Origin of the sequence: Streptomyces sp. NPDC088553 (assembly GCF_044752965.1) — a bacterium.
In the GTDB taxonomy this organism is placed as follows: Bacteria; Actinomycetota; Actinomycetes; order Streptomycetales; family Streptomycetaceae; genus Streptomyces.
This window is the reverse complement of sequence record NZ_JBIVMG010000005.1, coordinates 386342-496173: the sequence shown is the minus strand read 5'-3', so window position 1 is coordinate 496173 and position 109832 is coordinate 386342. Positions and strand designations below refer to the sequence as shown.

Annotated in this window: 123 protein-coding genes, 4 tRNA genes and 1 pseudogene (1 of these 128 cut by a window edge); 45 read left to right on the top strand and 83 right to left on the bottom strand. The window is 69.9% G+C overall.

What is annotated here, in order from left to right:
• A partial coding sequence (locus ACIP8Z_RS19135; RefSeq protein WP_402084762.1) for an ABC-F family ATP-binding cassette domain-containing protein occupies positions 1-1589 on the bottom strand: 1589 nt, incomplete at its 3' end.
• Positions 1590-1636: 47 nt separating this feature from the next.
• On the opposite strand from ACIP8Z_RS19135, the gene ACIP8Z_RS19130 reads away from it, so the two are divergent.
• Positions 1637-2620, top strand: coding sequence for a hypothetical protein (locus ACIP8Z_RS19130; RefSeq protein WP_402084760.1), 984 nt, complete (start codon positions 1637-1639; stop codon positions 2618-2620).
• Here the strand turns inward: ACIP8Z_RS19130 and truA are convergent.
• The 33 genes from truA to ACIP8Z_RS18965 form a co-directional block, all read right to left on the bottom strand.
• A complete protein-coding gene (gene truA, locus ACIP8Z_RS19125) occupies positions 2591-3448 on the bottom strand; it encodes a tRNA pseudouridine(38-40) synthase TruA (protein ID WP_231072447.1) in 858 nt (285 codons plus the stop codon). The two genes, ACIP8Z_RS19130 and truA, sit on opposite strands and share 30 nt — an antisense overlap.
• Before the next feature lie 92 nt (positions 3449-3540).
• A complete protein-coding gene (rplQ, locus tag ACIP8Z_RS19120) occupies positions 3541-4005 on the bottom strand; it encodes a 50S ribosomal protein L17 (RefSeq protein WP_015035596.1) in 465 nt (154 codons plus the stop codon).
• Between the two features lie 164 nt (positions 4006-4169).
• The gene (locus ACIP8Z_RS19115; protein ID WP_003966937.1) at positions 4170-5192 is read right to left on the bottom strand and encodes a DNA-directed RNA polymerase subunit alpha; all 1023 of its coding nucleotides are present in this window, start codon (positions 5190-5192) and stop codon (positions 4170-4172) included.
• A gap of 126 nt (positions 5193-5318) precedes the next feature.
• A complete protein-coding gene (gene rpsK, locus ACIP8Z_RS19110) occupies positions 5319-5723 on the bottom strand; it encodes a 30S ribosomal protein S11 (protein ID WP_006376016.1) in 405 nt (134 codons plus the stop codon).
• A gap of 66 nt (positions 5724-5789) precedes the next feature.
• Positions 5790-6170 (bottom strand): 30S ribosomal protein S13, encoded by a 381-nt coding sequence (rpsM, locus tag ACIP8Z_RS19105; protein ID WP_015035595.1) that lies wholly within the window; start codon positions 6168-6170, stop codon positions 5790-5792.
• A gap of 191 nt (positions 6171-6361) precedes the next feature.
• Complete coding sequence (gene rpmJ, locus ACIP8Z_RS19100) at positions 6362-6475, bottom strand: 50S ribosomal protein L36 (protein WP_003956441.1); 114 nt, start codon at positions 6473-6475, stop codon at positions 6362-6364.
• A gap of 62 nt (positions 6476-6537) precedes the next feature.
• The gene (infA, locus tag ACIP8Z_RS19095) at positions 6538-6759 is read right to left on the bottom strand and encodes a translation initiation factor IF-1 (RefSeq protein ID WP_003956442.1); all 222 of its coding nucleotides are present in this window, start codon (positions 6757-6759) and stop codon (positions 6538-6540) included.
• Between the two features lie 229 nt (positions 6760-6988).
• Positions 6989-7840 carry a type I methionyl aminopeptidase gene (gene map, locus ACIP8Z_RS19090; protein WP_030318640.1) on the bottom strand — a complete coding sequence of 284 codons (852 nt, stop codon included), beginning with the start codon at positions 7838-7840 and terminating at the stop codon, positions 6989-6991.
• 96 nt (positions 7841-7936) lie between these two features.
• Positions 7937-8584 (bottom strand): adenylate kinase, encoded by a 648-nt coding sequence (locus ACIP8Z_RS19085; protein ID WP_055598862.1) that lies wholly within the window; start codon positions 8582-8584, stop codon positions 7937-7939.
• Positions 8584-9903, bottom strand: coding sequence for a preprotein translocase subunit SecY (secY, locus tag ACIP8Z_RS19080; RefSeq protein WP_030318644.1), 1320 nt, complete (start codon positions 9901-9903; stop codon positions 8584-8586). The genes ACIP8Z_RS19085 and secY overlap by 1 nt, the downstream gene beginning before the upstream one ends.
• A gap of 213 nt (positions 9904-10116) precedes the next feature.
• Entirely contained in the window at positions 10117-10572 is a 456-nt protein-coding gene (gene rplO / locus ACIP8Z_RS19075) for a 50S ribosomal protein L15 (protein WP_030318646.1), read from the bottom strand.
• A 1-nt stretch (position 10573) separates the two neighbouring features.
• Positions 10574-10756 carry a 50S ribosomal protein L30 gene (rpmD, locus tag ACIP8Z_RS19070; RefSeq protein WP_015035589.1) on the bottom strand — a complete coding sequence of 61 codons (183 nt, stop codon included), beginning with the start codon at positions 10754-10756 and terminating at the stop codon, positions 10574-10576.
• Positions 10756-11358, bottom strand: a complete 603-nt coding sequence (gene rpsE, locus ACIP8Z_RS19065; RefSeq protein ID WP_017239585.1) for a 30S ribosomal protein S5 — start codon at positions 11356-11358, stop codon at positions 10756-10758. Before rpsE ends, rpmD begins: the two co-directional genes overlap by 1 nt.
• Before the next feature lie 46 nt (positions 11359-11404).
• Positions 11405-11788 (bottom strand): 50S ribosomal protein L18, encoded by a 384-nt coding sequence (gene rplR / locus ACIP8Z_RS19060; RefSeq protein ID WP_015035587.1) that lies wholly within the window; start codon positions 11786-11788, stop codon positions 11405-11407.
• A 3-nt stretch (positions 11789-11791) separates the two neighbouring features.
• The gene (gene rplF / locus ACIP8Z_RS19055) at positions 11792-12331 is read right to left on the bottom strand and encodes a 50S ribosomal protein L6 (protein WP_024755414.1); all 540 of its coding nucleotides are present in this window, start codon (positions 12329-12331) and stop codon (positions 11792-11794) included.
• A 21-nt stretch (positions 12332-12352) separates the two neighbouring features.
• Positions 12353-12751 (bottom strand): 30S ribosomal protein S8, encoded by a 399-nt coding sequence (rpsH, locus tag ACIP8Z_RS19050; protein ID WP_015035585.1) that lies wholly within the window; start codon positions 12749-12751, stop codon positions 12353-12355.
• A gap of 206 nt (positions 12752-12957) precedes the next feature.
• The gene (locus ACIP8Z_RS19045) at positions 12958-13143 is read right to left on the bottom strand and encodes a type Z 30S ribosomal protein S14 (RefSeq protein WP_003948630.1); all 186 of its coding nucleotides are present in this window, start codon (positions 13141-13143) and stop codon (positions 12958-12960) included.
• Positions 13144-13148: 5 nt separating this feature from the next.
• Complete coding sequence (gene rplE / locus ACIP8Z_RS19040; RefSeq protein WP_086024646.1) at positions 13149-13706, bottom strand: 50S ribosomal protein L5; 558 nt, start codon at positions 13704-13706, stop codon at positions 13149-13151.
• Positions 13703-14014, bottom strand: a complete 312-nt coding sequence (rplX, locus tag ACIP8Z_RS19035; protein WP_015035583.1) for a 50S ribosomal protein L24 — start codon at positions 14012-14014, stop codon at positions 13703-13705. The genes rplE and rplX overlap by 4 nt, the downstream gene beginning before the upstream one ends.
• Positions 14015-14016: 2 nt before the next feature.
• A complete protein-coding gene (gene rplN / locus ACIP8Z_RS19030; protein WP_003956455.1) occupies positions 14017-14385 on the bottom strand; it encodes a 50S ribosomal protein L14 in 369 nt (122 codons plus the stop codon).
• A gap of 128 nt (positions 14386-14513) precedes the next feature.
• A complete protein-coding gene (rpsQ, locus tag ACIP8Z_RS19025; protein WP_015035582.1) occupies positions 14514-14795 on the bottom strand; it encodes a 30S ribosomal protein S17 in 282 nt (93 codons plus the stop codon).
• Entirely contained in the window at positions 14795-15019 is a 225-nt protein-coding gene (rpmC, locus tag ACIP8Z_RS19020) for a 50S ribosomal protein L29 (protein WP_017239580.1), read from the bottom strand. The genes rpsQ and rpmC overlap by 1 nt, the downstream gene beginning before the upstream one ends.
• On the bottom strand, positions 15019-15438 hold the full coding sequence (gene rplP, locus ACIP8Z_RS19015) for a 50S ribosomal protein L16 (protein WP_015035580.1): 420 nt from the start codon (positions 15436-15438) through the stop codon (positions 15019-15021). The genes rpmC and rplP overlap by 1 nt, the downstream gene beginning before the upstream one ends.
• A 5-nt stretch (positions 15439-15443) precedes the next feature.
• Entirely contained in the window at positions 15444-16292 is an 849-nt protein-coding gene (gene rpsC, locus ACIP8Z_RS19010; protein ID WP_017239578.1) for a 30S ribosomal protein S3, read from the bottom strand.
• The gene (gene rplV, locus ACIP8Z_RS19005; RefSeq protein WP_004571827.1) at positions 16292-16639 is read right to left on the bottom strand and encodes a 50S ribosomal protein L22; all 348 of its coding nucleotides are present in this window, start codon (positions 16637-16639) and stop codon (positions 16292-16294) included. Before rplV ends, rpsC begins: the two co-directional genes overlap by 1 nt.
• A 42-nt stretch (positions 16640-16681) precedes the next feature.
• Complete coding sequence (gene rpsS, locus ACIP8Z_RS19000) at positions 16682-16963, bottom strand: 30S ribosomal protein S19 (RefSeq protein ID WP_015035577.1); 282 nt, start codon at positions 16961-16963, stop codon at positions 16682-16684.
• Positions 16964-16975: 12 nt separating this feature from the next.
• Positions 16976-17812: a 50S ribosomal protein L2 gene (gene rplB, locus ACIP8Z_RS18995; protein WP_055598863.1), complete on the bottom strand. Its 837-nt coding sequence runs from the start codon at positions 17810-17812 to the stop codon at positions 16976-16978.
• Positions 17813-17852: 40 nt separating this feature from the next.
• Entirely contained in the window at positions 17853-18176 is a 324-nt protein-coding gene (gene rplW, locus ACIP8Z_RS18990) for a 50S ribosomal protein L23 (RefSeq protein ID WP_024755407.1), read from the bottom strand.
• Positions 18176-18826: a 50S ribosomal protein L4 gene (rplD, locus tag ACIP8Z_RS18985; protein ID WP_030318655.1), complete on the bottom strand. Its 651-nt coding sequence runs from the start codon at positions 18824-18826 to the stop codon at positions 18176-18178. The genes rplW and rplD overlap by 1 nt, the downstream gene beginning before the upstream one ends.
• Positions 18827-18833: 7 nt before the next feature.
• Positions 18834-19478 (bottom strand): 50S ribosomal protein L3, encoded by a 645-nt coding sequence (rplC, locus tag ACIP8Z_RS18980; RefSeq protein ID WP_041664123.1) that lies wholly within the window; start codon positions 19476-19478, stop codon positions 18834-18836.
• An 11-nt stretch (positions 19479-19489) separates the two neighbouring features.
• A complete protein-coding gene (gene rpsJ / locus ACIP8Z_RS18975) occupies positions 19490-19798 on the bottom strand; it encodes a 30S ribosomal protein S10 (RefSeq protein ID WP_003948644.1) in 309 nt (102 codons plus the stop codon).
• A 446-nt stretch (positions 19799-20244) separates the two neighbouring features.
• Positions 20245-21486, bottom strand: a complete 1242-nt coding sequence (locus tag ACIP8Z_RS18970) for an RNA polymerase sigma factor (protein WP_402084755.1) — start codon at positions 21484-21486, stop codon at positions 20245-20247.
• Positions 21483-21845 (bottom strand): YciI family protein, encoded by a 363-nt coding sequence (locus ACIP8Z_RS18965; protein ID WP_319310658.1) that lies wholly within the window; start codon positions 21843-21845, stop codon positions 21483-21485. The genes ACIP8Z_RS18970 and ACIP8Z_RS18965 overlap by 4 nt, the downstream gene beginning before the upstream one ends.
• A gap of 212 nt (positions 21846-22057) precedes the next feature.
• Here ACIP8Z_RS18965 and ACIP8Z_RS18960 point away from each other — a divergent pair, with 212 nt between their 5' ends.
• Positions 22058-24037, top strand: coding sequence for a PIG-L family deacetylase (locus ACIP8Z_RS18960; protein WP_402084753.1), 1980 nt, complete (start codon positions 22058-22060; stop codon positions 24035-24037).
• Between the two features lie 96 nt (positions 24038-24133).
• Here ACIP8Z_RS18960 and tuf read toward each other — a convergent pair whose 3' ends face one another.
• From tuf to ACIP8Z_RS18935, 5 genes are all read right to left on the bottom strand, one after another.
• The gene (tuf, locus tag ACIP8Z_RS18955; RefSeq protein WP_055598867.1) at positions 24134-25327 is read right to left on the bottom strand and encodes an elongation factor Tu; all 1194 of its coding nucleotides are present in this window, start codon (positions 25325-25327) and stop codon (positions 24134-24136) included.
• Between the two features lie 150 nt (positions 25328-25477).
• Entirely contained in the window at positions 25478-27607 is a 2130-nt protein-coding gene (gene fusA / locus ACIP8Z_RS18950; RefSeq protein ID WP_055598868.1) for an elongation factor G, read from the bottom strand.
• Between the two features lie 39 nt (positions 27608-27646).
• Positions 27647-28117 carry a 30S ribosomal protein S7 gene (gene rpsG, locus ACIP8Z_RS18945; RefSeq protein ID WP_015035567.1) on the bottom strand — a complete coding sequence of 157 codons (471 nt, stop codon included), beginning with the start codon at positions 28115-28117 and terminating at the stop codon, positions 27647-27649.
• Between the two features lie 2 nt (positions 28118-28119).
• A complete protein-coding gene (gene rpsL / locus ACIP8Z_RS18940) occupies positions 28120-28491 on the bottom strand; it encodes a 30S ribosomal protein S12 (protein WP_003948652.1) in 372 nt (123 codons plus the stop codon).
• A gap of 317 nt (positions 28492-28808) precedes the next feature.
• Complete coding sequence (locus ACIP8Z_RS18935; RefSeq protein ID WP_266968353.1) at positions 28809-29258, bottom strand: helix-turn-helix transcriptional regulator; 450 nt, start codon at positions 29256-29258, stop codon at positions 28809-28811.
• A 232-nt stretch (positions 29259-29490) separates the two neighbouring features.
• Between ACIP8Z_RS18935 and ACIP8Z_RS18930 the strand changes: the two genes are divergently transcribed.
• The 3 genes from ACIP8Z_RS18930 to ACIP8Z_RS18920 are packed head-to-tail and all read left to right on the top strand — an operon-like array spanning position 29491 to position 30744.
• Positions 29491-29790, top strand: coding sequence for a WhiB family transcriptional regulator (locus ACIP8Z_RS18930; RefSeq protein ID WP_073911871.1), 300 nt, complete (start codon positions 29491-29493; stop codon positions 29788-29790).
• Positions 29783-30547, top strand: coding sequence for a hypothetical protein (locus tag ACIP8Z_RS18925; protein ID WP_402084748.1), 765 nt, complete (start codon positions 29783-29785; stop codon positions 30545-30547). Before ACIP8Z_RS18930 ends, ACIP8Z_RS18925 begins: the two co-directional genes overlap by 8 nt.
• Complete coding sequence (locus ACIP8Z_RS18920; RefSeq protein ID WP_030318670.1) at positions 30541-30744, top strand: hypothetical protein; 204 nt, start codon at positions 30541-30543, stop codon at positions 30742-30744. Before ACIP8Z_RS18925 ends, ACIP8Z_RS18920 begins: the two co-directional genes overlap by 7 nt.
• Positions 30745-30810: 66 nt before the next feature.
• Here the strand turns inward: ACIP8Z_RS18920 and ACIP8Z_RS18915 are convergent, their stop codons facing one another.
• On the bottom strand, positions 30811-31638 hold the full coding sequence (locus ACIP8Z_RS18915; protein WP_402084745.1) for a hypothetical protein: 828 nt from the start codon (positions 31636-31638) through the stop codon (positions 30811-30813).
• Positions 31639-31875: 237 nt separating this feature from the next.
• Between ACIP8Z_RS18915 and ACIP8Z_RS18910 the strand changes: the two genes are divergently transcribed.
• The 4 genes from ACIP8Z_RS18910 to ACIP8Z_RS18895 all read left to right on the top strand — a co-directional run bounded on the left by ACIP8Z_RS18910 (position 31876) and on the right by ACIP8Z_RS18895 (position 33863).
• The gene (locus ACIP8Z_RS18910; protein WP_189831632.1) at positions 31876-32286 is read left to right on the top strand and encodes a hypothetical protein; all 411 of its coding nucleotides are present in this window, start codon (positions 31876-31878) and stop codon (positions 32284-32286) included.
• A 145-nt stretch (positions 32287-32431) separates the two neighbouring features.
• Positions 32432-33037: a phage tail protein gene (locus ACIP8Z_RS18905; protein ID WP_402084743.1), complete on the top strand. Its 606-nt coding sequence runs from the start codon at positions 32432-32434 to the stop codon at positions 33035-33037.
• Between the two features lie 89 nt (positions 33038-33126).
• On the top strand, positions 33127-33417 hold the full coding sequence (locus ACIP8Z_RS18900; protein WP_319310673.1) for a hypothetical protein: 291 nt from the start codon (positions 33127-33129) through the stop codon (positions 33415-33417).
• A 215-nt stretch (positions 33418-33632) separates the two neighbouring features.
• Positions 33633-33863: a hypothetical protein gene (locus ACIP8Z_RS18895; RefSeq protein ID WP_402084741.1), complete on the top strand. Its 231-nt coding sequence runs from the start codon at positions 33633-33635 to the stop codon at positions 33861-33863.
• Positions 33864-33890: 27 nt separating this feature from the next.
• Here the strand turns inward: ACIP8Z_RS18895 and ACIP8Z_RS18890 are convergent, their stop codons facing one another.
• The gene (locus tag ACIP8Z_RS18890) at positions 33891-34655 is read right to left on the bottom strand and encodes a hypothetical protein (RefSeq protein ID WP_402084739.1); all 765 of its coding nucleotides are present in this window, start codon (positions 34653-34655) and stop codon (positions 33891-33893) included.
• 302 nt (positions 34656-34957) lie between these two features.
• Between ACIP8Z_RS18890 and ACIP8Z_RS18885 the strand changes: the two genes are divergently transcribed.
• The 14 genes from ACIP8Z_RS18885 to ACIP8Z_RS18820 all read left to right on the top strand — a co-directional run bounded on the left by ACIP8Z_RS18885 (position 34958) and on the right by ACIP8Z_RS18820 (position 47262).
• On the top strand, positions 34958-35170 hold the full coding sequence (locus tag ACIP8Z_RS18885) for a hypothetical protein (RefSeq protein WP_402084737.1): 213 nt from the start codon (positions 34958-34960) through the stop codon (positions 35168-35170).
• A 95-nt stretch (positions 35171-35265) separates the two neighbouring features.
• Entirely contained in the window at positions 35266-36297 is a 1032-nt protein-coding gene (locus ACIP8Z_RS18880; protein WP_402084734.1) for a hypothetical protein, read from the top strand.
• A 27-nt stretch (positions 36298-36324) separates the two neighbouring features.
• Positions 36325-37545 carry a phage tail protein gene (locus ACIP8Z_RS18875; RefSeq protein WP_402084732.1) on the top strand — a complete coding sequence of 407 codons (1221 nt, stop codon included), beginning with the start codon at positions 36325-36327 and terminating at the stop codon, positions 37543-37545.
• On the top strand, positions 37542-38798 hold the full coding sequence (locus tag ACIP8Z_RS18870) for a tape-measure protein (protein WP_402084729.1): 1257 nt from the start codon (positions 37542-37544) through the stop codon (positions 38796-38798). The genes ACIP8Z_RS18875 and ACIP8Z_RS18870 overlap by 4 nt, the downstream gene beginning before the upstream one ends.
• Positions 38799-38911: 113 nt before the next feature.
• Complete coding sequence (locus ACIP8Z_RS18865; RefSeq protein ID WP_319310684.1) at positions 38912-39835, top strand: phage distal tail protein; 924 nt, start codon at positions 38912-38914, stop codon at positions 39833-39835.
• A gap of 103 nt (positions 39836-39938) precedes the next feature.
• Positions 39939-41129: a hypothetical protein gene (locus ACIP8Z_RS18860; protein WP_402084726.1), complete on the top strand. Its 1191-nt coding sequence runs from the start codon at positions 39939-39941 to the stop codon at positions 41127-41129.
• A 34-nt stretch (positions 41130-41163) separates the two neighbouring features.
• Positions 41164-42351 carry a hypothetical protein gene (locus ACIP8Z_RS18855; RefSeq protein ID WP_402084723.1) on the top strand — a complete coding sequence of 396 codons (1188 nt, stop codon included), beginning with the start codon at positions 41164-41166 and terminating at the stop codon, positions 42349-42351.
• 31 nt (positions 42352-42382) lie between these two features.
• Entirely contained in the window at positions 42383-43522 is a 1140-nt protein-coding gene (locus tag ACIP8Z_RS18850) for a hypothetical protein (protein ID WP_402084720.1), read from the top strand.
• Between the two features lie 10 nt (positions 43523-43532).
• Complete coding sequence (locus tag ACIP8Z_RS18845) at positions 43533-44627, top strand: hypothetical protein (protein WP_402084718.1); 1095 nt, start codon at positions 43533-43535, stop codon at positions 44625-44627.
• Positions 44627-45268: a hypothetical protein gene (locus ACIP8Z_RS18840; RefSeq protein ID WP_402084715.1), complete on the top strand. Its 642-nt coding sequence runs from the start codon at positions 44627-44629 to the stop codon at positions 45266-45268. Before ACIP8Z_RS18845 ends, ACIP8Z_RS18840 begins: the two co-directional genes overlap by 1 nt.
• Positions 45269-45320: 52 nt before the next feature.
• A complete protein-coding gene (locus ACIP8Z_RS18835) occupies positions 45321-45725 on the top strand; it encodes an ATP-binding protein (RefSeq protein ID WP_402084713.1) in 405 nt (134 codons plus the stop codon).
• Positions 45726-45810: 85 nt separating this feature from the next.
• Positions 45811-46722: a peptidoglycan-binding protein gene (locus tag ACIP8Z_RS18830; protein WP_402084711.1), complete on the top strand. Its 912-nt coding sequence runs from the start codon at positions 45811-45813 to the stop codon at positions 46720-46722.
• A gap of 23 nt (positions 46723-46745) precedes the next feature.
• The gene (locus ACIP8Z_RS18825) at positions 46746-47012 is read left to right on the top strand and encodes a hypothetical protein (protein ID WP_402084708.1); all 267 of its coding nucleotides are present in this window, start codon (positions 46746-46748) and stop codon (positions 47010-47012) included.
• Positions 46999-47262 carry a hypothetical protein gene (locus ACIP8Z_RS18820; protein ID WP_030318708.1) on the top strand — a complete coding sequence of 88 codons (264 nt, stop codon included), beginning with the start codon at positions 46999-47001 and terminating at the stop codon, positions 47260-47262. The genes ACIP8Z_RS18825 and ACIP8Z_RS18820 overlap by 14 nt, the downstream gene beginning before the upstream one ends.
• A gap of 97 nt (positions 47263-47359) precedes the next feature.
• On the opposite strand, the gene ACIP8Z_RS18815 is transcribed toward ACIP8Z_RS18820, so the two are convergent.
• From ACIP8Z_RS18815 to ACIP8Z_RS18770, 10 genes are all read right to left on the bottom strand, one after another.
• Entirely contained in the window at positions 47360-51259 is a 3900-nt protein-coding gene (locus ACIP8Z_RS18815) for a DNA-directed RNA polymerase subunit beta' (protein WP_015035542.1), read from the bottom strand.
• Positions 51260-51366: 107 nt separating this feature from the next.
• Positions 51367-54849: a DNA-directed RNA polymerase subunit beta gene (gene rpoB / locus ACIP8Z_RS18810; RefSeq protein WP_030318711.1), complete on the bottom strand. Its 3483-nt coding sequence runs from the start codon at positions 54847-54849 to the stop codon at positions 51367-51369.
• 548 nt (positions 54850-55397) lie between these two features.
• Entirely contained in the window at positions 55398-55781 is a 384-nt protein-coding gene (rplL, locus tag ACIP8Z_RS18805; protein WP_033202007.1) for a 50S ribosomal protein L7/L12, read from the bottom strand.
• Between the two features lie 109 nt (positions 55782-55890).
• Entirely contained in the window at positions 55891-56421 is a 531-nt protein-coding gene (rplJ, locus tag ACIP8Z_RS18800) for a 50S ribosomal protein L10 (protein WP_319310705.1), read from the bottom strand.
• A 250-nt stretch (positions 56422-56671) separates the two neighbouring features.
• Complete coding sequence (locus tag ACIP8Z_RS18795; RefSeq protein ID WP_402084704.1) at positions 56672-57496, bottom strand: hypothetical protein; 825 nt, start codon at positions 57494-57496, stop codon at positions 56672-56674.
• A gap of 113 nt (positions 57497-57609) precedes the next feature.
• Positions 57610-58338 (bottom strand): 50S ribosomal protein L1, encoded by a 729-nt coding sequence (gene rplA / locus ACIP8Z_RS18790; protein ID WP_319310707.1) that lies wholly within the window; start codon positions 58336-58338, stop codon positions 57610-57612.
• A gap of 78 nt (positions 58339-58416) precedes the next feature.
• Positions 58417-58851 carry a 50S ribosomal protein L11 gene (gene rplK, locus ACIP8Z_RS18785; RefSeq protein ID WP_030318720.1) on the bottom strand — a complete coding sequence of 145 codons (435 nt, stop codon included), beginning with the start codon at positions 58849-58851 and terminating at the stop codon, positions 58417-58419.
• 158 nt (positions 58852-59009) lie between these two features.
• On the bottom strand, positions 59010-59894 hold the full coding sequence (nusG, locus tag ACIP8Z_RS18780) for a transcription termination/antitermination protein NusG (RefSeq protein ID WP_402084701.1): 885 nt from the start codon (positions 59892-59894) through the stop codon (positions 59010-59012).
• 44 nt (positions 59895-59938) lie between these two features.
• Positions 59939-60226, bottom strand: a complete 288-nt coding sequence (gene secE / locus ACIP8Z_RS18775) for a preprotein translocase subunit SecE (protein ID WP_015035534.1) — start codon at positions 60224-60226, stop codon at positions 59939-59941.
• 103 nt (positions 60227-60329) lie between these two features.
• A tRNA-Trp gene (locus ACIP8Z_RS18770) sits at positions 60330-60402 on the bottom strand.
• Between the two features lie 207 nt (positions 60403-60609).
• Here ACIP8Z_RS18770 and ACIP8Z_RS18765 point away from each other — a divergent pair.
• The 3 genes from ACIP8Z_RS18765 to ACIP8Z_RS18755 all read left to right on the top strand — a co-directional run bounded on the left by ACIP8Z_RS18765 (position 60610) and on the right by ACIP8Z_RS18755 (position 63647).
• Entirely contained in the window at positions 60610-61836 is a 1227-nt protein-coding gene (locus ACIP8Z_RS18765) for a pyridoxal phosphate-dependent aminotransferase (protein ID WP_402084698.1), read from the top strand.
• Positions 61837-61975: 139 nt separating this feature from the next.
• Positions 61976-62998: an adenosine deaminase gene (locus ACIP8Z_RS18760; RefSeq protein ID WP_402084695.1), complete on the top strand. Its 1023-nt coding sequence runs from the start codon at positions 61976-61978 to the stop codon at positions 62996-62998.
• 16 nt (positions 62999-63014) lie between these two features.
• Entirely contained in the window at positions 63015-63647 is a 633-nt protein-coding gene (locus ACIP8Z_RS18755) for an NAD(P)-dependent oxidoreductase (protein ID WP_402084692.1), read from the top strand.
• A gap of 29 nt (positions 63648-63676) precedes the next feature.
• Here the strand turns inward: ACIP8Z_RS18755 and ACIP8Z_RS18750 are convergent, their stop codons facing one another.
• The 8 genes from ACIP8Z_RS18750 to ACIP8Z_RS18715 form a co-directional block, all read right to left on the bottom strand.
• Positions 63677-64786: a UDP-N-acetylmuramate dehydrogenase gene (locus ACIP8Z_RS18750; RefSeq protein WP_402085309.1), complete on the bottom strand. Its 1110-nt coding sequence runs from the start codon at positions 64784-64786 to the stop codon at positions 63677-63679.
• 20 nt (positions 64787-64806) lie between these two features.
• Positions 64807-66252, bottom strand: coding sequence for an MFS transporter (locus ACIP8Z_RS18745; RefSeq protein ID WP_402084690.1), 1446 nt, complete (start codon positions 66250-66252; stop codon positions 64807-64809).
• 83 nt (positions 66253-66335) lie between these two features.
• Positions 66336-66905 carry a TetR/AcrR family transcriptional regulator gene (locus ACIP8Z_RS18740; RefSeq protein WP_402084688.1) on the bottom strand — a complete coding sequence of 190 codons (570 nt, stop codon included), beginning with the start codon at positions 66903-66905 and terminating at the stop codon, positions 66336-66338.
• 78 nt (positions 66906-66983) lie between these two features.
• On the bottom strand, positions 66984-67412 hold the full coding sequence (locus ACIP8Z_RS18735; protein WP_402084686.1) for a MaoC family dehydratase: 429 nt from the start codon (positions 67410-67412) through the stop codon (positions 66984-66986).
• Positions 67413-67414: 2 nt separating this feature from the next.
• Entirely contained in the window at positions 67415-67867 is a 453-nt protein-coding gene (locus tag ACIP8Z_RS18730; protein WP_402084683.1) for a MaoC family dehydratase N-terminal domain-containing protein, read from the bottom strand.
• An 82-nt stretch (positions 67868-67949) separates the two neighbouring features.
• Positions 67950-68114, bottom strand: a complete 165-nt coding sequence (gene rpmG, locus ACIP8Z_RS18725) for a 50S ribosomal protein L33 (RefSeq protein WP_003956487.1) — start codon at positions 68112-68114, stop codon at positions 67950-67952.
• An 86-nt stretch (positions 68115-68200) separates the two neighbouring features.
• Positions 68201-68273: transfer RNA gene (locus ACIP8Z_RS18720), tRNA-Met, on the bottom strand.
• 43 nt (positions 68274-68316) lie between these two features.
• Positions 68317-68389 (bottom strand) — tRNA-Thr (locus ACIP8Z_RS18715).
• Positions 68390-68596: 207 nt separating this feature from the next.
• On the opposite strand from ACIP8Z_RS18715, the gene ACIP8Z_RS18710 reads away from it, so the two are divergent.
• The 4 genes from ACIP8Z_RS18710 (at position 68597) to ACIP8Z_RS18695 (ending at position 72959) form a co-directional block, all read left to right on the top strand.
• Complete coding sequence (locus ACIP8Z_RS18710; RefSeq protein WP_402084680.1) at positions 68597-69877, top strand: amidohydrolase family protein; 1281 nt, start codon at positions 68597-68599, stop codon at positions 69875-69877.
• 2 nt (positions 69878-69879) lie between these two features.
• A complete protein-coding gene (locus ACIP8Z_RS18705; protein ID WP_402084678.1) occupies positions 69880-70536 on the top strand; it encodes an SDR family oxidoreductase in 657 nt (218 codons plus the stop codon).
• 373 nt (positions 70537-70909) lie between these two features.
• Complete coding sequence (locus ACIP8Z_RS18700) at positions 70910-71236, top strand: hypothetical protein (RefSeq protein ID WP_402084675.1); 327 nt, start codon at positions 70910-70912, stop codon at positions 71234-71236.
• A gap of 37 nt (positions 71237-71273) precedes the next feature.
• Positions 71274-72959: a protein kinase gene (locus ACIP8Z_RS18695; RefSeq protein ID WP_402084672.1), complete on the top strand. Its 1686-nt coding sequence runs from the start codon at positions 71274-71276 to the stop codon at positions 72957-72959.
• Positions 72960-73054: 95 nt separating this feature from the next.
• Here the strand turns inward: ACIP8Z_RS18695 and ACIP8Z_RS18690 are convergent, their stop codons facing one another.
• The 3 genes and pseudogenes from ACIP8Z_RS18690 to ACIP8Z_RS18680 all read right to left on the bottom strand — a co-directional run bounded on the left by ACIP8Z_RS18690 (position 73055) and on the right by ACIP8Z_RS18680 (position 74620).
• Positions 73055-73444 carry a hypothetical protein gene (locus ACIP8Z_RS18690; protein ID WP_402084669.1) on the bottom strand — a complete coding sequence of 130 codons (390 nt, stop codon included), beginning with the start codon at positions 73442-73444 and terminating at the stop codon, positions 73055-73057.
• 14 nt (positions 73445-73458) lie between these two features.
• The gene (locus tag ACIP8Z_RS18685; protein WP_402084667.1) at positions 73459-73839 is read right to left on the bottom strand and encodes a hypothetical protein; all 381 of its coding nucleotides are present in this window, start codon (positions 73837-73839) and stop codon (positions 73459-73461) included.
• 131 nt (positions 73840-73970) lie between these two features.
• Positions 73971-74620: pseudogene (locus tag ACIP8Z_RS18680) on the bottom strand (YdcF family protein).
• 311 nt (positions 74621-74931) lie between these two features.
• Between ACIP8Z_RS18680 and ACIP8Z_RS18675 the strand changes: the two are divergent.
• Positions 74932-75120 carry a hypothetical protein gene (locus tag ACIP8Z_RS18675; RefSeq protein ID WP_402084665.1) on the top strand — a complete coding sequence of 63 codons (189 nt, stop codon included), beginning with the start codon at positions 74932-74934 and terminating at the stop codon, positions 75118-75120.
• Between the two features lie 248 nt (positions 75121-75368).
• Positions 75369-75737: a hypothetical protein gene (locus ACIP8Z_RS18670; RefSeq protein WP_402084662.1), complete on the top strand. Its 369-nt coding sequence runs from the start codon at positions 75369-75371 to the stop codon at positions 75735-75737.
• Here ACIP8Z_RS18670 and ACIP8Z_RS18665 read toward each other — a convergent pair.
• Both ACIP8Z_RS18665 and ACIP8Z_RS18660 read right to left on the bottom strand, forming a co-directional pair.
• The gene (locus tag ACIP8Z_RS18665) at positions 75734-76057 is read right to left on the bottom strand and encodes a hypothetical protein (RefSeq protein ID WP_402084659.1); all 324 of its coding nucleotides are present in this window, start codon (positions 76055-76057) and stop codon (positions 75734-75736) included. The genes ACIP8Z_RS18670 and ACIP8Z_RS18665 overlap by 4 nt on opposite strands.
• Positions 76058-76304: 247 nt before the next feature.
• Positions 76305-76386, bottom strand: a tRNA-Tyr gene (locus tag ACIP8Z_RS18660).
• Positions 76387-76556: 170 nt separating this feature from the next.
• On the opposite strand from ACIP8Z_RS18660, the gene ACIP8Z_RS18655 reads away from it, so the two are divergent.
• The 4 genes from ACIP8Z_RS18655 to ACIP8Z_RS18640 all read left to right on the top strand — a co-directional run bounded on the left by ACIP8Z_RS18655 (position 76557) and on the right by ACIP8Z_RS18640 (position 79519).
• A complete protein-coding gene (locus ACIP8Z_RS18655) occupies positions 76557-77048 on the top strand; it encodes a YajQ family cyclic di-GMP-binding protein (protein ID WP_402084656.1) in 492 nt (163 codons plus the stop codon).
• A 104-nt stretch (positions 77049-77152) separates the two neighbouring features.
• Positions 77153-77650, top strand: a complete 498-nt coding sequence (locus tag ACIP8Z_RS18650; RefSeq protein ID WP_402084653.1) for a methylated-DNA--[protein]-cysteine S-methyltransferase — start codon at positions 77153-77155, stop codon at positions 77648-77650.
• Complete coding sequence (locus ACIP8Z_RS18645) at positions 77647-78270, top strand: alpha-ketoglutarate-dependent dioxygenase AlkB family protein (protein ID WP_402084651.1); 624 nt, start codon at positions 77647-77649, stop codon at positions 78268-78270. The genes ACIP8Z_RS18650 and ACIP8Z_RS18645 overlap by 4 nt, the downstream gene beginning before the upstream one ends.
• A gap of 10 nt (positions 78271-78280) precedes the next feature.
• Complete coding sequence (locus ACIP8Z_RS18640) at positions 78281-79519, top strand: APC family permease (protein WP_402084649.1); 1239 nt, start codon at positions 78281-78283, stop codon at positions 79517-79519.
• Here ACIP8Z_RS18640 and ACIP8Z_RS18635 read toward each other — a convergent pair.
• The 14 genes from ACIP8Z_RS18635 to ACIP8Z_RS18570 form a co-directional block, all read right to left on the bottom strand.
• Entirely contained in the window at positions 79485-80498 is a 1014-nt protein-coding gene (locus ACIP8Z_RS18635) for a hypothetical protein (protein ID WP_402084647.1), read from the bottom strand. The two genes, ACIP8Z_RS18640 and ACIP8Z_RS18635, sit on opposite strands and share 35 nt — an antisense overlap.
• The gene (locus ACIP8Z_RS18630) at positions 80499-80897 is read right to left on the bottom strand and encodes a YccF domain-containing protein (RefSeq protein ID WP_402084644.1); all 399 of its coding nucleotides are present in this window, start codon (positions 80895-80897) and stop codon (positions 80499-80501) included.
• Complete coding sequence (htpX, locus tag ACIP8Z_RS18625) at positions 80894-81757, bottom strand: zinc metalloprotease HtpX (RefSeq protein WP_402084642.1); 864 nt, start codon at positions 81755-81757, stop codon at positions 80894-80896. The genes ACIP8Z_RS18630 and htpX overlap by 4 nt, the downstream gene beginning before the upstream one ends.
• A 184-nt stretch (positions 81758-81941) precedes the next feature.
• Positions 81942-82397, bottom strand: coding sequence for a large conductance mechanosensitive channel protein MscL (gene mscL, locus ACIP8Z_RS18620; RefSeq protein WP_319310741.1), 456 nt, complete (start codon positions 82395-82397; stop codon positions 81942-81944).
• A gap of 38 nt (positions 82398-82435) precedes the next feature.
• Entirely contained in the window at positions 82436-83974 is a 1539-nt protein-coding gene (locus ACIP8Z_RS18615; protein ID WP_319310743.1) for an NADH-quinone oxidoreductase subunit N, read from the bottom strand.
• On the bottom strand, positions 83971-85524 hold the full coding sequence (locus ACIP8Z_RS18610) for a NuoM family protein (protein WP_402085307.1): 1554 nt from the start codon (positions 85522-85524) through the stop codon (positions 83971-83973). Before ACIP8Z_RS18610 ends, ACIP8Z_RS18615 begins: the two co-directional genes overlap by 4 nt.
• A gap of 27 nt (positions 85525-85551) precedes the next feature.
• Complete coding sequence (locus ACIP8Z_RS18605; RefSeq protein WP_402084638.1) at positions 85552-87543, bottom strand: NADH-quinone oxidoreductase subunit L; 1992 nt, start codon at positions 87541-87543, stop codon at positions 85552-85554.
• Positions 87540-87944 (bottom strand): NADH-quinone oxidoreductase subunit NuoK, encoded by a 405-nt coding sequence (gene nuoK, locus ACIP8Z_RS18600; RefSeq protein ID WP_402084636.1) that lies wholly within the window; start codon positions 87942-87944, stop codon positions 87540-87542. Before nuoK ends, ACIP8Z_RS18605 begins: the two co-directional genes overlap by 4 nt.
• Complete coding sequence (locus ACIP8Z_RS18595) at positions 87944-88489, bottom strand: NADH-quinone oxidoreductase subunit J (protein WP_402085304.1); 546 nt, start codon at positions 88487-88489, stop codon at positions 87944-87946. The genes nuoK and ACIP8Z_RS18595 overlap by 1 nt, the downstream gene beginning before the upstream one ends.
• A 59-nt stretch (positions 88490-88548) precedes the next feature.
• On the bottom strand, positions 88549-89139 hold the full coding sequence (locus ACIP8Z_RS18590) for a NuoI/complex I 23 kDa subunit family protein (protein WP_402084633.1): 591 nt from the start codon (positions 89137-89139) through the stop codon (positions 88549-88551).
• Positions 89139-90107 carry a complex I subunit 1 family protein gene (locus ACIP8Z_RS18585; protein WP_319310750.1) on the bottom strand — a complete coding sequence of 323 codons (969 nt, stop codon included), beginning with the start codon at positions 90105-90107 and terminating at the stop codon, positions 89139-89141. Before ACIP8Z_RS18585 ends, ACIP8Z_RS18590 begins: the two co-directional genes overlap by 1 nt.
• On the bottom strand, positions 90104-91621 hold the full coding sequence (locus ACIP8Z_RS18580) for an NADH-quinone oxidoreductase subunit C (RefSeq protein WP_402084630.1): 1518 nt from the start codon (positions 91619-91621) through the stop codon (positions 90104-90106). The genes ACIP8Z_RS18585 and ACIP8Z_RS18580 overlap by 4 nt, the downstream gene beginning before the upstream one ends.
• Entirely contained in the window at positions 91618-92259 is a 642-nt protein-coding gene (locus ACIP8Z_RS18575) for an NADH-quinone oxidoreductase subunit B (RefSeq protein WP_402084628.1), read from the bottom strand. The genes ACIP8Z_RS18580 and ACIP8Z_RS18575 overlap by 4 nt, the downstream gene beginning before the upstream one ends.
• The gene (locus ACIP8Z_RS18570) at positions 92250-92660 is read right to left on the bottom strand and encodes an NADH-quinone oxidoreductase subunit A (RefSeq protein ID WP_319310756.1); all 411 of its coding nucleotides are present in this window, start codon (positions 92658-92660) and stop codon (positions 92250-92252) included. The genes ACIP8Z_RS18575 and ACIP8Z_RS18570 overlap by 10 nt, the downstream gene beginning before the upstream one ends.
• Positions 92661-92915: 255 nt before the next feature.
• Between ACIP8Z_RS18570 and ACIP8Z_RS18565 the strand changes: the two genes are divergently transcribed.
• The 5 genes from ACIP8Z_RS18565 to ACIP8Z_RS18545 all read left to right on the top strand — a co-directional run bounded on the left by ACIP8Z_RS18565 (position 92916) and on the right by ACIP8Z_RS18545 (position 100115).
• Positions 92916-94109 (top strand): sensor histidine kinase, encoded by a 1194-nt coding sequence (locus ACIP8Z_RS18565; protein WP_402084626.1) that lies wholly within the window; start codon positions 92916-92918, stop codon positions 94107-94109.
• Positions 94110-94551: 442 nt separating this feature from the next.
• Positions 94552-95835, top strand: a complete 1284-nt coding sequence (locus ACIP8Z_RS18560) for a sensor histidine kinase (RefSeq protein ID WP_402084623.1) — start codon at positions 94552-94554, stop codon at positions 95833-95835.
• 300 nt (positions 95836-96135) lie between these two features.
• On the top strand, positions 96136-96795 hold the full coding sequence (locus ACIP8Z_RS18555) for a response regulator transcription factor (RefSeq protein WP_209496316.1): 660 nt from the start codon (positions 96136-96138) through the stop codon (positions 96793-96795).
• A gap of 337 nt (positions 96796-97132) precedes the next feature.
• A complete protein-coding gene (locus tag ACIP8Z_RS18550; RefSeq protein ID WP_402084620.1) occupies positions 97133-99070 on the top strand; it encodes a 2-oxoacid:acceptor oxidoreductase subunit alpha in 1938 nt (645 codons plus the stop codon).
• On the top strand, positions 99063-100115 hold the full coding sequence (locus tag ACIP8Z_RS18545; protein ID WP_402084618.1) for a 2-oxoacid:ferredoxin oxidoreductase subunit beta: 1053 nt from the start codon (positions 99063-99065) through the stop codon (positions 100113-100115). Before ACIP8Z_RS18550 ends, ACIP8Z_RS18545 begins: the two co-directional genes overlap by 8 nt.
• 102 nt (positions 100116-100217) lie before the next feature.
• Here the strand turns inward: ACIP8Z_RS18545 and ACIP8Z_RS18540 are convergent, their stop codons facing one another.
• The 4 genes from ACIP8Z_RS18540 to ACIP8Z_RS18525 form a co-directional block, all read right to left on the bottom strand.
• Complete coding sequence (locus tag ACIP8Z_RS18540; RefSeq protein ID WP_402084615.1) at positions 100218-102404, bottom strand: bifunctional serine/threonine-protein kinase/ABC transporter substrate-binding protein; 2187 nt, start codon at positions 102402-102404, stop codon at positions 100218-100220.
• A 3-nt stretch (positions 102405-102407) separates the two neighbouring features.
• The gene (locus tag ACIP8Z_RS18535; protein WP_402085301.1) at positions 102408-104558 is read right to left on the bottom strand and encodes a bifunctional serine/threonine-protein kinase/ABC transporter substrate-binding protein; all 2151 of its coding nucleotides are present in this window, start codon (positions 104556-104558) and stop codon (positions 102408-102410) included.
• Positions 104559-105136: 578 nt separating this feature from the next.
• A complete protein-coding gene (locus ACIP8Z_RS18530) occupies positions 105137-105967 on the bottom strand; it encodes a hypothetical protein (RefSeq protein WP_402084613.1) in 831 nt (276 codons plus the stop codon).
• A gap of 83 nt (positions 105968-106050) precedes the next feature.
• Positions 106051-106467: a winged helix-turn-helix transcriptional regulator gene (locus ACIP8Z_RS18525; protein WP_402084611.1), complete on the bottom strand. Its 417-nt coding sequence runs from the start codon at positions 106465-106467 to the stop codon at positions 106051-106053.
• Positions 106468-106576: 109 nt separating this feature from the next.
• Here ACIP8Z_RS18525 and ACIP8Z_RS18520 point away from each other — a divergent pair, with 109 nt between their 5' ends.
• Both ACIP8Z_RS18520 and rarD read left to right on the top strand, forming a co-directional pair.
• Positions 106577-107449 (top strand): SDR family oxidoreductase, encoded by an 873-nt coding sequence (locus ACIP8Z_RS18520; protein ID WP_402084608.1) that lies wholly within the window; start codon positions 106577-106579, stop codon positions 107447-107449.
• A gap of 103 nt (positions 107450-107552) precedes the next feature.
• Positions 107553-108587, top strand: coding sequence for an EamA family transporter RarD (gene rarD, locus ACIP8Z_RS18515; RefSeq protein ID WP_402084605.1), 1035 nt, complete (start codon positions 107553-107555; stop codon positions 108585-108587).
• Between the two features lie 2 nt (positions 108588-108589).
• On the opposite strand, the gene ACIP8Z_RS18510 is transcribed toward rarD, so the two are convergent.
• A complete protein-coding gene (locus ACIP8Z_RS18510; protein ID WP_402084603.1) occupies positions 108590-108907 on the bottom strand; it encodes a DUF6401 family natural product biosynthesis protein in 318 nt (105 codons plus the stop codon).
• Between the two features lie 127 nt (positions 108908-109034).
• Between ACIP8Z_RS18510 and ACIP8Z_RS18505 the strand changes: the two genes are divergently transcribed.
• Together ACIP8Z_RS18505 and ACIP8Z_RS18500 are read left to right on the top strand one after the other, a co-directional pair.
• Positions 109035-109478: a winged helix-turn-helix transcriptional regulator gene (locus tag ACIP8Z_RS18505; protein WP_402084600.1), complete on the top strand. Its 444-nt coding sequence runs from the start codon at positions 109035-109037 to the stop codon at positions 109476-109478.
• Positions 109479-109586: 108 nt separating this feature from the next.
• Positions 109587-109832 carry the start of a DUF4291 domain-containing protein gene (locus ACIP8Z_RS18500; RefSeq protein WP_402084598.1) on the top strand. 408 nt of this gene lie beyond the right edge of the window, so the window shows 246 of its 654 coding nt (coding positions 1-246); it begins with the start codon at positions 109587-109589; its stop codon lies off the right edge, out of view.

Here is a 109832-nt window from a genome sequence, read left to right as displayed (position 1 = left end):
GTGGTCTCCCGTACGACCCCGTCGGAACCGAACACCAGGAACCGGTCGAAGCTCTTCGCGAACCACCGGTCGTGGGTCACCGCCAGCACCGTCCCGTCGTACGACTCCAGCCCGTCCTGCAGGGCCTCCGCCGACTCCAGGTCCAGGTTGTCCGTCGGCTCGTCCAGGAGCAGCGCCGTCGTGCCCGCCAGCTCCATCAGCAGGATCTGGAACCGCGCCTGCTGCCCGCCCGAGAGCTTGTCGAACGGCTGGTCACCCTGCCGCTCCAGCTCGTACCGCCGCAGCATCGACATCGCGCCGCCCCGGTCCTTGGCGTGCTCCGTCCACAGGATGTCGACGAGCGGCCGCCCGGTCAGCTCCGGGTGCGCGTGGGTCTGGGCGAAGTGCCCCGGCACCACCCTCGCGCCCAGCTTCCACGTCCCCGTGTGGGCGACGGACGGGTCGCCCGCGAGCAGCCGCAGGAAGTGGGACTTGCCCGACCCGTTGGAGCCGAGGACGCCGACCCGCTCGCCGTAGAAGATCTCCAGCGAGAAGGGCTTCATCAGCCCGGTCAGCTCAAGATTTTCGCAGGTCACAGCACGTACACCGGTACGGCCTCCCCGCAGCCGCATCTTGATGTCCTGCTCGCGCGGCGGCTCCGGCGGCGGCCCCGCCTCCTCGAACTTCCGCAGCCGGGTCTGCGCCGCCGCGTACCGCGAGGCCATGTCGTGGCTGACCGCGGCCGCCTGCCGCAGGTTGACCACGAGCTTCTTCAGCTGGGCGTGCTTCTCCTCCCAGCGCCGCTTCAGCTCCTCGAAGCGCGCGAACCGCTCCCGGCGCGCCTCGTGGAAGGTGTCGAACCCGCCACCGTGGACCCACACGTCCGAGCCGGCCGGGCCGGGCTCGACCGCGACGATCTTCTGCGCGCCCCGGGACAGCAGCTCCCGGTCGTGAGAGATGAACAACACGGTCTTACGGGTCTCCCGCAGCCGCTCCTCCAGCCACCGCTTGCCGGGGACGTCGAGGTAGTTGTCCGGCTCGTCGAGCAGCAGCACCTCGTCGGAGCCGCGCAGCAGCGACTCCAGGACGAGCCGCTTCTGCTCACCGCCGGAGAGCGTCCGGACCTCCCGGAACTGCGCCTTCTCGTACGGGACGCCGAGCGCGGCCATCGTGCACATGTCCCAGAGGGTCTCGGCCTCGTACCCCTGCACCTCGGCCCAGTCGCTGAGGGCCTGCGCGTACCTCATCTGCGCGGCCTCGTCGTCGACGGTCATGATCAGGTGCTCGGCCTCGTCGACGGCCTTCGCGGCCTCCCGGATCCGGGGCTGCGCCACCGAGACCAGCAGGTCACGCACGGTGGACGCGTCCCGCACGGAGCCGACGAACTGCGGCATCACGCCGAGCCCGCCGCTGACCTTGACGGTGCCGCCGTGCGGCTGGAGCTCTCCGGAGATCAGCCGGAGCAGTGTGGTCTTGCCGGCGCCGTTGGCCCCGACGAGGGCGACGACGGCGCCCTCCCCGACCCGGAAGGAGGCGTCCCCGAGGAGGATCCTCCCGTCGGGCAGGTAGTACTCAAGATGCGCGGCCTCGACATGTCCCATGAGGTGCATTGTCACCGCCCGCGTCGCCGGGGCCCAACCGGTTTAGGATGCGCGGCATGAGCTTTGGGGGACCGCAGTGGCCGCAAGAGCCGCAGCAGGGCGGGCAGCAGGGGCACGGACAGCAGCCGCAGGGGTACGGGCAGCAGGGCTACGGACAGCCTCAGGGCTACGGGCAGCAGGGATACGGGCAGCAGCCCGGCCAGGGGCAGGCACCCGACCCCTTCCCGGGCGCCCAGGGCGGCGGGACGACCCCCGACTGGGGCGCCCTGGCCGACGCCTCCGCCTCCCGTAACCGCCGCAAGCGCTGGCTGATCATCGGCGGCGGCGCGGTGGCCGCCCTGGTCGTCGGCGCGATCGTCGCCACCGCCGTGGTGGCCTCCGGCAAGAAGAACGACGAGGCCACGAACGGCGGGGTGCCCACCGGCACGGTCTCCCCCACCGCGGCACCGACCCCCGAGCCGACCTTCTCCTCGGTGGCGCCACCGCCCCCGCCGAACCCGAAGGACTACATCTCGGACCCGAAGAAGGACAAAGCCCCGCTCTCCGCGGAGGGCCTCTTCCCGGGCAAGAAGCTGACGATGAACAAGCGCCCGTACACCAAGGGGGCGACCTCGGCGACGACCGACTGCGCGGCCGTCACCCAGGGCGGCCTCGGCGCCGTCCTGAAGAAGAACGGCTGCCAGCGGGTGCTCCGCGCCACCTATGTGAAGGACGGCGTGGCGATCACCGTCGGCGTCGCCGTCTTCCCTTCGGAGGCCTCGGCCCTGAAGGCGAAGAGCCAGGCCACCGGCGGTATCGCCCCGCTGGTCGGCGCGGGCGTGCGTGACTTCTGCCACGCCACGGTCTGCCTGCGCCGCTCGAACTCGGTCGGCCGCTACGCCTACTTCACCCAGGCCGGCTTCTCCAACGGCAAGAAGGTCACCAAGGCCGACAAGCCGATCTTCCAGGCCAGCGACGACCTCGGCACCTTCGCCTTCAACCAGATCTACGCCCGCGGCCGCGCCCAGGCCTCAGCAGCAGCCGGCGCTCCCGGGGAGTGACCGCTTGTTCCTGGCCTCCAGATTGCGGGCGGCCAGGAGTTCGTCGGCCGGGTAGCCGACCTCTTCGAGGGTGAGGCCGTGCGGCCGTACGACGTGCACGGCCGAGTCCCGGACACCGGCCGCCAGCACCTTCCCCGGCCAGTCCACGGGCCGGTGCCCGTCGCCGACGAAGAGCAGCGCTCCGACCAGCGAGCGGACCATGTTGTGGCAGAAGGCGTCCGCCTTCACGGTGGCTTCCATCACACCGTCGGGGCGGCGCTCCCAGCGCAGCTCCTGGAGCGTGCGGATGGTGGTGGCTCCCTCGCGCCGCTTGCAGTAGGCGGCGAAGTCGTGCTCGCCGACGAGCGCGGCGGCGGCCTCGTTCATGGCGTCCATGTCGAGGGCCCAGTCGTGCCACAGGACGTGCCCGCGCTGCAGCGGGTCGACGCCGCCGGGGTTGTCGGTGACGCGGTACGCGTAACGGCGCCAGATGGCGGAGAAACGCGCGTTGAAGCCGCTGGGGGCCTCGGTCAGGGACCACACCCGCACATCGTGCGAGAGGCGCCCCGCGAGCCGCCTGAGCAGCTTGTCGCGGTGCTCGGCCCACAGCTCGACGGGCAGGTCGACGTGCGCGACCTGGCCGCGGGCATGCACCCCGGAGTCGGTCCGGCCGGCCACGGTCAGCTCGTACGTCTCCGTCGACCGGGTCACGGTCCGCAGCGCGGCCTCGATGTCCCCCTGCACGGTCCGCTGCCCCTGGGACTGCTTGGCCCAGCCGGAGAAGTCCTTGCCGTCGTACGACAGGTCGAGCCGAACCCGTACGAAACCGTCCTGCACGTCATCGCTCACGCGGAATCATCCTCTCGAAACCATCAAACACGGCAACGGGCCCGCACCCCCGAGGGGGTACGGGCCCGCACACGAACAGTCGGTCGGAACGCTTACGCGTCCTTCGACTCCTCGGCCGGAGCCTCGGCGGCCGCGTCGGCCTCCTTGACGGCGCGCACGGTGGCGGCCTCGGCCTCGGCGACGGTCGCCTTCTTGGCGATCTCGCCCTCGACCAGCTCGATCACGGCCATCGGGGCGTTGTCGCCACGACGGTTGCCGATCTTGGTGATACGGGTGTAGCCACCCGGGCGCTCGGAGTAGCGCGGGGCGATCTCGGTGAAGAGGGTGTGGACGATGCCCTTGTCGGTGATCGTCTGCAGCACCAGGCGACGGTTGTGGATGTCGCCCTTCTTCGCCTTGGTGATCAGGCGCTCGGCGACCGGACGCAGGCGACGGGCCTTGGCCTCGGTGGTGGTGATGCGGCCGTGCTCGAAGAGCGACTTCGCCAGGTTGGCGAGGAGCAGCTTCTCGTGCGCGGCGGAACCGCCGAGGCGGGCACCCTTCGCGGGACGCGGCATGGTGTTTCTCCTTGTGATCTGCACCGGCCGTATGAGGTACCGATGTCAGTGTCCGAGCGGGCGAGTGCCCGTCGGAGACCCCGCGCCCCCGTCAGGGGCGCGGGGAGCTGCGCGACCGACCGAAGCCGGCCCGCAGCCACATCTGGACCGTCGGGTCCGAGCTGTCAGTACTGCTCGGTCTCGACGAAGCCCGCGTCCGCGTCGTCGTCGGCGCCGAAGGCGTCGGCGGCGGCGGTCGGGTCGAATCCGGGCGGCGAGTCCTTCAGCGCGAGGCCCATACCGGCCAGCTTCGCCTTGACCTCGTCGATCGACTTCGCACCGAAGTTGCGGATGTCGAGCAGGTCCGCCTCGGAACGCGCCACGAGCTCACCCACGGAGTGGATGCCCTCGCGCTTGAGGCAGTTGTACGAACGAACGGTGAGCTCGAGCTCCTCGATCGGCAGCGCCAGGTCGGCGGCGAGGGCGGCGTCCGTGGGGGACGGGCCCATGTCGATGCCCTCGGCGTCGATGTTGAGCTCGCGCGCCAGACCGAACAGCTCGACCAGGGTCTTGCCGGCGGACGCCATGGCGTCACGCGGGCGCATGGCCTGCTTGGTCTCGACGTCGACGATCAGCTTGTCGAAGTCGGTGCGCTGCTCGACACGGGTCGCCTCGACCTTGTACGTGACCTTGAGCACCGGGGAGTAGATGGAGTCGACCGGGATACGACCGATCTCCTGGCCCACCTGCTTGTTCTGCACGGCGGAGACGTAGCCGCGACCGCGCTCGACGGTCAGCTCCATCTCCAGCTTGCCCTTGCCGTTGAGCGTGGCGAGGACGAGGTCGGGGTTGTGCACCTCGACACCGGCCGGGGGCGCGATGTCGGCGGCGGTGACCAGACCCGGGCCCTGCTTGCGCAGGTACATCACGACCGGCTCGTCGTGCTCCGAGGAGACGACCAGCTGCTTGATGTTGAGGATGAGGTCGGTCACGTCCTCCTTGACGCCCGGCACGGTGGTGAACTCGTGCAGGACGCCGTCGATGCGGATGCTGGTGACAGCGGCACCCGGGATCGAGGACAGGAGGGTACGGCGGAGGGAGTTGCCGAGGGTGTAGCCGAAGCCCGGCTCCAGCGGCTCGATCACGAACCGGGAGCGGAACTCGTCGACGACCTCTTCGGTCAGCGAAGGACGCTGAGCGATAAGCATGTGTCAATCCTTCAGTCGTGGACGCCCACTATTTGACGCCCGACGGAGTGCTGCGTACTGCAAGGGTACGGGCGGCACGGTCCGAAGAGCCGTACCGCCCGAAGTCCTGGATCAAGCAGCCGTGCGTCAGACGCGGCGGCGCTTGGGGGGACGGCAGCCGTTGTGCGGCGTGGGGGTGACGTCCTGGATCGAACCGACCTCGAGGCCCGTGGCCTGGAGGGAGCGGATCGCGGTCTCGCGGCCGGAGCCCGGACCCTTGACGAAGACGTCAACCTTGCGCATGCCGTGCTCCTGCGCGCGGCGAGCGGCCGACTCGGCGGCCATCTGCGCGGCGAACGGGGTCGACTTGCGCGAGCCCTTGAAGCCGACGTGGCCGGCGGAGGCCCAGGAGATCACGTTGCCCGCGGGGTCCGTGATCGAGACGATCGTGTTGTTGAACGTGCTCTTGATGTGCGCGTGGCCGTGAGCGACGTTCTTCTTTTCCTTGCGGCGCACCTTCTTGGCAGCGCCCTGACGACCCTTGGGGGGCATCTATAACTCCTACGGGAGGTGGTCGGTCCTACAGCGAAGACCGCTTGGTCAAGCGTCCGCTGAGGACTACTTCTTGCCCGGCTTCTTCTTGCCGGCGATGGCGCGACGCGGGCCCTTGCGGGTACGAGCGTTCGTGCTGGTGCGCTGGCCGCGGACGGGCAGGCCACGACGGTGGCGCAGACCCTGGTAGCAGCCGATCTCGACCTTGCGGCGGATGTCGGCGGCGATCTCGCGACGGAGGTCACCCTCGGTCTGGAGGTTGGCGTCCACGTACTCGCGGATCTTGACGAGGTCTTCCTCGGCAAGGTCGCGGACACGGGTGGACGGGTTCACGCCGGTCGCGGCGAGAATCTCCTCGGACCGGGTACGCCCGATGCCGAAGACGTAGGTGAGTGCGACCACCACACGCTTTTCGCGCGGGATGTCAACACCGGAAACGCGTGCCATTCAATGGCTCCTGTGTTCTCGGGGGTCTGCTGCAGAACCGTTCCCGGCTGCCGTATGAGGTACAGGTCGGGTCCCCGGCCCCCGCCGGAGGTGCCGTCAACCGTGCGAACACGGCCCGACGGGCTCTGCGTATGTACGTATTGCTATGCGTCGCGCGAAGAACTGCGAAGTTGCAGGTCGGTCGGCGTGCGTCAGCCCTGGCGCTGCTTGTGGCGCAGGTTGTCGCAGATGACCATGACCCGGCCGTGACGGCGGATCACCTTGCACTTGTCGCAGATCTTCTTGACGCTCGGCTTGACCTTCATGGGTGTGAGGTTCTCCGGGTCAGTGCCACCACCCGCGCGCGGAGGCGGGGTGCGGGCAAGATCTACTTGTACCGGTAGACGATCCGGCCACGCGTCAGGTCGTACGGAGAGAGCTCCACCACGACCCGGTCGTCCGGAAGGATTCGGATGTAGTGCATCCGCATCTTGCCGGAGATGTGCGCGAGGACCTTGTGACCGTTCTGGAGCTCCACCTTGAACATGGCGTTCGGGAGGGACTCGATCACGGTGCCCTCGATTTCGATGGCACCTTGCTTCTTGGCCACGCTTCGCCTTTCGAATCGGCTACCTTGATCGACTCTCGCCGTCGTATGCGGACACACGGGTACACGAGAGCCGACGCATCAGTCTACGTCAGGCCCCAGGAAAAGACGAATCGGGAAGTCTGCCCACCCGAACTGATCCTTACGCAAGGCACCACGCCGTAGAAAACTCAAACGTACTCCCGCACGACCGCGGACGCGTCGACCCGATCCCCCACCGGAGGGCCGTCCGCTACGCCAGCGGGTCCGGGGCCGCGGTCACGCCCAGCTCCGCCAGCTTCGCCTTGCCGCCGTCGACCGCCGTCAGGACCAGGGGGCCCTCCTCGGTCAGGGCGATCGAGTGCTCCCAGTGGGAGGACCAGGTGCCGTCCGTGGTGATGACGGTCCAGTCGTCCTTCAGGACCTCCGTCTGCGGGGTGCCCAGGGAGACCATCGGCTCGATCGCCAGGCACAGGCCCGGGACCAGCTTCGGGCCCTTGCCGCGCTTGCGGGAGACGTAGTTCAGCAGGTGCGGGTCCATGTGCATCTCGGTGCCGATGCCGTGGCCGCCGTAGTCCTCGATGATCCCGTACCGGCCCAGGCTGTGGTCGCCGACGGCCGGACGCGGCTGGCGCTTGATGTACGTCTCGATCGCCTTCGAGATGTCGACCAGGCGGTTGCCGAGCCGCATGGCCGCGATGCCGGCCCACATCGACTCCTCCGTGACCCGGGAGAGCTCCACGAGCTCGGGCGCGTGCCCGGTGCCCACGAAGGCCGTGTAGGCCGCGTCACCGTGCCAGCCGTCCACGATCGCGCCCGCGTCGATGGAGATGATGTCGCCGTCCTTGAGGACGGTCTTGTCGTCGGGGATGCCGTGGACGACGACCTCGTTCACCGAGGTGCAGATCGTCGCGGGGAACCCGCCGTACCCGAGGAAGTTCGACTTCGCCCCGTGGTCGGCGATGACCTTCCGCGCGACCTCGTCCAGGTCCTTCGTCGTGGCGCCCGGCACGGCGGCCTCACGGGTCGCCGCGTGAATGGCGGCGACGACCAGCCCCGCCTCGCGCATCTTCGCGATCTGCTCGGGGGTCTTGATCTGCACCATCGTGGCCGCGGCCTTTCCATCGAGTACGGGGAACAGAACAACGATACGGCCGCGGCGCCCCTGAGGGGCACCGCGGCCGTATCGGACGAACCAGGGTTACTTCTTGAGCGCGGCCATCGCCTTCGCCGTGACCTCGTCCACCTTGCCGAGCGCCGAGATCGTCACGACCAGGTTCTGCGCCCGGTAGTAGTCGATGATCGGCTCGGTCTGCGTGTGGTAGACCTCCAGGCGCTTGCGGACCGTCTCCTCGGAGTCGTCCGCACGCTGGTACAGCTCGCCGCCGCAGGCGTCGCAGACGCCCTCGGTCTTCGGCGCGTTGTACTCCACGTGGAAGACGTGCGCGCTGTCGTTGCGGCAGATGCGGCGACCCGCGATCCGCTTCACGACCTCGTCCTCGGGGACCTCCAGGTCCAGCACCGCGTCGAGCTGCATGTCCTCGGCCTTCAGGACCACGTCCAGGGCCTCGGCCTGAGCCACGTTGCGGGGGAACCCGTCCAGCAGGAAGCCGTTGACGGCGTCCGGCTGCTCCATCCGGTCCTTGGCCATCCCGATGGTCACCTCGTCGGGCACCAGGTCGCCGGCGTCCATGAACGCCTTGGCCTTGAGACCCAGCTCCGTGCCCTGAGAGATGTTGGCGCGGAACAGGTCGCCCGTGGAGATGTGCGGGATGTCCAGGTTCTTGGCAAGGAACGCAGCCTGCGTTCCCTTGCCGGCACCGGGCGGTCCGACGAGGACGATTCGCATCAGCGGAGGAACCCTTCGTAATTGCGCTGCTGGAGCTGGCTCTCGATCTGCTTCACGGTCTCCAGCCCCACACCCACGATGATGAGGATGCTCGTCCCACCGAAGGGGAAGTTGGCATTGGCGCCACCGAAGCCTGCCAACGCCATCGTCGGCACAAGAGCGATCAGACCCAAGTACAGCGAGCCCGGCCAAGTGATCCGGTTGAGCACGTAGCTCAGATACTCGGCAGTAGGTCGACCAGCCCGGATACCCGGGATGAAGCCACCATACTTCTTCATGTTGTCCGCGACTTCCTCGGGGTTGAACGAGATCGCCACATAGAAGAAGGCGAAGAACACGATCAGGAGGAAGTACGTCGCGATGTAGTAGGGGTGGTCACCCTTGACGAAGTGGGCTTCGATCCAGGTCTTCCACCCTGCGGTGGAGTTCGAGAACTGCGCGATCAAGGCCGGGATGTAGAGCAGCGACGACGCGAAGATGACAGGAATCACACCCGCCTGGTTCACCTTCAGCGGGATGTACGTGGACGTACCGCCGTAGGAGCGCCGGCCGATCATGCGCTTCGCGTACTGCACCGGGATCCGGCGCTGGGCCTGCTCGACGAAGACCACGAGGGCCACCATCACGAAGCCGATGAGGATGACGGTGCCGAACTCGATCCAGCCCTTGGCGAGCTTGCCGCTCTCCTTGATGGCCCACAGGGCGCCCGGGAAGCCGGCGGCGATCGAGATGAACATCAGGATCGACATGCCGTTGCCGATGCCGCGGTCGGTGATGAGCTCACCGAGCCACATGACGATGCAGGTACCGGCGGTCATCGTGATGACCATCGTGGCGATGGTGAAGATCGACGGGTCGGGCACGACCTGGTCGGCGACGCGGCAGCCGCTGAACAGCGCACCGCTCTTGGCGGTGGCGACGAGACCGGTTCCCTGCAGCACGGCGAGGGCGACCGTCAGGTACCGGGTGTACTGCGTGATCTTGGCAGTACCCGACTGGCCCTCCTTCTTGAGGGCTTCAAGGCGCGGGATCACGACGGTGAGCAGCTGCAGGATGATGCTCGCCGTGATGTACGGCATGATGCCGAGCGCGAAGATGGTGATCTGGAGCAGCGCCCCGCCACTGAACATGTTGACCAGGCCGAACAGGCTGTTGTTGCCTTCGCTGGCCTGCTTCACACACTGCTGGACGGCCTCGTAGCTGACGCCGGGGACCGGGATGTGGGCCCCGAGGCGGTACAGCACGATGATGGCGAGCGTGAAGAGCAGCTTCTTGCGCAGGTCGGGCGTCTTGAACGCCCGGGCGAACGCGGTGAGCACGGTGCCTCCTGCGACCCCCGCGCTATGCGTCAAGGGTGACGGTCTTGAGGTTCGACGATTAGGTATCGGTCATCAATCCCGTGCGGGCATACCGCACGGAGCCTAGACAGTGCACGCCACCTTACCGGCGACCATGCCCCCCTAGGAACGACCAATCGGGGATGCCCCTTTTGGGAGGCATCCCCGATCGGATGTTCAAGCCATCGAGTCGTCTTAGACGAGCTCGGTGACGGTGCCACCAGCGGCGGCGATCTTCTCCTTGGCGGAGCCGGAGACGGCGTCAACCGTCACCTGCAGCGCCACGGTGATCTCGCCGGTGCCGAGCACCTTGACGAGCTGGTTCTTGCGAACCGCACCCTTGGCGACCAGATCGGCCACCGTGACCTCGCCACCCTGCGGGTAGAGCGCGGTGAGCTTGTCCAGGTTCACGACCTGGTACTCGGTGCGGAACGGGTTCTTGAAGCCCTTGAGCTTCGGCAGACGCATGTGGAGGGGCATCTGCCCACCCTCGAAGCGCTGCGGAACCTGGTAACGGGCCTTGGTGCCCTTGGTACCACGACCGGCCGTCTTACCCTTCGACGCCTCACCACGACCGACACGGGTCTTCGCGGTCTTGGCGCCGGGGGCGGGACGGAGGTTGTGGGCCTTCAGCGGGTTGGTCTCCGCCATGTCAGTCAACCTCCTCGACCGTCACGAGGTGGCGGACGGTGTGAACCATTCCGCGGAACTCGGGGCGGTCCTCCTTGACAACCACGTCGTTGACCTTCTTGAGGCCGAGCGAACGCAGGGTGTCGCGGTGGTTCTGCTTGCTGCCGATGTACGACTTCGTCTGCGTGACCTTGAGGCGAGCCATTACGCACCCGCCCCAGCACGTGCACGGAGCAGAGCCGCGGGGGCGACGTCCTCGAGGGGCAGACCACGGCGAGCCGCGATCTCCTCGGGACGCTGCAGGCCCTTGAGGGCCGCCACGGTCGCGTGCACGATGTTGATCGCGTTGTCGGAGCCGAGCGACTTCGACAGGATGTCGTGAACGCCGGCGCACTCGAGCACGGCGCGCACCGGGCCACCGGCGATAACACCGGTACCGGGGGAAGCCGGCTTGAGCAGGACGACGCCCGCGGCCTTCTCGCCCTGGATCGGGTGAGGGATGGTGCCCTGGATGCGGGGAACCTTGAAGAAGTTCTTCTTGGCTTCCTCGACACCCTTGGCGATGGCCGCGGGAACTTCCTTGGCCTTGCCGTAACCGACACCTACGGTGCCGTCACCGTCGCCCACCACGACCAGCGCGGTGAAGCTGAAGCGGCGACCACCCTTGACAACCTTGGCGACGCGGTTGATCGCGACAACGCGCTCAACGTACGCGGTCTTCTCGGCGGCAGCGCCACCGTCGCGGCCCTTCCGGTCCCGCCGCTCGCCGCCACCGGCACCGCTTCCGCGGCGCTGGGGTCCAGCCATTGGATTTACCTCTCTCTGTTACGTCCGTTAGTCCCGGAACCGGGGCTTAGAACTTCAGCCCGGCTTCGCGGGCGGCGTCAGCCAGAGCGGCAATGCGCCCGGCGTACCTGTTGCCACCACGGTCGAACACGACAGCCTCGACACCAGCGGCCTTGGCGCGCTCGGCGACGAGAGCTCCGACCTGCTTGGCCTGCGCGGACTTGTCACCCTCGCCACCGCGGATCGACGCGTCCAGGTTCGACGCGGACGCAAGGGTGTGACCCTTGAGGTCGTCGATGACCTGAGCGGTGATACCGCGGTTCGAACGCGTCACGACGAGGCGCGGACGCTCCGCCGTACCCGACACGTTCTTGCGGATGCGGATGTGGCGGCGCGCCTTGGCGGCACGCTTGTAAGCGTCGCCCTTGGCGATCTTCACACCGTATGCCATGGCTTACTTACCAGCCTTTCCGACCTTGCGGCGGATGACCTCGCCGGCGTACTTGACGCCCTTGGCCTTGTACGGGTCGGGCTTCCGCAGCTTGCGGATGTTCGCCGCGACCTCGCCGACCTTCTGCTTGTCGATGCCCTCGACCGAGAACTTGGTCGGCGACTCGACCTTGAACGAGATGCCCTCGGGCGCCTCGACCAGGATCGGGTGGCTGTAGCCGAGCTGGAACTCCAGGTTGGAGCCCTTCGCGGCGACGCGGTAACCGACACCGCTGATCTCGAGCGCCTTCACGTAACCCTGGGTCACACCGGTGATCATGTTGGCCACCAGCGTGCGGGACAGGCCGTGAAGGGCCTTGTTCTGACGCTCGTCGTTCGGACGGTTGACGTTCAGCACGCCATCCTCGCCCTTAACGATCTCGATCGGCGCGGCGACGGTGTGGCTCAGGGTGCCCTTGGAACCCTTGACCGTGACCGTGCGGCCATCGATGGTGACGTCCACGCCGGCGGGAACCTGGATAGGCAGCTTGCCAATACGCGACATTAGCTATTCCTCCGTTCCCGACTACCAGACGTAGGCGAGGACTTCCCCACCTACGCCCTTCTTGCCTGCCTGCTGGCCGGTCAGGAGACCGTGGGACGTGGAGATGATCGCCACGCCCAGGCCGCCGAGAACCTTCGGCAGGTTGGTGGACTTCGCGTAAACCCGGAGACCGGGCTTCGAGATCCGCTTGATGCCCGCGATGGAGCGCTCACGGTTCGGACCGAACTTGAGCTCGAGGACGAGGTTCTTGCCGACCTCGGCGTCCTCGACCTTCCAGCCCGTGATGAAGCCCTCCTGCTGGAGGATTTCCGCGATGTGAGACTTGATCTTGCTGTGCGGCATCGTCACGGAGTCGTGGTATGCCGAGTTCGCGTTACGCAGACGAGTCAGCATGTCCGCGATCGGATCAGTCATGGTCATGAATTGGCCTTCGGCCTCTCTCGCCGGGGTTTCCAGTGCGCCATCCCTCTCCCCACACAGGGGCGGGACGGGTGCGGCGCGGGGACCTACGGCGTAGTAAGTCGTACGGGCGGCGGACGCCCAACCCTCCTAGCCTAAGCCATGGAGGGATGGGCATCCGCCAACCCAGTGCTTACCGAGAGACTCCGGTCATCCCAAGTAAGGGATTACCAGGAGCTCTTGGTCACGCCCGGCAGCTCGCCACGGTGAGCCATCTCACGAAGGCACACGCGGCACAGGCCGAACTTGCGGTACACGGAGTGGGGACGACCACAGCGCTGGCAGCGCGTGTAGCCGCGCACGCCGAACTTGGGCTTGCGGGCAGCCTTCGCGATGAGAGCCTTCTTCGCCATCTCGCTTACGCCTCCTTGAAGGGGAAGCCGAGGTGACGCAGAAGGGCACGGCCCTCGTCGTCGTTGGTCGCCGTGGTCACCACGGTGATGTCCATACCCCGGACACGGTCGATCTTGTCCTGGTCGATCTCGTGGAACATGACCTGCTCCGTGAGACCGAAGGTGTAGTTGCCACGCCCGTCGAACTGCTTGGGGGACAGACCACGGAAGTCGCGGATGCGCGGGAGCGCGAGCGACAGGGTGCGGTCCAGGAACTCCCACATGCGGTCGCCACGGAGGGTGACGTGCGCACCGATCGGCTGACCCTCGCGCAGCTTGAACTGCGCGATGGACTTGCGGGCCTTGGTGACGGCCGGCTTCTGACCGGTGATCGTGGTGAGGTCGCGGATCGCGCCATCGATCAGCTTCGAGTCACGGGCGGCGTCGCCGACACCCATGTTGACCACGATCTTGACGAGGCCGGGAACCTGCATGACGTTCTCGTAGGAGAACTCCTCACGCAGCTTGCCCGCGATCTCCTCGCGGTACTTCGTCTTGAGACGCGGAGTGGTGGTAGCCATCAGATGTCCTCACCCGTCCGCTTGGCAACGCGGATCTTGTTGCCCTCGTCGTCGAAGCGGTAACCGACACGCGTGACGACCTTCTTGCCGTCCTTCTCCACGACCAGCTGGACGTTGGAGACGTGGACCGGAGCCTCGGTCGTGACGATGCCACCGGCCTGCGACGGGCCGGCCTTGGTGTGCTTCTTGACCCGGTTGACACCCTCGACGAGGACGCGGTTCTCGCGGGGGAAGGCCGTGATGACCTTGCCCTGCTTGCCCTTGTCCTTACCGGTGATGACCTGGACCAGGTCGCCCTTCTTGATCTTCATGCTTACAGCACCTCCGGCGCGAGCGAGATGATCTTCATGAACTTCTTCTCGCGCAGCTCACGGCCCACCGGGCCGAAGATACGGGTGCCACGAGGGTCGCCGTCGTTCTTGAGAATGACAGCGGCGTTCTCGTCGAAGCGGATGTACGAGCCGTCCTGGCGGCGGCGCTCCTTGACGGTGCGAACGATGACCGCCTTGACGACGTCACCCTTCTTCACGTTGCCACCGGGGATCGCGTCCTTGACGGTGGCGACGATGACGTCACCGATGCCCGCGTAGCGGCGACCCGAGCCACCGAGAACACGGATGCAAAGGATCTCCTTGGCACCAGTGTTGTCGGCGACACGCAGTCGCGACTCCTGCTGGATCACGTCTATCTCCTGATTGTCTGCCGGTTCCCGGCCGGGGCTTCACGAGGAAGCCCCGGCCGAGCCTGGCGGAACTGACCTGAGGGAAACCCCTCAGGCTGAACATTTGGATTTCCCTCGCGGGAAATTCCTTACTTGGCCTTCTCGAGGATCTCGATGACGCGCCAGTGCTTCGTGGCGGACAGCTTCCGGGTCTCCATCAGGAGGACGCGGTCGCCGATGCCGGCAGCGTTCTGCTCGTCATGAGCCTTGAGCTTGTTCGTACGGCGGATGACCTTGCCGTACAGCGCGTGCTTGACGCGGTCCTCGACAGCGACGACGACGGTCTTGTCCATCTTGTCGCTGACGACCAGGCCCTCGCGGACCTTGCGAGCGTTGCGCTCGGTCTTCTCAGTCACGTTGCTCTCGCTCATCAGGCGTTCTCCACCGTCTCGATGCCCAGCTCGCGCTCACGCATCAGGGTGTAGATCCGGGCGATGTCCTTACGGACGGACTTGAGCCGACCGTGGTTCTCGAGCTGGCCCGTCGCCGCCTGGAAGCGGAGGTTGAACAGCTCTTCCTTGGCCTCGCGGAGCTTGTTGAGAAGCTCCTCGTTGCCCAGCTCGCGCAGCTCGGACGCCTTGGTACCGGCCGACATCACAGCTCACCTGCTTCGCGCTTAACGATCTTGCACTTCATCGGCAGCTTGTGGGCCGCACGGGTCAGGGCCTCGCGCGCGATCTTCTCGTTCGGGTAGGACAGTTCGAACATCACCCGACCCGGCTTGACGTTCGCGATCCACCACTCCGGAGAACCCTTACCGGAACCCATGCGGGTCTCGGCGGGCTTCTTCGTCAGCGGGCGGTCCGGGTAGATGTTGATCCAGACCTTGCCGCCACGCTTGATGTGGCGGGTCATCGCGATACGAGCCGCCTCGATCTGGCGGTTGGTCACGTACGCCGGCGTGAGGGCCTGAATGCCGTACTCGCCGAACGCAACCTGCGTACCACCCTTGCTCATACCCGAGCGCTTGGGGTGGTGCTGCTTGCGGTGCTTGACCCTACGGGGGATCAGCATTTCGGTCAGGCCTCCGTTCCGGTGCTCTCAGCCGGAGCGGCAGCGGCGGCGGGAGCGTCGGCCTTGGGGGCCTCGGCAGCCGGCGCGGACTGCTGCTGCGGCTTGCGGCCGCGGCCGCCACGCTCGCCACCACGGCCACCACGGCCGGCCGGGCGGTCGCCAGCGCCGGCACCACGGGCCGGGCGGTTACCCGCACGGGCCGCAGCGTTCTCGGCGCGGACCTCGGCGATGTTCTTGACGTCGCCCTTGTAGATCCAGACCTTCACGCCGATGCGGCCGAAGGTCGTCTTGGCCTCGAAGAAGCCGTAGTCGACGTTCGCGCGGAGCGTGTGCAGGGGCACACGGCCCTCGCGGTAGAACTCCGAGCGGGACATCTCGGCGCCGCCGAGACGACCGCCACACTGGATCTTGATGCCCTTGGCGCCGGCCTTCATCGTGCCCTGCATGCTCTTACGCATGGCGCGACGGAAGGAGACGCGGGAGGAGAGCTGCTCGGCAACGGCCTGAGCAACCAGCTGAGCGTCCATCTCGGGGTTCTTGACCTCGAGGATGTTCAGCTGGACCTGCTTGCCCGTGAGCTTCTCGAGGTCGCCGCGGATGCGGTCGGCCTCGGCGCCACGGCGGCCGATGACGATGCCGGGACGCGCGGTGTGGATGTCCACCCGCACGCGGTCACGGGTGCGCTCGATCTCAACCTTCGAGATGCCGGCGCGCTCCATGCCGGACGTCATCATCCGACGGATGGCGACGTCTTCCTTGACGTAGTCCTTGTACAGCTTGTCGGCGTACCAGCGGGACTTGAAGTCCGTGGTGATGCCGAGCCGGAACCCATGCGGGTTAACCTTCTGGCCCATTACCGGGTTCCTTCCTTGCTGCTGACGACCACGGTGATGTGGCTGGTCCGCTTACGGATCCGGTAGGCACGGCCCTGAGCACGCGGACGGAACCGCTTCAGGGTCGGGCCCTCATCCACGTACGCCTCGCTGATGACCAGCGAAGAGGCGTCGGTGTGGTCGTAGTTGTGTGCAGCGTTGGCGATGGCGCTGTCCAGCACCTTGCCAACCGGCACGCTCGCGGCCTGCGGGGCGAAACGCAGGACCGCCTGAGCCTCCGTGGCGTCCATGCCACGGATAAGGTCCACCACGCGGCGGGCCTTCATGGGCGTGACGCGGATGTACCGCGCCTGGGCCCTGGCTTCCATGGTTGTCCTTCCAGTGTCTGTCATGGTCATTCCACCCCGCTACTAGCGGCGCTTCGACTTCCGGTCGTCCTTCACGTGACCCCGGAAGGTGCGCGTCGGCGAGAACTCGCCGAGCTTGTGGCCGACCATCGACTCGGTGACAAACACCGGAATGTGGGTCTTGCCGTTGTGCACCGCGATCGTGTGGCCGAGCATGGCCGGGATGATCATCGAGCGACGGGACCAGGTCTTGATGACGTTCTTGGTACCGGCTTCGTTCTGAGCGTCCACCTTCTTTACGAGGTGGCCGTCAACGAAGGGTCCCTTCTTGAGACTGCGCGGCATCTAAACCCGCTCCTAGCGCTTCTTGTTCGTCTTGCGGCGGCGGACGATGTACTTGCTCGAAGCCTTCTTCGGCGAGCGAGTACGACCCTCCTTCTGACCCCACGGGGAGACCGGGTGGCGACCACCGGAGGTCTTGCCCTCACCACCACCGTGCGGGTGGTCAACCGGGTTCATCGCCACACCGCGGACGGTCGGGCGGACGCCCAGCCAGCGCTTACGGCCGGCCTTGCCCCAGTTGATGTTCGACTGCTCGGCGTTGCCGACCTCGCCGATCGTGGCGCGGCAGCGGGCGTCGACGAGACGGATCTCACCGGACGGCATACGAAGGTGGGCCATCGTGCCCTCCTTCGCCAGCAGCTGCACGGAGGCACCAGCGGAGCGCGCGAACTTGGCGCCGCCACCGGGACGGAGCTCGATCGCGTGGATCGTGGTACCGACCGGGATGTTGCGGAGCGCCAGGTTGTTGCCGGGCTTGATGTCAGCGCCGGGGCCGTTCTCGACGCGGTCACCCTGCGTCAGACCCTTGGGGGCGATGATGTAGCGCTTCTCGCCGTCCACGTAGTGGAGCAGCGCGATGCGCGCGGTGCGGTTGGGGTCGTACTCGATGTGAGCGACCTTGGCCGGCACGCCGTCCTTGTCGTGACGACGGAAGTCGATCACGCGGTAGGCACGCTTGTGGCCACCGCCCTGGTGACGGACGGTCACACGACCGGTGTTGTTACGGCCGCCCTTGCTGTGCAGGGGGCGGACCAGCGACTTCTCCGGCGTGGACCGCGTGATCTCGACGAAGTCGGCTACGGAGGAGCCACGGCGGCCCGGCGTAGTCGGCTTGTACTTGCGGATTCCCATTTCTCAGTCCTCGTCCGATTCCGGACGATCCAGACCGCCCTTAGGCGGTCGGACCGCCGAAGATGTCGATACGGTTGCCCTCGGCAAGGGTCACGATGGCGCGCTTGGTGTCCTTGCGCTTGCCGAAACCGGCCTTGGTGCGCTTGCGCTTGCCCTGGCGGTTGATCGTGTTGACCCCGGTGACCTTGACCGAGAAGACCGCCTCGACGGCCTGCTTGATCTGGGTCTTGTTGGAGCCAGGCGCGACGATGAACGTGTACTTGTTCTCGTCCAGCAGTGCGTAGCTCTTCTCCGAGACAACCGGCTTGACGAGAATGTCGCGCGGGTCCGAGAAGGTCTTGCTGGTGACGACGGCCTCAGTCATCAGGCGTCGCTCCCTTCGGTCTCAGCGGTCTGGGGGCCAGACACGAAGGACTCGAGGGCGGCCTGGGTGAAGACCACGTCGTCGGAGACGATCACGTCGTACGTGTTGAGCTGGCCCGGCTCCAGGATGTGCACCTGGGGCAGGTTACGAGCGGACAGCCACGCGGCCTCGTCCGAGCGCTCGGCGACCAGGAGCAGGTTCTTGCGCTCCGAGATCTTGCCGAACAGCGTCTTCGCGGCCTTGGTGGAGATCTCACCCTCGACCACGCCGGAGACGACGTGGATGCGGGAGTGGGTGGCCCGGTCCGACAGGGCACCACGGAGAGCGGCGACCTTCATCTTCTTCGGGGTCCGCTGCGAGTAGTCACGCGGCACGGGACCGTGCACGACGCCACCACCGGCGAACTGCGGGGCGCGGGTCGAACCCTGACGGGCGCGGCCGGTGCCCTTCTGGCGGTAAGGCTTCTTGCCACCACCGCGGACTTCGCCACGGGTCTTGGTCTTGTGCGTGCCCTGACGGGCCGCGGCCAGCTGCGCGACGACGACCTGGTGGATCAGCGGAACGCTGACCTTGGCGCCGAAGATCTCCTCGGGGAGCTCGACGGTCCCGGTCTTGTCGCCTGCCGGCGAAAGGATGTCAATGGTGCTCATCGGTTCCTCAAACCCCCTTGGCCGCAGTGCGGACCAGGACGAGGCCACCGTTAGGGCCGGGGACGGCGCCCTTGATGAGCAGCAGACCCTTCTCGGCGTCAACGGCGTGGACGGTCAGGTTCTGGGTGGTCACACGCTCGTTGCCCATGCGACCCGCCATGCGCATGCCCTTGAAGACACGGCCCGGGGTGGCGCAGCCACCGATGGAACCGGGCTTGCGGTGCACACGGTGGGCACCGTGCGACGCCTTGCCACCACGGAAGTTGTGGCGCTTCATGACACCGGCGAAGCCCTTGCCCTTGCTCTTACCGGTGACGTCGACCTTCACGCCGGCCTCGAAGACCTCGGCGGTGATCTCCTGGCCGAGCGTGTACTCGGAGGCGTCAGCGGTGCGGAGCTCCACCAGGTGGCGGCGCGGGGTGACGTCGGCCTTGGCGAAGTGACCCTTGAGGGGCTTGTTCACCTTGCGAGGGTCGATCTCGCCGAAGGCGATCTGGACCGACTCGTAGCCGTCGATGTCGTTCGTACGGACCTGGGTCACGACATTGGGGCCGGCCTTGACGACGGTCACCGGGACAACCCGGTTGTTCTCGTCCCAGACCTGCGTCATGCCGAGCTTCTCGCCCAGGATGCCCTTGATGTTCTTAGCCATCTCGCGCGCCCTCAGAGCTTGATCTCGATGTCAACGCCCGCCGGGAGGTCGAGACGCATGAGCGAGTCAACCGTCTTCGGCGTGGGGTCGAGGATGTCGATGAGGCGCTTGTGCGTGCGCATCTCGAAGTGCTCGCGCGAGTCCTTGTACTTGTGCGGCGACTTGATGACGCAGTACACGTTCTTCTCAGTGGGCAGCGGCACCGGGCCTGCGACCGACGCACCAGTGCGGGTCACCGTCTCGACGATCTTCTTCGCCGAGGAGTCGATGACCTCGTGGTCGTAGGCCTTGAGCCGGATGCGGATCTTCTGTCCCGCCATGGCTACTAGTAGTCCTTTGTCTCGTAACGCTCTGGAACCCGATCGGCTTCGCTTACTGAAAAGCGTTGTCGTATCTCCGACCCACGCGGTCGGGCGTGTCGCACTCCCTCTACGCAGAAATCCCTGAGGATTTCCCAACCAAGGGGGCACGGTCGCCGTGACCGCAGGCCGGGGGCAAAACACCCACCGGGCGCCTGGTCGGCACCCCGCTGACGCTTCCCAGAAGATTCCCGTACGTCCGCTCCTGAGAAGGAGCGACGAGTACTGTGGGACTCGCTTCCGGTCCTCCCGACGGGAGGCGCGCAGCATCGGCACTCAACCGAGCAACCCCGACAGTCTGCCATACGGGGCCATCCGGCCGCCAATCGGGAGCGAAGACTGTACCCCACGTCACGTACGGCCATGCGCCGGGGCGCACGCGCGGGGGACGGCCGCCCCCCTCCGCCTCACCCCAAGCGCCGTGCCCGCTCGGTGAGATGACGGCGTTCCGGAGCGCTGGTCGTACGGCGTGCCGCCTCCCGGTAGGCCTCCGCCGCGGTCTCCTTCTCACCGAGGAGTTCGAGCAGGTGGGCCCGGGTGGCGAGCAGCCGGTGGTGCCGGGCCAGCCGCTTGTCCCGTGCGAGCTCGTCCAGGAGCGCGAGCCCCGCCGCGGGCCCCTCGACCATCGCGACGGCCACCGCGCGGTTGAGGGTGACCATCGGGTTCGGCCCGGTCCGCTCCAGGAGTTCGTAGAGCGCGAGGATCTGCGGCCAGTCGGTGGCCCCGGAGGTCTCCGCCTCGTCGTGCACGGCCGCGATCGCCGCCTGCAGCTGGTACGGGCCGACCAGGCCCCTGGGCAGGGTGCGGCTGATCAGCTCGACGCCCTCCGCGACGAGCCGGCCGTCCCACCTCCCCCGGTCCTGCTCCGCGAGCGGCACCAGCTCGCCGTGCGGGCCCGTGCGGGCCGGCCTGCGGGCGTCGGTGAGCAGCATCAGGGCGAGGAGTCCTGCCGTCTCGGTGTCCTCGGGCAGCAGCCGGTGGAGCAGCCGCGCGAGCCGGATCGCCTCGGTGGACAGCTCGGGCGCGGTCAGCTCCTCGCCGGCGCTCGCCGTGTAGCCCTCGTTGAAGATCAGGTAGAGCACGTGCCGGACCTCGGCGAGCCGCGCCGTACGGTCCTCCCCCGGCGGAAGCGCGAACGAGCCGCCCACCGCCCTGATCGTCTGCTTGGCCCGGCTGATGCGCTGCGCCATCGTCGCCTCGGGCACCAGGAACGCGGCGGCGATCTGCGCGGTGGTGAGACCGCCGACGGCGCGCAGGGTGAGCGCGATCCGGCTGGGCGGGGACAGCTCCGGGTGGCAGCAGAGGAAGAGCAGCGAGAGCGAGTCGTCCCGGTCGCCGCCGGGTTCCTCGTCCGCGGGGCGGGCCAGGAGCTCGGAGTCCGGGGTGGCCAGGGCCACGGCGTCCTCGCGGCGCCTGCGGGCGGCCTCGCTGCGCACCAGGTCGACGAACCTGCGGGTGGCGACGGTGACCAGCCAGCCGCGCGGGTTGTCGGGGACGCCGTCCGCGGGCCACTGCCGGGCGGCGGCGATCAGCGCCTCCTGGACGGCGTCCTCGCAGAGGTCGAAGGTGCCGTACCGGCGGACGAGCGCGCCGAGGACCTGCGGCGCGTACGTCCGCAGTAGGCCCTCGACCTCGGCGGAGCCGCTCACACGTCCGCCGCGGACTCGTGCAGGACCGGCCACAGCTCGACGGGGTCGGTGTCCGCGAAGGGCATGTCCGCGGCGATCTCCTGGGCCCGCTCCAGGCTGTCGCAGTCCAGCAGGTAGAAGCTGGCCAGGTACTCCTTGGTCTCCAGGTACGGGCCGTCGGTGACCGCCGGGGCGCCGCCCTCACGCCGTACCAGCTGGGCGGCGGCCGCGTCGGCGAGTCCGTACGCGCCGATCAGCTCGCCGCTCTCGCGGTACCTCCTGTTGAAGGCTTCCTGGCGGGCGATCGCCTCGGGCCAGGCCTCGGCGGGGAAGGCGTCCCACTTGGCCTGGTTGCCGTAGATCATCGCGACGTACTTCATGGTGGTCGTCCTCCCCGTTCGCCCGCCCCTGTGGCGCGCTGTCACCCCTCGGTCGGAGCCGACGGCCCGTCCTCGACATGATCCCCAGCGATTTTCGAAGATCGCTTCCCGAAGGCCGAATCCTGCCAGGCGGGGATCGGTCCGCACACAACCACCGGCATCGAACATCCGTCTTACCTGGGACCGCACTACCCAGGGGACGGACCGCGCACGTGACCACAGCACCCCGCCGGCGAGCGGTTCTCGCCGCCGCCCTCGGCGTCACCTCGGCCGTCGCCGGGTGTTCCGTGCCGGAGCCGCGCAGGGCCGCGCCGACCGTCGACCCCGCGCCCGGCAAGCCGATCGCCTCCGCGCGGACCCGGCGGGCGCTGCTCCTGCAGGTCGCCGCGCACCCCGACGACGACCTGTACTTCATGAACCCGGACACCCAGCGCCTCCTCGACGCCGGGGTCCCGCTCGTCTCCGTGTACGTGACCGCCGGCGAGCACACCGGCCGGAACCGGATCAAGGGGATGCCGGACACTCCCCCGGACCGCGCCGCCTACTCCTCGGCACGCCACCAGGGTCTGCGCCAGTCGTACGCGGCGGCGCTCGGCCTGCCGATGTTCACGCCCTGGCGGCGCGAGACGCTCACGCTCCCCGGCGGCCGGCGGGCCGAGATCGACACCCTCGTCCACGGCCGGAACCGCGTCGAGCTGGTCTTCCTCAACCTGCCCATGCACACGAACCGGCGCTACATGGCCCTGCCGGCCCTCTGGCACGACCGCGCCCTGGAGCTGCGGACCCATCTGTCGGCCGGCTCGCCCGTCACCCGCTCGGACACCTACGACTACGACCAGCTGGTCGGCGTCCTCGTCGGACTGCTCGCCCGCTACCGGCCCACCGTCGTGCACACCCTGGACCCCGACCCGGACATCCAGCTCAGCGACGAGGCCACCCGCAACCGGGACTCGGAACAGCCCGGCTACTCGGACCACGGCGACCACACGGCCGTCGCCTCGTTCACCTGGGCCGCGCTGAGCCGCTGGGTCTCGGACGCGGTCCGGGACGGCGAACCGATACCCGCGTTCACGACGACCGCCTTCCGCGGCTACTACAACCGGCACTGGCCGAAGAACCTCCCGCCCCAGGTGCTCAAGGAGAAGGCCGCCCGCCTCGTCCCGTACGGCGGCGACCCCTCCTGGGAGTGCGGCAACCCCTCGGGCTGCGGCGACTACGGCGTCGGCGGCGAACGGCCGCTCACCAACCGCAAGGGCTGGGTCCGCTCCACCCACCACCGCTGGCCCACCGCCGGCCCGGCGCTCGCCGAGCTGCCGGACGGCCGCCTCGCCGCGTACGGGGTGCTCGGCCTGCGCGCGGTCCGCTGGCAGGAGACGACGCCCGGCGTCTGGGGCGAGCCGACGGACCTCGGCGGCGGCCCGCTCGCCCCCGCGCTCGGCTCGGCGGTGCTCGGCGACGGCCGGGTGCTGCTCTTCGGGGTGCGGTTCTCCGCGATCGACGGCCACGGCGGGCGGAACCGGCGCGAGCTGGTGCTCCTGGAGCAGCGCTCTCCCGGCGGCCCTTTCCTGGCCTGGCGCGGGCTCGGGAACCCGGAGCGCACGGACGACCGGGGGCGCCGGGTCGGTGCGCCGGTGGCCGTCGCGGCGCCCGACGGCCGGGTCCACCTCTTCGTACGGAACGCGGACAAGAACGTCTCGACCCGGGTGCGGGCGGCGGACGGCTCCTGGGGCCCGTGGCGGACGCTCCCGGGGGCGGCGGAGGTCCAGGACGGACTCGCCGTGTCGCTCGACGCGACGGGCCGGGTGCACCTCCACGCGGCGGGGCGGGAGTCCGTACGGCACTGGGTGGACGGGATCGAGCGGACGGAGCCGCTGCCGCTCTCCGGATCCACGGTGGCGTCGGCCGGCGGGGCCCTCTACTACCGGCGCCCGGCGGCCGGGGAACTCCTCGGGCCCGGCGGCGACGCCGGCCTGGACGGGTACGGGGGTGTGGTCGCCGCGCGCTCCGCGACCCTGGGGACCGTGCTCCTGGGCACGGATCAGGACGGCCGGGTGCGGGTGCGGGCCGGGAACCGGACGCGGACCCGTACGACGGGGGCGCCGGCGGTGTCGGCGGCGCTGCACCTGCGCGCGGACGGGGCGACCGTGGTGGGCCTCGGCGCGGACGGGCACCCGTGGAGCTGGCGGCCGTAACCACTCCGGACATGCGAGGGAATGCGAGAAGGCCCCGCACCGAACGGTGCGGGGCCTTCTGCTGCAGCTCGTGGAGCTACCAGGTCAGATCAACGATCAGGCGTTGATCTTGACGACCTGGCCGGCGCCGACGGTCCGGCCACCCTCACGGATGGCGAACTTGAGGCCCTCCTCCATGGCGACGGGCTGGATCAGCTCGACGGTCATGGAGGTGTTGTCGCCCGGCATGACCATCTCGGTGCCCTCGGGGAGGGTCACGACGCCGGTCACGTCCGTGGTACGGAAGTAGAACTGCGGGCGGTAGTTGTTGAAGAACGGGGTGTGACGGCCACCCTCGTCCTTCGACAGGATGTAGGCCTGGGCCTCGAAGCTGGTGTGCGGCGTGACCGAACCCGGCTTGATGATGACCTGGCCGCGCTCGACGTCCTCGCGCTTGATGCCACGGAGGAGCAGACCGACGTTCTCACCGGCCTGGCCCTCGTCGAGCAGCTTGCGGAACATCTCGATGCCCGTGACCGTGGTGGTGGTCTTCTCGGTCTTGATGCCGATGATGTCGACGGTCTCGTTGACCTTGAGGACACCACGCTCGATACGACCGGTGACGACGGTGCCACGACCGGTGATCGTGAAGACGTCCTCGATCGGCATCAGGAACGGCTTGTCGACGTCACGCTCGGGCTGCGGGATGGACTCGTCCACCGCGTGCATGAGGCCGAGGAGCTTCTCGCCCCACTCCTTGTCGCCCTCAAGGGCCTTGAGCGCCGAGACACGGACGACCGGAAGGTCGTCGCCCGGGAACTCGTACTCGGAGAGGAGCTCACGGACCTCGAGCTCGACGAGCTCCAGGATCTCCTCGTCGTCCACCATGTCGGCCTTGTTCAGGGCGACGACGATGTACGGAACGCCGACCTGGCGGGCCAGGAGCACGTGCTCCTTGGTCTGCGGCATCGGGCCGTCGGTGGCGGCAACCACGAGGATCGCGCCGTCCATCTGCGCGGCACCCGTGATCATGTTCTTGATGTAGTCAGCGTGACCCGGGCAGTCGACGTGCGCGTAGTGACGCGACTCCGTCTGGTACTCGACGTGCGCGATCGAGATCGTGATACCGCGCTGGCGCTCCTCGGGAGCCTTGTCGATCTGGTCGAAGGCCGAGGCCTCGTTCAGGTCCGGGTACGCGTCGTGCAGCACCTTGGTAATGGCGGCCGTGAGGGTCGTCTTACCGTGGTCAATGTGACCGATGGTGCCGATGTTGACGTGCGGCTTAGTCCGCTCGAACTTTGCCTTCGCCACTGAATCCTCCTGCGGAGTGGTTCTGTACGCCTTGCTCATCGGCGCCAGGTGATCTTTGCTGGGATGCCATCCGCCGGGACCCGAACCCTCGGGTTTCGGGAGCTGAGCCCCGGCGACTGGTGTCAAGCCTAAAGCGTGAACTCGGAAGAGTTACTCGCCCTTGGCCTTCGCGATGATCTCCTCGGCGACGTTCCGCGGAACCTCGGCGTAGGAGTCGAACTGCATCGAGTAGCTTGCGCGACCCGAGGTCTTGCTGCGGAGGTCGCCGACGTAGCCGAACATCTCCGACAGGGGCACGAGGCCCCGCACGACGCGAGCGCCGCTGCGCTCCTCCATGGCCTGAATCTGGCCACGGCGGGAGTTGATGTCGCCGATGACCTCACCCATGTAGTCCTCGGGCGTGACGACCTCAACGGCCATCATCGGCTCAAGGATGACGGGCGAAGCCTTGCGCGCGGCCTCCTTGAAGGCCTGCGAACCGGCGATCTTGAACGCGAGCTCGGAGGAGTCGACCTCGTGGTAGCCACCGTCGAGAAGGATGACGCGGACGCCAGTCATCTCGTAGCCGGCCAGGATGCCGAACTGCATGGCCTCCTGCGCACCCGCGTCGACCGAAGGGATGTACTCCTTCGGGATGCGGCCACCGGTGACCTTGTTCACGAACTCGTAGGAGGCGTCGCCACCCTCGATGGGCTCGATCGCGATCTGCACCTTGGCGAACTGACCGGTACCACCGGTCTGCTTCTTGTGGGTGTAGTCCACGCGCTCGACGGCCTTGCGGATCGTCTCGCGGTACGCGACCTGCGGCTTGCCGACGTTCGCCTCGACCTTGAACTCGCGACGCATACGGTCGACGAGGATGTCGAGGTGAAGCTCGCCCATACCACCGATGATGGTCTGGCCGGTCTCCTCGTCCGAGTGCACCTGGAAGGAGGGGTCCTCCTCCGCGAGACGCTGGATGGCGACACCCAGCTTCTCCTGGTCACCCTTGGACTTGGGCTCGATGGCGACCTGAATGACCGGCGCCGGGAAGTCCATGGACTCCAGGATGACCGGGTTCTTGTCGTCACACAGCGTCTCACCGGTAGTGGTCTGCTTGAGGCCCATGACGGCGACGATGTCGCCGGCGCCCACCGAGTCGATCTCCTCACGCTTGTTCGCGTGCATGCGGTAGATCTTGCCGATGCGCTCCTTCTTGCCCTTGACGGAGTTCAGCACCGCGGTGCCGGCCTCCAGGCGACCGGAGTAGATCCGGACGAAGGTGAGCTTGCCGAGGTGCGGGTCGCTCGCGATCTTGAACGCGAGGGCCGACAGCGGCTCGTCGTCGGACGGCTTGCGCTTGACGACCAGCTCGGCGTCCTTGACGTCGTGGCCCTCGATGGCCTCGACGTCCAGGGGGGACGGCAGGTAACGGACGACAGCGTCGAGCAGGGGCTGAACGCCCTTGTTCTTGAACGCGGTGCCACAGAAGACGGGGGTGACCGTCTTCTCGCCGTTGCCCTTGCCGGAAGCGATGGTGATGCGACGGACAGCCGCGTACAGCTGCTCCTCGGTGGGCTCGACGCCCTCGAGGAAGAGCTCCATGAGCTCCTCGTCGTTCTCCGCGACGGTCTCGACCAGCTTCGCGCGCCATTCCTCGGCGAGCTCCGTGTGCGAGGCCGGGATGTCGACGACGTCGTACATCTCGCCCTTGCTGGCCTCGGCGGACCAGACAAGCGCCTTCATGCGGACCAGGTCGACAACGCCCTGGAAGTCCATCTCGGCACCGATGGGGAGCTGCATGACGATCGGGACGGCGCCGAGGCGGTCCACGATCATGTCGACGCAGCGGAGGAACTCGGCGCCCGTACGGTCGAGCTTGTTGACGAAGCAGATACGCGGCACGCCGTAGCGGTCCGCCTGACGCCAGACAGTCTCGGACTGGGGCTCGACGCCGGCCACACCGTCGAACACGGTGACAGCACCGTCGAGCACGCGCAGCGAACGCTCCACCTCGACGGTGAAGTCGACGTGACCCGGCGTGTCGATGATGTTGATCGTGTGATCGACATTCTCGAGCGGCCAGTGGCAGGTCGTCGCGGCAGACGTGATCGTGATGCCGCGCTCCTGCTCCTGCTCCATCCAGTCCATCGTGGCAGCGCCGTCGTGGACTTCACCGATCTTGTACGAGACACCGGTGTAGAACAGGATCCGCTCGGTGGTGGTCGTCTTGCCCGCGTCGATGTGAGCCATGATGCCGATGTTGCGCACCTTGGCAAGGTCAAGCGAAGTGGTAGCCATATCGGCTCAGTCTTCTCTCGGTCTCGATGTGGGTTGCGACTACCAGCGGTAGTGCGCGAAGGCCTTGTTGGACTCGGCCATCTTGTGCGTGTCCTCACGCTTCTTGACGGCCGCACCGAGGCCGTTCGAGGCGTCGAGGAGCTCGTTCATGAGGCGCTCGGTCATGGTCTTCTCGCGACGGGCGCGGGAGTAACCGACGAGCCAGCGGAGGGCCAGCGTGGACGCGCGGCCCGGCTTGACCTCGATCGGCACCTGGTAGGTGGCGCCACCGACACGGCGGGACTTGACCTCGAGGGCCGGCTTGACGTTCTCGAGAGCGCGCTTCAGCGTGATGACCGGGTCCTGGCCGGTCTTCTCACGAAGACCCTCCATGGCGCCGTACACGATGCGCTCGGCGGTGGAACGCTTGCCGTCCAGCAGGATCTTGTTGATCAGCGAGGTGACAAGAGGAGAGCTGTAGACCGGGTCGATGATGACCGGGCGCTTCGGGGCGGGGCCCTTACGAGGCATTCTTACTTCTCCTTCTTGGCGCCGTAGCGGCTGCGAGCCTGCTTACGGTTCTTGACGCCCTGCGTGTCGAGGGAACCGCGGATGATCTTGTAGCGAACACCCGGCAGGTCCTTCACACGGCCACCACGCACGAGCACGATGGAGTGCTCCTGCAGGTTGTGACCCTCACCCGGGATGTAGGCCGTGACCTCGATGCCGGAGGTCAGACGCACACGCGCGACCTTACGGAGGGCCGAGTTCGGCTTCTTCGGGGTGGTCGTGAACACACGCGTGCAGACGCCGCGACGCTGAGGGGAACCCTCGAGTGCGGGCGTCTTGTTCTTCTCGACCTTGTCCTGCCGGCCCTTCCGGACCAGCTGCTGGATCGTAGGCACTACTTCTCCGGTTTCTGTGTGCCGTCGGTGAAACTAACCTGGAACATTCGCCGACCCACGCGGTCGGGTGTGTCGAATCTCGCGGACCCCTCCACCAAGGCGGAAAAGGCGCGGATCACGGTGGCCGATATATGACTCGCCTTGCGGTTGAGGACACGCACGCGAGCCCAGGCACACCCCAGGCACAAGGCTTGAGCGTACCTATCGCATGGACTCCGGTCAAAACAAATGCCCACGCGCACGTGGTCCCGGCCGGGGAAGGCCGGGACCAGGCAAGATCGCCGCGGACCGGGGGCCGGCCCGGGGCGGGACCGGGGTCAGTCCCGGGCTGTGCGGCGGGGTTCGGGGGCCTCGGCGGGCCCTTCCGCCTCCGTGTCGGGCTCCAGGAACTGGTTCACGACCTTGACGAAGACGCCCATGCGGTCGTCGGGGACCCCGAGCCAGCGCGCGAAGTCCTCCATCGACGGCTGCCAGTCGCTCGGCGGCAGCAGATCCGCCGCCATCGGGAGCTCCTCCGGGCTCACGCGGCCGGACCGGATCAGCATGTCGCGGACCGAGACCCCGAGCAGCGGGGCGATCCTGCGCATGGTCTCCAGGTCGGGCATGCTCTGCCGCTGCAGCAGGCGCGTCACGGCGGCCCGGTGCACCCCGGCCTCGTCCGCGATCCGGGACTTGCCGCCGCCGCGCGGGCTGTCGATGTCGTAGCCGCGCTGTCGCATCAGCCCTTCGACCCAGCCTGCGAACTCATCCAGCCCACGAGTGGTCATGTACAGCTCCTCACTCCACTCCTCCAGGCACCCAACTCTAGCGTGCTTGCGCGCACAGAATTACTTGGTTTCGGGTACGCAACGTGTCGAAACGGTGAAGGCAACCTCGGGGGTGCCCTCAAATTTGTTGCGCGCCCGCACGCAACATGTAAGTCTGGCTCGCCGCCGCACTCGTCGGCCCCCCGAGCCCCAACGGCCCCATCGGTCCCATGGGTTCGGGGAGCCCCGGACCGTGGAGAACCTCTTGTTCCAGCCCGACCCCACCCCTTGGCAGGCCGACGCCGCGTGCGCCGACCTCTCCCCGTCCGTCGTCTTCGCCCGCCGCGCCAAGGAGGCGGCCCCGGCGCTGCGCGCCTGCGCCGGCTGCCCCGTCCGCCGCGAGTGCGAGACGGCGGTGGCCCCCGCCGAGAGCTACTTCGACGGCGTCTGCGCCGGCCGCCTCTGGCGCAACGGGCGTCCGGCGGACGCGGCCCGCGTGGCCAAGGCGGTCGCCCTCGCCCCGACACTCACCCGGAGCGGCCGCCGTGGCTGACCGCACGCCCCCCACCGCAGCCGTCGAGCCCGTGCTGCGCGACATCGCGCTCTGGACCGCCTCCCTCGTACGCCAGTTCCCCGAGCTCGCCGAGGAGCTCGCGCCCGGCCGCCGCGGCCCCGCCGGGAGCGCCCCGGCCCCCTCCCCCGCCGGCCGTGACGAGCAGATCCGCGAGGAGCGCCGTGAGGCGCTGCTCCTCCAGCAGCGGCACGGTCTCTCCGTCCCCGGTCACGGCGCCGCCCCGATCCGGCTGCACGTCTCCGACGCGATCCGCGACATCACCGACGGGGTGGTGGAGCTGGAGGAGGCCGTGTGCGCCCGGCTCGCGCTGCCCAGGCCGCCGCGCGCCGGGGTGACCGCCCGGCTCCGCCGGGTCGTGGGGTTGCTCGACGCGATCGCAGCCGACCCGGACCTCGCCCGGCACGTACGGGACGAGATCCGCCGGATGGCCCGGCGCTGCGCCCGGACGCTCGGTGACGCGGAGACGGTCGTACGGGTGTCGGGCCGCTGCCCCTGGTGCGACTCGGTGTCGCTGCGGGCCTTCCCCGACCGGCGCGCGGTGCTCTGTGTGAACCCGGCCTGTGTGTGCGTGGACGCGGCGTGCGGCTGCCAGGACGATCCCGCCTACCGGCATCTGTGGCCGGAGCGGGAGTGGGCGGAGCTCGCGGCCGCCGCCGGAGCCCGTACCGAGGAGATCGAGGCGGCGATGGACACGGCCACCGCACCGGGCGGCGACCCGAAGGAGACCTCATGCTGAGCTCGCCCGCCCTGCCGGCCCTGATCCCCGGGCCGCTCGCCGCCGAGGAGGCCGGGGTCGCCCCCGCGACCATCCGCAAGTGGGTCCAGCTCGGCCATCTGCGGGCCGCCGGGAAGGCGGGCCGGGCGCAGCTCTTCCGCCTGGAGGACGTGTTCGCCGCCGAGCGGGTGGCCCGCCGCCGTCCGCGTACCGCCTGACTCCCCGTCGTACGAGAAGGCGCCCCCCGTCCGTGAAGGACGGGGGGCGCTTTCTCGTGCCGCTCCTCAGACCGCCAGGAAGCGGTGGAGCGAGTCCGTGAAGGCGGTGACGAAGCGGTCGCGGGTCTCCTCGGGGACGCGGTCCAGGGAGAGATAGGGGTTGAGGTCCTCCAGTTCGACGAGGAGCAGCTCGCCGCCGGGGGCGCGACAGGCGTCCACGCGCTGGATGCCGTGGTCGAGGGTGTTCCAGTCGACGAAGCGGCGGGCGAAGGCCAGGTCGTCCTCGGTGGGCTCGTACGGCTCCAGGACCCAGCGGCGTGCGGGGTCGGGGGCGTGGAGGGCGTACTGGAAGAGGTCGTCGACGAAGTAGAAGGAGACCTCGTACCGGAAGTCGACGCGCGGCTGGACGAGGAGGCCGTCGTAGGCGAGGCCGGCGAGCTCCTCGTACGGGAGGAAGCGCAGGCCTATCGAGTCGGCGCCGGCCTTGGGCTTGACCGCGTACTCGGCGGCGGCGGGCAGCCGGTGGAGGTCCTCGGGCCGGTCGACGGTGGGGATGACGGGGTACCCGGCGGCGGTCAGGTCGAGCAGGTACTGCTTGCCCGCCATGTCGCCGCGGCCGTGGAGCGGGTTGTAGACGCGGGTGCCCGCGGCCCGGGCGCGCTCGCGGAAGGCGTCGTACTCCTTCTGGTAGCCGATGACCGGGCCGCTGTTGCGTACGACGACGGCGTCGAAGTCGTCCATGAGGGCGGCGGCGTCGAGCGGATGGCAGACCGCCAGGTCGAAGGTCTCGCGCAGCCGGGCGGTGAGGTGGATGTCCTCGTCGCAGTAGCGCCGTCCGCGGGCCGGGTAGGCGAGGTCGCTGACGTACAGAAGGCGGGGGCGGGCGGCGGGCACGGGGCGGCTCCTCGGTCGGTGGCCGCCAACCTATCGGGCGCCCGTGGAAGCCCGTACGGAACTAGTTGCGTGCGCGCACGCTCTCTGTCACAGTTGGTGCAGCGGCGGAGCTGCGCCCCAACGAAGGGCGGCGGCTTCGCCGTTCGCCGTCCGGGCGCGCTGCCGCGCCCCGCCCCTCCCGCCGGAGCGCCCCGGGCGGCCCCCCGTCCCGCACCCCTCTCCCGAGGAGAACCCGTCATGACCACTCCCCCGAGTGCTTTCCCGGACGTCGAGAAGCTGGTCGTCGACGTCCTCAAGGCCGATCCCGCCCTGGCCGGCGCGACCATCGCGGTCAACGCGCCGGCCGGCTTCGACGGCACCCAGGCCGCCGTCCTGGTGAACCGCCGCGGCGGCGCCTGGATCGGCGACCTGCACGTCGACATGCCGCTGATCGAGTTCGAGGTGTACGGGCCGACCAAGAACGCCGCCCACGTCCTCGCCAACGGCGCCCGCCGGGCCCTGCTCGCCACCATCGGCAAGCAGATCGGGGCCAACAACGTCGTCCACGACGTCGAGGAGCAGGACGGGCCGCGCTGGCTGCCCGACTACCTCTACCGGGGCGCCAACCGCTACCTGTGCGTCATCCGCCTCTCCCTGAGCGTGTTCTAGCCGCTCGCCGAGCGGCTCCGGACCGCTCACACCGAGCGCCCCCGTGCGCTCGCCCCACAGACCAGGCCCCGCCGTCCGGCGGGGCCTTTGCCGTACCCGGACCGAGGTCCGGGGCGGCAGCCCTCTCACCAAGGAGAAACACACCATGGCAGGAAACAACTCGGCCGAGATCCGCGTCGCCGGTACCGGCAAGCTCTACGTCGCCGACGTCGGCACCGCGGCCCCGACCTCCTTCGGCACCGACTCCGCCACCGACTGGGCGGGCTGGACCGACCTGGGTCTGACCACCGGGGACGGCGTCACGTTCTCGAAGAAGGACAAGCTGGAGGCCATCGACTCGTGGCAGTCGGTCTCCCCGGTCCACTACATCTACTCGAGCCGTGACCTCTCGCTGAAGTTCTCGATGCTCCAGTTCAACGAGAAGACGCTGCCGTTCTTCATGGGTGGCGGCGACGTCAAGTCGGAGGCGGCCCCGGCGGTCGACACCTACCGGTACGACATCGCCGAGCGTCCGTTCGCGGACGCCCGGGCCCTCGGCCTGGAGTTCACCGACGTCAAGGCCGGCGGCACGACCGTGGTCAAGTACCGCTTCATCATCCCGCGCGGCCAGGTCACCGCGTCCGACGACATCAAGCTGGCGCGCAAGGCCGCCTCCCAGCTGGGCATCACCTTCTCCGCCATGTCGAACGGCGACGGCAAGCCGCTGGCCACCTTCATCATGAAGGACAGCCAGTACTCCGCGACCGTCTGACCCCTTCTCCAGGGGCGGGACGGAGAGATCCGTCCCGCCCCTCTCCCGATCTCCCCTGTCTTCACCCGGAACAAGGAGTACGCATCACCATGGCCCGTTTCGACGTCAACGCCGCCCGCGCCCAGCGACAGGAGGCCCACGGCCGCGCCTGGTCCTTCGAGCTGGACGGCGAGAGCTACACCCTTCCGACCGAACTGAGCCGTGCGACGGCCAAGGCGCTGCGCAAGCTCGACGACAACGACGTGGACGGCCTGCTCGCGCTCCTGATGGGTGACAAGCAGTTCGCCGCCTTCGAGCAGCACGACGTCACCATGCAGGACATCGCCGCCATCCTGGAGGCCTACGGCAAGGAGACCGGGCTCGGCCTGGGGGAAGACTGAGCCTCGTCGAGTTCGTCGACGAACACGCCGAGGCCCTTGAGGCGGACTTCCTCCGCTACTACTCCACCGATCTCCTCGACTGGCACCGCGGCACGCTCTCCAGCCGCCGGGTCCTGACGCTGATCAAGCATCTGCCGCGGGACAGCGCCGTCCAGCGGGAGCTGCACGGCGAGGCGGCCGAGTGGTCGGTCAGCGACCACCTGCTGGCGGCCGCGGTGGACCATCTGGCCGTCTCCAACTGGATGTTCCTGTGCGTCAACGGCGGCGAGGACGGCGACCAGCCCGATCCGCCGACGCCCGTTCCCCGTCCGGGCGGCCCGAACACGGGCGCGGACGAGGACCACGACGGCGCGGACGGCACGGACATCGACGAGCAGGGGTGGAGCACGCGCGCCGAGGAGGGCGCGGCGGTGTCTCCCCACACCCTCGCCCGGTTCTTCGGGTGACCCCGCGGCCCCCGGAGGCCGTTCCCGTCAGGGAGCGGACTCCGGGGGCGCTTCCCGTGCTCGCTCGGCGGAGAGGTCCTTCTCCAGGGCCTTGGCCCGCTCGGACAGCGAGCCCCGGCGCCCCTTGCCGGGACGCGTGTCGGCGTCGCCGGCGTCCTGCTCGCGCCGGTCGGCGTGCGGGCCGTTCTGTACGGGGACCCCGGCGAGCGGCGGCACGATCGGGCGCCCGCCCTTGCCGCGTACGACCTTCCGTACGGGCTGGGCGCTCCTGCGGGTGCGGCTCTCCTGGGCGGTCAGGAGGACGTCGGGGTCCGAGCCCGGTTCGGGGCCCGAGGCGTGTTCGGGTTCCGGCTCGGGCCGCTGTTCGAACAGTTCGCGTTCCCTGCGGACGCGTTCCTCGGCCTCGACCACGGCGGCGGGCGGTTCGAGCAGCCGGGCGAACGGCAGGGCGATGACCCGGGCGCCGTCGTGTCCGCTGTCGATCCGCCGCTCGGGCCGGCGGACGCCCCGCGCCGCACCCTGGCCCTGGGTGTAGGCGTCGGCGACGCGCTTCTCGTACTCCCGTCGTATGCGCGGGAGTTCGTCCGACACGGCCTCGGCCCAGCCCGCGGTGAACGCGGCCGTCTCCCGGCGGTCGACCTCGGCCCGGGGGATCACGACGAGGTCCTCGGTGGCGTACCCGTGGACCAGGACGAGCTCGGAGAGGCGTGCGAAGAGATGGGGCAGGTCGGGGTGGGACGCGAGCCAGTCGACGACTCGCTCCCGGCGGTTGGCACCCGGCTCCGTTTCCATGCGTCAGTACTGCCTTCCAGCCCCCTGGGGTCCCCGCGCGCCCCTCGCGCCCCCCGCGCCCCGAGGTGGTCCGGTCCGGAGAGCGCCTTCCAGGTTACCCGGTCGAACACAAGCACCCTTCAGCCGCCAACACGTTCGGGAACCTGACGAGAAGACGCTCCGTCAGGTGTTTCCCGCTCGACAAACACCGAACAGATGTTCCACACTCTGTTCGCACAAGAGTTCGAACACGTGGTGCCCCCGCTCCTCACTCCGCGGCGCCGCCACGCACGCACGGGCAAGCAACCGGAAGGCAGGCGTCCATGACCCAGCAGGCCGAGGCATCGCGACCGCACATCCCTCTCCAGGACCGCCTCCGCCAGCTCCTCGACGGACCCGCCGCCCTCGACAAGAGAGCGTTGCTCGGCAGCCTGTACGCCGAGGTCTCCCGCTGCGAGACCCGCGCGTACGCGGCCGGCTGGAACGACGCGCTCGCCACGGTGCGGCGCGACTCCCGCCGGGGCGAGGACGCCTAGCCGCCGCCCGCCGCCCCCACACGAACAAGCCCCCGCCGGCACCGGCGGGGGCTTTTCGGCGCTTGGCCGTCACCGGCCGGAAGCGGAGTACACGCATGACAGACACCATCGAAGGGCTCTCCAAGGAGATCGCGGCCCTCAAGGAAGCCCTGATCACCGGCACCATCGCGGTCGACCAGAAGAAGCCCGACAACAAGGTCTCCGAGCTCAAGCAGCACCTGATCGAGCAGGCTCCGAAGCTGATCACCGAGGAGTGGTTCAAGACCCAGTTCAACGCCGAGTACTTCAAGAAGATCGAGGAGATGCACCAGGAGCTCGTCAAGGCGAAGAAGTCGGAGTGGATGGAGGCCATGGGGCTGGAGGGTTTCGCCTCCGCCGTCGAGAAGTTCCACGAGGACAGCGTCTGGTGGCCGGCCTACGCCCTGTCCGCCTTCATCGGCCTCGCCGTCCCCGCGTTCCTCCTCGCCCTCGCGTTGAACTTCAAGAACCTCCAGCGCACCATCCAGGGCGGCATCTTCAACTTCCTCGGCCGCAAGTGGCCACAGCTCCGGAACCAGATCCTCGCCCAGCGGGACGGCGGCCTCATCCCCCGCCGCCAGGACCGCGACGACGTCCGGAGGAACGAGGAAGCCTCGGCCGGCGGCATGGCCGCCATCCCCCGGAACGCGAACTTCGACAACCTGCGGGCGCAGCTCGAACGGCTCAACCCCGAGCTGCTCACGTTCAACAACCGGGCCCCCGACTTCATCAGCGGCATGCGCAAGCTGCCGAGCGCGAGCAAGGCCGGGAAGGCCGCGGAGGCGATCAAGAAGATCGCCGACGCCATCACCGGCGTCGACCACCGGTCCATGCCCCTGGTCGCCAGCGGCATGGGCAAGATCAACGGCGCCGTGCGGAACGCGGACCCCAAGAAGACCACCAAGTTCGCCGACGCCATCGGCAAGCTGAAGATCGCCATGACCGGCCTCGACGTGGACAAGGTCCCCAAGGCCGGAACCCTCGGGCAGGCGGCCGAGAAGGCCGCGCTCCTCGCCGAGAACACCGGAACCCTCGCCGCCAAGATGCGCGACTTCGCCCGGACGGTACGCGACATCAACGCGGAACTCGGCGGCGGCGCCCCCGCCTGATCCCACCCCCACGGAAGGAGGTGACCCATGTCTCTCGTCAAGAACCTGAAGAACGCGTCCAGCTCCCTCAGCAGCTTCAAAACCCAGGCCTCCGGCGCCGGATCCTCGGTCAGGAAGGTCGGGGACGCCGGGAAGGCGGCGTCCGGGCAGCTCAGGACGCTCCGCACCAACGCCCAGGGCTCCGGTACCCAGCTCAAGAACCTCAAGACCGCCTCCGAGCAGGCCGAGCGCGCCATGAAGAAGGCCGGCGACACCGCTCAGTCGGCCGGCGGCAAGCTCGGCAGGTACGAGTCCGGCGCCGGCAAGGCGGCCAAGGGCCAGGACAAGCTCAACAAGTCCATGAAGGGCAACTTCCTGGTCCGGCTGCTCGAACTCTTCATGCCGCTCATCGAGTCGATCGTCGAGATGGCGCTGCGCTCGAAGACGATGCAGACGGTCCTGAAGAAGGCGTTCAGCGCCGTCAAGACCGTGATCAGCTCCGTCATGAAGGCCATCGGGCCGATCATGCAGAAGGCCGGATCGCTGATCAAGACGGTCTGGAACGGCATCAAGAAGGCCATCTCCACCGTCGTCAAGGCCGTCGCGACCGTCATCAAGACGTACGTGAACATCTGGAAGACGGTCATCACCACGGTCATGAAGGCGATCAAGACCGTCATCAGCACGGTCTGGAACGGCATCAAGGCCGTCATCACCCCGGTGGTGAACTGGATCAAGTCCGCGATCCCGAAGGCCTTCAGCGCCGTCAAGGACAAGATGTCGTCCATCTGGAACGGCCTCAGGGACATCGCGTCCCGGGCGTTCAACGGCATCAAGGACGGCGTGAGGTCCCCGATCAACGCCGTCATCAGCCTGATCAACGGCATGATCGGCAGCCTGAACAGGGTCAAGGTCAGCGTCCCCGGCTGGGTGCCGGTCGTCGGCGGCAAGACCTTCGGCGTCAGCATCCCGACCATCCCGATGCTCGCCACCGGTGGTGTCGTCATGCCCCGCCACGGCGGTGTCCCGGCGATCCTCGCCGAGGCCGGCGAGGCCGAGGCCGTCCTCCCGCTCTCCAAGCTGGACCGGCTCCTCGCCCAGACCGCCCGCCGCGCCCGCGCGGCCCAGGGCGACCAGGCCGGCGGCACCGGCGCCGGCGCCGGCGCCGGACTGCACATCGAGCACTACCACGCGGCCCGCACCAGCGACCCGCACGCGACCGCCGACGCGCTGATGTACCTCGTGAAGGCGCGTGGAGCACGCGCGTGAGCGCCGCGGCCGTGGGCGGCCTGCCGAACTTCCGGGCGGTCGTCCCGACGGTGAACTCCCTGACCCGGGGACTCGGTGACGCGGGCGGCTCACTCCGACGCTTCTCCCAGGACGTACGGCGAGCGGCCGGCGGGGTCGGCGGCCTCGCCACCGCCCTGCGCACGACCGGCACCGCCGTCCGGAACCTCGGCCGGAACGCCTCCGGAACCGCCACCGCCATGGGCAGGATCCGCCGGTCCACCGCGCCCGCGGGCGTCCGGCGCATCGGCACCGCCGCGGGCAAGGCCCGTACCGCCGCGCGGAGGATCGGCACAGGCGGCGCCGCCGTCCTGGGCATCCTCCTGCCGCTGCTGCCCGTCACCGACGTCATCGCCGGTCTCATGGGCACCTTCGGCACCGTCATGACCGTCGCCTCCGTCGCCATGACAGGCGTCAACGTCGCCATGCGGGCCAATCCGCTCGGCTTCCTCGTCGGCCTGATCGTGCCCGTCGCGGCGTATCTGATCGAACTCGCGGTCAACTCCGAGACCGGTCAGCGGTTCATCAGGCAGGCCATGCAGCAGGCGCTCAAGGGCTTCCAGGCGGTCTGGACGTTCCTCCAGCCGGTCATGAAGCTCCTCGGCGAGGCCGTGGGCACCTACTTCAAGGCCTATCTGACCGTGTTCAAGACCGCGCTGAGGATCGTCGGCGCGGCCGTCGGCGGGATCTCCACGCTCCGCTCCGCCGTCTCCTCCGCCACGAACGCGCTCCACGGCATCGCCTCACGGACGATCGGCGGCGTCAAGAGCGCCGTCCGTCCGGTCGTCGACTGGGTCACCGACAAGGTGCCCGGCTTCTTCCGTACCGCCAAGGACGCCGTGAGCAAGGCCATGCGGGGCATCGGGGACCTGGTCAAGGGCGGCCTCAGCGCCGTCATCGGCGTCGTCAAGGGGCCGATCAACGGCCTCATCGCCTTCGCCAACTGGATCATCGACGGGCTCAACAAGCTCAGCTTCGAAATCCCCCTCACCGGCAAGAAGTTCGGCGTCGAACTCGACAGGATCCCGATGCTCGCCGACGGCGGCATCGTCTCCCCCGGCACCGCGGACGACTACCGCATCGACTCGCTCGCACAGCTGGAGAACCGCCGCGTCCCGGCCCTCACCGAGCCGCCCCGGCCTCCGCACCGCGTCCGGGACTTCCACGAGGAGCCCGGCGCGGGCCCCCGGTCGACCGCGGAGGACCTGCTCTTCCTCGCGACCGCCCATGCCTGACCGGGCCGCGCCCGAGCCGCCCGCACGTGACTCCGCCGCGCCCGTCACCCGTACGTGGCTCCGCCGCGCCCGAGCCGCCCGCACGTGACTATCCGAAGTGAGGTGACGGCCCCATGGCCGAGACCACGACCCCCTACGCCGGAAGCAGCTTCACCGCCGACCTCGCGCCCGGCTCCCTCATCACCCAGGACGGGCAGATGCAGTGGGCCGGGCTTCTCATCGGGCCCGGCACGCCGTTCGCCGTCGACAAGTCCGGCCTGTCGGGCTGGGAGGACCTGCCCGAGTACGACACCTCCGACGCCGACCGGCCGACCTCCCACGGCGCCTGGCCGGGCTCCCGGTACGCCAAGCCGCGCAAGGTCGGCGGCACGATCGTGCTGACGCCGGAGTGGAACCACGCCACCGAGGCCGTCCGCGCGCTGCGCCAGTCGCTCGCCCTGCTCGACGAGGAACGCTGGCTGACCGTCCGGCTGCACGGCGAGCTGCTCGCCGTGCGCGCCCGGATCGCGCAGCGCGTCGTCCCCGCCGACCAGGGCTTCGCCACCCAGGGCAGCTCGCGCATGTCGATCCAGTGGCTGGCCTCCGACCCGCGCCGGTACGTCGTCAACGAGCAGCTCGCCACCGCCAACCCGCCGCAGCCGGAGTCGGGCCTGACCTGGCCGCTGACCTGGCCGCTCTCCTGGGGCCGGGCGAAGAGCACAGGTGACGTCGTCGTCGAGAACATCGGCTCCGCCCCGGCGCATCCGGTGATCGTCTTCCGCGGCCCCTGCTCCATGCCGAGCGTCACCGAGCGGACCAGCCGGCGCCGGCTGCGGTACGCGATCGACCTGGCCGCGGGCGACGAGCTCGTCATCGACACGCGCGCGGGCACGGTCCTGCTGAACAACTCGGCCTCCCGGCTGCACACCGCGATGGCCGACTCCAGCCCGGAGGAGCTCTTCGTCCTCGACCCCGGCCGTACGGAGCTGTCCTTCCGGCCCGACGAGGCGACCGCGGACGCGCTGATGACCGTGCGCTGGCGCAGCGCCGAATGGTGACCGGTGCCCGGTGACCCCCTGGCGGCCGGTCACCGCCCGGTGACCGGTCGCCGACCCGTTCCTTCCCCCGCCGCCACGACCCCCTTCTCGGAGAGGTGACCCCATGACCGTACGCGCCGCTTGGCTCCAGCCCACCGGACAGACCCGCGAGGACACCCGTCTGACCCTCGCCGCCCTGCTCACCCCCAGCGGGCAGAGCGCCGAGGAGACACCACTGCGCTCGCGGCCGGGCATCGTGCCCGGCGGCTTCGTCCTCGCCGGCTCGACTCCCATGCAGTGCACGATCGGCACCGGCCGCGCGATCGTCCAGGGCAAGGACACCGCCCAGGGCGCCTACCTCGTCGCCGTCACCGCGCCGGAGATCCTCACCCTCGCGGACGGCGACCCGCAGTACGACCGGATCGACCTGATCGAACTGGCCGTGGTGGACGACGCCTACGACCGCACGGGCGCCACCGAGGCGGTGGTCCGGCTGGTCAAGGGCACCCCCGCGGCCTCCCCCAGCGCCCCGGCGAGCGGCGCCGGCAGCACGCTCCCGCTGTACACGGTCCTGGTCCGCAAGGGCACCTCCGCCGGCACCGGCGGCATCCAGTGGAGCACCGCCGATGTCACCACCACGCACTGGCCGGTCGTCGCCCTCGGCGGCATCATGCCCACCAGCGGCTACAAGGGCGCCTACGTCGGCCAGTACCGCGACGCCTCGGGCCTGCTCCAGCGCTGGGACGGCACGACCTGGGTCTCGTACCCGAAGCCCATCGGCGGCATCGCCCCCAACGGCACGGTGGCCACCGGCAGTTACACAGGCCAGTACCGGGACAACGCCGGCCTGCTCCAGCGCTGGGACGGCTCGGCCTGGCAGTTCGTCGAGGGCAAGTCGTCGATCCTCTTCAGCGTCTCGCAGACGGCGCAGTCGACCGTCCCTCCCAACATGTGGTACACGCTCACCTTCCAGTCCGTCGACGTCGACGACGCGGCCGGCTGGTCCGGCGTCTCCTACTACCGCGTCCCGCGGAGCGGCTGGTGGCGCGTCTCCGCCCATGTCGCCTGGGCCCCCGACTCCGCGTCCGGCATGCGCGGCGCCCGGATCGTGGTCGACAGCGTCGGCGTACCGCGCTGCACCTGGCTGACCCCGGCCGCCACCGGCGCCGTCGTGGTCGGCGGCCAGGGCCTGCTCAAGCTCAACGCCGGAAGCACCATCCAGGTCGCCGCCTACCAGAGCCACGACGTGGCGGTGAAGACCCTCGGCGGCTCCGGCTACGCCGGCAACCTCTCCGCCGAGTGGATCAAGTCCTGACGCCCGCCCCCTCACCTTCGATCGGAGAAACCCCATGAACCTGCGCAGCAGCTGGGTCGCCGAGACCGGCCAGACCCGCGAGGACACCCGCCTCACCCAGACCGGCGTGACCACCCTGACCAACCCCGTCCAGGTCCGCTCCGGCGTCCTGCCCGGCTCGTACGAGGGCCTGTACCGGCTGGCCGGCTTCTGGACCTACGGCTCCTCGGCGATGACCGCGACCGTCTCCGAGGGCCGGGGCGTCATCCAGGGCGAGATCTCCCAGGGCGTCTACCCGGTGACCCTGCCGACGTCCGAGACGATCACCTTCGCGCCGGGCGACGCCCAGTACGGCCGGATCGACCTGCTCGTCGTGAAGGTCTACGACAACCTCTACGACTCCTCGAACCGCAACGAGGCGAAGATCGAGATCATCCAGGGCGTCCCGGGTCAGACCCCGCAGGCGCCGGCGGTCCCGCCGCGCAGCCTCCCGCTGTACGAGGTGACCGTCCCGGCCGGCGTCAGCGCGGGCAACGGCGGCATCCCGTGGGCCTCCGCGCTCAAGGACCTGCGCACCCCGGTCGTCTCGCTCGGCGGCATCCTGCCCGTCGAGGGCCCGGTCCTGCCGGGCGCCTACCCGGGGCAGTACCAGGACTCCGGCGGCGCGCTCCAGCGCTGGGACGGCGGCGCCTGGGTGTCGTACCCGTCCGTGCTCGGCGGCATCGTCCCGAACTCGGCCTCCACCACCCCCGCCAGCTACACCGGCCAGTACCGCGACTCGGTCGACGGCCAGCTCCAGCGGTGGAACGGCTCCAGCTGGCTGCAAGCCGTACCGAGCTCGTCCTACAAGGACAACACCGACTACGGCGACACCGCGGCGACCGCGTACACCTCGACGCTCGGCGGGCGCGCCACGAACCCGCTCGCGCTCACCTTCGTCGCCCCGCCGTCGAAGAGCGTCCTCGTCACCTTCGGCGCCCGCATGAAGTCCCGGGACGACCACTACGGGTACATGGCGCTCAGGCTCACCCAGGGCGCCACCGTCGTCGACGAGCTCAACGACGAGTACGCGGCGATCGTCGCGAGCGACACCCTGGTGTCGTGCTCCGCCATGCGCCGCTTCACGAATCTGACGCCGGGCGCCGGCTACACGCTGACCGCCTACTTCCGGATCCTCGTCAACACCCTCGGCCACAAGGCGGGCTTCGACAACACCTTCATCCGCGTCGACCCGCAGTTCTGACACCGGTCCACCCACCCGACAGGAGAATCCCATGGCACTCCGCAGCGGCTGGCTGCCGCCGACCGGGCAGACCCGTGCCACCACCCGTCTCACCGCCCTCGGCGCCACCACCCCCGTCACCCCCGTCACCTCGCGCTCCGGCATCCTGCCCGGCTCGATCGACGGCAAGTACCGGGTCGGCGGTCTCTCGATGAGCTCCAACGGCCCGATGACCGCGACCGTCCACCACGGACGCGCGATCATCCAGGGAGCGCACAACCAGGGCGCCTACCCCATCACCCTCGACGAGGACACCGTCGTCACCTTCGGCGACGGCGACCCGCTCAACCCGCGCCTCGACCTGGTCGTCCTGCGCGTGTACGACGACGAGTTCGACACCCTGACCAGGAACGAGGCCGTCCTGGAGATCGTGCGGGGCCAGCCGAAGGCGACGCCGGCCGCCCCCGCCACGCCCCCGCTGTCCCTCCCCCTCTTCCTGGTGAGGGTGAAGGCGGGCGCCTCCGCCGGAACCGGCGGCATCGACTGGGCGGCCGGCGCCCTCACCGACCTGCGGACCACCCTCGTCGGCGTCGGCGGCATCCTGCCCGTCTACAACAACTCCGGGGTGCCGGGCTCGTACCCGGGCCAGTACCAGGACAACGACAACTCCCACTTCCTCCAGCGCTGGGACGGCACCTCCTGGGTCGCCTACCCCAAGGAGGTCGGCGGCATCGTCCCCACCGGGACGACGCTCACGACCGGCGGCTACGCCGGCCAGTTCCGGGACAACGCCGGCCTGCTCCAGCGCTGGAACGGCAGCGCCTGGGCCACCTACCAGCCGCCCGTGGAGGTGGAGACCCTCACGACGGGCGCGACCGCGCTCACCGGCTGGACGCTGCTCGCGTTCAACGCCCGCCGCACCCGCGGCATCGCCACCGTCACCGCCACCGTCACCCGCAGCGGCGCCGACATCTACGCCAACAGCGCCGGCAACATCACCGACGAACCGCTGCTCACGCTGCCCGCCGGCTGGCGCTCCCCGCTCGACCTGGAGGCGGCCGCAGGCGACGGCTTCGCATCCGGAGGCGCCCACTTCTCCCCCACCGGACAGGTGACGCTGCGCACCTGGTCGCCGAACGGGGCCCTCGTGGCCGGCCGAAACGTCCGCGTCTCCGCCACCTACGTGCTGTGAGGTTCCCCCGATGACACTCGACACGCCCTACCGGGCGATCTTCTGCGACCTGCTGACGGACACGACCCTGGACATCCTGCCGCTGCGGGACGTCCAGTGCGACGACTACATCGGCCGGGCCGGCTCCCTGTCCGGCACCATCCCCCTCCCCGACCGGACCATCGCCGAGCGGGCCCACAAGGTACGGGCGGGCCGCACCGCGGTCTACCTGGAGCGCGGCGGCGACCTGTGGTGGGGCGGCATCGTCTGGACGACTACCCTGCAGAGCAGCGACCGCGGGGTGATGACCCTGGGCATCCAGGCCGCCACCTTCGACTCGTACGCGACCCGGCGCCGGATCCGCAGGCCGATCACGTTCACCCAGCCGACCGACCAGCTCGACATCGCCCGCACGCTCTGGGCGGACCTCTCGGCCGGCCTGGGCAAGAGCGGCGTCGAACCCGGCACCGAGACGTCCGAGGTGCCGCGCACCGCGTCCTGGCGGCTCGGCGACGAGACCGTCTACCAGGAGGCGCTCGACCAGCTCGGCGCCCAGGAGAACGGCTTCGAGTACCAGATCCTCGTCTACCGCGACCCGGTCGACGGCCGACGCCTGCGCCAGCTGCGGCTCGGCTGGCCCAAGATCCGTACCGGCGCGACCGACATGGTCTTCGACCGGCCCGGCGCCATCCTCAGCTACTCGTTCCCCGACGACGCGACCCGCGGCGGCACCACCGCCCTGGCCCGCGGCGCCTCGACCAACAGCAACGCGGCCGCCGAGTCCCGGCCGACCGTCTCCGACGAGATGCTCAGCCCCGACCTCGGCGAATGGCCGCGGGTCGACCTCTCGTCCGACCACAACGAGATCAGCGACGTCGCCACCCTCAACTCGCTGGCCTCGGCGCAGCTCAAGGCCGCGAGCGGCTCCGTGCTGATCCCCGAGATCAGCATCCGCCTCGGCGGCATCGTCCCGCCCGCGCTCCTCGGCCGTACGGCCAGGATCCGGATCACCGACGAGTGGCACCCCCAGGGGCTCGACGCCCGCTACCGGATCATCGGCGTCAAGTTCCGGCCGCCGGAGCGCGGCCGGCCCGACACCGCCGAGCTCAGCCTTGAGGAGGCCTGATGGCCCAGCTGCCCGAGGACATCATCGACCGGCTCATCCAGATGGAGCGCCGGATCCAGGCCCTGTCCACCGCCGTGAACACCCGCCCGCCGATCACCGAGGTCGTCAACGGCTCCCTCACCGTGCGCCGGCAGCCCGACCTCGCCGACCCGACGACCTCCGTCACGCTCGCCCAGATCAACAGCAGCGGCCCCGGCTCCTCCAAGCCGGTCCTGCGGGTCAGCGACGCCTACGGCCACGAGATCCTCTCGGACGACATCCTCACCGGCGGTCTCGCCCGGCCCTGGCTGCCGATGCTCCCGCCGCAGGACTGGGCCTCCGCGAACTGGCCGGCGACCAGCGCCACCACCTGGACCACCATCGCCCACTCGCAGAACCCGATCTGGCAGCCCAAGCTGCGCCTGCGCATGGCCACCCGGGTCTCCAGCGGGGCGGCCGGCCAGATCCGGGTGATGGTCAACGGCGTCCAGTTCGGCGCGACCGTCGCCGCCGGCACCACCTTCGACCACACCGACCTGGCCACCGCGGACATGCAGGCCAACTTCGGCAAGGACCTGACGGTGGAGATCCACGGCATCGTCACCAGCGCCTCCGGCACGGTCTACGCCAAGCCGATCCTGATGCACGGCCGCCAGACCTGACCCGCCCCCCACCCCCGCACCCCTCCCCGTCCCCTCCCCGAGAGGAGCCACCGTGATCCCCGACCCGATCCACCCCTGGGGCCTCGCCATCGACTACGCGGGCCGCGGCACCGTCACCGAGAACGGACACGCCATCGGCGTCCGCCTGTACGACAACACCCTCGGCGGCCCGCTGGAGCGCGACCCGATGACCGGCGAGTACCCGGCCGTGTACGTCACCGCGCAGATCAGCGAGACCGGCGAGAGCGGCGCCTTCCTGCGGGGCTACGGCGTCGTCACCGTCAACCCGGCGAACGGCAACCCGGCCGTGCCCGACCCGACCGCCGTCCAGCGGGCCGTCGAGGCCTCGCTCACCGACTTCGAGACCCGCCGCCTCGCGTACGCGAGCCTGTGCGCCACCTGGGCCCCGGCCGCCCCCGAACCGGACCCGGAGCCCGAGCCGGCACCGGAGCCGTAACCCCCGCACCGGACCCGTACACCCGCCCCACCCGACCGCCCGCTCGCCCGCCGCGCGGGCCTTTTTCATGTCCGGAGGACACCACATGGCCACTCCTCTCCCCGCGGACCGGCTCCTCGCCGCACTCCGCGCCGAAGGCGTCACCGTCGTCGAACACCCCGGCTGGCGCTCCCACAACCGCAACCACGCCGGCGCCTGGGGCCCGGTCACCGGCGTGATGATCCACCACACCGTCAGCTCCGGCACCCGCTCCAGCGTCGAGATGTGCTTCAACGGCTACGAAGGCCTGCCCGGACCGCTCTGCCACGGCGTCATCGCCAAGGACGGCACCGTCCACCTCGTCGCCGCCGGCCGCGCCAACCACGCCGGCGGCGGCGACCCCTCCGTCCTCCAGGCCGTGATCACCGAGACGTACGGGGACCGGCCGCCGGCCCCGCGCGAACACCAGGGCAGCCACGACGCCGTCGACGGCAACTCCCGCTTCTACGGCTTCGAGTGCGTCAACCTCGGCAACGGCACCGACCCCTGGCCGGCCGCCCAGCTCGACGCGATCGAACGGGTCTCCGCCGCCCTCTGCCGGGCCCACGGCTGGGGCGCCAAGTCCGTCATCGGCCACCTGGAGTGGTCCGACTGGAAGAGCGACCCCAAGGGCTTCGGCATGCCGACCCTCCGGCAGCGCGTCCAGACCCGGCTCGCCGAGGCCCCCGCCAAGCCCGCCCCCGGCAGCGGAAAGCCCGCCGCCCCCCGCCTCCAGCCGTTCCCGGGCACCTCGTTCTTCCGCAAGGAGACGAGCTCCCCGGTCATCACGGCCATGGGCCGCCGTCTCGTCGCCGAGGGCTGCGCCGCGTACACCGTCGGCCCCGGCCCCCGCTGGAGCGAGGCCGACCGGCTCAGCTACGCGAAGTGGCAGCGCAAGCTCGGCTTCCGCGGCTCCGACGCCGACGGCATCCCCGGCGCCGCGTCCTGGAGCGCGCTCAAGGTCCCGTACACGAAGTAACCACCGCACCAGAGGAGACCCCGATGTCCGACGCCGCCCAGCGCACGGCCCGTACCGTCCTCCAGACCGCCGTCGGCATCGCCGTCGTGCTCCCCGCGATCGTCGACGCCTCCGGCGTCCCCGCGACCCTCCCCTGGGTCGCCGGCGCGCTCGCCGTCGCCGGCGGGCTGGCCCGCGTGATGGCCCTGGACCCGGTGCAGAACCTGCTCCCGTCCTGGCTCCGCACCGACGGCGGGACCCGCGGCCCGATCAGCACCCCGGCCGAGGGCGGTGCCGATGACCGATCCTGACCCGAACGACCCCGTCGCCGTCGCCCTCGAACTGGAACGGCTCCGCGGCACCCTGGAGGCCGGCTTCGCCCGGGTCGACGGCTCGCTCGCGCTGCTCGTGCAGCGCAGCGACCAGACCGACCGGCAGCTCGCCGACCACGAGGCCCGCCTCGACGACCTGGAACGCGCCCGCTGGCCGCTGACCAGCATCGCCGCACTGGCCGCGAGCGCCGGTGTGCTCGTCGCCGTCTGGGAACTCGCCGCCCGCTAGGGGTGTCCCGGCCCTGATCTCCCGGACCGGCTCCGCCCGGGTACGCCGAAGGGCGGCCACCCCATCGGGGTGACCGCCCTTCGGTCAAGCGACTCGCTTACTGGTTGTACGGACCGTAGTCGTAGTCCTCCAGCGGAACGGCCTGGCCGGAGCCCGAACCGAACGGCGAGTAGTCGATGTCGTCGTAGCCGACGGCCGAGTACATCGCGGCCTTGGCCTCCTCGGTCGGCTCCACCCGGATGTTGCGGTAGCGGGACAGACCCGTACCGGCCGGGATGAGCTTACCGATGATGACGTTCTCCTTGAGGCCGATGAGGCTGTCGGACTTGGCGTTGATCGCCGCATCCGTCAGGACTCGGGTCGTCTCCTGGAAGGAGGCGGCCGACAGCCAGGACTCCGTCGCCAGCGAGGCCTTGGTGATACCCATCAGCTGCGGACGGCCGGAGGCGGGGTGACCGCCCTCGGTGACCACACGACGGTTCTCGGTCTCGAACTTCGAGCGCTCGACGAGCTCGCCCGGCAGCAGCTCCGCGTCGCCGGACTCGATGATCGTCACACGGCGCAGCATCTGCCGGATGATGATCTCGATGTGCTTGTCGTGGATCGACACACCCTGCGAGTTGTAGACCTTCTGGACCTCGGCGACCAGGTGGACCTGGACCGCACGCTGACCGAGGATCCGCAGCACGTCGTGCGGGTTGGTGGCACCCACGGTGAGCTTCTGGCCCACCTCGACGTGGTCGCCCTCGCCCACCAGCAGACGGGCACGCTTCGAGATCGGGAACGCCGTCTCGTCGGTGCCGTCGTCCGGGGTGACGACGATCTTCTTGGTCTTCTCGGTCTCCTCGATACGGACGCGGCCGGCCGCCTCCGAGATCGGGGCGACACCCTTGGGCTGACGAGCCTCGAAGAGCTCGACGACACGGGGCAGACCCTGGGTGATGTCGTCACCGGCCACACCACCGGTGTGGAAGGTACGCATCGTCAGCTGGGTACCGGGCTCACCGATGGACTGGGCGGCGATGATGCCGACCGCCTCACCGATGTCGACCAGCTTGCCGGTGGCGAGCGAACGGCCGTAGCAGAACGCACAGGTACCGACGGCGGACTCACAGGTCAGGACCGAGCGGGTCTTGACCTCCTCGACACCGGCGCCCACGAGGGCGTCGATGAGCACGTCACCCAGGTCGACGTTGGCCGGCGCGATGACCTTGCCGTCGACGACGACGTCCTCGGCGAGCATCCGCGCGTACACGGAGGTCTCGACGTCGTCCGTCTTGCGCAGGACACCGTCGGCGCCGCGCTCGGCGATCCGCAGCTTCAGACCGCGCTCGGTGCCACAGTCCTCCTCGCGGATGATCACGTCCTGCGAGACGTCCACCAGACGACGGGTCAGGTAACCCGAGTCGGCGGTACGCAGGGCGGTGTCGGCCAGACCCTTACGGGCACCGTGCGTGGAGATGAAGTACTCCAGAACGGTGAGGCCCTCACGGAAGGACGCCTTGATGGGACGCGGGATCGTCTCGTTCTTGGCGTTCGACACCAGACCACGCATACCGGCGATCTGACGCATCTGCATCATGTTTCCTCGGGCACCCGAGTCAACCATCATGAAGATGGGGTTCGTCTTCGGGAAGTTCGCGTTCATCGCCTCGGCAACCTCGTTGGTCGCCTTGGTCCAGATCGCGATGAGCTCCTGAGTGCGCTCTTCCTTCGTGATGAGACCGCGCTCGTACTGCTTCTGGACCTTCTCGTCCTGCTCCTCGTAGCCCTTGACGATGGCCTTCTTGGCCTCGGGCACGACGACGTCGGAGATGGCCACGGTGACACCGGAACGGGTCGCCCAGTAGAAGCCCGCCGCCTTCAGGTTGTCGAGCGTCGCCGCCACGATGACCTTGGGGTAGCGCTCGGCGAGGTCGTTGACGATCTCGGAGAGCTGCTTCTTGCCGACGGAGTAGTCGACGAACGGGTAGTCCTCGGGCAGCAGCTCGTTGAAGAGCGCGCGGCCCAGCGAGGTGCGCAGGCGGAACGAGTCACCCTGCTGCCACTCCGGCTCGCCCTCCTCGGTGACCGGGGGAACCCAGCCACGCGGAGCGACGGTGCCGACGGGGAAGCGGATGTCGATCTGCGACTGCAGCGCGAGCTCGCCGGCGTCGAACGCCATGATCGCCTCGGCCGTGGAGCCGAACGCGCGGCCCTCGCCCTTGGTGTCACGGAGCTCACCGTCGGTGGTCAGGAAGAACAGACCGAGGACCATGTCCTGGGTCGGCATCGTGACCGGACGGCCGTCGGCCGGCTTCAGGATGTTGTTCGAGGACAGCATCAGGATGCGGGCCTCGGCCTGCGCCTCCGCGGAGAGCGGCAGGTGCACGGCCATCTGGTCACCGTCGAAGTCCGCGTTGAACGCGGTGCAGACGAGCGGGTGGATCTGGATGGCCTTGCCCTCGACCAGCTGGGGCTCGAAGGCCTGGATGCCGAGGCGGTGCAGCGTGGGCGCACGGTTCAGCAGAACCGGGTGCTCGGCGATGACCTCTTCGAGGACGTCGTACACGACCGTGCGGCCGCGCTCGACCATCCGCTTGGCGCTCTTGATGTTCTGCGCGTGGTTCAGGTCGACCAGGCGCTTCATCACGAACGGCTTGAAGAGCTCCAGCGCCATGGCCTTCGGCAGACCGCACTGGTGCAGCTTCAGCTGCGGACCGACGACGATGACGGAACGCGCGGAGTAGTCCACACGCTTACCGAGCAGGTTCTGACGGAAACGACCCTGCTTACCCTTCAGCATGTCGCTGAGGGACTTCAGCGGACGGTTGCCGGGGCCCGTGACCGGGCGACCACGACGGCCGTTGTCGAAGAGGGCGTCGACCGCCTCCTGGAGCATCCGCTTCTCGTTGTTCACGATGATCTCGGGGGCACCGAGGTCGAGCAGACGCTTCAGACGGTTGTTGCGGTTGATCACGCGGCGGTACAGGTCGTTCAGGTCGGAGGTCGCGAAGCGGCCACCGTCCAGCTGCACCATCGGACGCAGGTCCGGCGGGATGACCGGCACGCAGTCGAGAACCATGCCCTTGGGGCTGTTCGCGGTCTGCAGGAACGCGGAGACGACCTTGAGGCGCTTGAGCGCACGGGTCTTCTTCTGGCCCTTGCCGGTACGGATGATCTCGCGGAGGCGCTCGGCCTCCTCCTCCAGGTCGAAGGACTCCAGGCGCTTCTGCAGCGCCGCGGCACCCATCGAACCGTCGAAGTACGTGCCGAAGCGGTCACGCAGCTCGCGGTAGAGGAGCTCGTCGCCCTCCAGGTCCTGGACCTTGAGGTTCTTGAAGCGCGACCAGACCTCGTCCAGACGGTCGATCTCGCGCTGCGCACGGTCGCGCAGCTGCTTCATCTCGCGCTCGGCACCCTCGCGCACCTTGCGGCGCACGTCGGCCTTGGCGCCCTCGGCCTCGAGCTCGCCGAGGTCGTTCTCGAGCTTCTTGGCGCGGGCCTCCAGGTCGGAGTCGCGACGGTTCTCGATCTGCTGACGCTCGACGGAGACGTGCGCCTCCAGCGAGGGCAGGTCACGCGTACGACGCTCGTCGTCGACGTACGTGATCATGTACGCCGCGAAGTAGATGACCTTCTCGAGGTCCTTCGGGGCGAGGTCGAGCAGGTAGCCAAGACGCGACGGAACGCCCTTGAAGTACCAGATGTGGGTGACGGGAGCGGCGAGCTCGATGTGGCCCATCCGCTCACGGCGCACCTTCGCGCGGGTGACCTCGACGCCACACCGCTCACAGATGATGCCCTTGAAGCGGACACGCTTGTACTTGCCGCAGTAGCACTCCCAGTCCCGGGTCGGACCGAAGATCTTCTCGCAGAAGAGTCCGTCCTTCTCGGGCTTGAGCGTGCGGTAGTTGATGGTCTCCGGCTTCTTGACCTCGCCGTGGCTCCACTGACGGATGTCGTCAGCGGTGGCCAGACCGATCCGGAGCTCGTCGAAGAAGTTGACGTCGAGCACTATGCGTCAATCCCTCTCAGGGTTGTAAGGCTTGGGGTCTGATACGGGGGTCCTGGGGCCGGCCGGGGACTCAGCGGTGAAACGCCGAGTCCCCGACCGAACTCCCGTCAGACCTCTTCGACGCTGCTCGGCTCGCGCCGGGACAGGTCGATGCCGAGCTCCTCCGCTGCGCGGAAGACGTCCTCGTCGGTGTCGCGCATCTCGATGGACATGCCGTCCGAGGACAGCACCTCCACGTTGAGGCACAGGGACTGCATCTCCTTGATGAGCACCTTGAAGGACTCGGGGATGCCGGGCTCAGGGATGTTCTCGCCCTTGACGATGGCCTCGTAGACCTTCACGCGGCCGGTCACGTCGTCGGACTTGATCGTCAGCAGCTCCTGGAGGGCGTAAGCGGCGCCGTACGCCTCCAGCGCCCACACCTCCATCTCACCGAAGCGCTGGCCACCGAACTGGGCCTTACCACCCAGCGGCTGCTGGGTGATCATCGAGTACGGGCCGGTCGACCGGGCGTGGAGCTTGTCGTCGACCAGGTGGTGGAGCTTGAGGATGTACATGTACCCGACCGAGATCGGGTCCGGGAACGGCTCGCCGGAGCGGCCGTCGAACAGCCTCGCCTTACCGGTCGGGAGCACCATGCGCTCTCCGTCGCGGTTCGGGATGGTGTGGTTCAGCAGACCCGCGAGCTCGTCCTCACGCGCACCGTCGAAGACCGGGGTGGCGACGTTGGTGCCGGGGGCGACCTTGTCGGCGCCGATCACCTGGAGGCGCTGCGCCCACTCGTCCGCGAGGCCGGAGACGTCCCAGCCGCGGCTGGCGAGCCAGCCGAGGTGGATCTCCAGGACCTGTCCCGGGTTCATTCGGGACGGGACACCCAGCGGGTTGAGGATGATGTCGACCGGGGTGCCGTCCTCCAGGAACGGCATGTCCTCGATCGGCAGGATCTTCGAGATGACGCCCTTGTTGCCGTGACGGCCGGCGAGCTTGTCACCGTCGGTGATCTTGCGCTTCTGGGCGACGTAGACGCGGACCAGCTGGTTCACGCCCGGGGGAAGCTCGTCGCCCTCCTCGCGGTCGAAGACGCGGACGCCGATGATCTTGCCGATCTCGCCGTGCGGCACCTTCAGCGAGGTGTCACGGACCTCACGGGCCTTCTCACCGAAGATCGCGCGGAGCAGGCGCTCCTCCGGGGTCAGCTCGGTCTCACCCTTGGGCGTGACCTTGCCGACGAGGATGTCGCCGGCGACGACCTCGGCACCGATACGGATGATGCCGCGCTCGTCGAGGTCGGCGAGGACCTCCTCGGAGACGTTCGGGATGTCCCGGGTGATCTCCTCCGGGCCGAGCTTGGTGTCACGGGCGTCGACCTCGTGCTCCTCGATGTGGATCGAGGAGAGGACGTCGTCCTGCACGAGGCGCTGCGACAGGATGATCGCGTCCTCGTAGTTGTGACCCTCCCACGGCATGAACGCCACGAGCAGGTTCTTGCCGAGCGCCATCTCGCCGTCTTCGGTGGCGGGACCGTCGGCGAGGACCTGGCCCTCGATCACGCGGTCGCCCTCGTCGACGACGACCTTCTGGTTGACCGAGGTGCCCTGGTTCGAGCGCGAGAACTTGTGCAGGCGGTACGTGATGTACGTGCCGTCGTCGTTGGCGACGGTGACGTAGTCCGCGGAGAGCTCCTGGACGACACCGTCCTTCTCGGCCTTGAGCACGTCGCCGGCGTCGGTGGCACAGCGGTACTCCATGCCGGTGCCGACGAGCGGGGCCTCCGACTTAATCAGCGGCACCGCCTGACGCATCATGTTCGCGCCCATGAGGGCACGGTTGGCGTCGTCGTGCTCGAGGAACGGGATCATGGCGGTCGCGACCGACACCATCTGGCGCGGCGAGACGTCCATGTAGTCCACGTCCGACGGCTCGACGTAGTCGACCTCGCCGCCACGCTTACGCACCAGGACACGGGGCTCGGTGAACTGCAGGTCGTCGTTGAGCGCGGCGTTGGCCTGCGCGATGACGAAGCGGTCCTCCTCGTCGGCGGTGACGTAGTCGACCTCGTCGGTGACCTGGCCGTCGACGACCTTGCGGTACGGCGTCTCGATGAAGCCGAACGCGTTGACGCGGCCGTACGAGGCGAGCGAACCGATCAGACCGATGTTCGGGCCTTCGGGGGTCTCGATCGGGCACATGCGTCCGTAGTGGGACGGGTGCACGTCTCGGACCTCGAAGCCGGCCCGCTCACGGGACAGACCACCAGGGCCCAGCGCCGAGAGACGACGCTTGTGCGTCAGACCCGACAGCGGGTTGTTCTGGTCCATGAACTGCGACAGCTGGCTGGTGCCGAAGAACTCCTTGATGGAGGCGACGACCGGCCGGATGTTGATCAGGGTCTGCGGCGTGATCGCCTCGACGTCCTGGGTGGTCATGCGCTCGCGCACGACGCGCTCCATACGAGCCAGACCCGTGCGGACCTGGTTCTGGATGAGCTCGCCGACGTTGCGCAGACGACGGTTGCCGAAGTGGTCGATGTCGTCGGTCTCGACGACGATCTCGTTGCCGTTCTCGCCGATCGTCTCGGTCTCGCCCGCGTGGAGCTTGACCAGGTACTTGATCGTGGCGATGACGTCATCGGTGGTGAGCACGCCGGCGTCCAGCGGCTCGTCGGCGCCGAGCTTCTTGTTCACCTTGTAGCGGCCGACCTTGGCGAGGTCGTAGCGCTTCGGGTTGAAGTAGAGGTTCTCGAGCAGCGTCTGAGCGGCCTCACGGGTCGGCGGCTCGCCCGGACGCAGCTTGCGGTAGATGTCGAGCAGCGCGTCGTCCTGGCCCTGGGTGTGGTCCTTCTCCAGGGTGGCGCGCATGGACTCGTACTCGCCGAACTCCTGCAGGATCTGCTCGGTGGTCCAGCCGAGAGCCTTGAGGAGGACGGTGACGGACTGCTTGCGCTTGCGGTCGATGCGGACACCGACCAGGTCGCGCTTGTCGATCTCCATCTCCAGCCAGGCACCCCGGGACGGGATGATCTTGGCCGAGAAGATGTCCTTGTCGGACGTCTTGTCGATGGAGGAGTCGAAGTAGACACCCGGCGAACGGACCAGCTGCGACACCACGACACGCTCGGTGCCGTTGATGACGAAGGTGCCCTTGTTCGTCATGAGCGGGAAGTCGCCCATGAAGACCGTCTGGGACTTGATCTCGCCGGTCTCGTTGTTGGTGAACTCGGCGGTGACGAAGAGCGGGGCGCCGTACGTGAAGTCACGGTCCTTGCACTCGTCGATCGAGTTCTTCGGCGGCTCGAAGCGGTGGTCGCGGAAGGTCAGCGACATCGACCCGGAGAAGTCCTCGATCGGCGAGATCTCCTCGAAGATCTCTTCCAGACCGGACTTCCTGGGGACGTCCTGTCCCGACTCAAGGGCAGCCTCGACGCGAGCCTTCCAGGCGGCGTTGCCGAGCAGCCAGTCAAAGCTCTCGGTCTGCAGCGCGAGGAGGTTCGGAACCTCGAGGGGCTCCTTGATCTTTGCAAAGGAGATGCGCAGCGGGGCGGTGCTTGCGCCGTTGTTCGTATTGGTCGAGGCGTTGCGCGAGGCGGCCAAGAGGGGGTCCTTCCGAGGGCTCGGACTCACTACGCGCGTACCGGTCCCCTGCATCGCTTCACGGCAGACTTTTCCTGATACGACCAAAGGGCCAGCTCAGAGAGGGTCGGTCCACGAAGCGGATGCGAAGGTATGCCCCTGGTGACGGGCAGGGGGCAGCTAACAGGCAGCGCAAAGGGTCAGTGTAGCCACTTGGCTCACTGATGTCCAGGGCGAATAATTCGCGACCCTCGTTGCTCTCAACTCCGCGGTACCTCGCGCCGTGTGGCGCACCTCGATACTGCCCGTTCAGTCGTCGATCCATGCCTCGGAAACGGATCGTTGTGACGACGCGTCCTGAGAATTGCGCGCTGCGTGCGGTTCGTCAAGGCCCCCCGGTCTGCGGGGCGCACGGCGAAGATCACCATACTCCGCCACCGAAGGCCCTCGGGCCCCCCGCCACGCCCTTCCCGGGAACGCCGAAAGGCGACCACCCAGAAGGGTGATCGCCTTTCGATGCCCCCGCGTTACACGGGGGCGGGAGTCAGCTTCAGCGACTCGAAACGGTCTTACTTGACCGTGACGGAGGCGCCGGCGGCCTTGAGGGACTCGGCAGCCTTCTCGGCGGCCTCCTTCGCGACCTTCTCGAGGACCGGCTTCGGGGTGCCGTCGACGAGGTCCTTGGCCTCCTTGAGGCCCAGGGAGGTGAGCTCGCGCACGACCTTGATGACCTGGATCTTCTTGTCGCCGGCACCCTCGAGGATGACGTCGAACTCGTCCTGCTCCTCGGCGGCCTCGGGGGCAGCGCCACCCACGGCGGGGCCGGCAACGGCGACGGCCGCGGCGGCGGTGACGTCGAACTTCTCCTCGAAGGCCTTCACGAACTCGGAGAGCTCGATGAGGGTCATCTCCTCGAACTGGGCGAGGAGGTCGTCCTGAGAGAGCTTCGCCATGATGGGCGATCCTTCCACTAATTCGGCAGGTGCCGGATGTATAGAGAGGCGGGCGTTACGGCCCGCTACGACCTGCGCCTAGGCGGCGCAGATCATGACGCGAGCCGAATTACTCGGCACCGCCCTGCTCGGCGAGCTTGACGCGAAGCGCCTCCGCGGTGCGGACGAACTTCGACGGCAGCGCCTGCAGGAGCGAGGCAGTCTGGGACTGCTTGCCCTTGAACGCGCCGGCCAGCTTGCTGAGCAGAACCTCGCGGGACTCGAGGTCCGCGAGCTTCTTGAACTCGTCGGCGGACAGCGCCTTGCCGTCAAGGACACCGCCCTTGATGACGAGGTTCGGGTTGTCCTTGGCGAAGTCACGCAGAGCCTTCGCCGACTCCACCGGGTCACCGGTGACGAAGGCGGCCGCGGTCGAACCAGCAAGCTGGTCGTCCAGCGCGGAGATGCCGGCCTGGTTGGCCGCAATCTTGGTCAGCGTGTTCTTCACCACGGCGTACTGGGCGTTCTCACCGAGCGAACGACGCAGCGTCTTCAGCTGCGCCACGGTGAGCCCCGTGTACGAGGTCAGCACGACGGCGTTCGAGCTGCGGAACTTGTCCTCAAGCTCGGCTACCGCGGCAGCCTTGTCGGGCCTTGCCATAGAGCGTCGGCCTCCTTCCGGGTGATGAGGACCGCTCAGAAGGCACTGCCACAACAAAAACGCCCCGGGCGCAGGCGCTCGGGGCTCAGCTCAACCGCATCACGAAGATCCGGGAACTCATCCACAATCACCTGCGCGGGTCGTTCGCGTCGCAGCGAATCCTTCGGCCACCGCACCTTGACGGCACAGTGACGACCAGCGGTCTTTGGCTTCCTCGGAAGAGTACGTGACCGACACGCCCGGGGGCAAATCAGCCCTGACCGCCCCCGGCCACGATCTTCTTCAGCAGTTCCATGAAGTCGAAGGTGTCCTCGGTGGGCGGGGCCTGGACGGCGGCGCCGGTGCCGTAGCCGGTGTAGTCCGTGGTCAGTTTCGTCAGCGTCTTGTCCGTCGTCGTCTCGACGATCATCCGTACCGGATAGCCGTCCGCGCCGATCCAGACCTCCACGTGCTTGCCCCCGGCGGGCTCGCCCTCGTAGGCCTGGGCCTTCACGTCGTCGTCCGTCACGGGGCCGATGTGCCGCACCGAAGGCGCTTCGGCGAGGAGCCCGAGTTCCTTCGCCGGGTCCTGGTTCACCGTGGACAGGCCGGCGGTGAGCTGTGTCAGCAGCTCGTCCTCCCTCGCGGCCTGCTCGGGGTCGATCCTCATCCAGCGCTTGCCACCCGTCTGCGCGGCCTGCGCGGCACCGACGTCCATGTAGGTGGTCCCGCCGGACGCGATCGCGCGCGTCTCCACGGGAGCGCCCGGGATGTCGGCCAGGTACGAGGAATCGGTGACCTTCAGGTCCGCGACCGACGGGCTCCATCCCTGGACCCCGGTGAACGTACTGCTGCCGGCCCCCTGGGTGCCGCTCACGACGAGGCGCATCTCGACCTTGGCGCTCTTGGCCTCCGCGGTCTTGCCGTACGCGGCCCGGACGGCCTTCGTGGCCTCCTCCCGGCTCTGCGCGGCCGGTGAGGCGGAGGACGCCCCCGGCTTCGTACCGCTGGCGCCGTCCTCGCAGCCCGAGGCGCCCGCCACGACCACCACGGCCGCCAGTGCGAAGGCCGCGCGCTTCCCTGCGGACCTGCCCATGCGTGTTCCACCCTTGATCGGCGTCGTGCGGTCCCCCGGACCGTAACAAAAAGCCGGCCCCGCACCTCCGAAGAGGCGCGGGGCCGGCTGACCACTCAGCGAACCGATGAGGTTCAGACCGCGGCCGGGTCCTCCTCGACGAGGAGGTTGCGGGTGCGGTTCGAGTCCAGCGGGATGCCGGGGCCCATCGTCGTCGTGATGGTCGCCTTCTTGATGTAGCGACCCTTCGCGGCGGACGGCTTCAGACGGAGGATCTCGTCCAGGGCCGCGGCGTAGTTCTCGACCAGCTTCGTGTCATCGAAGGAGACCTTGCCGATGATGAAGTGCAGGTTCGAGTGCTTGTCGACGCGGAACTCGATCTTGCCGCCCTTGATGTCGTTGACAGCCTTGGCGACATCGGGGGTGACGGTGCCGACCTTGGGGTTCGGCATGAGACCACGCGGGCCGAGGACGCGGCCGAGGCGGCCGACCTTGCCCATGAGGTCCGGGGTGGCCACAACGGCGTCGAACTCGTTCAGGCGGTTGCCCTTGGAGATCTCGTCGATGAGCTCGTCGGAGCCGACGATGTCGGCGCCCGCGGCGATCGCGGCCTCGGCACGGTCACCGGTCGCGAAGACCAGGACCCGGGCGGTCTTGCCGGTGCCGTGCGGAAGGTTCACGGTGCCACGGACCATCTGGTCGGCCTTGCGCGGGTCGACGCCCAGGCGGAAGGCGACCTCGACGGTGCCGTCGAACTTGGTGCTGGAGGTCTCCTTGGCGAGACGGACGGCCTCGAGAGGAGCGTAGAGCTTCTCGCTGTCGATCTTGGCGTCCGCTGCGCGGAGGGTCTTGCTGCGCTTCACTGCTTCTCCTGTTGGTTCAGGTGTGGAGTCGTGGTGCGGGCCGGCGCTGGCCCTACCACTGGGTCACGAGGGGGCTGATCAGCCCTCGACCGTGATGCCCATGGAACGGGCGGTGCCAGCGATGATCTTGGACGCGGCGTCCAGGTCGTTGGCGTTCAGGTCGGGGAGCTTGACCGTGGCGATCTCGCGCACCTGGGCAGCCGTGAGCTTGGCGACCTTGGTCTTGTGCGGCTCGCCGGAGCCCTTGTCCACACCAGCGGCCTTGAGGATCAGCTTGGCGGCCGGCGGAGTCTTGGTGATGAAGGTGAAGGAGCGGTCTTCGTAGACCGTGATCTCCACCGGCACGACCATGCCACGCTGCGACTCGGTCGCGGCGTTGTAGGCCTTGCAGAACTCCATGATGTTGACGCCGTGCTGGCCCAGCGCGGGACCGACCGGCGGGGCCGGGTTGGCCGCACCAGCGTTGATCTGGAGCTTGATAAGCCCCGTGACCTTCTTCTTCTTGGGAGGCATTGCTCTCTCCGGGTCCTAGTGAGAGTGTTCAGCCCGCCATCCGGTCATCCGGATGGAGGCATACCGCACAACGATAACGGGTATAGACGCGCGGCCAAAAACCGAGCAGGTCAGAGCGGCTGTGACAGCCACTCTGACCTGGTCGGAAACTTGTGAGATCAGTTCTTCTGGATCTGGTCGAAGCTGAGCTCGACCGGGGTCTCGCGACCGAAGATCTCGACGAGGCCCTTGACCTTCTTCGAGTCGGGGTTGATCTCGTTGATCGTCGCCTGGAGGGTGGCGAAGGGGCCGTCGGTGACGGTGACCGAGTCGCCGACCTCGAAGTCCAGCACCTGGACCTCCAGCTTGCGGGCCGGAGCCGGCTTGCCCTCGGCCTCGGCGGCCTCGCGGGCGGCCTTCTCCTCGGCCTCCGGGGCGAGCATCTTGACGATCTCGTCCAGGGTCAGCGGGTACGGGTCGTAGGCGTTGCCCACGAAGCCGGTGACGCCGGGGGTGTTGCGGACGACGCCCCAGGACTCGTTCGTCAGGTCCATGCGGACGAGAACGTACCCGGGAAGCTTGTTCTGCTTGACGTTCTTCCGCTCGCCGCCCTTGATCTGGACGATCTCTTCCTCGGGGACCTCGGCCTGGTAGATGAAGTCCTCGACGTTGAGCGAGACGGCACGCTGCTCGAGGTTGGCCTTCACGCGCTTCTCGTAGCCCGCGTAGGTGTGGATGACGTACCACTCGCCGGGCAGGGTGCGCAGCTCCTCGCGGAGCGCGGCGACCGGGTCGACCGGGGCGGCCGGCTCGGCCTCCTCCTCGGCGTCCTCGACCTCGTCGGCGACGGACTCGTCGTCCTCGTCACCCTCGGCGTCGGCGTCCTCGTCGGTCTCCGCCTCGTCCTCGTCCTCGTCCTCGACGTGGAGAGCGGCTTCCTCGGCGGCCTCGCCGGCAACGTCGTCAGCAGCGTCTGCCTGGTCCTCGTCGGCGGCCTCGACGATGTCCAGCTCGTCCTCGACGGACTCGGACTCGAAGGCGTCGTTCAGGTTCGCGTCAGACACGGTGGCTGCTTCTTCCTGCGATACAGATGGGGTGGAACAAAAAGTCAGCCGAAGACGTACTTGACTGCTTCCTGGAAGCCATAGTCAATCACGGTGACAAGGCCGATCATGATGACGACGAAGACAATCACCACGGTGGTGTACGTCGAGAGCTGGCTGCGCGTGGGCCAGACGACCTTGCGGAGTTCCGCGACGATCTGGCGGTAGAAGAGCGCGAGACGGCCCAGGGGGCCCTTCTTTCCGCGCTTCCCGCCCTTGCGGGACTTCTTCTTCGACTCTGCGGCCTCGTCATCGGCATCAGGCATGTCGATGGAGCCTACGGCGTCCGTCACGATCTCTCACCTGATTCCGGGTCGGCCGTGCCGCGCCCGGGTGGAGCCGCACGGCGGTGCAATGAAGTACGTACATGCGCACAACACCTGGCGGTGTGTGTAGCAGGGCCGGAGGGACTTGAACCCCCAACCGCCGGTTTTGGAGACCGGTGCTCTACCAATTGAGCTACGACCCTTTGCTGGTGCCCCTCAACGTACCGCATCGTGAGATGCGGTCGGTGCGGGCCAACGAGGAGTGAGCATACGTGGTCAGGGGCCCCCGCGTCGAACAGAAACCACGACCGACCTGCCGTCGGACGCGCGTACGACCGGGAATGACCGTTCCTGTCCGGTCCGTGAAACCTGTGTGCCGGGCCTTGATGAGGTCTGGGACGATGGGCCGTATGAGCGCTGCTACCCCTCCCACCGAGCGTCGGGTCTCCGCCCGGATCGGTGCGATCTCCGAGTCCGCCACCCTCGCCGTCGACGCCAAGGCCAAGGCCCTCAAGGCCGCCGGGCGCCCGGTGATCGGTTTCGGCGCGGGTGAGCCCGACTTCCCGACCCCGGACTACATCGTCGACGCGGCCGTCGAGGCCTGCAAGAACCCGAAGTACCACCGCTACACGCCGGCCGGCGGTCTGCCGGAGCTGAAGGCCGCCATCGCCGCCAAGACGCTGCGCGACTCCGGCTACGAGGTCGACGCCTCCCAGGTCCTGGTGACCAACGGCGGCAAGCAGGCGATCTACGAGGCGTTCGCCGCGATCCTCGACCCGGGCGACGAGGTCATCGTCCCGGCGCCGTACTGGACGACGTACCCGGAGTCGATCCGCCTCGCGGGCGGTGTCCCGGTGGAGGTCGTGGCCGACGAGACCACCGGCTACCGGGTCTCGGTGGAGCAGCTGGAGGCGGCCCGCACGGAGAAGACCAAGGTCGTCCTCTTCGTCTCGCCGTCGAACCCGACCGGCGCCGTCTACAGCGAGGCCGAGACCGAGGCGATCGGCCGCTGGGCCGTCGAGCACGGTCTGTGGGTCCTCACGGACGAGATCTACGAGCACCTGGTGTACGGCGGCGCCTCCGCCGTCTCCCTGCCGTCCGTCATGCCGGAGCTGCGCGACAAGTGCATCGTGGTCAACGGCGTCGCCAAGACGTACGCGATGACCGGCTGGCGCGTGGGGTGGATCATCGGCCCGAAGGACGTCGTCAAGGCCGCGACGAACCTGCAGTCGCACGCCACGTCCAACGTGAGCAACGTGGCGCAGATCGCCGCCCTCGCCGCCGTCTCGGGCAACCTGGACGCCGTCGCGGAGATGGGGCGCGCCTTCGACCGCCGCCGCCAGACCATCGTGCGGATGCTCAACGAGATCGAAGGCGTCCTGTGCCCGACCCCGGAGGGCGCCTTCTACGTGTACCCCTCGGTGAAGGCCCTGCTCGGCAAGGAGATCCGCGGCAAGCGCCCGCAGACCTCCGTCGAGCTGGCCGCCCTGATCCTGGACGAGGCCGAGGTCGCGGTCGTCCCCGGCGAGGCCTTCGGCACGCCGGGCTACCTGCGCCTGTCGTACGCGCTGGGTGACGACGACCTGGTGGAGGGCGTGTCCCGGCTGCAGAAGCTCCTCGCCGAGGCGACGGGCTGAGCGGGACCAGCCGGTAACGTTCCTGGGTGATGGCGGGCCCCCGGTTCTTCGGAGCCGGGGGCCCGTTTTTCCGTTCTAGCAAGGTCCCGATCGGGGAAACGGGGTGTCTTCGTCCATTCGGGTGCGGCAGTATCAGCCGATGGAGCACGTTTACCGCGACCTCACCCAGCTGCCCAAGGCCCATCTGCACCTGCACTTCACCGGTTCGATGCGGCCCACCACCCTGATCGAGCTGGCCGACAAGTACGGCGTGCACCTTCCCGAGGCGCTGAGCGGTGGTACGCCTCCGAAGCTGCGGGCGACCGACGAGCGCGGCTGGTTCCGCTTCCAGCGGCTGTACGACATCGCCCGCTCCTGCCTGCGCGCCCCCGAGGACATCCAGCGGCTCGTCCGCGAGGCGGCCCAGGAGGACGTCCGGGACGGCTCGGGCTGGCTGGAGATCCAGGTCGACCCCACCTCGTACGCCCCGCACCTGGGCGGACTCATCCCGGCCCTGGAGATCATCCTCGACGCGGTCGACGCGGCCTCGCGGGAGACCGGCCTCGGGATGCGGGTGCTCGTCGCGGCGAACCGGATGAAGCACCCGCTGGAGGCGCGGACGCTCGCCCGGCTCGCGGTGCGGTTCGCGGACCGGGGCGTCGTCGGCTTCGGGCTCTCCAACGACGAGCGGCGCGGCCTGGCGCGGGACTTCGACCGGGCCTTCGCCATCGCGCGCGACGGCGGTCTGCTCGCGGCCCCGCACGGCGGCGAACTGACGGGTCCGGCGTCCGTACGGGACTGCCTGGACGATCTGCGGGCGTCCCGGGTCGGCCACGGAGTCCGGTCCGCCGAGGACCCGCGGCTGCTGCGCAAGCTCGCGGAGCGCGGGGTGACCTGCGAGGTCTGCCCGGCGTCCAACGTGGCCCTCGGGGTGTACGAGAAGCACGAGGACGTCCCGCTGCGGACGCTCTTCGACGCGGGGGTGCCGATGGCCCTCGGCGCGGACGACCCGCTGCTCTTCGGCTCCCGCCTGGCGGCGCAGTACGAGATCGCCCGCAGGCACCACGGCTTCACGGACCCGGAACTGGCGGAACTGGCCCGGCAGTCGGTCCGCGGCTCGGCGGCTCCGGAGGACATCAGGCAGAAGCTGCTGTCCGGGATCGACGACTGGCTGGCCGCCTGATGGAGGAGGGTGCGACATGAAGCTCACGGTCTTCGGCGCGACCGGCGGCATCGGCCGCGAGATCGTGGCCCAGGCGCTGGCCTCCGGCCACGAGGTGACCGCGGTCGTCCGGGACGCGGCGCGGCTCACGGCTTCCGGCGCGCGGCTCACGGTGCTCCGCTCCGACCTCTCCGACCCGGAGCGCCTGCGCGGGGCTCTCAAGGGCCGGGACGCGGTGCTGTCGGGCCTCGGGGCCCGGTCACGCGCGGACGCGGGTGTGGCCGCCCGGCTGACCCGTTCGGTGCTCACGGCCATGGAGGCGGAGAAGGTCCGCCGGCTCCTGGTGGTGAGCGCGGCCCCGCTCGGCCCGGTCCCGGACGGTCAGGGCTTCCTGGACAGGGCCGTCCTCGCGGTGGTCGAGAACGTCCTGAAGGACGTCTACGCCGATCTGCGGGTCATGGAGTCGGACCTCGCCGCGAGCAGCACGGACTGGACCTCGGTTCGGCCGCCCCGGCTGACGGACAAGCAGGGCACCGGCCGCTACCGCACGGTCGTCGGCGGCACCCCGTCGCGGGGCCGCTCCCTGTCCCGCGCGGACGTGGCGCACGCGATGCTGGCGATGATCGACGACCCGGCCACGGTCCGGCAGGGCGTGGGAGTCGCGTACTAGTTCGCGTACCAGGCCGCGTACCGGACGCCCTACAGGGCTACGCCGACCGTCACGGGCTCGTTGACCAGCGTGATGCCGAACGCCTCGTGGACCCCGGCGACGACCTCACGGGCCAGCGCGAGCAGGTCCTCGGTGGTCGCCTCGCCCCGGTTGGTCAGCGCGAGCGTGTGCTTGGTGGAGATCCGCGCGGGCCCGGAGCCGTATCCCTTGGTGAACCCGGCCTTGTCGATCAGCCAGGCGGCGGAGGTCTTCACGGCGCCGTCCTCGCCCGCGGGGAAGGCCGGCGGGGTGACGTCCGCGCCGAGGCGCCCTGCCACGCGCGTGAGGAAGGTCTCGTACTCCCCCGCCGTGAGGATCGGGTTGGTGAAGAAGGAGCCGGCGGACCAGGTGTCGTGGTCCGCGGGGTCCAGGACCATGCCCTTGCCGGCGCGCAGCCGCAGGACGGTCTCGCGGGCCTGGGCGAGCGGCACCCGGTCGCCCGCCCCGACGCCGAGGGCGCGGGCGGTCTCGGCGTACTTGATCGGCGCGGACAGGCCGTCCGCGTCCTCCAGCTCGAAGCGGACCCGGAGCACCACGTACCGCTCGGGGTGCTCCTTGAAGAGGCTGTGGCGGTACGAGAAGGCGCACTCGGCGTTGGTGAGGGTGACGGTCTCCTCGGCGCGCCGGTCGTAGGCGACGACCTCGGTCACGGTGGCGGAGACGTCCTGCCCGTACGCGCCGACGTTCTGGATCGGGGTCGCGCCGGCCGAGCCGGGGATGCCGGCCAGGCACTCGATCCCGGCGAGCCCGGCCTCGACGGTGCGGGCGACGGCGTCGGTCCAGACCTCGCCGGCGGCGAGCTCCAGCGTGGTCCCGTCGAGGGCGAAGCCCTCGGTCGCGATCCGCAGGGCGGTGCCGTCGAAGCCCTTGTCGCCGATGACGAGGTTGGAACCGCCGCCGATGATCAGCAGCGGCGTCCCCGTGTCGTCGGCCTCGCGTACGGCCGCGACCACCTCGTCGTCCGTGGTGGCGGTGACGAGCCGGGCCGCGGGACCGCCGAGCCGGAAGGTGGTCAGGGGCGCGAGGGGGGCGTCGAGAAGAGGCTGCACGGGCTCAAGAGTACGGGGCCGTCCTGATGGGGAGACGTTTCGTCTCCCCATCAGGACGGCGCGGGGCCCGCTCACACGGCGACCAGGTCCTTCTCCCCGGCCTCCGCCTCGGCCGCCGCCTCGGCCTTCCGTCGGGCCTCCTGGCGCCGCGACGGCGCGAACAGCACCGCCACCGCGCCGAGGGCCACCGCCCCCGCGCCGACCCACAGCGCGGGCAGCAGGCCGTCGACGAAGCTCTGGCCGGACTCGTAGCCGCCCTGGGCGGCGAAGATCGAGGCCATCACGGCGACGCCGAGCGCGCCGCCGACCTCGCGGAGCGCGTTGTTGGCGCCGGAGGCGATGCCCTGCTCGGACGGGCGGACGCTGGACATCACGAGGTTGGCGGCCGGTGCGAAGTACAGCGCCATGCCGATGCCGCTCACGACGAGGGCGGGGAGCTGGGCGGCGTACGAGGCGTCGGGGGTCAGGACGAGCGCGAACCAGGCGAGGCCGACCGCCTGGAGGGCGAGGCCGGCGGCGACGACCGGGCGGCCGCCGACGCGGTCGGAGAGGGCGCCCGCGAGGGGCGCGACGATCATCGGCATGCCGGTCCAGGGCAGCATCCGCAGCCCGGCCTCGGTGGGCGAGTAGCCGAGGACGCCCTGCATGTACTGGCTGAGCAGGAAGATCGAGCCGAACATGCCGAGGAACATCAGCAGGCTGGCCGCGTTGATCCCGGCGAAGGCGCGGTTGCGGAAGAGCCGCATGGGCAGCATGGGTGCCTTGGCGCGTATGCCGTGGCGGATGAAGCCGCCGATGAGCACGGTGCCGGCGATGAGCCCGGTGAGGACGGTCAGGGAGGTCCAGCCGTCGATCGGGCCGCGGATCAGCGCGTACACGATGCCGAAGAGGCCGCCGCTGGCGAGGAGTGTGCCGGTGATGTCGAGCGGGGCGCCGGTGCCGTGCGACTCGGCGAGGCGCAGCCGGGCGAGCGGCAGCAGGGCGAGGCCGAGCGGGACGTTCAGCCAGAAGATCCACTGCCAGGAGAGGTGCTCGGTGAGGACGCCGCCGATGAGGGGGCCCGAGGCGACGGCGAGTCCCTGGACGGCGCCCCAGATGCCGAAGGCGGTGCCGCGCTTGGCGGCCGGGACGGCCGCGGTGAGCAGGGTGAGGGTGAGCGGCATCATGATCGCGGCGCCGACGCCCTGGACGGCGCGGGCGGCGATCAGGGCGTCGATGCCGGGGGCGAGGGCGGCCGCGGCGGAGGCGCCGGTGAAGACGGTGAGTCCGACGATGAAGAGGCGGCGGCGCCCGAAGCGGTCGCCGAGGGCGGCGCCGAACATGAGGAGGACGGCGAACGTGAGGGTGTACGCGCTCACCGTCCATTCGAGGTCGTGCAGTGCTCCGCCGAGGTCCTCGCGGATCGAGGGGAGGGCGGTGGTGACGACGAGGTTGTCGAGGGCCGCCATGAAGCCCGCGGCGCTGGTGATGACGAGTGCCCAGGCGGCGGAACCGCGGCGGGCTGCTGGCTGGTTCATTACTGCCCCTCAGATCTCAGGTTAGTTATTACTGACTAACTTTCACGGTCATGAAAATGCCGGTGGGCGTGGTGGTGGCGCTGCTACTTCTCCAGGCGGCCGAGGCGGCGGGCCGAGGGGTAGAACCCCTCCCAGACCCGGTGCTCGGGCGGAAAACCCATGGCGACGAGGGTGTTGATGAGCATCCCGTACGCCAGGAAGGTCGTGGTCTCGTCGGCGTCCGCGCCGAGCGCGAGGTGGACGGTCTCCCAGAGCTCCGTCCAGCCGGCCCGCACGGCCTCGCCGAACTCGTGGTCGCCGGCCGCCTCGGCGGCGGCGACGGTCACGTACACCTGCATCTGCATCAGGAGCCGGTCGGGATCCTCGGCGATGATCCTGGTGTACGCGTTGGCCATGGCATGCAGGGCCTCCTCGCCCGACAACCCCTCCGAGGCCTCCTCGAAGACACGGACGGTGTCGCTGATACAGCGCTCGGAGGCGGCCAGGAAGATGGCCTTCTTGCCGGGGAAGAGCCGGAAGAGGTACGGCTGCGAGACGCCGACGCGCTTGGCGATCGCCTCGGTGGACGTGCCGTAGTACCCGCCGCGGCTGAACTCTGTCATCGCGGCCCGGATCACGCTCTCGCGCCGCTCTTCCGCACTCATCCTGGCCATGGAAATAAGTTAGTACTCAATCACTAACTTGGTCAAGGGCGAGCCGGGGCGGCTGCTTCCCGCAGCCGCCCCTGGTCCCTACGCGAGCCGGACCACGGCCCGGGACATGCCCAGGACCTTCTGGCCCGCACACATCGCGGTCAGGTCGACCCGCACCCGCTGGTCGTCCAGCTTCGCGGCGACCTTGGCGCTGACCTCGACCAGCGCACCGGTCCCGTCGTTGGGGACGACGACGAGCTTGGTGAAGCGGACGCCGTACTCGACGACGGCGGCGGGGTCACCGGCCCAGTCGGTGACGACGCGGATCGCCTCGGCCATGGTGAACATGCCGTGGGCGATGACGTCGGGAAGGCCCACCTCCACCGCGAACTTCTCGTTCCAGTGGATGGGGTTGAAGTCCCCGGAGGCGCCGGCGTACCGGACGAGTGTGGCGCGGGTCACGGGAAAGGTCTGCGCGGGCAGCTCGGTGCCGACCTCGACCTCGTCGTAGGCGATCTTCGCGGTCATGGTCAGGCCCCCTCGGGTGCGCGGGAGACGAGCTTCGTCCAGGCGGTCACGACGTGCTCGCCGGACTCGTCGTGGACCTCGCCGCGGATGTCCAGGATGTCGTTGCCCGCGAGGGACTTGATCGCCTCGATGGTGGAGGTGACCGAGAGCCGGTCACCGGCGTGCACCGGCCGCGTGTAGACGAACTTCTGGTCGCCGTGGACGACCCGGCTGTAGTCCAGACCCAGCTGGGGGTCCTCGATGACCGCGCCGGCCGCCTTGAATGTGATGGCGAACACGAACGTCGGCGGAGCGATCACATCGGGGTGCCCGAGCTCCTTGGCCGCTTCCTGGTCGGCGTAGGCGGGATTCGCGTCCCCGATCGCCTCGGCGAACTCGCGGATCTTCTCGCGGCCGACCTCGTAGGGCGGGGTGGGCGGATAGGTCCGGCCCACGAAGGACTGGTCGAGCGCCATGGACTCGATACCTCCTGGATCTGTTGCCGACAAACGACACGAGGCCGCCCCCGAGTGGGGACGGCCTCGTGTGCGAGCCTGATTAGCGCGTCTCGCGGTGTGCAGTGTGCGAGTTGCAGCGGGGGCAGTGCTTCTTCATCTCAAGACGGTCCGGGTTGTTACGCCGGTTCTTCTTGGTGATGTAGTTCCGCTCCTTGCACTCCACGCAGGCCAGCGTGATCTTCGGGCGGACGTCGGTGGCAGCCACGTGAGTGCTCCTTGGACGGATGGGACGGATGAACGCATAAAAGAGTAGCCGATCGAAGGACCGACCCCACAATCGGCTACCGTGTGTAGCGGTGACCGGACTTGAACCGGTGACACAGCGATTATGAGCCGCTTGCTCTACCGACTGAGCTACACCGCTTTGATGATCCGGATCCCGCCCTAAGGCGGGTCCTTCTCACCAGAGCCCCAATACGGAATCGAACCGTAGACCTTCTCCTTACCATGGAGACGCTCTACCGACTGAGCTATTGGGGCGAGCGAGGAAGACATTACACGGTCTCCGGCCCATCACCCAAATCCGTTTCGCGGCGCCCTCGCGACGGTCCTCACCAGGAGTCCCGTACGCCACTCGTGGCCTCATCGGTACGACTATTGCGCTCCTCCTCGAAGCTCGGTCCGAGCGCCCCTAGGCTCTGCCCCACGCTTCGTGATCTTGATCTTGAGGAGCCTTGAGGAGCCCCGATGTCAGCCGAAAGCAAGCAGCCCCAGCCGCCCGAGGACGGGGCCGCCACCACGGCCGACTCGACCTCGCTCCTGCTCTCCCACGCACGGCTCACCGACGGGCGGACCGTGGACGTCCGGCTCGTCGGCGGCCGGATCGAGGCCGTCGGCACCGCCGGCAGCCTCACCGCCGTGGGCGCGCGCGTGGACCTCGCCGGCTATCTGCTGCTGCCCGCCGCCGCCGAACCCCACGCCCACTCCGACACCGCGCTCTCCGCCGACTCCCCCGGGCCCGTCTCGTACGCCCCCGAGGAGGTCCAGCGCCGGGCCACCGAGGCGGCGCTGCTCCAGCTCGGCCACGGCGCGACCGCGCAGCGCGCGCACGTCCGGATCGGCGACGTCCACGGGCTCGGCCCGCTCGAAGCCGTCCTCCAGGCCCGGCGCTCGCTGCGCGGCCTCGTGGACCTCACCGCGGTCGCGGTGCCGAGGCTGCTCACCGGGGTGGCCGGCGCGGACGGACTCGCGATGCTGCGGGACGCGGTGAAGATGGGCGCCGGGGTGGTGGGCGGCTGCCCGGACCTCGACCCGGACCCGGCGGGGTACGTGGAGGCGGTCCTGGAGGTCGCCGCCGAGCACGGCGTACCGGTCGACCTGCACGCCGACGGGGACGACCCGGCCCGGCTCGCCCGGCTCGCGGCGATGGCCGGCGGGCTGCGGCCCGGCGTGACGATCGGACCGTGCGCGGGCCTCGGCCGGCTCCCCTCCGACGCGGCGCGGCGGGCGGCGGACGGCCTCGCGGCGGCCGGCGTGACCGTGGTGTGCCTGCCGCAGGGCGGCTGCGGGGGCACGGAGCTGCGCGGCGCGGCGCCGGTACGACTGTTGCGGGCGGCCGGGGTGCGGCTCGCGGCGGGCAGCGGGGCGATGCGGGACGTGGCCAACCCGGTGGGACGCGGCGATCCGCTGGAGGCGGCGTACCTCCTCGCCTCGCTCGGCGGGCTGCCCGCGGAGGAGGCGTACGCGGCGGTGAGCGCGGAGGCGCGGGCGGCGATGGGGCTGCCGGAGGTGCGGGTCGAGGCCGGTTTCCCGGCGGAGCTGCTCGCGGTGCGCGGCGAACGCCTGTCGGGCGTGCTGTCCCTCGCGTACAGCCGGATCGTGGTGCACCGGGGGCGGGTGGTGGCCCGGACGAGCGCGGTGCGCGAGTACTGCGACTCGGCGGCGGCGCTCGACCTGCCCCGCCAGACACGTCCGGAGCGGCCGCCCGAGCCGGGAAGCCCTTCGGCCGGTCCCGTCGTACGGTCGTGAGTATGCGCATCGTCATCGCTGGAGGACACGGACAGATCGCCCTGCGCCTGGAGAGGCTGCTCTCCGCGCACGGGCACGAGGTCGCGGGCATCATCCGCAAACCGGAAGAGGCGGGGGACCTGCGGGACGCGGGGGCCGAGCCCGTCGTCCTGGACCTGGAGTCGGCGTCGGTCGAGATGGTCGCCGCCGTGCTCCAGGGCGCCGACGCGGCCGTCTTCGCGGCCGGCGCGGGCCCGGGCAGCAGCGTGGACCGCAAGGACACGGTGGACCGCGCGGCGGCGGTCCTCTTCGCCGACGGGGCCGAACGCGCGGGCGTGCGCCGGTACATCGTCGTCTCGTCGATGGGCGCGGACGCCACGCACGAGGGCGACGGGGTCTTCGACGTCTACCTGCGCGCCAAGGGCGCGGCCGACGACGACATCCGCTCCCGTACGGCCCTGGACTGGACGATCCTGCGCCCCGGGACCCTCACGGACGACGCGGGCACGGGCCTGGTCCGCCTGGAGGCCCGCACGGGCCCCGGCACGGTGCCCCGCGACGACGTCGCGGCGACGATCGCCGAACTCCTGGACACCCCGGCGACGGCCGGCCTGACCCTGGAACTGGTCTCGGGCTCGACCCCGGTCTCGGTCGCGGTGAAGGACGTGGCCGGAAACTGACAGCTCCGGCACCGCGCCCGGAAACGAAGGAAGGTCCCCGGTGCAAGCACCGGGGACCTTCCGTTTCGCGTGGCGACGCCAGGATTCGAACCTGGGTAGGCTAAGCCGACGGATTTACAGACTTCTGGCCCTCACGCCCCCACATACGGGCTGACCTGCCAGAGCATCGTCTCCAGCGCCTGCCGACGTAGTCACCGTCCGCGTCTCGCCCAGCCAAGCCTCTGTGGACCACCATCAACTGTCGCTGGAGACGTGCCAGCAGGCCCCGCGGAGCTTGCCTCGCTGAGGGGGCGGCGCGTCCACGACGTCCTACACTCAGCAGCCACAACGGGTAGTCGCTGAGGGGGATGCTATGACCACGTACCGTGTAGCTTTGACCGAAGACCTCAACGGTGGCGAAGACTTGCAGCAGTTGACGCAGTGGCTGCGAGATGACGAGGAACTGGGCGACTCCGCAACCATCACCCTGACCTCGCCTCCAGCCAAGCCAGGCGACATGGGTGTGGCCTTCGACGCGATCCAGCTCGCTGTGGACAGCGGTTTCCAGGTGGCCAACCTCGTACTTGCTGTCTCTCTCTGGCGTCGCTCCCGCACAAAGCCGCCCGTCGTGGTCATCGAGCGTGAGGGCACCCGAGTCACGGTAGACACCGATGATCCGGAACTCGCCGCCCGTATCGCCAGCGCTCTCTCGGCTGAGTAGTGTGAACGGTCTCCCTGACCCCTCGACCTCTCGCGCAGTGCTGATTGGCACTTCCCACTACGAGAGTTTCGAGAACATCCCGGCAATCAAGAACAATCTCGAAGCGTTGCGCACCTTCCTGACATCCAGCGATGGATGGGGGCTACCGACGGAGAATTGCACCGTTGTCGCAGATCCAAAAACGGCCTCAGAGATCGTGGGCGCAGTGCAAGCGGCGGCAGATTCGGCCACGGATACGCTGCTTGTCTATTTCGCCGGGCACGGTGTACTCGATGAGGAATCCCGCTTTTATCTAACTCTTCAAGGCTCGGCAGATAAGGAGCCTTGGACGTGCGTCGCTTACGAGTGGCTCAGCAAACCCCTTACACGCTCCAAGACGCTACGTCGAATCGCAATCATCGATAGCTGTTTCAGTGGAAAGGTGCACAAGCGAGGTTTGATGTCAGACTCCTCTGCCTCAAGCCTGGTGAAATCCGAGGCTGCTGCTAGTGGAACGATTGTACTGACATCTGCCCGCGACGATAGAGTTTCGCTGGCACCTCCCGGCGAGTCCTATACAGCATTCACTGGCGAACTCCTGAATGTTCTCAACCAAGGAATTCCGGGGGACCCATCCCACATCAGCATCCAACGAGCCTACGAATGGATCAGGGACACCCTTAAAGCCAAGGGCCGCCCCCGCCCCGATTGCACCGGTGGCGACACAGCCGCGTCCACTTTGATCGCTCGCAATCGATCGACGGTTGGCCCCGAGACCCCTACCGTCTCCGGGACACGTCGCCGGACGCCCGCCGACGAGCTCCTTGCGCTAACGAAGCGGATTGACCTTAAGGCCAACGAGGGAATTCCTCCCGAAAAAGAAGCAGAGCCACTCGCCGGCAGGTACCGCGTACTGGGAACCCTTGGCCACGGGGGCAACGGTTGGGTTTTTCGAGCGTGGGATATTGCCTTGAACCGCGTTGTCGCGGTCAAGTGGGTGGGATCATCCCTGATTCAAGGCGCTCCCATCGCTTCACTGGTACCTGAACAAGCGATGTTCTCACTTGCCGCAGCATTCGAGGCGATGCTAAATGAAGCCCGTGCGGTTGCTTCCCTGAACCATCCGGGGATCGTAGCTGTCTACGACGTGCTCGATCAGCGTCCTTCCGGCTACATCGTCATGGAATATATCGCAGGAGAGACCTTGGAGTCGGTGATCTCGAATCATCGACTGTCCCCAGAGGAATCCGTGGCAGTGGTCCACGAAACGCTCGGCGCCCTCGCACATTCCCACGCAGCCGGGATCCTCCATGGGGATGTGAAGCCAGGGAATGTGATGCTTACCGTGGACGGCTCGGTGAAGCTCCTGGACTTTGGAGCGGCGCAACTCAAAGGAAAAAGACCAGATTCCTTCGATTATCGCCTCACCCAAACCATCATCGGCACCCTCGCCTACATCTCCCCCGAGTCGCTCACAGCTGCCAGGCAGCCGGGGGAGCCAAGTGACCTGTATTCTATGGCGCTAGTCTTTCGCGAACTACTTACAGGTACTTCTCCATCCAAAGGCCAGGACTTCGGCGAACTGATCCAAAACAGGATGAGCGGTCGGGTAGAACTGCCGTCCGAAATTTCCCCCGAGCTCGGCACACAGTATGACAAGTTCATGCTAAAGGCCCTTTCCTCCGACCCAGACCTCAGGTTCCAGAGTGCCAACGAAATGCGGCAGGCCCTTGAGGCGTTGTAGCCGTCTGAGGCTTGGGAGCCGGTAAGACGCTTTCAGGAGCGATCCTGCGGACGCGATAGAGCCCCCGGGGCCTCTCCACGATGATGCGGGCAGCCCTACGGAAACTCGGGCTCCGCTGGCCGCGCAGGGCGGTCGGTGGGCTTGTCGATGCCGAGGCTCCCCCACGGCGCGCACACGTCGCACATCCGCAGGTCCGGGTGCTCTTCGACCGCGCCCATCACGCCGTCGAGGTCCAGGAGTTCCCCGGCCCCGCACCGGGCCCGGAGGCCGCAGTTCCGCCGGTGGAGCACCGGATGCCCTTCGGTGCTCCGGGGCGCCGAGACCACCCAAGCTCGTTCGCGGCGTGCGACCTCCCGGCGCCGCTTCTCCTCGGCGTCCTGCGACTCCAGCTCGCGTATCTCCCGCTCGGTGACCGCAGCCTGGTAGCGCAGCCACTCCAGGAGCGTCCGCTTCTTCTCCAGCCGTCTGGCTATCGGCATCCCCATGGCGGAGCCCCCGCTCACTCCGCCCCGCCGTCGGCGGCGCTCGCGGCGTCCGGCTGGGCCTTCGGGTGCTTCTTCAGCTCCATGCGGGCCTTCACCAGTCCCGCATCCTTCTCCAGAGCAGCCCAGTAGGGATGTGTGGACACGGCGACCGACAGCTGCCGGACCAGGTCCCACAGGCGCTTCTCCTCGGCCTCCTCCTCCGGCGTGTACCCAGGAGAGGCTTCGCGGCCGCCCGTGACCTCTCCTGTGTGCGGGTGCGCTGCGCCGGGCCAACCGGGCAGCGGCTCCACCGACCAGGGCAGGGCCCGGCATAGGTCCGTGTACTCAGCGCGGGCCTGGTGGAGACGCTGCTGGGTCTCGATCAGGTCGTCAGGGAAGGGAGGAGTGTCAGCCACACTCGAATCATACGTCTGTTCGATTTTCTAATGCTGCTGATGCACGCCACGACTCGCTGAACAGTCACCCGCGTGGGCCAGCCTCAGCAGCCTGCTCCCCAGGGGGAGTAGCGCCAGACCTCGACTGCGACTCACTCCGCCATGAGTCGGCTGACATACCCCGCGCTGCACAACCGCCCATAGGTCGAGGTCACGTCTTCCGGGACGTTCTGAGCGATCGTGAAACCCCGCTCCGGGTAGAGCAGCAACCGCTGCTGAGCCCCGACCAGCATGTCCAGGACGAGGCGGGGGTCGCCGATCGAGTCGAGGTACTCCTCCAGCCGCATGTCCGGGGCGCGCTCACGACGTCGACTTCGGGCCACAGCTTGCGGGCAGTTGCGTACGCACGTCGTTCCTCGTACGGCTTGCTGACGAGGAGGATCGACGACACCTGGACCCCGCGATCGTCGAGCAGAGACCGCGAGAAGCGGACGTTCTCGCCTGTGTTCCTGGCGTTCGGCTCGACGAGGATCGCAGACGCCGGCACCCCGAGTTCGAGCGCACGCTCCCGGTAGTGCTCGGCCTCGCCCTTGGGCATCTGCTCTTCAGTGGTGCAGCTCGTGGCGCCGGTGAAGACGATCAGGGGGAACATGCCTCGGCGGTAGAGGTCCACGGTCGCGTCAGCCACACCGAGGTCGTGGCTGCCCAGACCGATGCCCACCGAGCAAGGCCGCGGCTCATGCCCCATCTGCTGAAAGGCCCCCAGGATGTGGGCATCGCTCCAGTCCTGCGTGGAGATCACTGACTCTCCTGGGCGGCCGTCCTCGACCGCAAGGGACGCCCCAAGAAGGCCAAGCCGTGTCGCCGGTGCAAGGGCCACGGCAAGCGGCTCCGCGTCGGCCGGCGCCTGACCAACCACAGCCGCGCGATCCACCGCGCCGGCACCCGCTGACCCCGAACACGAAGCGGCCGACGGCGCCCGTCATGAGACGTACCCCGCACTTTGCCAGCGCTAGGCGGACGCGCCGTCGGCCAATCCCCCGAGCTTGTCAGCACCCGAGGTGCCCGCACCCTACCCAGCCACCCCGCACCGCCGTCAAAGGAGATACCGCCATGGCCGTGACCGTCTCACTGGTCGCGCTCTTCGGACTCGTCCTGTTCTTCCTCCTCCGCTCCAAGTCCCTCGGCGCCGGAGCCGCGTTCACCGCCGCCGGCTTCGGCTTGTTCCTCGCCTCCACCGGCGCCGCCAAGCCCATCAACACCCTGGCCGCCTCCCTCATCGAGACCGTCCAGAACCTCTGAACCACGGCAGCAAGAAGGGCGGCCCCCGTCTCGCCAAAGCCGGGCGCCGTCCCGGGGAGCTGGTCGGCTTACGGCTCCAGGACTGCGACCTCCCCCGCCGCGGATGGGGCCTCCTTCGGCTCCGTGAGAGCCGGGCACGCTCGGGTAGCTCCTGGACGGACACCGGCGAGGCTCACGACCGACGCGGCCTGAAGCACCGCACCCGGAAGACGGTCCGCTACGTACCGATCCCGCCCGAGCTGGTCTCGATGCTCCGATGGCACGTCACCCTGTACGGCACCCATGCCGACGGCCGGCTGTTCCGGACCGCACGTGGCGGCATGGTCCAGGAGAGCGGCTACGGGGAGGTCTGGGCGGGCGCCCGTGAGGACGTCCTGAGCCCTGCCGAGCGGGAGACGAAGCTGGCCAAGCGTCCCTATGATCTTCGTCACGCCGCCGTCTCGACGTGGCTCAGTTCCGGCGTCGAGCCTCAGCTCGTCGCACAGCGGGCCGGCCACTCGGTCGCCGTGCTCTTCCGGGTCTACGCGAAGTTCCTGAAGGGCGGCGACGAGGCCGCGAATGCCAAGATCTCCGCCCGCCTGAACCAGCACCGCACAGAGGCGCCGTCCGGGCCCTAGGGGGCTTCGCTCCGAAGGACTTGAGAGGAGCCCCGACGGGACGTGTAGCCGCGGAAGGCGGCTCTGAGGTCGTCCACGGCCTCGGCGAGATCCTGCGGCATCTTGGGGGCCACGAAGGCCGCGCAGTCCAGAAACAGGCCCGCTGACTCCGTGAGCTCCTCCGCCGATCCGGCGCGCAGCGCACTCCCCAGCTGCGCCAAGGGTGTGACGATCTCGATCTCCACGGCATCCGGCAGGTTGTCCAGGTAGACGCAGTCGTCCGTGAGGACGAGGTCAACCACCCGCGTCGCCGCTTCGCGAAACTTCCCCTCAGCTGTCACGGAAGGGGAGTATCCACGAGCGCAGGGATCATCGGCGAGCCCGTTTCCCGAGGGGCGGGAGGCGTGCTGTGCGCCTCGCCGGCCACCGCCCCGCGCAGGGACTGAATCCCGTCCACAGCCCGTCCAGACACGCTGGTAGAGAGGGTGATTAGGCGGCACAGGGCGAGACAGTCAGCCCCTTGTCCCACTTACACACGCAAACGGCCCCTGATCGCGTTTCCGCAGATCAGGGGCCGTCCTTATCGCGTGGCGACGCCAGGATTCGAACCTGGGTAGGCTAAGCCGACGGATTTACAGTCCGCTCCCATTGGCCACTCGGGCACATCGCCATGAGATCGCTGCCGTGGAGCCGCTTTTCGGCGGTGTTCCGTGGCAACGACGTAAACAATACCCGATCCCGGAGGGTGGTTCGCCACCGGATTGATCAGCGGTTCGGGCCGTGACTCACCCCCTAGGCTTTGGGCTGTACCCCAAGCATCCGAGCAAGGAGCCACGAGTCATGGCCGACTCCAGTTTCGACATCGTGTCCAAGGTCGAGCGGCAGGAGGTCGACAACGCCCTCAACCAGGCCGTGAAGGAGATCTCGCAGCGCTACGACTTCAAGGGAACCAACGCCTCGATCTCGTGGTCGGGCGAGAAGATCCTCATGCAGGCCAACGGCGAGGAGCGCGTCATGGCGATCCTCGACATCTTCCAGACCAAGCTGATCAAGCGGGGCATCTCGCTGAAGGCGCTGGACGTCGAGGGTGAGCCGCAGCTGTCCGGCAAGGAGTACAAGCTCTTCGCGTCGGTCACCGAGGGCATCTCCCAGGAGAACGCCAAGAAGGTCGCGAAGGCCATCCGCGACGAGGGCCCCAAGGGCGTCAAGGCGCAGGTCCAGGGTGACGAGCTGCGGGTCAGCTCGAAGAGCCGGGACGACCTGCAGGCCGTGCAGGCGCTGCTCAAGGGCAAGGACTTCGACTTCGCGATCCAGTTCGTGAACTACCGCTGACCTCGTAGCGGGTCGTGAGGCTCGTGTCCGAATACCGCCAGCCCGAGGCGCGGCGGGCCCCGCACACTGGACGTGGAAGACCCGTGCGGGGAGAGGAACCAGCCATGACCGTGTACGCGTACGTCGACGGCCCCCTGGGCGAGATGCTGCTTGTCGGGCAGCTCGCCGAAGGGGGCCGTGCCGTGCTGCGCTCGCTGTCCCTGCCGGGGCAGAAGGGCGCCGTCGAGGTCGAGGACGGGTGGACCCTGGCGCCCGAGGCCTTCGCCGAGGCCGCCGGGCAGCTCGGTGAGTACTTCGCCGGGCGGCGCGACCGGTTCGACCTGCCGCTCGACGGCGACGCCGGGACCGCGTTCCAGCAGCGCGTCTGGCGGGCCCTGGAGGAGATCCCGTACGGCACGACCGTCTCGTACGGGGAGATCGCCCGGCGGGTCGGCTCCCCGGGCGCCGGTGTACGGGCCGTGGGGACCGCGATCGGGCGCAATCCGCTGCTCGTGGTGCGGCCCTGTCACCGGGTGATCGGGGCCGACGGACACCTGCGCGGGTACGCAGCGGGGCTCGACCGCAAGGAGCGGCTCCTCGGCCTGGAGGGAGCCCCCGTGTGACCGAGGGGCTGTTTCCCCGCGAGCGGGCGACGATCGCGCCCGGCGCGGTGCACGTGCCCGCGTGGCTCCCGTTCGCGCGGCAGCGGGAGTTGGTGGACGTCTGCCGGGAGTGGGGGCGGGGGCCTGTGCCGTACCGGCAGACCGTGCTGCCCGGCGGCGGGGTCATGTCGGTGCGGTCGCTGTGCCTGGGCCGGCAGTGGGTGCCGTACCGCTATCTCGACTCCGTCGGCATTCCGTTGCCCGACTGGCTCGTGGACCTGGGCCGGGAGGCGCTCGCCGAGGCGTACGGGGACGACGGCGGGTTCACCCCCGACACCGCGCTGGTGAACTTCTACGCGCCGGGGGCGCGGATGGGCATGCACCAGGACCGCGAGGAGCGTTCGGGCGCGCCGGTGGTGTCGCTGAGCCTCGGGGACCGGTGCGTGTTCCGCTTCGGCAACGAGGAGAGCCGGGGACGGCCGTACCAGGACGTCGAGCTGGCCTCCGGTGATCTGTTCGTGTTCGGCGGAGCGTCGCGGTGGGTCCATCACGGGGTGCCGAAGGTCTGGCCGGGGACGGCCGATCCCTCGCTCGGGCTTGCGGGGCGACTCAACATCACCCTGCGGGAGACGGGGCTCTAGGCTGCGGCGCATGAGTGCTGAGCTGCGCCGGTCCCTCGGTGTCTTCGACGCGGTCGTGATCGGGCTCGGCGCGATGGTCGGGGCCGGGATCTTCGTCGCGCTCGGACCCGCCGCGGCGGCCGTCGGGTCCGGGGGCGGGCTGCTCCTCGCGCTCGGGATCGCCGCCGTCGTCGCGTACTGCAACGCCATGGCCTCGGCTCGGCTCGCGGCCCGGTACCCCCGTTCGGGTGGCACCTATGTGTACGGTCGCGAATGCCTCGGATCGTTCTGGGGGTACCTCGCCGGCTGGGCGTTCGTGGTCGGCAAGACGGCCTCCTGCGCGGCGATGGCACTGACCGTCGGCGCGTACGTGTGGTCGGAGCACGCGCACGCGGTGGCGGTGGCCGCCGTGGTGGCCCTGACAGCCGTCAACTACATGGGAGTTCAGAAGTCGGCGCTGCTCACACGGGCGATCGTGGGACTCGTCCTCGCGGTCCTCGCCGCGGTCGTCGCGGTCGGCCTCGGGGCCGGGGGGACGAACCCGCTCCCCCTCGGCTCGGAGCTCACCACCGGCGGGGTGCTGCAGGCCGCGGGTTTGCTCTTCTTCGCATTCGCGGGGTACGCGCGCATCGCCACGCTCGGCGAGGAGGTCCGCGACCCGGCCCGCACGATCCCCCGGGCCGTGCCCCTCGCCCTGGGCATCACGCTCGTCGTCTACGTGCTCGTCGCGGTCAGCGTCCTCACGGTGCTCGGACCCGGGGCCCTCGCCGACTCCCCCTCGCCGCTGACGGACACCGCCCGGGCGGCGGGCGCCGGGTGGCTGGTGCCGGTGGTCACGGTGGGGGCGGCCGTCGCGGCCCTGGGCTCGTTGCTCTCCCTGATCCTCGGGGTGTCCCGTACGACCCTCGCGATGGCCAGGGACGCCTATCTGCCGACCGCGCTCGCGGTCGTCCACCCCCGCTTCCAGGTACCGCACCGGGCCGAACTCGTGGTGGGCGCGGTGGTCGCCGTCGTCGCGGCGACGGCGGACGTGCGGGGCGCGATCGGCTTCTCGTCCTTCGGGGTGCTCGTCTACTACGGGATCGCGAACGCCTCCGCCTGGACCCTGGGACCCGAGCGCCGGCCGCTCGCCGCGCTCGGGCTCGCCGGGTGCGCGGCGCTCGCCTTCGCGCTGCCGCTCGGCGCCGTCCTCGCCGGGTCCGGGGTGGTCGCCGCGGGCGTGGTGGCGTGGGCGATCAGTCGAGGACGAGCCGTGCCCCCGCCTTCCTGAGGGCGTCGGCCAGCTCCTGGAAGGTCGCGGGACGGGCTCCGAGCCACGGCTGGACGCCCAGGCAGGCGCGGGCCACGTCGGCCCGGCGCCAGACGAGCGTGACGCCCGCCCACTCCTCCCCGAACGCCCCGGCCTCGACACCGGGACCCCGGCCGGGTCCGTACACGGCCTCCCCGAGGGCGCACAGGAAGGAGACCTCGTCGACGACATCCGTCCCGTCGAGGTCGTACGTGGCGCCCGGGGTGATCTCCGGGGCGCCGTGCGGCCGGCGGGCGGCCTGCCGCAGCCACTCGCCGCGGGCCGCGCCGGTGAACCGCCGCCAGGTGCCGGGTTCGGCGGGCCTGCCGCCGAAGAACAGGTCCCAGACCTCGCGGGTCTGCGGCGGCACGAGCCGCGCGCGGGGGAAGGCCACGGTCAGGTCGATCAGGCCGCGGTGGCCGGCGGAGGTGTCCCAGCCGGTGACGCGGCCCGCCTCGCCGCCGTGGTGCAGGTCCCCCACCCAGGCCAGGACCCGGTAGTCGACCGTCCCGAACTCCTCCGCCCCGGCGGCGAGCGCGTCGCGCAGCGCCCCGCGCGGGGAGCAGCCGAGGAAGGTGACCTCGGTGTGGGTGACCTCGGGCGGCGGCTCGGGCGAGATCCGTATCAGGTTGGCGCAGCGGGCCGGGCGGGAGCCGTGCGGCCGGCGGCTCGGGGCGCCCGTCGTCTCCACGGTCACGGCGTCTCCGCGCGCGCCGAGGACGCGGACCCCTTCGAGGCGCCACAGGCCGTCGGGAACCTCCACGTCCAGCGTGCCGAGCGGCGCCGTGCCCTCCACGAGCGCCTCGGTGACGGCCCGGGCGAGCTCCCCGCGCGGCTCGCAGCCGCGGAGCTCGTAGCGCACGGGCGGCACCGGCACGGGCTCCCCGTACAGGCCGTCGACGTCCTTGCAGAGCGCGACGGCGTACGAGCCGGAGAGGAGCGCGTAGCGGGGGTTCTGCACTCAGCGGCCCGCGTAGCCGTAGGCCTGGTCCGTGGGGACGATCTCCTTGCCGAGGGGCAGCAGTGAGACCGGGATCATCTTGAAGTTCGCGATGCCGAGCGGGATGCCGATGATCGTGATGCAGAGGGCGATGCCGGTGGTGATGTGGCCGAGGGCGAGCCACCAGCCGGCCAGGATCAGCCACAGGACGTTGCCCACGCAGGAGGGCGCGCCCGCGTCGTGGCGGTCCACGACCGTGTGCCCGAAGGGCCACAGCGCGTAGAGCCCGATCCGGAACGCGGCGAGTCCGAAGGGGATGCCGATGATCGTGATGCAGAGCAGGACGCCCGCGAGCATGTAGCCGAGGAACATCCAGAATCCGCAGAGGATCAGCCAGATGATGTTGAGGATCGTCTTCACGGGCGTCGACCTGCCATCTGTTCGAGCCGGGCGATCCGCTCGGCCATCGGCGGGTGGGTGGAGAACATCTTGGACACGCCCTTTCCGGGCCCGAACGGGTTCGCGATCATCATGTGGCTCGCGGTCTCGATCCGGGGCTCCGGCGGCAGCGGCAGCTGCTTGGTGCCGGCGTCCAGCTTCCGCAGCGCGCTGGCCAGGGCGAGCGGGTCGCCGGTGAGCTGGGCTCCGGAGGAGTCGGCCTCGTACTCGCGGGACCGGGAGATGGCGAGCTGGATGATCGAGGCGGCGATCGGGCCGAGGATGAGGATCAGGAGGTAGCCGAGGATGCCCGGTCCGTCGTCGTCGCTGGAGCGGCCGACCGGGATCAGCCAGGCGAAGTTGACCAGGAACATGATCACGGAGGCGAGCGCTCCGGCGACCGAGGAGATGAGGATGTCCCGGTTGTAGACATGGCTCAGCTCGTGGCCGATGACCCCGCGCAGCTCGCGCTCGTCGAGGATCGCGAGGATGCCCTCGGTGCAGCAGACCGCCGCGTTCCGCGGGTTGCGGCCGGTCGCGAAGGCGTTGGGCGCCTGGGTCGGCGAGATGTAGAGCCGCGGCATGGGCTGACGCGCCTGCGTGGAGAGCTCCCGCACCATCCTGTAGAGCGCGGGGGCCTCGAACTCGCTGACCGGACGGGCCCGCATGGCCCGTAGTGCCAGCTTGTCGCTGTTCCAGTACGCGTACGCGTTGGTACCGAGCGCCACGAACAGCGCGACGATCAGTCCCGTACGGCCGAAGAAGCTGCCGATGACGATGATGAGGGCGGAGAGCCCTCCGAGGAGTACGGCGGTCCTCAGCCCGTTGTGCCGGCGGTGCACGGTACGCCCTCCAAGTGGTGCGGCAGGGGAACCCTTTGCTTCGTGGTCATATCCACTCGTCCAGTGGACCCTTCCGTACTGGTCAACGCCAGGCGGGAGGTTCGGGTTCCCCCGGCCGCACCGGGGGCGCCGGTGGCGGGGTGTGGGCCGTTCGGGTGATCGGCGGGGCGGACCGGCGGGGCGGTCAGCGGGGCGTCGGGACCCCGAGCTTCTCCAGGGTCGTGGCGATCGGCTCGACCTCGCTGGTGCAGTGGGCGCAGCGGGAGGCGATGGCCGGGATCTCCGTGAAGCAGCGGGGGCAGTCGCGCTTCTCGGACTTCGGGTCGGCCGCCTCCTCCTTCGCGAACCGCGCCTGGACCTTCGCCAGCGGAGCGACGATCAGGAAGTACAGGACCGCGGCGGTGATGACGAAGGCTATGGCGGCGGAGATCGCGAGGCCGTAGGGGAACACGGTCTTGCCGACGTGGAACTGCGCGTCGTTGAAGTTGCCGACGGAGCCGGTCGCGAGACCGATGAGCGGGGTGATGAAGGCCTTGCTGAAGCCGGTGACGACGGCCGTGAACGCGGTGCCGACGGCCAGACCGATGGCCATCGAGATGACGTTCCCGCGAAGTATGAAGTCCTTGAATCCGTTCAGCACGGTGTTTCTCGCTCCTGGTGTCTCGTCTGTGGGGGGAGTCAGAACAGGCTGTTCGCCGCGAAGCGGAGCGCGATCTGCGGGTAGCCCGACAGGACGACCCCGGCGGCGGCGGTCAGCACGATCGCCAGGGTGATCGGAGCGGGGACCGTGTGGGGGACGGGGGTCCCGGCAGGCGCCTGCCGCACCGCGCCCTCCGGCGTACGGAACAGCAGTGCCGTCCAGCGGAGGTAGTAGTACAGCCCGATCACGACGTTGACGCCCATGATCACGGCCAGCCAGCCGAGGCCCGCGTCGACGGCCGCCGAGAAGACGGTCACCTTGGCGAAGAGGCCGATGATACCCGGGGGCAAACCGGCCAGATTCAGGAGGAAGAAGGCGAGCGCGAGGGCGGCGGCGGGACTCGTCGCGTACAGGCCCCGATAGTCCGCGATCCGGTTCTCGGGGTGCCGGCGGGCGACGAGCGCGACGACCGCGAACGCGCCGAGGTTCACCACGGCGTACATCAGGGCGTACGCGACGGTGGCGCCGACCTGGTCGTCGCTGGAGTACGCGGCGGCCGCGATCGGCACGAGCAGGTAGCCGGCCTGGGCGACGGAGGACCAGGCGAGCAGCCGGACCGCGCTCCACGCGCGCGTGGACAGCTGCCGGAGGGCGGCGACGTTGCCGACGGTCATGGTCAGCGCGGCGAGGGCGGCGAGCGCCGGGCCCCACACGTCCGCGTACGAGGGGAAGGCGACGACCGTCACCAGGATGAGCCCGGTGAAGCCGACGGCCTTCCCGACCACCGACAGGTAGGCGGCGACGGGCAGCGGGGCGCCGACGTAGGTGTCCGGCACCCAGAAGTGGAAGGGGACGGCGGCCGTCTTGAAGGCGAAGCCGACGAGGGTGAGGGCCACGCCCGCCTCGGCGAGCGTCTGGAGCTGGCCGGGGACGTCGTCGAGGGACTGGGCGAGCTCCGTGAGGTGGAGGGTTCCGGTCGCCGCGTACACGAAGCTGACGCCGAGCAGGGTGACGGCGGTCGCGGTGACGGAGGACAGGAAGAACTTGAGTGCGGCCTCACCGGACATGCGGTCGCCGCGCTTGAGGCCGACGAGCGCGAAGGCGGGCAGCGAGGCCACCTCGAGGGCGACGACCAGGGTCGCGAGGTCCCGGGAGGCGGGCAGCAGCGCGGCTCCGGCGGCCGAGGACAGCAGCAGGAACCAGTACTCGCCGGCCGGGAGCTTCTCGCGGGTCTCGGTGACGGAGAGCAGCGCCGTCAGGAGCGCGCCGCCGAGCACGAGCAGCTGGATGACCAGGGTGAAGCGGTCGGCCGTGTAGCTGCACGCGCCGACCTGGGTGTCCGCCGAGAGGCAGAAGGTGGAGCGGTCACCGGCCCGCAGCGGGACGAGGAGGGCGAGGGCGGCGACGAGGCCGGCGATCGCCGTCCAGCCGAGGAGCCGCTTGCGCTCCTCGGGGACGAACAGGTCGGCGACGAGCACGACGAGGGCGACCAGGGCCGTGAGGGTGGGGGGCGCGATCGTGAGCCAGTCGACGGACTGGACGAGCGACTCGCCGGCGAACGTCGTCACTGGGGTCATTGAGTGCCTCCGGCGAGGAGCTTCTGGACGGCCGGGTCGGTGAGGCCGAGGAGGACCGCGGGCCAGAGTCCGGCGAGGACGGTGAGGGCGACGAGCGGGGTCCAGGCGGCGAACTCGTACCCCTGGACGTCGGCGATCGGCGTCTCCCCGGCGGGGCGGGCCCCGCCCATGCAGACGCGGCGGACGACGAGGAGGAGGTAGGCGGCGGTGAGGAGGGTGCCGAAGGCGCCGATCGCCATGAACGTGAGGAAGGCGGGGCGGCTGAGGCCCGCGGCGGGCTCGAAGGCGCCGAACAGGGCCAGCATCTCGCCCCAGAAGCCTGCCAGGCCCGGCAGGCCGAGGGAGGCGACGGCGGCGAAGGCGAGGAGGGCGCCGAGGCGCGGGGCGCGGCCGTAGAGGGCGGCGCCGGTGGCTCCGGCGAGGGTGTCGAGGTCGGCGGTGCCGTACCGGTCCTTGACCGCGCCGACCAGGAAGAAGAGCAGGCCGGTGACGAGGCCGTGGGCGACGTTGGCGAAGAGGGCGCCGTTGACCCCGGTGGGGGTCATGGTGGCGATGCCGAGGAGCACGAAGCCCATGTGGCCGACGGAGGAGTACGCGATGAGGCGCTTGAGGTCGCCCTTGTTGCCGGGCCGCGCGAGGGCGAGGCAGGCGAGCGATCCGTAGATGATCCCGGCGACGGCGAAGGCGGCCAGGTAGGGGGCGAAGATCCGCATGCCGTCGGGGGCGATCGGCAGGACGATCCGGACGAAGCCGTACGTGCCCATCTTGAGCAGGACGCCGGCGAGGAGGACCGAGCCGACCGTCGGGGCGGCGGTGTGGGCGTCCGGGAGCCAGCTGTGCAGCGGCCACATCGGGGTCTTCACTGCGAGCCCGAGACCGATCGCGAGAACGGCGATGACCTGCACGGATGTGGTCAGTCCACGGCCGTTGTCAGTGGCCAGTGCCACCATGTCGAAGGTGCCCGCCTTCACACCGATGAGGAGCAGGCCGAGCAGCATGACGACGGAGCCGAGCAGCGTGTAGAGGATGAACTTCCAGGCCGCGGCCTGCTTGCCCTCGCCGCCCCAGCGGGCGATGAGGAAGTACATCGGGATGAGGACCATCTCGAAGGCCAGGAAGAACAGGATCAGGTCGAGGACGGCGAAGGTGGCGAGGGTGCCGGACTCCAGGACGAGGAGCAGCGCGACGAAGCCCTTGGGGGAAGGGCCGCTCGGCATCTTGAAGTAGGAGTACAGCGCGCAGAGGAAGCTCAGGAGCGCGGTCAGGACCAGGAGGGGGAGGGAAATGCCGTCGACACCGAGGTGGATCCGCACGTCGAGTGCCTGGATCCAGCTGATGTCCGTCGTGGCCTGCATCCTCGAAGGCTGGTCGTGGTCGAAGCCGAGCGCGAGGACGATCGCGGCCAGCAGGATCACACCGGTGACGGTGACGCCGTGGCGGAGCACGGCCTGGTCCGGGGACTTCCCCTTCAGCCCCGGCGGGGCGGGGAGAAGGGCGGCGGCCGCGCCGAGGAGCGGACCGGCGACGATCAACGCCAGAAGGAACTGCATCACGGATTCGCTGATATCGATCACGGCTCACGCTCCGGCGACGGCGTTGGCGAGGGCGACGGCGACGATCGCCAGGACGACGGAGCCGGCGAGCAGGGCGCTGAGGTAGGTCTGCACGTTGCCGGTCTGGGCGCGGCGGACGAGCCAGCCGAGCCCCTTGGCGGAGGTGCCCGCGGCGCGGACGTAGGTGTCGACGACCTCGCGGTCCAGGAAGCGGACCAGGGAGGCGGCGGCCAGGACGGGGCGGACGAACGCCGTCCGGTAGACGGCGTCCAGGTGGAAGCCGTCGGCGGCGGGACCGCGCAGCGGGCCGAGGAGGGCGCGGCCGGGGTCGGCCGGGTCCTCGGCGGGGTGCGGCAGGTGCAGCGCCTCTGCCTCGACGAGACCGGCGTCGGCGTCCGGATGGGCCACGTGGGGGGCGGGTGCCTGGCCGGCGGCCGTCACCGGCGTCCTGGCGGCGAGGGTGCGCCAGATCGCGTACGTGATCACGGCGCCCGCGGCGGCGAGGCCGGTGCCGAGGACGGCCGTGGTGACGGTCGGGGTGAGGGCGTTCCCGTCGAACCAGTCGTCGAGGTACGTGACCGTCAGACCGAAGCCCAGGGAGGGGATCGCGAGCACCCACAGGACGGACGTCATGGCGATCGGCTGCCGGCCGTGGTCGGGGACTTCCGCACCCCGGCCGCGGAAGGTCCGCAGCCAGAGGCGGAGCGCGTACGCGGCGGTGAGGAAGGCGGTCAGCAGCCCGGCGACGAGGACGGTCCAGCCGGCCCCGGCAGGGGCGACGGTCCGCTCTCCGAGCGCGGTGTGCTCGGCGGCCACCAGAACGGCCTCCTTCGAGAAGAAGCCGGCGAAGGGCGGGATCGCGGCGAGCGCGAGCAGGGCGACGGTCATCGTCCAGTACGCGTCCGGGATGCGCTTCGCGAGACCGCTCATGCGGGACATGGCGGTCAGGGAGTTCGTACCGGCGGCGTGGATGACGACGCCGGCGGCGAGGAAGAGCAGGGCCTTGAAGGCGGCGTGCGAGAGGAGGTGGAAGACGGCGGACCCGCGGTCGCCGACGGCGAGGGCGCCGGCCATGTAGCCGAGCTGGCCCATCGTCGAGTAGGCGAGGACCCGCTTGATGTCGTCCTGGGCGAGCGCGGCGAGCGCCGAGCCGACCATCGTGATCGCGGCCATCACGGCGAGCACCGTCATCGCGGCGGCGGAGGCGGCGAAGACGGGCAGCAGCCGGGCCGTGAAGTAGATACCGGCGGCGACCATCGTCGCCGCGTGGATGAGCGCGGAGACGGGGGTGGGGCCGGCCATGGCGTCCGGGAGCCAGGTGTGCAGCGGGAACTGGGCCGACTTGCCCGCCACACCGGCGAGCAGCAGCAGCGCCACCGGGGTGGGGTGGTCGAGCTCGCCGCGTGCGACGGCGCCGAGGACGCCCGTGATCCGGAACGTGCCCGCGTCGGTGGCGAGCGCGAAGAGACCGATGAGGAAGGGGACGTCACCGAGCTTGGTGACGAGGAAGGCCTTCAGGGAGGCGGCGCGCGCCTCGGGGGTCTCCCAGTAGTGGCCGACGAGGAAGTACGAGCAGATGCCCATGATCTCCCAGCCGACCAGGAGCACCATCAGGTCGCCGGAGTAGACGACGAGCAGCATCGCGGAGGTGAAGAGGGAGACGAGCGCGGCGTACGAGGGGTAGCGCGGGTCCTCGCGGAGGTAGCCGGTCGAGTAGATCTGCACACAGGTGGCGACGACGCCGACGAGGACGGCGACGAGGGCCGCGAAGCCGTCGATGTACAGGGCCAGGTCGATGGGGACCGAGCCGGTGGGGGTGAGCTGGGTCGAGGCGTCGATCGCCGTCCCGCCGCCCTGCCGTACGGCGACGACGACGGCCAGGACCGCGGCGGCGACGGTGGGCAGCACGGCCAGCGGGCGGACGAAGCCGGGCGCGGTGCGGCCGAGCAGGAGTCCGGCGACGGAGCCGAGGAAGGGCAGGAGGGGGACGAGGACGGCGAGGGTCGTGGTGGTCACGCGGTGGCCTCGGCCTTCTCGCCGGTGGGCGTGTCGTCGGTGGTCGTGCCGTCCTCGGGCGCGGTGTCCTCGGCCGCGGTGTCCCAGGGCTGCGGCGGCTCCGCCGTGTCCCGGAGCCGGTCGATGTCCGAGGTGCCCTTGTTGCGGTGGACCATCAGGACGATCGCGAGACCGATGCCGATCTCCGCGGCGGCGATGGCGATGGTGAAGAGGGTGAGGGCCTGGCCGGCGTGGAGGGTGTCGCGGAGCCAGACGTCGAAGGCGACCAGGTTGAGGTTGACGGCGTTGAGCATCAGCTCGACGGACATCAGGACCAGGATCGCGTTGCGGCGGGCGAGGACGCCGTACACGCCGATGGCGAAGAGGAGGGCGGCGAGGACGGCCGGGTAGGCGAGGTGCATCAGCGCTGCTCCTCCTTCTTCCTGCGGGAGAGCACGATGGCGCCGACGAGGGCGGCGAGCAGCAGCACGGACAGCGCCTCGAACGGCAGCACCCAGTGCCGGAAGAGGATCTCGCCGGTCACCTCGGTGGAGCCCTGGACGGCTCCGTCGAGGTCGATCCAGGTCGTACGGAACGCGTCGACGACCACCCAGACGAGCGCGATCGCCGCGGCGAGCGCGACGGCCGCGGCGACCGGCTTGTTGCGGGAGTCGGCGTCCGGTGAGTGGCCGATGGGGGCCTTGGTGAGCATGAGCCCGAAGAGAAGGAGGACGACGACGGAACCGACGTAGATCAGGACCTGGACCCAGGCGATGAACTCGGCCGTGAGGAGCAGGTACTCGACGGCGAGGCCACCGAGGGCCACGACCAGCCAGAGCGCGGCGTGGACGAGCTGGCGGGTGGTGACGGTGACGAGGGCGGCGCCGAGGGTGACGAGGCCGACGAGCAGGAAGGCGATCTCGACGCCGGTGGGCGAGAGGAAGCCGTGGGTCTGCTGGTTCAGCACGGGCTGCTGGGCGGCCTGCTGGGCGACGTGGTGGGCGGCTTGTTGGGCGGCGGCGAGGATCACGGCTGGTCCCCCTCGGCCTGCGCCTGCGCCTCGGCGGCAGCCTGGGCCTCAGCGGCGGCTACGGCTGCGGCTGCGGCCTTCTCGGCTGCCTTGCGGGCGGCCGCGATCTCCTTCGGCTCCTCCGCGCGCGGGTCGAGGGCGGGCGGTTCGGGAACCGTCCACATCCACTCGCGGAGCTTGTCGCGCTCGTGGGTCAGCTCGTGGATGTCGGTCTCCGCGTACTCGAACTCGGGCGACCAGAACAACGCGTCGAACGGGCACACCTCGATGCAGATACCGCAGTACATGCAGAGGGAGAAGTCGATGGCGAAGCGGTCGAGGACGTTCCGGCTGCGCTCGCGGCCACCGGGGGCGGCCGCCGGCACCGTCTCCTTGTGGGAGTCGATGTAGATGCACCAGTCGGGGCACTCACGGGCGCAGAGCATGCAGACCGTGCAGTTCTCCTCGAACAGCCCGATGACCCCGCGGGAGCGGGGCGGCAGCTCGGGCTGCACGTCCGGGTACTGCGCGGTGACGGTCTTCCTCGTCATCGTGCGGAGAGTGACGGCGAGGCCCTTGGCCAGACCGGAGCCGGGAATCGGAGCCATTACTGGATCGCCACCTTCACGATGCCGGTGAGCGCGATCTGCGCGAGCGCGAGCGGGACGAGGGTCGTCCAGGCGAGCTTCTGGAGCTGGTCCTCGCGCAGGCGCGGGTAGCTGACCCGCAGCCAGATCACGACGAACGCGAGGACGGCGGTCTTGAGCAGGGTCCACACCCAGCCCAGACCGTCGCCGCCGAAGGGGCCGTGCCAGCCGCCGAGGAACAGGACGGTGGTGAGGCCGCACAGGACGACGATGCCGGCGTACTCGGCGAGCAGGAACAGCGCGAAACGGAGACCGGTGTACTCGGTGTACGCGCCGAAGATGATCTCCGAGTCGGCGACGGGCATGTCGAACGGAGGTCGCTGGAGCTCGGCGAGACCCGCCACGAAGAACACGAGGGCGCCGACGATCTGCCAGGGCAGCCACCACCACTCGAAGGCGTTGAGGATGCCGGGCAGCGAGACGGTGCCGGCGGCCATCGCGACGGAGGCGGCGGCGAGGAGCATGGGGAGCTCGTACGCGAGGAGCTGGGCGGCGGTACGGAGCCCGCCGAGCAGCGAGAACTTGTTCGCGGACGCCCAGCCGGCCATCAGACTGCCGAGGACACCGACGCCCATCACGGCCAGCACGAAGAAGATGCCGGCGTCGACGACCTGCCCGACGGCGCCCTCCCTCGGACCGATCGGGATCGCGACGAGAACGAGGAGGTACGGGAGGAGGGCGACGGCCGGCGCGAGCTGGAAGACCCGCCGGTCGGCGTCCTTGGGGACGACGTCCTCCTTCTGCGCGAACTTCACCCCGTCGGCGACGAGCTGCGCCCAGCCGTGGAAGCCACCGGCGTACATGGGGCCGAGGCGGCCCTGCATGTGGGCCATGACCTTGTGCTCGGTCTGGCCGACGACGAGCGGCAGGACGAGGAAGACGGCGAAGACGACGAGAAGCCGGAGGGCGACGTCGAGTACGTCGTTCACGCGGGATCGCCTCCGGCGGGGGTGGTGGGGCCCGTGGGGCCGCTAGGACCGGTGGGGCTGGTGGAGTCGGGAGGGCCGGTGGGCCCGGTGGGCCCGTCCTTGGGCGGGGCGCCGGTCTCGGTGCCACCCGTGGTGCCGGGGCTCGGGGGCACGAGGGGCGCGTCGGCGGCGGGCTCGGGCTCGGGCTCGGGCTCCGCCGGGGTCTCCGGCTCGGGCTCGGGCTGAGTCTCCCGCTCGGGCTCCGCCGGGGTCTCCGGCTGGGGCGCGGACTCGGACGCAGGCGCGGCCTCCGCAGCCTCAGGCGCGGGCGCGGCCTCAGGCTTGGGCGTCGGCTCGGTCTTGGGTTCGGTCGCCGAGGGGGCCTCCGGCTCCGCCGGGGGCGGCGGAGAGGTCGGTTCCTCGTCGAAGGCCGGGCGCGCGTGGTGCCAGGGAGCGTCCGAGCTGCGTGCACGCGAGGGCGCGGCCTCCGCGCGAGGCGCGGGGCCGTCCGGCGCCGCCTGGCTCGCGGAGCCGTCGGCAGCAGAGCGGGTACGGCGCGGCGGGCGGGCCGCCGCAGGCGGGGTGTCGGCCGACGGCTCAGGGGCCGGCGCGGCCTGGCTCGCGGAGCCGTCCGCAGCCGAACGGGTCCGACGCGGCGAGGCACCCGCGACCGGGGCGTCGGCCGACGACTCCGGGGCCGACGCCGCCTGGCTCGCCGAGCCCTCCGACACCGAACGTGTGCGACGCGGCGAGGCACCCGCGACCGGGGACTCGGCCGACGACTCCGGAGCCGGGGCCGCCTGGCTCGCCGAGCCCTCCGACACCGAACGGGTCCTACGCGGTGGGCGGGTGGTGTCCGGGGCTTCCGGTTGGGTCGCCGAGCCCTCCGTCACCGAGCGGGTCCTGCGGACCGGGCGGTCGCCTGCCGCCGCTCGGGCCGGGCGTGCCGGGGCCGGGGGCAGCTGGCCCTTCAGAGGGCCCCATTCGTTGGGATCCGGGACGCCTGGGGGAAGCATCTGGCGGCGCTTCGGGCCGCCCTCGTGCGACTCGCCCGGTTCCTTCGCGCCCGGCCACGCCTTCGCGACCCGGGCCGCGAGGACGAAGTCCTTGCGCAGCGGGTGGCCCTCGAAGTTCTCCGGGAGGAGCAGCGGAACCAGGTGCGGGTGGCCCGTGAAGTCCACGCCGAACATCTCGTGGGTCTCGCGCTCGTGCCAGCCCGCGCCCGCGTACACGCCGATCGCCGTGGGCAGGACGGGAGCGGCGTGCGGGACCGTCGTGCGGAGCAGCAGGCGGCGCGGCCGCCCCTCCCCCACCGCGGCCACGTGCGCGCAGACCCGGAAGCCCGTGCCCGGCTCGTCGACCGCGCTCAGCCAGTCGAAGTAGGTGCACCCGAGCGCGTCCCGGGCCGTTTCGAGCGCCGTGATCCACGAGCCCGGCGGGACGTCGACGGTCAGCAGGTCGTACGCCTGCTCCGCCGTCGCCTCCTCGCCGAAGATCTCCGTCACGGAGTCGGGGAGGGAGTCGTACGCCGTCATGCCCCGGCTCCCGGTCGCTCCGCGGAGGGGCTCTCGGCCGACGGACTCTCCGCCACGGGGCCCTCCGCCGACGGGCGCTCCACCAGCGGGCTCGTCAGCTGCGCGACCGACGCGCCGCCGGTGGTCGCGTACCGCTCGGCCAGGCTCTCCCGCGCGATCTTCTCCTGGAGCTTGAGGATGCCCTGGAGCAGCGCCTCGGGGCGCGGCGGGCAGCCCGGCACGTACACGTCGACCGGGATGATCTGGTCGACGCCCTTGGTGACCGAGTACGAGTCCCAGTAGGGGCCGCCGCAGTTGGAGCAGGCGCCGAAGGAGATGACGTACTTCGGTTCCGGCATCTGCTCGTACAGCCGCTTCACCGCCGGCGCCATCTTGTCCGTCACCGTGCCCGAGACGATCATCAGGTCGGCCTGGCGCGGGCCCGGCGCGAACGGGATCACGCCGAGCCGGATGAAGTCGTGCCGGGCCATCGACGCGGCGATGAACTCGATCGCGCAGCACGCGAGCCCGAAGTTGAAGACCCACAGGCTGTAGCGGCGGCCCCAGTTCAGGACCACCTTCATCGGCTCGGGGGCCAGGCGGGCCAGCGGGCCCAGCTTCGGAGCGGGCAGGGGTGTGGGCAGGGGTGTTACGTCCATGCCAGGACGCCCTTCTTGTACGCGTAGAGCAGCCCCACGGCCAGGAAGCCGAGGAAGACGAACATCTCGACCAGGGTCGTGGCGCCGTAGCCGGGCGCGGCGAAGACCGTCGCCCAGGGGAAGAGGAAGATCGAGTCGACGGCGAAGATGACGTAGAGGAAGGCGTACACGTAGTAGCGGACCTGGGTGTGCGCCCAGCCCTCCCCCACGGGGTCGACACCGCACTCGTACGTGAGGAGCTTCTCGGGCGTCGGCACGACAGGCCTCAGCAGTCGGCCCGCGCCGAACGCCACGGCGACGAAGAGCACTCCGACGACGGCGAGCAGGCCGACGACGGAGTACGTCTGGAAGTAGTCCGCCGCGCCCGTCGCGCCGGCCGCGACAACGGTCGGTTCCCGCACGTCCGTCCGCCCCTCGGTCTCGGTGTCTCATGAGTCACTTCTGTACGCACGCGAGTCTAGGCCCTGCTAAAGGGACCGTAAGCAGTCGCGTGAGCACGGTTCTCGTGCGGTGCTCGTGCCGTGCTCGTGCTGTGCTCGTGCCGTGCTCGCGCACACCTGGCAGGGGGAGCGGGGGGCCTGGTGGGGATATCCCCCCTGCAGCTCACCGACCTCCCCCATGGCGTCGCGCGGTCCTCGACCGGCAGTCTGGAAAGCATGACCGCCGATCTTGATCCCGCCGCGTCCTCCGGGGCCGCCGTCGCCCCGTCCCCGCGTCCCCGTCCGCCCCGGCGCACCGCCTACGGGAAGGAGACCTGGAAGGAGATCGCCTTCCTCCTCTCCAATCTCTTCACCGCGCTGGTCGGTTTCGTCTACGCGGTCGTGAGCGTGCTCCTCGGCGTCGGCCTGTCCGTCACCGTCATCGGGCTCCCGCTGCTCGCCCTCGGGCTCGGCGGCGCGCGCCTCATCGGCAGGTCGGAGCGGGCGCGGGCCCGGGCGCTGCTCGGGGTGGAGATCGCCGAACCGTCCCCGCTGCCGTCGCGCGGCGGCTTCTTCGGCTGGCTGTGGGGCACGCTGAAGGACCCGGTGGCCTGGCGGACGCAGCTGTACGGGCTGATCCGGCTGCCCTGGGGGATCGTGACGTTCACGATCGCGCTGGTCTCCCTCGTCGTCCTCTGGCCCGTACTGCCGTTCCTGTCCCGGGGCTTGGCCGGCGCGGACCGGGGCATGGTCCGGGGTCTCCTCTCCCCCTCCGACGAACTGGAGCGGCGGATCGCCGAGCTGGAGTCGGACCGGGGTGTCGTCGTCGACACCGCCGCGGCGGACCTGCGGCGCATCGAGCGGGACCTGCACGACGGGGCGCAGGCGCGGCTCGTCGCGCTCGCGATGGGGCTCGGCCTCGCGAAGGAGAAGCTCCTCGACGATCCCGAGACGGCCGCGGCGATGGTGGACGAGGCGCACGGCGAGGTGAAGCTCGCGCTCCAGGAACTGCGGGACCTCGCCCGGGGCATCCACCCGGCGGTCCTCACCGACCGCGGGCTGAGCGCCGCGCTGTCGTCGGTGTCGGCGCGCTGCACGGTCCCGGTGAAGGTGACGGTGGATCTGTCGGAGCGGCCGGCGGAGGCGATCGAGGGCATCGCGTACTTCACGGTGTCGGAGCTGCTCCAGAACGTCTCGAAGCACGCGCGGGCGCGGTCGGCGTCCGTGGAGGTGTGGCGGGCGAAGGACCGGCTGCTGCTGCAGGTGCGGGACGACGGGGCGGGCGGCGCCCGTTTCGACGGCGGCACGGGTCTCGCGGGCCTCGCGGAACGGCTCGGGGCGGTGGACGGCCTGCTCGTCCTGGACTCCCCGGAGGGCGGCCCGACGACGGTGACGGCGGAGCTGCCGTGGCGGTCGCGGCCGAGGTCGTGACGGGGTAGCCGGGGCACGCGGGCCGACGGGGGAGCGAACGTCGTTCGCTCCCCCGTCGGCGTGCGGCCCGGCGACCCGTTGACCGCCGGGCGGCCAGGCCCTCCGGGCCACCGGGCAACCAGGCCGCCAGGCCTCCGAGCCGGAGGGCTTCCGGACCGCCGGGGCGTAAGGCCGCCAGGCCGCAGGGCCGCAGGGCCGCCAGGCTTCCGGGCCACCGGGCCGTAGGACCACCCGTTCATCCGGGTGCCGGGCCCGGCACCGGCCCTGAAGCACCACCCACGGCACCAGCCCGCAGCACCGCCCGAGGCGCCGCCCGTGCCCCCGAGGTAGGGAAAACCCCCGTCCCCAGACGCCCACCCGCCTCATGGTCCCGGGAGGCCCGGCACGGAACCCTGGGATACGTACCGCCCGCCCCCTCCCTGAGCAGAGAAGGACCCCAGCGATGGCCTCCCACCTCCCCGCCGCGATCCGCGCGCCGTTCGAGGGCCGCACGTGGCGTGCGCTGCTCTACGTGCTGATCGGGCTGCCGCTGAGCGTCTGCTGGTTCGCGCTCTCCGTCGCCTTCGTCTCGGCCGGCGCCGGGCTGCTCATCACCTTCCTCGGCGTGCCGATCCTCGCCGGGGCCCTCGCCATGTGCCGGGGCTTCGGCGTCGTCGAGCGGGCCCGGGCGCGTGCCCTGCTCGATGTCGACGTGCGGGCGCCCGAACCGGTACGGGGCCGGACCGGCGGAGCCTTCTCCTGGATGGGTGCCATGTTGAAGAGCGGAGCCTCCTGGCGGCACCTGCTGTACGCGATCGTGCACATGCCGTGGGCGATCGTCTCGTTCTCCGTGACGGTGGCCTTCTGGGCCTGGGGCTGGAGCCTCTTCACGTATCCGCTGTGGCAGTGGGTCTTCCCGGCGTACGTCGGACAGGACGGCATTCAGCTGTACGGCGACGGGTCCCACGACCTCTACCTCGACTCCCCCTTCGAGATCGCCGTCACCAGCCTCGTCGGGCTGCTCTTCGTGATGGCCGGTCCCTGGCTCCTGCGCGGGTTCGTCGCCGTCGACCGCCTCCTCGTCTCCGGGCTGCTCGGGCCCTCCCGGCTCGCCTCGCGCGTCACCGAGCTGGAGTCGGACCGGGGCGTGGTCGTCGACACCGCCGCGGCGGACCTGCGACGCATCGAGCGCGATCTGCACGACGGGGCGCAGGCCCGGCTCGCCGCGCTCGCCATGGACCTCGGGCTCGCGAAGGAGAAGCTCGCGGAGGATCCGCGGGCGGCGGCGGTACTCGTCGACGAGGCGCACGGCGAGGTGAAGCTCGCGCTGCAGGAGCTGCGGGATCTGGCGCGGGGCATCCACCCGGCCGTCCTCACCGACCGGGGTCTGGACGCGGCGCTGTCGGCGGTGGCCTCGCGGTGCGCGGTCCCGGTGTCGGTGGACGTCGACCTGCCGGCGCGGCCGGTCGCGGCGATCGAGGGCATCGCGTACTTCACCGTCTCGGAGCTGCTGCGGAACGTCACGGCGCACGCGCGGGCGCGGCGGGCCTGGGTGGATGTGTGGCGCACGGGAGACCGGCTGATGCTTCAGGTGCGGGACGACGGGGTGGGCGGGGCGCACGTCGTGAGCGGGCGGAGTCTGTCCTCGCTCACCGAGCGGGTGGGGGCGGTGGACGGGGTGCTCGCGGTGGACTCGCCGGAGGGCGGGCCCACGACGGTGACGGTGGAGCTGCCCTGGCGGGCGTGATCGGGCGGGACCGGACGGGATCGGACGGGATGGGGCACGACCGGTGTGACCGGGCGTGACTCCGCACCGGGGCGGCGCCCTGGGGCCCACAGGCCTCGGGGCGCCGCGCCGCGCGGGGCCCGGCGCCCCGGGGCGCCGGCGATCAGGCGCCCGGGGCGTCAGCGACCCGGCGGCAGGTACTCCTCCCGGGAATGAGCACAACGCGAGGCGACCCTGCGATGCTGGCCGAGTCGTAGGAAGTACTCGGGCAAGAAGGCATGGGGGCTGTTGGGCGTGGTTGTGGATCAAGGGGCCGGGCGCGTGCGGGTGGTCATCGCGGAGGATTCCGTACTGCTGCGGGAGGGACTGACCCGGCTTCTCACCGATCTCGGGCATGACGTGGTCGCCGGGGTGGGGGACGGTGAGGCGCTCGTCGAGACCGTGGCCGGGTTCGCCGCGCAGGGCGCGTTGCCCGACGTGGTCGTCGCCGACGTGCGGATGCCGCCGACGCACACGGACGAGGGGGTCCGCGCGGCCGTGCGGCTGCGCAAGGAGCATCCGGGACTCGGTGTGCTCGTGCTGTCGCAGTACGTGGAGGAGCAGTACGCCACCGAACTTCTGGCCGGTTCCAGTCGCGGTGTCGGCTATCTGCTGAAGGACCGGGTCGCCGAGGTCCGGGAGTTCGTGGACGCCGTGGTGCGGGTCGCCGGCGGCGGTACGGCGCTGGACCCCGAGGTCGTGCAGCAGCTGCTGGGCCGGAGCCGTCAGCAGGACGTGCTGGCGAACCTGACGCCGCGCGAGCGGGAGGTCCTCGGTCTGATGGCGGAGGGGCGGACGAACTCCGCGATCGCGAAGGCGCTGGTCGTGAGCGACGGCGCGGTGGAGAAGCACATCAGCAACATCTTCCTGAAGCTGGGACTCTCGCCGAGTGACGGCGATCACCGGCGGGTACTGGCGGTGTTGACGTATCTGAAATCCTGATCATCTGACACTCTGTCAGATAGCGGGAGACCCGCCCTCCGGGAGTCACCACCCGTGTGACCACCCGGAAGGCGGCCCGGTTGGAGGCCCCAGAGGCCCTAGGTCCAAAGAATGAGGCGGAATCCGGCTTTCCGGAACACTCCGGGTGGCGACAGAACGTGACAATTCAGGGCAAGAGGGCGTCTCAAAAAGAGGTCCATGATGTGAGAAGTCCCGGGAGGGCCCTCCTTACCGTCGTAGGGTGGGCCTCGGGACGGACGGTGATCGGCCGACCGCATCCCGAGCCTTCTCCCGCCTCCGGCGGAGAGTCCCCTTGCCGCGAGGGAGGTCCAGTTCAGTGACCAGCCAGGTCAGTAGCGAGGCCGGTGAGGCCCTGCTCGGGGAGCAGCGCAGTGCCCCGGCGAAGCCGCACCACGGCACCGAGAAGGAAGTGCGCCGTCTCGATCGGGTGATCATCCGCTTCGCGGGTGACTCCGGTGACGGCATGCAGCTGACGGGTGACCGCTTCACCTCGGAGACGGCGTCCTTCGGGAACGACCTCTCCACGCTGCCGAACTTCCCGGCCGAGATCCGGGCACCCGCCGGCACCCTGCCGGGCGTGTCGTCCTTCCAGCTGCACTTCGCCGACCACGACATCCTGACCCCCGGCGACGCCCCGAACGTGCTGGTCGCGATGAACCCCGCCGCCCTCAAGGCCAACATCGGGGACGTGCCGCGCGGTGGCGAGATCATCGTGAACACCGACGAATTCGCCAAGCGCGCCATGGCCAAGGTCGGCTACGCGACCTCGCCCCTCGACGACGGTTCGCTGGACGGCTACCGCGTCCACCCCGTACCGCTGACCACGCTGACCGTCGAGGCGCTCAAGGAGTTCGGCCTGTCCCGGAAGGAGGCCGAGCGCTCCAAGAACATGTTCGCGCTCGGGCTGCTCTCCTGGATGTACCACCGGCCGACCGAGGGCACCGAGACCTTCCTGCGGCAGAAGTTCGCGAAGAAGCCGCAGATCGCCGAGGCCAACGTCGCCGCCTTCCGGGCCGGCTGGAACTTCGGCGAGACCACCGAGGACTTCGCCGTCTCCTACGAGGTCGCCCCCGCGACCCGGGCCTTCCCCACCGGCACGTACCGGAACATCTCGGGGAACCTGGCCCTCTCGTACGGCCTGATCGCCGCCTCCCGCCAGGCGGACCTGCCGCTGTACCTGGGCTCGTACCCGATCACCCCGGCCTCGGACATCCTCCACGAGCTCAGCAAGCACAAGAACTTCGGTGTCCGCACCTTCCAGGCCGAGGACGAGATCGCCGGCATCGGCGCCGCCCTCGGGGCCGCCTTCGGCGGCGCGCTCGGCGTGACGACCACGTCCGGCCCCGGTGTGGCGCTCAAGTCGGAGACGATCGGTCTCGCGGTCTCCCTGGAGCTGCCGCTGCTGATCGTCGACATCCAGCGCGGCGGCCCGTCCACCGGTCTGCCCACCAAGACCGAGCAGGCCGACCTGCTCCAGGCGATGTACGGCCGCAACGGCGAGGCGCCGGTCCCGATCGTCGCCCCGAAGACGCCCGCCGACTGCTTCGACGCGGCGATCGAGGCGGCCCGGATCGCCCTCACGTACCGCACGCCGGTCTTCCTGCTCTCCGACGGCTACCTCGCCAACGGCTCCGAGCCCTGGCGCATCCCGGACGTCGACGAACTCCCGGACCTGCGGACCCGGTTCGCCACCGGCCCGAACCACGAGCTGGCCGACGGCACCGAGGTCTTCTGGCCGTACAAGCGCGATCCGGAGACCCTGGCCCGCCCGTGGGCCGTGCCCGGCACCCCCGGCCTCGAACACCGCATCGGCGGCATCGAGAAGCAGGACGGCACCGGAAACATCTCGTACGACCCCGCCAACCACGAGTTCATGGTCCGCACCCGGCAGGCCAAGGTCGACGGCATCGACGTCCCCGACATCGAGGTCGACGACCCGGACGGCGCACGGACCCTGGTCCTCGGCTGGGGCTCCACCTACGGGCCGATCACGGCGGCCGTCCGCCGCATCCGCCGGGAGGACGGCCACATCGCCCAGGCCCATCTGCGGCACATCAACCCCTTCCCGAAGAACCTCGGCGAGGTCCTGAAGCGGTACGAGAAGGTCGTCGTGCCCGAGATGAACCTCGGCCAGCTCGCCACCCTCGTCCGGGCGAAGTACCTCGTCGACGCCCGCAGCCACACCCAGGTCAACGGCATGCCGTTCAAGGCCGAGCAGCTCGCCGCCGCTCTCAAGGAGGCCATCGATGAGTGAGCCCCTCCTCCACCTGGTCCCCCGGGCCGAGGCGCAGCAGTCCATGAAGGACTTCAAGTCCGACCAGGAGGTGCGGTGGTGCCCCGGCTGCGGTGATTACGCGGTGCTGGCCGCCGTCCAGGGCTTCATGCCCGAGCTGGGCCTGGCGAAGGAGAACATCGTCTTCGTCTCCGGCATCGGCTGCTCCTCCCGCTTCCCGTACTACATGAACACCTACGGGATGCACTCGATCCACGGCCGCGCCCCGGCCATCGCCACCGGCCTCGCCACCTCCCGCCGCGACCTGTCCGTGTGGGTCGTCACGGGCGACGGCGACGCGCTGTCCATCGGCGGCAACCACCTCATCCACGCCCTCCGGCGCAACGTCAACCTCAAGATCCTCCTGTTCAACAACCGGATCTACGGGCTGACCAAGGGCCAGTACAGCCCCACCTCCGAGGTCGGCAAGATCACCAAGTCGACGCCGATGGGCTCCCTGGACTCGCCCTTCAACCCGGTGTCGCTCGCCCTCGGCGCGGAGGCCTCCTTCGTGGCCCGCACGGTCGACTCCGACCGCAAGCACCTCACCGAGGTGCTGCGGCAGGCCGCCGACCACAACGGCACGGCGCTCGTCGAGATCTACCAGAACTGCAACATCTTCAACGACGGCGCCTTCGAGGTCCTCAAGGACAAGGACCAGGCCAAGGAGGCGGTCATGCGCCTCGAACACGGGCAGCCGATCCGCTTCGGCACCGAGAACGAGAAGGGCGTCGTCCGCGACCCGGCCACCGGCGACCTCCAGGTCGTCACGGTCACTCCTGAGAACGAGTCGCGGATCCTGGTCCACGACGCCCACGCGACCACCCCCACCACGGCCTTCGCCCTCTCCCGCCTGGCGGACCCGGACACCCTCCACCAGACCCCCATCGGGGTGTTCCGGTCGGTGGAGCGCCCGGTGTACGACACCCTGATGGCGGACCAGCTGGAGACGGCCCTGGAACAGCACGGCAAGGGCGACCTGGGCCAGCTGCTGACGGGGAACGACACGTGGACGGTCGTGGGCTGACCGGACGCCGGGACCACCGGCCGTCTGGACCACCGGACGCCGGGACCACGGGGGCACGGCCACCTGGGCCGTGCCCCCGCCTTCACGTCACCTGCCCGAGTCCTACCGCTTCTCGCTGTCGGGGGCCTCGTCCTTGATGGCCTCCCCGAAGAGCCCGCGGAAGCGGGGCACCCCCCGCTCGATCCGGTGCACGAACACCTGGTCCGTGAACCGGTAGAGCTTCGCGTCGTTGTAGGCGTACTTCTTCACCACACCCTGGTACGTGAGCTCCCGCAGCCGCCGTATCAGCGCGCTCCGTTCCACGGCCAGCCCGTCCTCCTCCAGGCTCCGCATCGCCTCCGCGACGGAGAGGACCGCGTCGTACGCCTCGACCGCGTACCGGTCGACGGGCGCCGCACCGGACAGACCCCAGCGCTTGCGGTACGCGGCGGTGAAGGTCTTCGCCGCGGGCATCAGGGCCGGGTCGACGTAGGTGGTGCCGAAGTACCAGCCCTCCGCGGCGGAACCCGCGACCTTGAAGAACTCCGGTTCCAGCACGTACTCGACGCTTCCACAGAGGCCCTTGAAGCCCTGGGCCCGCAGCTCCCGGGCGCACAGACCGGCCCTGCGCGGTGACATGCCCGCGTACATGACGCCCTCCGCACCCGCCGCCAGGGCGGCCCGGACGGCGGGGCCGAAGTCCTCGCTGTCCGCGTTCACTTGATGCCGGGTGACCGCGACCGGGCCCCGGGCCATCGCCGTCTGGGCGCTCTTGGCGGTGAACCAGGCGAAGGTGCCGGCCGCCCTGTCCTCGATGAAGGCGGCCCGGCGTTGCCTGCGCCTGATGGAGATCGTCGAGAAGCCGAGCGACAGGACGTCGTGGAGGGGGCGCATCTCGAAGTAGGCGGGATTGCTGCCGAGTTGACTGACGGTCTCGGTGGGGGCTCCGGTCGCCACGCTCGCGAACACCAGCGCGTTCCGCTGGTAGACGTCGAGTGCGGCAAGAACGACCTCCTCGTTCGTCGGGCCGACGACGGCGAGGACGGACCGGTCCTTGCCGAAGGCCTCGGCCACGGTCACGGACCGGCGCGGGTCACCTCCGTCGTCGCGGACCTTCACCGCCAGGTCGAACGGCCGGTCGGCACGGGCGTTGAAGGTCTCCACGGCCAGCCGGACGCCCCGCTCCTGGCCCCGGCCGTCCGCCTTCCGGGCGCCGCTCAGATCGGTCTGGACGCCGATCGTGTGCGTGGCGAGGGTGCGGGGCGGGCCGCCCGTTCCGCCGGCTCCCGGGCTCCGGTTCGCCAGATAGGCGGTGAGACCGCCCGCGCCGACGACGGCCGCCGCCGCGCCGCCGATCAGCACCCGCCGTCGCGAAGGCCCCTTCTGCGGCTCGGAGTCCACCAGCATCGTCGGCTCGGGCACCGGCAGGTCCAGGACCCGCGAGGAGCGCTGGGCGATCAGCGCGGGCAGCCCCGGCGGCAGCCAGTCCCCCGCCGGCCCGTCGGCCTCCCCCAGCGCGGCCCGCACCTCGAGGGCGGTGGGCCGGTCCGCGGGGTCCTTCGCCAGACAGGCCCTGACCAGCGGCAGGACCGTGTCGGGCACGTCGGCGAGGTCGGGCTCCTCGTGGACGGTGCGGTAGACGACCGCCGCCACCGCGCCCGTACCGAAAGGCCGCTCCCCCGTCAGGGCGTACGCGAGGACGCAGCCGAGCGAGAAGACGTCGCTCGCCGGGCCGACCTCGCCCGCCCCGGCGACCCTGGCCTGCTCGGGGGCGAGGAAGCCGGGGGTGCCGATCATCGCGTCGGTGGCCGTCAGGGCGGTCGCCCCGGCGGACCTCGCGATGCCGAAGTCGATGAGGCGCGGGCCGTCGAGGGCGAGGAGGACGTTGCCCGGCTTGACGTCCCGGTGGACGAGCCCGGCCTCGTGCATGTCGGCGAGCGCGGACGCCAGCCGGGCGCCCAGGGCCCGTACCGTCGGCTCGGGCAGGGCGCCGTGCAGGGCGACGGCCTCGGCCAGCGAGGGGCCCGGCACGTACTCGGTCGCGAGCCACGGTTCCCGGGCCTCCGGGTCGGCGCCGAGCACCCGCACGACCCAGCGGCCGGTGATCCGCCCGGCGGCCGCGGCCTCGCGTCGGAACCGCTCCCGGAAACCCGGGTCGGCGGCGTGCTCGGCCCGGATGAGCTTGAGCGCGGCGAGCGCCCCGCCGCCGGAGCGGGCGAGGTAGACCACGCCCATGCCTCCGGCGCCGAGACGGCCGAGCAGCCGGTATCCGGCGATGGCCGACGGGTCACCCCTGCGCAGCTGCTGCACCGGTCAGTTCCCTCCGGCCTTCGGCGGGCCGCCGGGCGCGAACTCCAGCGGCTTGTAGCGGCCGTTCTCCACGACGTACATGAAGGTGCCGACGCCGTTGAGGTTGCCGTCCTTGTCGAAGGTGTAACCACCCATGACGCCCTGGTACTTGGCCGTGCGGATCTGCGGCGCGAGGGTGGTGCGGTCGGGGCGTTTCCCGCCCTTGGCGGCCTTCTCCACGTACTGGACGAGCAGATTGGTGACGTCGTACGCCTCGCCCGTGTAGAACGCCGGGACCGTGCCGTACGCCTTGCGGTGGGCGGCCAGGAGCTCCGCGGCCTCCTTCTTGGTGGTCGGGTCGACGACGGGCGCGCCGATGATCCACCCCTCGGCCGCCTTCCCCGCCCCTTCGAGGAACTCCTGCCCGAAGACGTGCTGGCCGGTGATGCGCATGCCCGTGAAGCCGAGCGCGTCGAGTTCCTTCGCGGCCCGGACCGCGCTGGCGGCGAGACCGGCGTGGAGGTACGCGTCCATGCCCGCGTCGACCATCTCGCCGAGGACCTGCTCCAGGCGCTTGGCACCGCCCGGGATCACCCTCGGGTACGGGGCGATCCCGGCCTGCTTGAAGGCGAAGTCGGCCCCGACGACGTACTGCCAGGAGTACGTGTCGTCGGTGCGCTCCTGGAGGAGGCCGGGCCGGACGCTGCGGGTCTTGGCCTCGACGTAGTAGGCGAGGGCCATGGCCCCGAAGGGGTGCATGGGGCAGGCCCGGACGATGCTCACGCCCTGCGGCGTCGAGGGGTTGATCAGCAGGTTCAGGCCTGCGGAGACGGTGATGACCGGGAGCCGGGCCTCGTCGTAGGCGGGCAGCGCCGTGTACCCCGTGTAGTCGGAGGTGGGCCCGATGATCCCCAGGACGTCGGGGTCTCCGGTGAGGGCGTGGGCGGCGGCGAGCGCGCGGGTCCGGTCCCCGCCGTCGTCGGCGACCTTCACGTCGAGCGTGAAGGGCTTGTCCTTACGGGCGTTGAACCGCTCGACGGCGAGGCGGACGCCCCGCTCCTGGGCGCGGCCGAGGTCCTTGGCGGGGCCGGTCAGGTCGGCCTGGACGCCGATGGTCCACTTGCGGGGCTCCGGCGGCGGCATCGCATCGGTCTTCCCCTCGTCGCCGAACGCCGCCCAGGCGGCCGCGCCGGCGCCCGCGACGAGCACGGCGCCGCCGGCGGCGAGGGTGAGGAAGCGGCGTCTGCTCGGCATGTTCTGGGCGGCCGTCGGCGTGCCGGCGGTGGTGGCGTCGATGTCGGGGAGGGCGAGCATCCGGGCGGAACGCTCGGCGATGGTCCGGACGACGGGCGCGGGCAGCCAGTCGGCGTCGGCGGCCGGGGTGTCCTCGACGAGCGCGACGGCCACCTGCTGGGCGGTGGGCCGGGCGGCCGGGTCCTTGGCGAGACAGGCCCGCACCACGTCGAGCAGGCCGTCCGGTACGCCGCGGAGGTCGGGCTCGTCGTGGACGGTCCGGTACATCAGGGCGTCCACGGCGCCGGTGCCGAAGGGCGGGCGGCCGGTGGCCGCGTAGGCGAGGAGGCAGCCGAGCGCGAAGACGTCCGCGGCCGGGCCGATCGCGTCGACGCGGGCCTCGGCCTGCTCGGGGGCGAGGAAGCCGGGGGTGCCGACGACCATGTCGGTGGCGGTGAGCGCGGTCTCGCCGGTCGCGCGGGCGATGCCGAAGTCGATGAGGCGCGGTCCGTCGACGGCGAGCAGGACGTTGCCGGGCTTGACGTCGCGGTGGACGAGCCCGGCCGCGTGCACGGCGGCGAGGGCGCGGGCGACGGACCAGCCGAGGAGGCGGACGCTCCGCTCGGGCAGCGGGCCGTGCGCGGTGACGGCCTCGCCGAGGGAGGGTCCTGCGACGAAGGCGGTGGCCATCCACGGTTCGGGGGCGTCCGGATCGGCGCCGGTGACGGGCACGGCCCACGGGCTGGAGACCCGGCGGGCGGCCTCGACCTCACGGCGGAACCGGGCCCGGAAGTCGGGCTGTTCGGCCTGGTCGGCGTGGGTGACCTTGACGGCGGCGAGCTCGCCGTTCTCCGTGCGGCCCAGGTAGACGACGCCCATACCGCCGGCGCCGAGCCGCCCGAGAAGCCGGTAGCCGGCGATCAGGGAGGGATCGGACGGCAGGAGAGCCTGGAGCGCCCCGGGCGCGGGGGCCGGGGGGCGCGGGGGCGCGGGCGCGGCGGGCGCGTGCGCCGGCCGCGGCGGGAGGCCGGGGTCGGCGGCGGGCGGGGGCGGGAACGCGGGGGCGCCGGCCGATGGGGGCGGGGATGCCGGGACACCGGCGGGCGGGGCTGGGGATGCCGGGGCGGCGGCGGGCGGGGCTGGGGCTGCCGGGGCGGCGGCGGGCGGGGCTGGGGCTGCCGGGGCGGCGGCGGGCGGCGGCGGGGATGCCGGGGCGGCGGGCTTCGGCGGGAGCCAGGGGGCGGGGTCGGGGGCGCGGTCGGGAGCGGGCGTGCTGCCGGACGGCGGCCCGGCCGGGCTCTCGGACGGCGGCCCGGCCGGGCTCTCGGACGGCGGCCCGGCCGGGCTCTCGGACGGGCCGTCCGGGGTCCCGCCCCGGCTCCCGTCCGGGGCTCCGGCCTGAAGCCCGCCGGGGGTCCCGTCCGGGGCTCCAGCCTTGCTCTCGACCTCGTTCCCGGCCTTGCTCTCGACCTCGTTCCCGGGCTCGTTCCCGGGCTCGTCCCCCGTGGGCGCGGCAGGGCTCATGACTGGACCTCCAACTGGGCCTCGACGCGGTCGAGCATGGCGACCAGGGCCTGCGACATCGACGTGCTGAGGGCCTTGTCGGTGTGGCCGGGCCCGCCCTTGACGGAGGCCGCGACCGTCACCTGGCCGATGCGGGACTGGGACCAGCCGTAGTAGTGCTCGCCCTTGACCGAGTCGTTGATGTACTTGCCGAGCTCGCTGATGGAGTCCTGCGCGGTGATGTTCGAGCCGATGCCGGGGTTGCCGAGCGACATCAGACCGGAGATCCGCTCCCCCTCCCGCAACGTCTGGTCGGGGCAGCGCAGCGCCTCCTCCAGGGTCTCGGACATCTCCCAGTCGGCGTCGTCGACCGAGCGGTGGACGGTGACGGTGGCGGTGACCCGGACGAGCCCCTTGCCCCCGGCGGCGGGGATCTCGCTGTGGGCGGAGACGGTGTAGAGAACGCCGGGCGGCAGGTTCGCGCTCTCCCAACGGCAGCCGGCGGGGAGGACCGGCCAGGCGTCCTCGACGCTCAGGTACGGCTCGCGCTTGACGTAGTCCGGCCCCCAGGAGTCCGGGCCCGCGACGACGGCGAGCGCGAGGCGCTTGGCGTCGGCCCGGGTCTTCGGCGCCTTGGCCGGGTCGGGCGTGAACTGGAAGCCGGTCGGCGTCGGGGCCGCGGCCGAGGCCGGGGGCTTCGTATCGCTCGTGGTCTTGGCGCCGCCCGGTTTCCCGCCGTCACCTCCCCCGCCCGAACAGCCCGCGAGGAACAGCCCGCCCGCGAGCAGCGCGCAGCAGGCTCGACCGGCTCTGCCGTAGGTCTTTCCGTCCACCCGTCCGTTTGCCACGAGTCCCCCACCCCATGTCCACAGAATCCCCGAAGTCAGGCAGATCGTACGGCTCGGCGGGGCAACTCGCCCTGGCTACAACATCATTGAGACCAACCGGTAGCGCTCTCGCGACGAGCCTCGTCGTAGCGCTCGCGGGCCCCCTCCACCGCGGCGACCTGCCGCTCCGACCAACGGGCCAGTTCCCAGACCTGGCGGGCCGCGCCGGTGCCGAGTTCGGTGAGGCTGTAGTCGACGCGGGGCGGGATGATGGGCTTGGCGTCGCGGTGGACGAAGCCGTCGCGCTCCAGGGTCTGGAGGGTCTGGGCGAGCATCTTCTCGCTGACGCCGCCGATGTGCCGGCGCAGCTCGCTGAAGCGGTACGGGCGCTCCAGGAGGGCGGCCAGGACAAGGACGCCCCAGCGGCTGGTGACGTGCTCCAGGACGAGCCGCGAGGGGCACATCTGCTGGTTCACGTCGGGCTTCTCGGACCGCCGGCTCGACCGCTGACTTACTTCCATACCAGTACCTTACTTCAAAGTGGGTACTTTCTATCGGTTAGCGCCCGACGTACGGTGAGTGCATCGCAAGCCGCACGGCCCACCACACCCCACGGGAAAAGGACGCATCATGAGCCTCGTCGTCACCGGAGCCACCGGCCAGCTCGGCCGTCTCGTCATCGACGCCCTCCTCTCCAGCCCCACCGTCCCCGCCGAGACCGTCGTCGCCGTCGTCCGCGACAAGGCGAAGGCCGCCGACCTCGCCGAGCGCGGTGTCGAGCTGCGGATCGCGGACTACAGCAAGCCGGAGACCCTGGCCGGAGCCTTCGAGGCCGGCGACCGGGTGCTCCTCATCTCGGGCAGCGAGGTCGGGCAGCGCGTCGCCCAGCACTCCGCCGTGATCGACGCCGCCAAGGCCGCGGGCGTGGCCCAGCTCGCGTACACCGGCATCCTCGGCGGCGACGAGGCCGACTTCGACCTGGCCGCCGAGCACAAGGTCACCGAGCGGCTGATCCTCGACTCCGGACTGCCGTACACCTTCCTCCGTAACGGCTGGTACACCGAGAACTACACCGCGAACCTCGCCCCCGTCCTGGCCCACGGCGCCGTCGTCGCCAACGCCGGCGAGGGCCGGGTCGCCTCCGCCACCCGCGCCGACTACGCCGCCGCCGCGGCCGCCGTCCTGGCCGGCCCCGCCGAGGAGCACCTGAACCGGGCGTACGAGCTGAGCGGCGACACCGCCTGGTCCTTCGCCGAGTACGCGGCCGAGGTCGCCGCCCAGACCGGCCGGGAGATCACGTACAACAACGTGCCCGCCGAGGCGCACCTCGCGATCCTCACCGGCGCCGGCGTCCCGGCCCCCTTCGCCGAGATCCTGGTCGACGTCGACCGGGCCGTCGAGCGCGGTGCGCTCGCCCGGCAGACGGGCGACCTGGCCCGCCTGATCGGCCGCCCGACCACCCCGATCGCCGTGACGATCAAGGAAGCCCTCGCCGGGTCCTGACCACCGCCTCCCCCGTCATGACCGTATTGCGGTACGGGCATGACAACCCGCCCCGTGCGGCGCTACCTTCGACAGGACAGCGCGGCACAGGGCGGGAGGTCCGGTGAAGACGGAGAACGAGGAACGAGCAGGATTGCTCTACGGGATCGGCGCCTACGGAATGTGGGGTCTGGTCCCGCTCTTCTGGCCCCTCCTCAAGCCCGCCGGATCGGTCGAGATCCTGGCCCACCGCATGGTGTGGTCCCTGGTCTTCGTCGGCGTCGCCCTGCTCGCGGTGCGCCGCTGGGGCTGGATGCGGGAGCTCGTCCGCAGCCCGCGCAAACTGGGCCTGATCACCGTCGCCGCCGCCGTCATCACGGTGAACTGGGGCCTCTACATCTGGTCCGTCAACACGGGCCATGTCGTCGAGGCCTCCCTCGGCTACTTCATCAACCCGCTCGTCACCATCGCCCTCGGCGTCCTCGTCCTGCAGGAACGACTGCGCCCCGCGCAGTGGGCCGCGGTCGGCATCGGCTTCGCCGCCGTCCTCGTCCTGGCCATCGGGTACGGGCAGCCGCCCTGGATCTCCCTGACCCTCGCCTTCTCCTTCGCCGTGTACGGGCTGGTGAAGAAGAAGGTCAACATCGGCGGCCTGGAGTCGCTCGCCGCCGAGACCGCCATCCAGTTCCTGCCGGCCCTCGGCTACCTCGTCTGGCTCGGCACCCAGGGCACCCTCGCCTTCGGCTCCCACGGCGCGGGCCACACGGCCCTGCTCGCCGCCACCGGCATCGTCACGGCGGTACCGCTCGTCTGCTTCGGGGCGGCCGCGATCCGCGTACCGCTGTCGACGCTCGGCCTCCTCCAGTACCTGGCACCGACCTTCCAGTTCCTGCTCGGGGTCCTCTACTTCCACGAGGAGATGCCGCCGGAGCGCTGGGCGGGCTTCTCCCTCGTCTGGCTGGCTCTGACGATCCTCACCTGGGACGCCCTGCGCACGGCCCGCCGGAGCAGGGCGGCGATGGAGGCGGCGAAGGCCACGGCAGAGGCGGCGGGCGGGGCCGAGACGGCCGCCGCCACCACGGAGCCGCCTCAGGCAGCGGCTCCGGCAGCGACTCAGACACCGGCACCGGCGGTGTCCCCGGCCCGACAGGCGCCCTGACCTCACGCGTCCAGGAGGTCGTACTCCCGGATCAGCCAGCAGACCGCCGTCAGGCGGAGGGTCGCGAAGTCATGGCCGACGGGCTCGGTCCAGTCGGCCTCGGCCAGCCGGTCGGTGAACCCGAGGACGTAGTCGGCGAGCTCCTCCCGCCGGAGGGTCCGGCCCCGCGGCCCCCGCTGGGCCGGGATCAGGGCGTCGCGCACGGCGGCGGCGTGCTGGTCGACGGCAGCCACGAGCCCCGGCTCGGATGTCATCTCCGAGAGCCGGGGCAGGTACGTGGCGGCGACGCCGATCAGCGGGCAGCCGGGCGAATCGTTCATCCCTCCACATTAGGTGCGTACAGGGACGCTCAGGCCGTGACCTTGGTCGCAGGCACATGGCCGGTTACCGATCAGCGGGTCGGTTCCCTCTTGTAACCGTCTGATTCCTGCGGAACCATCAGGTGTCATGGAAGCAGCCACGCCGAAGTCACCGAGTCACTGCGCGGGAACGTACGGGGACGACGGGGATCCCGACCCCTTCCAGTGGGACACCCGCGAGGACTGCGAGGTACGGCAGATCCTCGACCGGGTCGCCGACAAGTGGTCGCTCCTCGTCATCGCCCTCCTCGACCGCCGGGTACTGCGCTTCACGGAGCTCAAGCGCGAGATCGACGGCGTCAGCCAGCGCATGCTGACCGTGACCCTGCGCCAGCTGGAGCGCGACGGCCTGGTGAAGCGCACGGTCCACCCGGTCGTGCCACCCCGCGTCGAGTACGAACTGACGCCCCTGGGCGGCACGCTGCACACCACGATCCGCTCCCTCGTCACCTGGACCGAGCGGCACCAGAACGAGATCGCGGCGGCGCGGGAGGAGTACGACGCACGGGAGGCGGCGACGGCGGTGGCCTGAGGGGCCTGTCCCGCACCGCCCCCGCAGTCCGCCTCAGTCCGCCGCAGTCCGCCGCAGTCCGCCGATAACCGGTGGCCCCGACCCCGCACTTCCCCCATCCTCTTGGCCATGGAAGAAACGAAGTCGGCCATCGACGAGCCGAAGTACCGCATCCGCGCGCTGCACACCGACCGCACGGTCACCGTCTACCAGGCGTACCGGCCCGAGATCGGCCTGCCCGCAGCCCGCGAGGGGCGGTTTCCGGCCGCCTGGAAACGGGACCGGATGACGTGGATCAAGCCGTCGTTCCTGTGGATGATGTACCGCTCGGGCTGGGGGTTGAAGGAGGGCCAGGAGACCGTCCTCGCCGTGGAG

Coding starts and splice junctions, on each gene's coding strand:
- ACIP8Z_RS18520 (WP_402084608.1), top strand. CDS start 106,577: ATGAGCCTCGTCGTCACCGGAGCCACCGGCCAGCTCGGCCGTCTCGTC.
- rpsC (WP_017239578.1), bottom strand. CDS start 16,292: ATGGGCCAGAAGGTTAACCCGCATGGGTTCCGGCTCGGCATCACCACG.
- ACIP8Z_RS18820 (WP_030318708.1), top strand. CDS start 46,999: ATGACCGATCCTGACCCGAACGACCCCGTCGCCGTCGCCCTCGAACTG.
- rplB (WP_055598863.1), bottom strand. CDS start 17,812: ATGGGAATCCGCAAGTACAAGCCGACTACGCCGGGCCGCCGTGGCTCC.
- ACIP8Z_RS18615 (WP_319310743.1), bottom strand. CDS start 83,974: ATGACCCCAGTGACGACGTTCGCCGGCGAGTCGCTCGTCCAGTCCGTC.
- ACIP8Z_RS18765 (WP_402084698.1), top strand. CDS start 60,610: ATGAGCGCTGCTACCCCTCCCACCGAGCGTCGGGTCTCCGCCCGGATC.
- ACIP8Z_RS18935 (WP_266968353.1), bottom strand. CDS start 29,258: ATGACCACTCGTGGGCTGGATGAGTTCGCAGGCTGGGTCGAAGGGCTG.
- rplX (WP_015035583.1), bottom strand. CDS start 14,014: ATGAAGATCAAGAAGGGCGACCTGGTCCAGGTCATCACCGGTAAGGAC.
- ACIP8Z_RS18910 (WP_189831632.1), top strand. CDS start 31,876: ATGACCACTCCCCCGAGTGCTTTCCCGGACGTCGAGAAGCTGGTCGTC.
- rplC (WP_041664123.1), bottom strand. CDS start 19,478: ATGGCTAAGAACATCAAGGGCATCCTGGGCGAGAAGCTCGGCATGACG.
- ACIP8Z_RS18560 (WP_402084623.1), top strand. CDS start 94,552: ATGGCCTCCCACCTCCCCGCCGCGATCCGCGCGCCGTTCGAGGGCCGC.
- ACIP8Z_RS18760 (WP_402084695.1), top strand. CDS start 61,976: ATGGAGCACGTTTACCGCGACCTCACCCAGCTGCCCAAGGCCCATCTG.
- ACIP8Z_RS18855 (WP_402084723.1), top strand. CDS start 41,164: ATGAACCTGCGCAGCAGCTGGGTCGCCGAGACCGGCCAGACCCGCGAG.
- rplO (WP_030318646.1), bottom strand. CDS start 10,572: ATGGCGGAGACCAACCCGCTGAAGGCCCACAACCTCCGTCCCGCCCCC.
- ACIP8Z_RS18920 (WP_030318670.1), top strand. CDS start 30,541: ATGCTGAGCTCGCCCGCCCTGCCGGCCCTGATCCCCGGGCCGCTCGCC.
- rplL (WP_033202007.1), bottom strand. CDS start 55,781: ATGGCGAAGCTCTCTCAGGACGACCTCCTCGCCCAGTTCGAGGAGATG.
- rpmC (WP_017239580.1), bottom strand. CDS start 15,019: ATGTCGGCCGGTACCAAGGCGTCCGAGCTGCGCGAGCTGGGCAACGAG.
- ACIP8Z_RS18905 (WP_402084743.1), top strand. CDS start 32,432: ATGGCAGGAAACAACTCGGCCGAGATCCGCGTCGCCGGTACCGGCAAG.
- ACIP8Z_RS18525 (WP_402084611.1), bottom strand. CDS start 106,467: ATGGAAGTAAGTCAGCGGTCGAGCCGGCGGTCCGAGAAGCCCGACGTG.
- ACIP8Z_RS18740 (WP_402084688.1), bottom strand. CDS start 66,905: ATGGCCAGGATGAGTGCGGAAGAGCGGCGCGAGAGCGTGATCCGGGCC.
- ACIP8Z_RS18545 (WP_402084618.1), top strand. CDS start 99,063: ATGAGTGAGCCCCTCCTCCACCTGGTCCCCCGGGCCGAGGCGCAGCAG.
- ACIP8Z_RS18750 (WP_402085309.1), bottom strand. CDS start 64,786: ATGGGGAGACGAAACGTCTCCCCATCAGGACGGCCCCGTACTCTTGAG.
- ACIP8Z_RS19045 (WP_003948630.1), bottom strand. CDS start 13,143: ATGGCGAAGAAGGCTCTCATCGCGAAGGCTGCCCGCAAGCCCAAGTTC.
- ACIP8Z_RS18830 (WP_402084711.1), top strand. CDS start 45,811: ATGGCCACTCCTCTCCCCGCGGACCGGCTCCTCGCCGCACTCCGCGCC.
- rplR (WP_015035587.1), bottom strand. CDS start 11,788: ATGGCATACGGTGTGAAGATCGCCAAGGGCGACGCTTACAAGCGTGCC.
- ACIP8Z_RS18640 (WP_402084649.1), top strand. CDS start 78,281: ATGAGTGCTGAGCTGCGCCGGTCCCTCGGTGTCTTCGACGCGGTCGTG.
- ACIP8Z_RS18710 (WP_402084680.1), top strand. CDS start 68,597: ATGTCAGCCGAAAGCAAGCAGCCCCAGCCGCCCGAGGACGGGGCCGCC.
- ACIP8Z_RS18745 (WP_402084690.1), bottom strand. CDS start 66,252: ATGAACCAGCCAGCAGCCCGCCGCGGTTCCGCCGCCTGGGCACTCGTC.
- rpmD (WP_015035589.1), bottom strand. CDS start 10,756: ATGGCTCGCCTCAAGGTCACGCAGACGAAGTCGTACATCGGCAGCAAG.
- rpsG (WP_015035567.1), bottom strand. CDS start 28,117: ATGCCTCGTAAGGGCCCCGCCCCGAAGCGCCCGGTCATCATCGACCCG.
- ACIP8Z_RS19115 (WP_003966937.1), bottom strand. CDS start 5,192: ATGCTTATCGCTCAGCGTCCTTCGCTGACCGAAGAGGTCGTCGACGAG.
- rplD (WP_030318655.1), bottom strand. CDS start 18,826: ATGAGCACCATTGACATCCTTTCGCCGGCAGGCGACAAGACCGGGACC.
- ACIP8Z_RS18795 (WP_402084704.1), bottom strand. CDS start 57,496: ATGGGCAGGTCCGCAGGGAAGCGCGCGGCCTTCGCACTGGCGGCCGTG.
- ACIP8Z_RS18860 (WP_402084726.1), top strand. CDS start 39,939: ATGACCGTACGCGCCGCTTGGCTCCAGCCCACCGGACAGACCCGCGAG.
- rplJ (WP_319310705.1), bottom strand. CDS start 56,421: ATGGCAAGGCCCGACAAGGCTGCCGCGGTAGCCGAGCTTGAGGACAAG.
- ACIP8Z_RS18705 (WP_402084678.1), top strand. CDS start 69,880: ATGCGCATCGTCATCGCTGGAGGACACGGACAGATCGCCCTGCGCCTG.
- rplQ (WP_015035596.1), bottom strand. CDS start 4,005: ATGCCGCGTCCCGCGAAGGGTGCCCGCCTCGGCGGTTCCGCCGCGCAC.
- ACIP8Z_RS18885 (WP_402084737.1), top strand. CDS start 34,958: ATGACCCAGCAGGCCGAGGCATCGCGACCGCACATCCCTCTCCAGGAC.
- rpsK (WP_006376016.1), bottom strand. CDS start 5,723: ATGCCCCCCAAGGGTCGTCAGGGCGCTGCCAAGAAGGTGCGCCGCAAG.
- ACIP8Z_RS18510 (WP_402084603.1), bottom strand. CDS start 108,907: ATGAACGATTCGCCCGGCTGCCCGCTGATCGGCGTCGCCGCCACGTAC.
- ACIP8Z_RS18880 (WP_402084734.1), top strand. CDS start 35,266: ATGACAGACACCATCGAAGGGCTCTCCAAGGAGATCGCGGCCCTCAAG.
- ACIP8Z_RS18590 (WP_402084633.1), bottom strand. CDS start 89,139: ATGGCTCCGATTCCCGGCTCCGGTCTGGCCAAGGGCCTCGCCGTCACT.
- ACIP8Z_RS18850 (WP_402084720.1), top strand. CDS start 42,383: ATGGCACTCCGCAGCGGCTGGCTGCCGCCGACCGGGCAGACCCGTGCC.
- ACIP8Z_RS18670 (WP_402084662.1), top strand. CDS start 75,369: ATGCTCCGATGGCACGTCACCCTGTACGGCACCCATGCCGACGGCCGG.
- ACIP8Z_RS19085 (WP_055598862.1), bottom strand. CDS start 8,584: ATGCGAATCGTCCTCGTCGGACCGCCCGGTGCCGGCAAGGGAACGCAG.
- ACIP8Z_RS18825 (WP_402084708.1), top strand. CDS start 46,746: ATGTCCGACGCCGCCCAGCGCACGGCCCGTACCGTCCTCCAGACCGCC.
- ACIP8Z_RS18900 (WP_319310673.1), top strand. CDS start 33,127: ATGGCCCGTTTCGACGTCAACGCCGCCCGCGCCCAGCGACAGGAGGCC.
- ACIP8Z_RS18730 (WP_402084683.1), bottom strand. CDS start 67,867: ATGGCGCTCGACCAGTCCTTCGTGGGCCGGACCTATCCGCCCACCCCG.
- rpmJ (WP_003956441.1), bottom strand. CDS start 6,475: ATGAAGGTCAAGCCGAGCGTCAAGAAGATCTGCGACAAGTGCAAGGTG.
- rpsQ (WP_015035582.1), bottom strand. CDS start 14,795: ATGAGCGAGAGCAACGTGACTGAGAAGACCGAGCGCAACGCTCGCAAG.
- ACIP8Z_RS18580 (WP_402084630.1), bottom strand. CDS start 91,621: ATGACGGCGTACGACTCCCTCCCCGACTCCGTGACGGAGATCTTCGGC.
- rpsM (WP_015035595.1), bottom strand. CDS start 6,170: ATGGCACGCGTTTCCGGTGTTGACATCCCGCGCGAAAAGCGTGTGGTG.
- rplP (WP_015035580.1), bottom strand. CDS start 15,438: ATGCTGATCCCCCGTAGGGTCAAGCACCGCAAGCAGCACCACCCCAAG.
- rpsS (WP_015035577.1), bottom strand. CDS start 16,963: ATGCCGCGCAGTCTCAAGAAGGGACCCTTCGTTGACGGCCACCTCGTA.
- ACIP8Z_RS18840 (WP_402084715.1), top strand. CDS start 44,627: ATGGCCCAGCTGCCCGAGGACATCATCGACCGGCTCATCCAGATGGAG.
- ACIP8Z_RS18565 (WP_402084626.1), top strand. CDS start 92,916: ATGACCGCCGATCTTGATCCCGCCGCGTCCTCCGGGGCCGCCGTCGCC.
- ACIP8Z_RS19130 (WP_402084760.1), top strand. CDS start 1,637: ATGAGCTTTGGGGGACCGCAGTGGCCGCAAGAGCCGCAGCAGGGCGGG.
- rplK (WP_030318720.1), bottom strand. CDS start 58,851: ATGCCTCCCAAGAAGAAGAAGGTCACGGGGCTTATCAAGCTCCAGATC.
- ACIP8Z_RS18735 (WP_402084686.1), bottom strand. CDS start 67,412: ATGACCGCGAAGATCGCCTACGACGAGGTCGAGGTCGGCACCGAGCTG.
- ACIP8Z_RS18505 (WP_402084600.1), top strand. CDS start 109,035: ATGGAAGCAGCCACGCCGAAGTCACCGAGTCACTGCGCGGGAACGTAC.
- rpsE (WP_017239585.1), bottom strand. CDS start 11,358: ATGGCTGGACCCCAGCGCCGCGGAAGCGGTGCCGGTGGCGGCGAGCGG.
- ACIP8Z_RS18650 (WP_402084653.1), top strand. CDS start 77,153: ATGACCGTGTACGCGTACGTCGACGGCCCCCTGGGCGAGATGCTGCTT.
- rplF (WP_024755414.1), bottom strand. CDS start 12,331: ATGTCGCGTATTGGCAAGCTGCCTATCCAGGTTCCCGCCGGCGTGGAC.
- ACIP8Z_RS18890 (WP_402084739.1), bottom strand. CDS start 34,655: ATGGAAACGGAGCCGGGTGCCAACCGCCGGGAGCGAGTCGTCGACTGG.
- ACIP8Z_RS18690 (WP_402084669.1), bottom strand. CDS start 73,444: ATGGGGATGCCGATAGCCAGACGGCTGGAGAAGAAGCGGACGCTCCTG.
- rplW (WP_024755407.1), bottom strand. CDS start 18,176: ATGACTGAGGCCGTCGTCACCAGCAAGACCTTCTCGGACCCGCGCGAC.
- ACIP8Z_RS18845 (WP_402084718.1), top strand. CDS start 43,533: ATGACACTCGACACGCCCTACCGGGCGATCTTCTGCGACCTGCTGACG.
- map (WP_030318640.1), bottom strand. CDS start 7,840: ATGGTGCAGATCAAGACCCCCGAGCAGATCGCGAAGATGCGCGAGGCG.
- fusA (WP_055598868.1), bottom strand. CDS start 27,607: ATGGCTACCACTTCGCTTGACCTTGCCAAGGTGCGCAACATCGGCATC.
- rplV (WP_004571827.1), bottom strand. CDS start 16,639: ATGGAAGCCAGGGCCCAGGCGCGGTACATCCGCGTCACGCCCATGAAG.
- ACIP8Z_RS18655 (WP_402084656.1), top strand. CDS start 76,557: ATGGCCGACTCCAGTTTCGACATCGTGTCCAAGGTCGAGCGGCAGGAG.
- rpsJ (WP_003948644.1), bottom strand. CDS start 19,798: ATGGCGGGACAGAAGATCCGCATCCGGCTCAAGGCCTACGACCACGAG.
- ACIP8Z_RS18875 (WP_402084732.1), top strand. CDS start 36,325: ATGTCTCTCGTCAAGAACCTGAAGAACGCGTCCAGCTCCCTCAGCAGC.
- rpsH (WP_015035585.1), bottom strand. CDS start 12,751: ATGACCATGACTGATCCGATCGCGGACATGCTGACTCGTCTGCGTAAC.
- ACIP8Z_RS18755 (WP_402084692.1), top strand. CDS start 63,015: ATGAAGCTCACGGTCTTCGGCGCGACCGGCGGCATCGGCCGCGAGATC.
- ACIP8Z_RS18965 (WP_319310658.1), bottom strand. CDS start 21,845: ATGAAGTACGTCGCGATGATCTACGGCAACCAGGCCAAGTGGGACGCC.
- nuoK (WP_402084636.1), bottom strand. CDS start 87,944: ATGCACCTCGCCTACCCGGCCGTCCTCGCCGCCCTCCTCTTCGCCATC.
- ACIP8Z_RS18575 (WP_402084628.1), bottom strand. CDS start 92,259: ATGGACGTAACACCCCTGCCCACACCCCTGCCCGCTCCGAAGCTGGGC.
- ACIP8Z_RS18675 (WP_402084665.1), top strand. CDS start 74,932: ATGGCCGTGACCGTCTCACTGGTCGCGCTCTTCGGACTCGTCCTGTTC.
- ACIP8Z_RS18610 (WP_402085307.1), bottom strand. CDS start 85,524: ATGCAGTTCCTTCTGGCGTTGATCGTCGCCGGTCCGCTCCTCGGCGCG.
- ACIP8Z_RS18865 (WP_319310684.1), top strand. CDS start 38,912: ATGGCCGAGACCACGACCCCCTACGCCGGAAGCAGCTTCACCGCCGAC.